Here is a 112,850-nt window from a genome sequence, read left to right on the forward strand (position 1 = left end):
ATGGTCGCGCCCAGCGAGATCCGGGCGGCGGCCTTCGCGAGCGGAACCGCGGTCGCCTTCGAGGTGAAGGGGACCGTGCGGGACGCGCGCGGGTTGGCCTCCAGGACGTACAGGATGTCGCCGGCCATCGCGAACTGGATGTTGATCAGGCCGCGGACGCCGACACCCTTGGCGATGGCTTCCGTGGAGGCGCGCAGGCGCTTGATGTCGAAGCCGCCGAGCGTGATCGGGGGCAGCGCGCACGCCGAGTCGCCGGAGTGGATGCCGGCCTCCTCGATGTGCTCCATGACGCCGCCGAGGTAGAGCTCCTCGCCGTCGTAGAGGGCGTCGACGTCGATCTCGATCGCGTCGTCCAGGAACCGGTCGACGAGGACGGGCCGGGAGGGGCTGATCTCGGTCGACTCGGCGATGTACGACCCCAGCCGGGCCTCGTCGTACACGATCTCCATGCCGCGCCCGCCGAGGACGTACGACGGCCGGACGAGGACCGGGTAGCCGATCTCGTCGGCGATGGCCTTGGCCTCGGCGAAGGTGGTGGCCGTGCCGTGCTTGGGGGCCGGGAGGCCGGCCTCCTGCAGGACCTGGCCGAAGGCGCCGCGGTCCTCGGCGGCGTGGATGGCCTCCGGGGACGTACCGACGATCGACACGCCGTTGTCCTTGAGCGCCTGCGCCAGGCCCAGCGGGGTCTGGCCGCCGAGCTGGACCACGACACCGGCGATCGGACCGGCCTGCGCCTCCGCGTGGACGATCTCCAGCACGTCTTCCAGCGTCAGCGGCTCGAAGTACAGGCGGTCGGAGGTGTCGTAGTCGGTGGAGACGGTCTCCGGGTTGCAGTTGACCATCACGGTCTCGTACCCGGCGTCGCTCAGCGCGAAGGAGGCGTGGACGCAGGAGTAGTCGAACTCGATGCCCTGGCCGATGCGGTTGGGGCCGGAGCCCAGGATGATGACCGCGGGCTTCTCGCGCGGCGCGACCTCGGTCTCCTCGTCGTAGGAGGAGTAGAAGTACGGCGTCTTCGCGGCGAACTCGGCGGCGCAGGTGTCGACCGTCTTGTAGACCGGGCGGATGCCGAGCGCGTGCCGGACCTCGCGGACGACGTCCTCGCGCAGGCCGCGGATCTCGCCGATCTGCTGGTCGGAGAAGCCGTGCCGCTTGGCCTCGGCGAGGAGCTCGGAGGTGAGCTCCGGGGCCTCGGCGAGCTCGTCGGCGATCTCCTTGATGAGGAAGAGCTGGTCGACGAACCAGGGGTCGATCTTCGTGTAGTCGAAGACCTCTTCCGGCGTGGCACCCGCGCGGATGGCCTGCATGACGGCGTTGATACGGCCGTCGGTGGGCCGTACGGCCTCACGCAGCAGCTCGTCCTTGTCGCCGGGCTCGCCGACGAACGTGAACTGGCTGCCCTTCTTCTCCAGCGAGCGCAGCGCCTTCTGGAAGGCCTCGGTGAAGTTGCGGCCGATGGCCATGGCCTCGCCGACCGACTTCATGGTCGTGGTCAGCGTGGAGTCGGCGCTGGGGAACTTCTCGAAGGCGAAGCGCGGGGCCTTCACGACCACGTAGTCCAGGGTCGGCTCGAAGGAAGCCGGGGTCTCCTGCGTGATGTCGTTCGGGATCTCGTCGAGGGTGTAGCCGACGGCCAGTTTGGCGGCGATCTTGGCGATCGGGAAGCCGGTGGCCTTGGAGGCGAGGGCCGACGAACGCGACACGCGCGGGTTCATCTCGATCACGATCACGCGACCGTCCTCGGGGTTCACCGCGAACTGGATGTTGCAGCCGCCGGTGTCGACGCCGACCTCGCGGATGACGGCGATGCCGATGTCGCGCAGGATCTGGTACTCGCGGTCGGTGAGCGTCATCGCCGGGGCGACGGTGATCGAGTCACCGGTGTGCACGCCCATGGGGTCGAAGTTCTCGATGGAGCAGACGACCACGACGTTGTCGTGCTTGTCGCGCATCAGCTCCAGCTCGTACTCCTTCCAGCCGAGGATGGACTCCTCCAGGAGCACCTCGGTGGTCGGGGAGAGCGTGAGGCCCTGGCCGGCGATGCGGCGCAGCTCCTCCTCGTCGTGCGCGAAGCCGGAGCCGGCGCCGCCCATGGTGAAGGAGGGGCGCACGACGACCGGGTAGCCGCCGAGCGTCTCGACGCCCGCGAGGACGTCCTCCATGGAGTGGCAGATGACCGAGCGGGCGGACTCGCCGTGCCCGATCTTGGCGTTGACCGCCTCGACGACCAGCTTGAACTGGTCGCGGTCCTCGCCCTTGTGGATCGCCTCGACGTTGGCGCCGATCAGCTCGACGCCGTACTTGTCGAGGACGCCGTTCTCGTGCAGCGAGATGGCCGTGTTGAGGGCCGTCTGACCACCGAGGGTCGGCAGGAGGGCGTCGGGCCGCTCCTTGGCGATGATCTTCTCGACGAACTCGGGGGTGATCGGCTCGACGTAGGTGGCGTCGGCGATCTCCGGGTCGGTCATGATCGTCGCCGGGTTGGAGTTCACGAGGATCACCCGCAGGCCCTCGGCGCGCAGGATGCGGCACGCCTGCGTGCCGGAGTAGTCGAACTCGGCGGCCTGGCCGATGACGATCGGGCCGGAGCCGATGACCAGGACGGACTGGATATCGGTGCGCTTAGGCACGCTGGCCCTCCATCAGGGATACGAAGCGGTCGAACAGGTAGGCGGCGTCGTGCGGACCCGCGGCAGCTTCGGGGTGGTACTGGACGCTGAAGGCCGGCCGGTCGAGGAGCTGGAGGCCCTCCACCACGTTGTCGTTGAGGCAGACGTGGGAGACCTCGGCGCGGCCGTAGGGGGTGTCGGAGACCTTGTCGGTCGGGGCGTCCACGGCGAAGCCGTGGTTGTGCGCGGTGACCTCGACCTTGCCGGTCGTACGGTCCTGCACGGGCTGGTTGATGCCGCGGTGGCCGTACTTCAGCTTGTAGGTGCCGAAGCCGAGGGCACGGCCGAGGATCTGGTTGCCGAAGCAGATGCCGAAGAGCGGGGTGCCGCGCTCCAGGACGGCCTGCATGACGGAGACCGGGTGGTCGGCGGTGGCCGGGTCGCCCGGGCCGTTGGAGAAGAACACGCCGTCCGGGTTGACGGCGTAGACGTCCTCGGCGGTGGCCGTGGCGGGCAGCACGTGCACCTCGATGCCGCGCTCGGCCATGCGGTGCGGGGTCATGCCCTTGATGCCGAGGTCGACGGCGGCGACGGTGAACTTCTTCTCGCCGATCGCGGGGACGACGTACGGCTCCTTGGTGGCGACCTCGGCGGAGAGGTCGGCGCCCTTCATCTCGGGTGCCTGGCGGACCTCGGCGAGCATGGTGCCCTCGTCGGGCAGCGCGTTGCCCGAGAAGATGCCGACGCGCATGGCCCCGCGCTCGCGCAGGTGGCGGGTCAGCGCGCGCGTGTCGATGCCGGAGATGCCGACGACGCCCTGGTGGCGCAGCTCTTCGTCCAGCGAGCGCTTGGCACGCCAGTTGGACGGCACGCGCGCGGGATCGCGCACGACGTATCCGGCGACCCAGATCCGCTTGCTCTCCGGGTCCTCGTCGTTCACGCCGGTGTTGCCGACGTGCGGGGCCGTCATCACGACGACCTGGCGGTGGTACGAGGGGTCGGTGAGGGTCTCCTGGTAGCCGGTCATGCCGGTGGAGAACACGGCCTCGCCGAAGGTCACCCCCACGGCCCCGTAGGCGCGGCCGCGGAAGATCCGGCCGTCCTCCAGGACGAGTACGGCGGGAGCCGCCTTGTGCCTCGGTGAGGCGGTCCCCTGGATGGAGGTCGTCATCGTTCGGCGCCTTCCGTGCTGTTGGTGTTGATCATGGAGTTAATGGCGTCGACCCACGCGGTGTGCTCCGCCGCATGGTCCGAGCGGAACCCGGAGTCGATCAGCCGGTCGCCGTGCGCCCAGGTCACGACGAGCAGACCGCCCTCGGTCAGGACCTTGCCGGCGATTCCCTTGTCGAGCCGGGCCTCGCGCAGCGCGGCGGCGGGCACGAAGAAGTCGGTCGCGCCGGGGCGTACGACATCCAGTCCCGCGTCCGTCAGCGTGAGCTCGACCCGGCTGCGGGTGCCCAGGCCGTGCGCCACGATGCGGTCCAGCCACTGCCCTGCGGTGGTCGAGCCGTGGTAACGGCCGCTCATGCTCAGTCTCACCGGGCCGGGGTCGTCCGGCGCGCTGGGCAGCTCGGGCAGGTCACCCTGGAGCGTGCCGCGCCACTTCCAGCCCTCGCGCATCAGCCAGTAGACGAGCGCGACGAAGAGGACGAGGCCGACGACCCAGCCGACGCGGGCGGCCCAGTCGGTCACCTCGGCCGACTTCTGGTCGGCCGCGAGGTGGGCACCGAGTCCGGTCGTGAACTGTGTTGCAGGTGTCACGTGAGCTTCCCGTCGACGAGCGTGGCCTTGCCCCGGAGCCACGTGTGCGTCACACGGCCCGGCAGCTCACGCCCCTCGTACGGGGTGTTGCGGCTGCGCGAGGCGAAGCCCGCGGGGTCCACGGACCCACGGTATTCCGTGTCGACGAGCGTGAGGTTGGCGGGCTCACCAGCCGAGACGGGACGGCCGTGGCCCTTCGCCTGCCCGATCTGCGCGGGCTTGGAGGACATGCGCTCGGCGACCCCGGCCCAGGTGAGGAGCCCGGTGTCCACCATGGTCTCCTGCACCACTGACAACGCGGTCTCCAGGCCGACCATCCCCATGGCGGCCGCGGCCCACTCGCAGTCCTTGTCCTCGTGCGGGTGCGGGGCGTGGTCGGTGGCCACGATGTCGATCGTGCCGTCGGCGAGCGCCTCGCGCAGCGCCAGCACGTCACGCTCGGTGCGCAGCGGCGGGTTCACCTTGTAGACCGGGTTGTACGTGCGCACCAGCTCGTCGGTGAGGAGCAGGTGGTGCGGGGTGACCTCGGCGGTGACATCGATACCGCGGGACTTGGCCCACCGCACGATCTCGACCGAGCCCGCGGTCGACAGGTGACAGATGTGGACGCGGGAGCCGACGTGCTCGGCGAGCAGGACGTCCCGTGCGATGATCGACTCCTCGGCCACCGCGGGCCACCCGCCCAGCCCCAGCTCGGCGGAGACGATGCCCTCGTTCATCTGGGCGCCCTCGGTCAGCCGCGGCTCCTGCGCGTGCTGGGCGACGACACCGCCGAAGGCCTTCACGTACTCCAGCGCGCGCCGCATGATCACGGCGTCGTCGACGCACTTGCCGTCGTCGGAGAAGACGGTCACCCCGGCGGCCGACTCGTGCATGGCACCCAGCTCGGCGAGCTTCTTGCCCTCCAGGCCGACGGTCACGGCGCCGATGGGCTGCACGTCGCAGTAGCCGTGCTCCTGCCCGAGCCGGTAGACCTGCTCGACGACACCGGCGGTGTCGGCGACCGGGAAGGTGTTGGCCATGGCGAACACGGCCGTGTAGCCACCGCTCGCCGCCGCGCGCGTGCCGGTCAGGACGGTCTCGGAGTCCTCGCGGCCCGGCTCGCGCAGGTGGGTGTGCAGGTCGACGAGCCCCGGCAGCAGCACCTTGCCGGCGCCCTCGACGACCTGGGCGCCCTCGTCGGAGAGTCCCGTGCCGACCGCCTCGATGACGGAACCGCTGATCAGGACGTCCTGCGGCTCGCCGCCGAGCACCTTCGCACCACGGATCAGGATCTTGCTCATCAGTCTTACTTCTCCTCGGAGCCGGTGGGGCGGGTGTGGGTGACGGCGGGCACGTTCCTCGAATCGAACACAGCCCCACCGAGCAGCAGGTACAGAACGGCCATCCGGATGGACACTCCGTTTGCGACCTGCTCGACAACGGTGCAGCGGTCCGAGTCCGCGACCTCGGCGGTGATCTCCATGCCGCGGACCATCGGACCGGGGTGCATCACGATCGCGTGCTCCGGCATCCGCGCCATGCGGTCGCCGTCGAGGCCGTAGCGCCGCGAGTACTCGCGCTCGGTGGGGAAGAAGGCGGCGTTCATGCGCTCGCGCTGGACGCGCAGCATCATCACCGCGTCGGACTTGGACAGCGTCGAGTCGAGGTCGTACGACACCTCGCAGGGCCAGGTCTCGACGCCGACCGGCACCAGGGTGGGCGGCGCGACGAGGGTGACCTCGGCGCCGAGGGTGTGCAGCAGGTCGACGTTGGACCGGGCGACGCGGCTGTGCAGGACGTCGCCGACGATCGTGATGCGCCTGCCGGACAGGTCCTGCCCTATCCCGGCGTCCCGGCCGACGAGGCGGCGGCGCATGGTGAAGGCGTCCAGCAGGGCCTGGGTGGGGTGCTGATGGGTGCCGTCACCGGCGTTGATGACGGCGGCGTCGATCCAGCCGGAGTTGGCGAGCCGGTACGGGGCTCCGGAGGCGCCGTGCCGGATGACCACGGCGTCCACGCCCATGGCCTCCAGGGTCTGGGCGGTGTCCTTCAGGGACTCGCCCTTGGACACGCTCGACCCCTTGGCGGAGAAGTTGATCACATCCGCGGACAGCCGCTTCTCGGCGGCCTCGAAGGAGATACGCGTGCGCGTGGAGTCCTCGAAGAAGAGGTTGACGACGGTGCGGCCGCGCAGGGTCGGCAGCTTCTTGATCGGCCGGTCGGCGACCCGGGCCATCTCCTCGGCGGTGTCGAGGATCAGGACGGCGTCGTCGCGGGTGAGGTCGGCGGCCGAGATGAGATGACGCTGCATCTGTCAGGCTCCGTAAGGCAGTTCAGGTTTGGGAGATTTCGGGCGGCACGCGCGCGTGGAGGCGCACCGAGCGGGCGTACGGCAGCGCCGTACGCCTTCTGCGTGCTACTGAGGCTGCTTCGCGCCGAGCAGCACGGTGTCGCGACCGTCCTCCTCGGCGAGCTGGACCTTGACCGTCTCCCGCAGCGACGTGGGGAGGTTCTTGCCGACGTAGTCGGCGCGGATGGGCAGTTCGCGGTGGCCGCGGTCGACGAGGACCGCGAGCTGGACCGCGCGCGGACGCCCGATGTCGTTCAGGGCGTCGAGGGCGGCACGGATGGTGCGGCCGGAGAAGAGGACGTCGTCGACGAGGACGACGAGGCGGCCGTCGATGCCGTCACCGGGGATCTCGGTGCGGGCCAGCGCACGCGGCGGATGCATGCGCAGGTCGTCGCGGTACATGGTGATGTCGAGCGAACCGACCGGGATCTTGCGCTCGGTGATCTGCTCGAGCTTGGTGGCGAGCCGCTGGGCGAGGAAGACGCCGCGGGTAGGAATGCCGAGGAGCACCACGTCGTCGGCGCCCTTGGCGCGTTCGACGATCTCGTGGGCGATGCGGGTCAATACCCGCGCGATGTCAGGGCCTTCGAGAACGGGCCGGGCATCGGACGCTTGCGTGTCCTGTTGCCTGTCCATACGAAAGGGACCTCCTTCTCCGCCTCACGGGACGGACCTTAAAGGACGTCTGGTTTGCGCCATCCACCGTAGCAGGCCCGCGGCGCGGCACCGTTCACCCCCTTGGCCCAATCAGCCACCGTCGGCACGGAAGAGTCGGTGTGGACCATTCGGCTTGACGCGCCAGAGTAACGCTGCGTAACCTCACAGTGAGTTACCAACCGCGCGGCATGGAACCCACACCAGGCCGTCGACCCAGTGCCGGGGAGCTATATGTCCAGCGAATACGCCAAACAGCTCGGGGCCAAGCTCCGGGCCATCCGCACCCAGCAGGGCCTTTCCCTTCACGGTGTCGAGGAGAAGTCCCAGGGACGCTGGAAGGCCGTCGTGGTCGGTTCGTACGAGCGCGGCGACCGTGCCGTGACCGTGCAGCGCCTCGCCGAGCTGGCGGATTTCTACGGCGTTCCGGTGCAGGAGCTGCTGCCGGGCACCACGCCGGGCGGGGCCGCCGAGCCGCCGCCGAAGCTGGTCCTGGACCTGGAGCGACTTGCCCACGTGCCGGCCGAGAAGGCGGGTCCGCTGCAGCGGTACGCGGCGACGATCCAGTCGCAGCGCGGTGACTACAACGGCAAGGTGCTCTCGATCCGCCAGGACGACCTGCGCACACTCGCCGTCATCTATGACCAGTCGCCGTCGGTCCTCACCGAGCAGCTGATCAGCTGGGGTGTGCTGGACGCGGACGCGCGTCGCGCGGTCTCCCACGCCGAGGAGAGCTGAGCACTCCCCACGGGTTCGACCCAGTCAGCAGAAACGTGCCGCCGGGGTGGCTGGAACCATGCGGTTCCGGCCACCCCGGCGGCGTTCTGCGGGCCTTGAGAGGCGCCCGTCGCAGAGAGACGCCGGAGGGCCCGCAGCGGGACGCTGCGGGCCCTCCGGCGTCTTCGAAAACCCTTACGCTTCCTCTCGGCGCAGCGAGGGCTTCAGGTCCTTGAGCCGGCCGAGGAGACCGTTCACGAACGAGGGCGACTCGTCCGTGGAGAACTCCTTCGCCAGCTGCACCATCTCGTCGAGCACGACCGCGTCCGGGGTCTCGTCGACCCAGATCAGTTCGTACGCACCGAGGCGCAGGATGTTGCGGTCCACGACCGGCATCCGGTCGAGCGTCCAGCCGACCGAGTACTGCGCGATCAGCTCGTCGATCCGCTTCGCGCGCTCGGCGTAGCCCTCGACCAGCTGCATCGTGTACTCGCTCACCGGCGGCTGCCGGGTGTCGTCCCGGGAGAGCCGGATCCAGTCCGCGAGGACCGTCAGGACGTCGGCGCCGCGCTGGTCACCCTCGAAGAGGATCTGGAAGGCGCGCTTGCGGGCCGTGTTGCGGGCAGCCACGGTTAGCTGTTCACCCGGCCGAGGTAGTCGCTGGTGCGGGTGTCGACCTTGATCTTCTCACCGGTGGTGATGAAGAGCGGGACCTGGATCTGGTGACCGGTCTCCAGGGTGGCGGGCTTGGTGCCGCCGGTGGAGCGGTCGCCCTGGACGCCCGGCTCGGTCTCCTGGATGACGAGCTCGACGGCGGCTGGCAGCTCGACGAAGAGCACCTCGCCCTCGTGCTGCGCGACGGTGGCGGTGAAGCCCTCGATCAGGAAGTTGGCGGCGTCGCCGACGGCCTTGCGGTCGACCATCAGCTGGTCGTAGGTCTCCATGTCCATGAAGACGAAGTACTCGCCGTCCATGTAGGAGAACTGCATGTCGCGCTTGTCGACGGTGGCCGTCTCGACCTTCACGCCGGCGTTGAAGGTCTTGTCGACGACCTTCCCGGACAGCACGTTCTTGAGCTTGGTGCGCACGAAGGCCGGGCCCTTGCCGGGCTTGACGTGCTGGAACTCGACGACGGACCAGAGCTGGCCGCCTTCGAGCTTGAGCACCATGCCGTTCTTGAGGTCGTTCGTGGAAGCCACGGTTGCGGAATCTCCTGGACTGACGTGGACGACCCCGGGGCACGCACCTACAGCGCGAGCAGCTCCTTGGTCGTGATGGTGAGTAGCTCGGGTCCGCCGTCCGCCTCGGGGCGGACGACGAGCGTGTCATCGATCCGGACACCGCCCCGGCCCGGGAGGTGGACCCCCGGTTCGACGGTGACCGGCACGCAAGCGTCCAGTTTACCCATGGCCGCGGGAGCCAATTGCGGGTCCTCGTCGATTTCGAGTCCGACACCATGACCGGTGAGGGGTGGCAGGCCCTCGTGGTATCCGGCGGAATCCAGCACCTGACGTGCGGCGCGGTCCACGTCGCGGTAGGCGGCGCCGGGTGCCAGGGACTCCCGCCCGGCACGCTGAGCGGCGAAGACGAGGTCGTACAACTCGATCTGCCAGTCGGCGGGGGACGTACCGATGACGAAGGTCCGGCCGATCTCGCACCGGTAGCCGCGGTACGTCGCTCCCAGGCACACGGAGAGGAAGTCCCCCTCCTCGACCCGGCGGTCCGTGGGCCGGTGGGCGCGCCGGCCGGCGTTCGGGCCGGTGGCGACGGAGGTGGCAAAGGCCGGGCCGTCGGCGCCGTGATCGACCAGGCGCCGTTCGAGTTCGAGGGCGAGATGGCGCTCGGTGCGGCCGACGAGGATGGATTCGAGGAGCTCCCCGAGCGCCTGATCGGCGATCTCGGCCCCGATCCTGAGGCAGGAGATCTCCTCCTCGTCCTTGACCACTCTGAGCTGCTCCACGGCTCCGCCGAGGTCGGTGAGGCGCAGCCGCGGGACGACCGAGCGGATGGCTCGGTGGCGGGCCACGGTGAGGTGGTGCTCCTCCACGGCCAGGCAGTCCCCGCCCTGCGCCGCCGCGAGGTCGGCGGCGGCGACGGCGGGGTCGCCTCCGGCGCCGGGGAGGGTGTGGATGCGCAGCGCCTCGTCCGGGCGGCCTGTGGTGGGGCGGTCGTCCGGCGGGCCGCTGCACACGAGCAGGTCTTCGGTCTTGCCGAGAAGCAGCACGGAGCCCTGCGGGGCGCTGCCCGCGAGGTAGCGGACGTTGGCAGGGCGTGAGACCAGCGCGGATGCGCTGCCGCTGGCTTGGCAGCGTTCACGTAGGCGGGTTCTGCGGGCGGCGTACACCTCTGACATGACACGAGCGTAGGAGCTTCGCCGGGTTGGCGCCGGTTGGGGGCGTCTGAGTGGGCGGTGTCCGGATTGTACGGGTTGGTGCGAGTGCGGTTCGGGAGACGGGGTGCCGCCTGAGGTTGTGTGCCGTCTGCGGGTGCGTGGGGGTTGGTCGCGCAGTTCCCCGCGCCCCTTAGGTGCGTCCACTCACCTTGGCTACCACTTCGGTGGGCTCGCTATGGAGCGTGCCAATACGTCGTCCAGGACCTGGGCCGTCTGCGGGACGTCCAGCTGGGAGTTGTCGATGATCGGGAGGCCCGAGCCGTACCAGCCCGCCATGCGGCCGTGGATGCGGGCGACCTCCTCGTCGGTGAGGCGGCGGTTGCCGGTGCGTTCGGCGTTGCGCTCCAGGACTATCTCCAGGCCCGGGAGCAGGACCACCGGGAGCAGACCGGGGCCCACGTGGCGCTTCCAGCCGCCGAGGCCGACCACCGGCCGGTCGGGGAAGACCGCGTCGTCGAGGATGCACGAGATGCCGTTGGCCAGGAAGTTGCGGGCGGCGAAGCCGCAGGTGCGGCGGGCGAGGCGGTACTGGGCCTCGGAGTTGTCGTTCCAGCCGGACTGGGGGTCGGCGAAACCGGAGCGGACCCATTCACGGACGTCGTCGAGACTGATGTGGGCCGTGGGGACGCGACGGTGGTCCGCCCAGTACTTGGCGACGCTCGTCTTGCCGGCGCCCGCCGGCCCGATGAGCAGCACCGCGAGGGTCGTGCTCGTCGGATCGGGCGCCGCCGTGGCGGGCGGGGTACTCGGCATGGCGACGGGGCCGCCGGGGGGCAGCTGTACGTGGCCCGTGGTCTCGGGCGCGGGCGGGGCCGGGACGTGGTGCGGCGTGTGCGGGACCGGGCCGGGGGGTGTGAAGCCCGGCGCCGGGGGCGGATGGGGCACCGGGGTGGATCCCTGGTGCGGGGCAGGGCCCTGATGTGGGGCCGGGCTCTGGTGTGGGGCCGGGCTCTGGTGTGGGGCCGGGCCCGGATGCGGTGCGGGTCCCTGGGGCGCGCCCGGGTGGTGCGGACCCGGGTGGTGTGCGGCCGGTGACCAACCGTGCCCCGACTGGTGGGGCGGCGGCAGCGGAGAACCCACTGCGTGCTGCATCCGGTGCCACTCCGTCTCGTCTTCCATGGCCATTGGCGCTGGCAGCGGGCACGAACCCGCCTCGCTACCGAACGGTACCGCCACCGGCCGCCGTTTGGTGAACGGCCGGTGGCGGTCTGAAGTGCCCATCGCCACAGGCGAATCGGACGGAAAGGTGGTTCGCCGGACTTACTGGCCGACTTCGCCGTAGGCGGCGAGGAGCACGGCCGGGTCCGGCCCCTCCAATACGGTCGGCTTGGCCAGACCGTCCAGGACGATGAAGCGCAGCAGGTCGCCGCGGGACTTCTTGTCGACCTTCATGGTCTCCAGCAGCTTGGGCCACTGGTCGTAGCGGTAGTGCAGCGGCAGGCCGACCGATTCGAGGATCGTGCGATGGCGGTCGGCCGTCGCGTCGTCCAGCCGCCCGGCGAGGCGGCCCAGTTCGGCGGCGAAGTGCATGCCGACCGAGACCGCGGCACCGTGCCGCCACTGGTAGCGCTCGTTCTTCTCGATGGCGTGGCCGAGCGTGTGGCCGTAGTTGAGGATCTCCCGCAGCCCCGACTCCTTCAGGTCCGACGAGACGACCTCGGCCTTGACCCGGATGGACCGCTCGATCAGCTCGGCGGTGTGCGGGCCGGCCGGGGTCCGCGCGGCCTGCGGGTCGGCCTCGATCAGCTCCAGGATCGCCGGGTCCGCGATGAAGCCGGCCTTGATGATCTCCGCGAGGCCGGACACGTAGTCGTTGACCGGCAGCGACTCCAGCGCGGCCAGGTCGCACAGCACGCCGGCCGGCGGGTGGAAGGCGCCGACGAGGTTCTTGCCCTCGGCGGTGTTGATGCCGGTCTTGCCGCCCACCGCGGCGTCCACCATGGCCAGCACGGTGGTCGGGATCGCGATCCAGCGCACTCCGCGCAGCCAGCTCGCGGCCACGAACCCGGCCAGGTCCGTGGTCGCCCCGCCGCCGACGCCGACGATGACGTCGCTGCGGGTGAACCCGGACTGGCCCAGCGCCTTCCAGCAGTAGGCGGCCACCTCGGCGGTCTTGGCCTCCTCGGCGTTCGGCACCTGGATGGCGACCGCCTCGTAGCCCTGCCCGGCCAGGTCGGCACGGAGCGCCTCGCCGGTCTCGGCCAGCGCCTCGGGGTGGATCACGGCGACGCGCTTGGCCTTCCCGCCGATCAACCCGCCCAGTTCGCCGAGGAGCTGACGGCCCACCAGGACCTCGTACGGGTCGGTTCCCGCGGTGCCGCCGACCTGGATCCGGGTCACTGCCTCAGTCATGCGTCCTTCAACTCCAGTGCGTCCAGGGCGGCTTGAGTCACTTCTTCGGGGGTACGGCCGTCGGTGGCCACCACCGCCGTGGCGACCTCCTCGTACAGGTGCCGACGGGCCTCCATCAGCTCGCGCCACTGCTTGCGCGGGTTGACCGCGAGCAGCGGGCGGGCCGCGTTCAGGCCGGTGCGCTTGACCGCCTCCTCGACGTCCATCGAGAGATAGACGACCCGCTCTCCGGCGAGCAACGCGCGCGTGTCCGCGTCCAGGATCGACCCACCGCCCAGCGCCAGGACGCCGTCGTGCTCGGCGAGCGCCCGGTGGACGGCCTGCTTCTCGATCGCCCGGAAGGCGCTCTCGCCCTCGTCGACGAAGATCTCCGCGATGGTGCGGCCCTGCTCGGCGACGATGTCGTCGTCGGTGTCGCGGTAGCCGACGCCGAGCCGCTCGGCCAGCAGCTGCCCGACGGTGGACTTGCCCACCCCCATCGGCCCGACGAGCACGACCACAGGCGCTGCGCTCATCGGATGGCCAGGTTGTCGAGGTACGAGGTCACGTTGCGGCGGGTCTCGGCGACGCTGTCGCCGCCGAACTTCTCCGCCACCGCGTCCGCGAGGACGAGCGCCACCATGGCCTCGGCGACGATGCCGGCCGCCGGCACCGCGGACACGTCCGAGCGCTGGTGGTGGGCCTGCGTCGCCTCACCCGTGGTCACGTCCACGGTCTGCAGGGCGCGCGGCACGGTCGCGATCGGCTTCATGGCCGCCCGGACCCGCAGCAGCTCACCGGTGGACAGGCCGCCCTCGGTACCGCCCGAACGGCCCGAGGTACGCCGGATGCCCTCGTCGGTCTTCACGATCTCGTCGTGCGCCTTCGAACCGGGCACGCGGGCCAGCTCGAAGCCGTCACCGATCTCGACGCCCTTGATCGCCTGGATGCCCATCAGCGCACCGGCGAGCCGGGCGTCCAGCTTGCGGTCCCAGTGCACGTGCGAGCCCAGGCCCACCGGCACGCCGTACGCCAGGATCTCGACCACGCCACCGAGGGTGTCGCCGTCCTTGTGGGCCTGGTCGATCTCCGCGACCATCGCCTTCGACGCGTCCGCGTCCAGGCAGCGCACCGGGTCCGCGTCCAGCTTCTCGACGTCGGCCGGCGTCGGGTACACGCCCTGCGGCGCCTTCGCGGAGGCGAGCTCCACGACATGGCTGACGATCTCGATACCGGTCGTCTCCTTCAGGTACGACCGGGCCACCGCGCCCAGCGCCACCCGGGCCGCCGTCTCCCGGGCGGAGGCGCGCTCCAGGATCGGCCGGGCCTCGTCGAAGCCGTACTTCTGCATACCTGCGAGGTCGGCGTGACCGGGGCGCGGCCGGGTCAGGGGCGCGTTGCGGGCCAGGCCCGCCAGGATCTCCGGGTCGACCGGGTCGGCCGCCATGACCTGCTCCCACTTGGGCCACTCGGTGTTCCCCACCATGATCGCCACCGGGGAACCCAGGGTCAGGCCGTGCCGCACGCCGCCGATGAACGTGACCTCGTCACGCTCGAACTTCATCCGCGCACCGCGTCCATAACCGAGGCGGCGCCGGGCCAGGTGGTCCGCCACCATCTCCGTGGTGATCGGCACGCCGGCGGGAAGGCCCTCCAGCGTCGCGACGAGTGCGGGGCCATGGGACTCCCCCGCGGTCAGCCAGCGCAACCTGCTCAACGGTGCTCCTCGATGCTCGCGCCCTGGTACTGCCCTGCGTACGCGCGTCCTCACGTACGTCGACGGCGCGACCAGGTGCGCGGCCCCGGCCCGCCACCTCCGATCCTCCCACGTCCGGCACCGCTCCCCGGCCGTCGGTCCACCAGACGGACGGCCGATGGACGGCGCCGGCCCGGGACGGGATCAGGCGGGGCCGTCGCCCTGCCGCTGTTGCGGCGCGTAGGAGCCGAGGAAGTCGGCACCGCTCGGCTGCTGTGCCGACTGCCGTGCCGGCTGCTGGGGAGCGTACGGCCCCAGGTAGTCGGCGCCCCTGCCCTGCCCGGTCGGCGCCGCCGCCTGAACGGCCGGACCCTGACGCCTCGCGCGCCTCTGGTCGACCTTGCGCTTCAGCTTGAAGACCCACGAGGCGACGACGAGGAGGATGACCAGGACGAGCACGGGGATCTGCACCCAGTCCGGCATGAACTGCAGGACGATCTCGAATATTTCGCCCTTGCCGGACGCCAGCGGCACACCAGTGGACACGCTCGTGCTCCCCCTCTGTTTTTCTCCGCCCCCTGCGGAACCTGTCTCCGCCCTGCGGAACTCAGGGGATCCTAGCGGGCCGCGAGAGCGCGCTCTCCCGCTTTCCGCATGGCATCCAGCGGCGCCGGGGCACGGCCGGTCATCTGCTCCACCTGCAGCACCGCCTGGTGCACCAGCAGGTCGAGGCCGCTGACGACGGCTCCGCCGAACATGGACCAGCGGGCCGCCAGAGCGGTCGGCCAAGGGTCGTAGAGCACGTCGAACAGGGTGGCGGGGCGCTCCGGTACGGCGGCGGCGAGGGCGTCGGTCGTACCGGCCGGGGTCGTCGCGATCACCAGCGGCGCGTACAAGGCCCGGTCCGCGTCGGCCCAGTCCGCCGTCCGCACCTCGACGTCCAGCCGCTCGCCCCACTGCCGCATCTCGGCGGCACGCGCCTCGCTGCGCACGTACGCCACCACCTCGCCGGTGCAGATGCGTGCCAGCGCGGCCAGCGCCGAGGACGCCGTGGCGCCCGCGCCGAGGATGGCCGCCGAGTCGACCTGCTCGATGCCGCGCTCACGCAGAGCGGCGATCATCCCGGGGATGTCGGTGTTGTCACCGACGCGGCGGCCGTCGTCCGTGAAGACGACGGTGTTGACCGCCTCGACCGAGGCCGCCGTCTCACTGATCTCGTCGAGCAGCGGAATGACGGCCCGCTTGAGCGGCATGGTCAGCGACAGCCCCGCCCACTCGGGCCCGAGTTCCTTGAGGAACCCGGGCAGAGCGGCCTCGTCGACCTCGAAACGGTCGTACGTCCAGCCCGTGAGCTTCAGTTCCGCGTAGGCGGCGCGGTGCAGCACCGGAGAGAGGGAGTGGGCGATGGGCTTGCCCAGGACGGCCGCCCGACGGGCGTCAGTTGCCCCTGCTCGCATTGAACTTGTCCTTGAGCCTGAGGAATTCATCGTGCGTCTTGGCGAATTCGGTCTTGTTCAAACCGTCGGTCGCCACGAAGTAGTACCAGCCCTGGTCGGTCGGGTTCAGTGTCCCCTTGATCGCGCCGTCCCCCGGGTTTCCGATCGGGCCGGGCGGCAGACCCTTGTGGTAGTACGTGTTGTACGGGTCCGGATTGCTCTTGATCTCCGACTCACTGATGTCGATATTGCTCTGACCCTGCAGGTAATTGAAGGTCGAGTCGAACTGCAGGGCGCCGTAGGTCTCGGGATTCGCGAGGTTGAGACGGTTGTAGACCACTTCCGCCATCTTGCGGTAGTCGTCATCCGTCTTGCCCTCGGCCTGGACGAGGCTTGCGACCGTGATGACCTGCAGCGGGCTGTCCAGCTTCAGGGCCTTGGCCTTGGCCTCCAGATCCAGTGCCTCGTACTTGTTCGCGGCCTGGGTCACCATTTCCTTGAGGATCGCCTCGGGCTTCATGCCCTTGGCGGCGGCATAGGTGCCCGGGTAGAGGAAGCCTTCCAGCGGGTCCTTGATCTTGCTGCTGTCGTTCGCCCAGCTCGGAAGTCCGAGGCTCTTGTATTTCTCCTCAGCGATCTTCTTGGTGGCGCCGGACGACAATTCGAGCTTTTTGTCGATCGCCGTGTAGACGGCCGTATTTCGGTCGCCCGGCTTGACCAGCACGCTGTTCTGGCTCTTGGGGTCGAGCATCATCTCCACGGCGCTCGCGGCGGACATCTGCTTCTTCAGCAGATAAGCGCCCGCCTGGATCTTGTCTCCGTTGGGGTTGTCCTGCTGAGCAGCCACAAAGGCGTCGACGCTCTTCACGACACCGGCGGCCTTCAGCCGCTGGCCGATCTCGTAACCAGGCGCACCCTTGGGGATCTCGACGGTCACCGTCTCACTCGTGCCGTCGCCCGTATAGTCCGCCGGTGCGCCGAAACGATCCTGGTAAAACTGGTATCCGAAATATCCGACTCCGCCCACGCCGCCGACGAATGCCAGCACGACCACCAGACAGGCGGTCCCGCTGCGGCGTTTCTTGGGCTTCCCGCCCCGACCCCGGCGGTCACCGCGCCCTCGGCCGCCCCCCGACTCGTCGTCGAAGTCGTCGTCGTCATCGTCGCCGCCACCGGCGAAGAATGCGTGTTCGCCCTGGTCGGGGCCGGGATCCCAGTCGGTCTGGGGCGGCTCGGGTTCGGTCTGCCGACGGCTCGGCGGCTCCGGCGGCGGGTAGGCGTCGGACGTGCCGTAGTAGTCGTGCTGCTCACCGCCGTACGCCGCGGCCTGCTGTCCGTACGGGTCCGCCGGGTCGGTGTACTGAACGTGCGCGTGCGTGCCGGTGCCCCAGCCGTTGTGGTCGTACGACTGCTGTCCCTGGCCCCCGTACTGCTGCTGGTCGTACTGCTGCTGGTACTGCTGTGCCTGACCCTGCTGCTGGTACTGCTGTCCCTGACCCTGCTGCCGGTACTGCTGCTGCGCCTGACCATATGCGGCCTGCTGGCCGTTGCCCCAGTCGCCGTAGTGCTGTGGCTGCTGCGGCTGCTCCGGATAGTGCTGCGGCTGGCCGCCGTAGGCAGGCTGTTGGCCCGCGTGGGCCTGCTGCCCTTCCCATCCGCCGTCCCCGAACAACGGGTCCTCGGGATGCCACGGTTCGGAGCCTGGGCCCCGGCCATACTCAGTCATCGATCCCCTAGAGCCGCGAGGCGGCGGTCACGCGGCTGCTGAAGATCCGGCTACCGTCCCGCCTCTCTTTGTGCCCCGGCTGTTCGAACACCGGTGCATCGCGCGGAACGTTACCGTATCGCGATCAGATAACCACTTCGACGCTCTCGCCGGGAGCTTTACCTGACACCCGCTCGGATTCGAGCGCCTGCTGCAAGATGATCACAGCCGCTGCCTGGTCGATCACCGATCGGCCCTTCTTCGACTTCACGCCCGAGGCGCGCAGTCCCTGACTGGCCGTCACGGTCGTCATCCGTTCGTCCACGAGTCTGACCGGTACGGGCGCGATCATGCGGGCCAGTTCCTGGGCGAAGCCCCTGACCTTGACCGCGGCCGGGCCCTCGCCCCCCTTGAGGGAGCGGGGCAGACCGACGACGACCTCGATCGGCTCGTACTCCTCGACGAGTTGCTTCAGGCGGCGATGAGCTGCCGGGATGTCCCGGCCCGGGACGGTCTCCACCGGGGTGGCGAGGATCCCGTCGGGGTCGCACGAGGCGACGCCGATACGGGCGTCGCCGACGTCGATCGCGAGGCGACGGCCGCGGCGCATGCCCCGGCCGTCGCCACTCGCGTGTGTGTCGTCGCTCACTTGGCCGTTTCCGTCACGAGCCGCTCGACGGCCTCGACGGCCTCGCCGATCGCGGTCGGGTTCTGGCCGCCGCCCTGGGCGACGTCCGGCTTGCCGCCACCGCCGCCGCCGAGGGTCTTGGCGGCCGTACGGACCAGGTCGCCGGCTTTGAGACCGCGCTCGCGGGCGGCCTCGTTGGTGGCGATGACCGTGAGGGGCTTGCCGTTGTTGACCGTGAAGAGGGCGACCACGGCGGCCCGGCCGCCCTGAATGCGGCCGCGCACGTCGAGGACCAGCTTGCGCAGGTCGTCGGGGGTCGTGCCGTCCGGGACCTGGCCGGTGACGACCGCGATGCCGCGGACGTCCTTGGCGGACTCGGCCAGACCGGCGGCGGCCTGCAGCACCTTCTCTGCGCGGAACTTCTCGATCTCCTTCTCGGCGTCCTTCAGCTTGCCGATCATCGCGGAGACCTTCTCGGGCAGCTCCTCCGAGCGCCCCTTGAGTAGCTCGGTCAGTTGGTTGACGACCGTGTGCTCGCGAGCGAGGAAGTTGTAGGCGTCGACGCCGACGAGGGCCTCGATACGGCGCACACCCGAGCCGATGGACGACTCACCGAGCAGCTTCACCAGGCCCAGCTGGGCGGTGTTGTGCACATGCGTGCCGCCACACAGCTCCTTGGAGAAGTCGCCGATGGTCACGACGCGCACGCGCTCGCCGTACTTCTCGCCGAACTCGGCGATGGCGCCCTGCTTCTTGGCCTCGTCGATGCCCATGACGTCGGCACGGACGTCGAGGTCACGGGCGAGCACCTCGTTGATCTTCTGCTCGACATCGGTCATCACGGCCGTCGGAACGGCGGACGGCGAGCCGAAGTCGAAGCGGAAGCGGCCGGGCTGGTTCTCGGAACCGGCCTGGGCGGCCGTCGGGCCGAGGGCGTCGCGCAGCGCCTGGTGGGTGAGGTGGGTGGCCGAGTGGGCGCGGGCGATGGCCTTGCGGCGGCGGTCGTCGATGGAGGCGTGCGCCTTGGCGCCGACGGTGACCTCGCCGACCTGGACGACGCCCTTGTGGACGTAGACGCCCGGGACGGGCTTCTGGCAGTCGCGGATCTCGATGACGGCACCGGAGTCGACCTTGATGCGGCCGGTGTCGCCGATCTGGCCGCCGCCCTCGGCGTAGAACGGGGTGCGGTCGAGGACGATCTCGACCTCGTCGCCCTCGGTGGCGGCCGGGGAGGAGGCGCCGTCGACAAGGATGCCGACGATGGTGGACTCGCCCTCGGTGTCGGTGTAACCGATGAAGTCGGTCTCGCCGACCTTGTCGGCGATCTCACGGTAGGCACCGGCACCGGCGTGACCGGTCTTCTTCGCCTGGGCGTCGGCCTTGGCGCGCTCCCGCTGCTCCTTCATCAGGCGGCGGAAGCCGTCCTCGTCCACGGACAGCCCCTGCTCGGCGGCCATCTCCAGGGTGAGGTCGATCGGGAAGCCCCAGGTGTCGTGGAGCAGGAACGCCTTGTCGCCGGGCAGCACGGTCGAGCCCGCGGCCTTGGTGTCGCTGACGGCGGTGTCGAGGATGTTGGTGCCGGCCTTCAGCGTCTTGAGGAAGGCGTTCTCCTCGGCGAGGGCGACCTTCTCGATGCGCTCGCGGTCGGTCACCAGCTCCGGGTACTGCCGGCCCATCATGCCGATGACGACGTCGATGAGGTCCTTGACGACCGGTCCGGTGGCGCCGAGCAGACGCATGTTGCGGATGGCGCGGCGCATGATGCGACGCAGGACGTAACCGCGGCCCTCGTTGCCGGGAGTGACGCCGTCACCGATGAGCATGGTGGCCGTGCGCATGTGGTCGGTGACCACGCGCAGGGAGACGTCCGACGCGTGGGCGTCGCCGTAGGCGACACCGGTCAGCTCGGTGGCCTTCTTGATGACGGCCATGGAGGTGTCGATCTCGTACATGTTCTGCACGCCCTGCAGAATCATGGCGAGTCGCTCCAGGCCGAGGCCCGTGTCGATGTTCTTGCTCGGGAGGTCGCCGAGGATCTCGAAGTTGTCCTTGCCGGTGCCCTCGCCGCGCTCGTACTGCATGAAGACGAGGTTCCAGATCTCCACGTACCGCTCGTCGTTGACGGCGGGGCCGCCCTCGACGCCGAACTCCGGGCCGCGGTCGTAGTTGATCTCGGAACAGGGGCCGCACGGGCCCGGGACGCCCATGGACCAGAAGTTGTCCTTCATGCCCAGGCGCTGGATGCGCTCCATCGGCACGCCGACGACCTCGTGCCAGATGCGCTCGGCCTCGTCGTCGTCCTTGTAGACGGTGATCCAGAGCTTCTCCGGCTCCAGGCCGTAACCGCCCTTGTCCTGGGGGCTGGTGAGCAGCTCCCAGGCGAGCTTGATGGCGCCTTCCTTGAAGTAGTCGCCGAAGGAGAAGTTGCCGCACATCTGGAAGAACGTGCCGTGCCGCGTGGTCTTGCCGACCTCTTCGATGTCGGGTGTGCGCACACACTTCTGCACGCTGGTGGCGCGCGGGTAGGGCGGCTTGACCTCACCAAGGAAGTAGGGCTTGAAGGGCACCATGCCGGCCGGGACGAGGAGCAGAGTCGGGTCGTCCGCGATGAGCGACGCCGAAGGGACGACGGTGTGCCCGCGCTCCTCGAAGAAGCTCAGCCAGCGGCGGCGAATCTCGGCCGACTCCATCAGTGGTCCTCATTCCGGTTGTGCGAGTACGTCGGGTTCTCGATGTACTTCGGCTTGCTTCGGTCGTTCTCGATGGCGGCGTACCGCCGGGGTGCGGGGAGTTCGGGGCTCTCCTTGATGCCGAGCGCGTCCTCCAACTCGGCCTCCCGCTGGGCCATGTTGTCGCGAACGTCGAGGGCGAAGCCCACCGCGCGATCCTTCATCAGCCGGCCCGTCTCCAGTGCCTTGTTCGCCGCGGTGGCGGCGAGGCTCTCCGGGGTGAGCTGCTTGAGCTTGCGGTTGACCTTGGTGGTGGCCCACACACCGGCGGCGACACCCGTGCTGAACCAGAACGTACGGCGGAACATCGCTCGGTCTCAGTCCTTACTTCCGCTTGCGTCGTGCGGCAGGGACCGTCCGGCCCACGATCACGGTACGCCGGGGCGAGTCGGCGGGCGCGTCCTCCTGTTTGCGGCCGCCGAGGGCCCGGCGCACGCCGTAGCCGAAGGCCGCGACCTTGACCAGGGGGCCGCCGAAGGTGGAGGCGACGGTGGTCGACAGCGCGGAGGCGTTCGACGTGACCTCCTGGACGTCGGAGGCGATGGCGTCGACCCGGTCGATCTGGGTCTGGGCGGAGCGCACCGCCGTGGAGGCCTCTGCCAGGAGCGGGACGGCCTGGTCGGTCACGTCGGCTACGAGCTTGGTGGTCGCCTTGAGCGTCTGGGCCAGCCTCACCAGGGCGACGGCGAGGAAGGAGACCAGGATCGCCCAGAAGACAGCCACCAGGATCCCGGCAACTTCTCCACCGGACACTGTGTGCACCCGCTCCCTAAGGGTCTGTACCTGTCATGGAACCTAGGTTCCGAACCTAGTATTGAACCTGGTTCCGAGGCTGAGCCTATCGCGCCGGACGCAGCGTTCCGTACCGCATTACGAGCATGCGAAAGCCCGCCGCCTCCCCCACCCGGAAGGGCGGGGAGACGACGGGCTGAGGCGCAGAAGTCCTACGACCGCTGAAGGATCAACGGGCGTAGTACTCGACGACGAGCTGCTCGTCGCAGATCACCGGGATCTCCTTGCGGTTCGGCTCACGGTCCAGGCGGAACGCCAGGGCCTTGAGGTTCACCTGGAGGTAGCGCGGGGTCTCACCCTCGGGGGCGAAGCCACCCTCGCGGGCGATCGAGAAGAGGGTCTTCTCGCGGCTGCGCTCGCGGACCATCACGACGTCGTCCGGCTTGACGCGGAAGGACGGCTTGTCGACCTTCTGGCCGTTGACCTCGATGTGGCCGTGAACGACCATCTGACGGGCCTGGTAGATGGTGCGGGCGATGCCCGAACGCAGGACCAGGGCGTCGAGACGGCGCTCGAGCTCGATGATCAGGGCCTCACCGGTCTTGCCCTGAACCTTGGAGGCACGCTCGTAGGCGCGGACGAGCTGACGCTCGGACACGTCGTACTGCGCACGCAGACGCTGCTTCTCCAGCAGACGGACCTTGTAGTCCGAGTTCTGCTTGCGGCCACGGCCGTGCTCACCCGGCGGGTAGGGACGGGCCTCGAAGTACTTGACGGCCTTCGGGGTCAGCGCGATGCCGAGGGCACGCGACTTCTTGACCTTGGGGCGGGACTGGTTCGCCACAATCTCTCATTTCTCAGTGTTCGGCTTGTCAGGGTTGAGGGAGGTCGCATCCGCAGCCGGGGAAACCCATCGGGTCCACCGGGGACCTTCCGGGCAGCCGCTCCCCTGGTCTGGGCACATACGTGCAGCACGCGAGTGGCCCACCGACCGTTCCCGTCGTGCGACGAGTGGTGGTGGGCTGCCCGCGACACCATTCGAACGGTGCGCGACGCTCCTGGAGCCGGTCCGAGGACCGGAGCTCCGGCTGACCGTCCCGTTCTGACTGCACGGGACACAGCACTTCGAGCGAGTCTACAGGCTGTTCAGGACCGCCTGCGACCGAGGTGCTTCCTGGTCCACTCCACGGCGTCCGCGTACCGCGCCTCGGCCCCGTGCCGGGTCGGGGTGTAGTACTCGCGGTCCTTGAGGGCGTCCGGGGCGTACTGCTGCTCGGCGATGCCCTCGGCCAGGTCGTGCGGATAGACGTACCCCTGCGCGTGCCCGAGCTTGGCGGCGCCCTTGTAGTGCCCGTCGCGCAGGTGGGGCGGGACGGGTCCCGCCAGTCCCTTGCGTACGTCGTCCAGGGCGGCGCCGATCGCGGTGGTCGCGGAGTTGGACTTGGGGGCGAGGGCGAGGGCGATGGTGGCGTGGCTGAGGGTGAGGGCGGCCTCGGGGAACCCGATCATGGCGACGGCCTGAGCTGCGGCGACGGCTATGGGCAGCGCGTTGGGATCGGCCAGGCCGATGTCCTCGCTGGCGGAGATCATCAGGCGGCGGGCGATGAAGCGGGGGTCCTCGCCGGCCTCGACCATCCGGGCCAGGTAGTGCAGCGCGGCGTCGACGTCGGAGCCGCGGATGGACTTGATGAGGGCGCTGGCGACGTCGTAGTGCTGGTCGCCGTCGCGGTCGTACTTCACGGCGGCCCGGTCGACCGTCTCCTCCAGCGTCCGGAGGGCGATCTGCGACTCGCCCTTGTCGAGCGCGGCCCCGGCGGCGGCCTCCAGGGCGGTCAGGGCCCGGCGGGCGTCTCCGCCGGCGATGCGCAGCAGGTGGGCCTCGGTGTCCTCGGGGAGCGTGACGGAGCCGCCCAGACCTCGCTCGTCGGTGAGGGCACGCTTGAGGAGGCCGCGCAGGTCGTCGTCGGTGAGGGGTTCCAGGGTGAGGAGGAGGGAGCGGGAGAGCAGGGGCGAGATGACCGAGAAGTACGGGTTCTCGGTGGTCGCCGCGATCAGGGTCACCCAGCGGTTCTCGACGGCCGGGAGGAGGGAGTCCTGCTGGGCCTTGCTGAAGCGGTGGATCTCGTCGAGGAAGAGGACGGTCTCCTTGCCGAAACCACCGGTGGCACGGCGGGCTCCGTCGATGACCGCGCGGACCTCCTTCACTCCGGCGGTGATGGCGGACAGCTCGACGAAGCGCTTGTTGGTGGCCTTGGAGACGACGTACGCCAGGGTCGTCTTGCCGGTGCCGGGCGGACCCCAGAGGATCACCGACGACGGCCCCGCCGGGCCCTTGGCCCCCTCGCCGACCAGGCGGCGCAGGGGCGAGCCCGGCTTCAGCAGGTGCTGCTGGCCCACGACCTCGTCCAGGGTGCGCGGGCGCATGCGCACCGCCAGGGGACTGCCGGCGGGGTCTTTCTCCTGACGCTCTTCTGCGGCGGCGGTGAACAGATCGGGCTCCACGTGGGAAACCCTAAATCACCGCACTGACATCGACGCCGGAACGGGTCGTCAGGCCCAGAGCTGGCTGCCCCAGCGGGTGAAGATCAGCATGACGATGACACCGCAATGCGTCACCGGGAGCACCCAGGTGAACTCGCCGAGGAAGTTCTTCAGCGGACGCGGGGCGGGCAGGAAACCGTTGCGGACGTTGAACGAGGTCAGGTACCAGAACATCGTGATCGTCGCGGCCCAGGCGAGCGAGCACCACAGGCACAGCGCGTTGATGTTGTAGAGCGACTGGTACATCAGCCACGTGCAGAAGGCGACACCGAAGAGCGTGCCGGCGTTGAAGGTCAGCCAGTACCAGCGCGGGAAGCGGGCGCGGGCGAGCAGGCTCATGCCGACGCAGATGACGATGCCGTAGCAGACGAGGCCCAGCATGGGGTTGGGGAACCCGAAGACGGACGCCTGCTTGCTCTGCATGACGCTGCCACAGGACACGATCGGGTTGAGGCTGCAGTCGGGTGTGAAGGTCTTCCCCGCGATCTCGGCCTCGAGGATCTTGAACTTGTCGATCGTGATGACCCACGCGGCAAGCAGCCCCGCCGCGCCGGTGATCACCAGCATCAGGGCGAACGCACGGCTGCCGCCCACCGATCGCGGCGCCGCCTCGGCACGCTCCGGCTCGGGCTCGGTGGAGACGTCTTTGACTGTCGTCTTGCTCATCACGCCGATTCCGTCACTTGAGAGTTGGACCTTCTCCGGGCACGGCACATTGTGCCGTACACGCACGCGTGCCCGCCGTTCACGGGACATAAGGAAATACGCGCGCGTACGGGAAGGCGTTCGGTTCAGGACACCCACGGAACAGCAAAGGAGGGGGACCCGGCCGGGTCCCCCTCCTTTCGGGAAAATCAGCCCAGACGGGCTTCCAGCTCCGCCACGATCTCGTTGACGCCGATGGCCGCCTGCTCGCCGGACTCCATGTCCTTGAGCTGGACGACGCCCTCGGCGAGGTCGCGTTCGCCGGCCACGATCGTGTAGCGGGCGCCGCTGCGGTTGGCGTTCTTCATGGCGCCCTTGAGGCCCTTGCCGCCGTAGGAGAAGTCGGCCGCGATGCCGACCTTGCGCAGCTCGGTGACCTTGGCGAACAGGATCCGGCGGGCCTCCTCGCCGAGCGGTACCGCGAAGACGCTGGTGGACGCCGGGAGTTCGAGCTCCACGCCCTCCGCCTCCAGGGCCAGGACGGTGCGGTCGACACCGAGGGCCCAGCCGACGGACGGCAGCGCGGGGCCGCCGATCATCTCGGACAGGCCGTCGTAGCGGCCGCCGCCGCCGACCGCGGACTGGGAGCCCAGACCGTCGTGGACGAACTCGAAGGTCGTACGCGTGTAGTAGTCCAGACCGCGCACCAGCTTCGGGTCGTCCTCGAAGACCACGCCCGCCGCCGTGATCAGCTCGCGGACCTCCTCGTGGTACGCCTTGCAGGCGTCGCAGAGGTAGTCGCGCAGCAGCGGGGCGTCGCCGAGCTGCTTCTGGACCGACTCGCGCTTGTCGTCGAGGACGCGCAGCGGATTGATCTCGGCGCGGCGGCGCGTGTCCTCGTCGATGTCCAGACCGCGCAGGAAGTCCTGCAGCGCGGCCCGGTAGACCGGGCGGCACTCCTTGTCGCCCAGGCTGTTGAGGAGGATGCGGAAGTTGCTCAGGCCCAGCGAGCGGTACGCCTGGTCGGCCAGGATGATCAACTCGGCGTCCAGCGCCGGGTCCTCCGCGCCGATCGCTTCGGCGCCGACCTGGGAGAAGTGCCGGTAACGGCCCTTCTGGGGACGCTCGTAGCGGTAGTAGGAGCCCGAGTACCAGAGCTTGACCGGGAGGTTGCCCGCCTTGTGCAGGTTGGCCTCCAGCGCCGCGCGCAGGACGGAGGCCGTGCCCTCGGGGCGCAGGGCGAGCCGGTCGCCGCCCTTGGTCTCGAAGGCGTACATCTCCTTGGTCACGATGTCGGTGGACTCGCCGACGCCGCGCGCGAACAGTTCGACGCTCTCGAAGCCGGGCGTCTCGATGTAGCCGTAGCCCGAGTTGCGCAGCGGTGCCGCGATCGCCTCACGGACGGCCAGGTACTTGGCGGAATCCGGCGGGATCAGGTCGTACGTGCCCTTGGGGGCCTTGAAGGTGCTCACGGAAAGTCTCGTCACATTCCTCGTCGGGGAGCCGGCTGAGCTCCCGAGCCGGCGGCCACCTGCCGCAGATACGGGTTGGTGGCGCGCTCCTGGCCGATGGTCGTCTGGGGGCCGTGGCCGGACAGCACCACGGTCGAGTCGTCGAGCGGCAGGCACACGCGGGCCAGCGAGTCGAGGATCTCGGCCATGTCACCGCCGGGCAGGTCGGTGCGTCCGATGGAGCCGGCGAACAGCAGGTCGCCCGAGAAGAGGATCGGCGGGATGTCCGCCGCCTCGGGCAGGCCGAAGGTCACCGACCCCTTGGTATGGCCCGGCGCGTGCGCGACGGAGAGCTCCAGACCCGCCAGCTCCAGCTTGGCGCCGTCGGTCAGCTCCTTGACGTCGTCCGGCTCCCCGATGGTCAGCTCGCCCATCAGCTGCATCCCGATGGACCGGCCGAGCGCCTTCTCCGGGTCGCTCATCATGTACCGGTCGTCGGGGTGGATCCAGGCCGGTACGTCGTGCGCCCCGCACACGGGGACGACCGAGGCCACGTGATCGAGGTGGCCGTGGGTGAGGACGACGGCGACGGGCTTGAGCCGATGCTTCTTCAGCGTCTCCTCGACTCCTGGGGCCGCCTCGTGGCCCGGGTCGATGATCACGCACTCCTCACCGGCGGCGGGGGCGACGAGATAACAGTTCGTCCCCCAGGCCCCGGCGGGGAACCCGGCAATGAGCACGTTCGTCCTTCGTTTGTGTCGACACAGGTGGGTTGTCGGCGGGCTCCGCCTGTCGTCAGAGCCTACCGGCGCTGCCGATTCCTCAGCGAACCCATATACGGTACGGGGCACACGCAGGCGATCGGCTCATTGGACGCACGCGTACCGGTCGACACACACGACGCATGAGGAGAGAACCCGGTGGTCAGCCAGGAACAGCGGCGGCGTCAGCTCGCCCGGGAGAAGTTCTTGCGGCAGCAGCAGCGGCGCACGGTCGCCCGGCGCAAGGCGCGCACGCGCAACGCGGCGATCGCGTCGGCCCTCGCGGTGGTCGTCATCGGCAGCCTCGCGCTGTACACGACCGGAGTCCTCAAGGGCGACGACGACAGCAAGGCGAACGCGAACGCCGAGGTCACGCCCAGCCCGACCAGCAAGGCCCCGGACCCGTGCGAGAAGCCCGCCGCGGGCAAGGTCAAGAAGGCCACCTGGAAGAACGAGCCGGAAATGACCATCGACAAGTCGGCGAAGTACACGATGAAGCTGGCGACGACATGCGGTGACATAGACATCGCGCTGAAGGCGTCGGCCGCGCCGCACACCGTCAACTCGTTCAACTTCCTCGCCGGGAAGGGCTACTTCGACCACTCCAAGTGCCACCGGCTGACCGACAGCAGCATCTACGTTCTGCAGTGCGGCGACCCGACGGGCACCGGCACGGGTGGTCCCGGGTACACGATTCCGGACGAGAACCTGAAGGACAAAAGCCTCAAGGACAACATCTACCCCGCGGGCACCGTCGCGATGGCCAACACCAACCAGCCGAACACCGGCGGAAGCCAGTTCTTCCTCGTCTACCAGGACAGTCAGCTTCCGCCGAGCTACACACCGTTCGGTACCGTTTCCGCATCCGGCATGAAGGTACTCAAGAAGATTGCGGACGCCGGGGCCCAGCCCGCCGACCCCACGACCCAGAACACCGCACCCAACGCGACGGTCGTGATCAACAAGGCGACGGTCACCGAATCCTGACCGCCAGCTGGGAAATTTCGGTCGCGCGGGATGCGGACAGGCAACCCGCCGGTCGCCTATGTTGGCCGTGACGAAACTGTGGACGATGCCCGGGGGAACACAAGCCCCTTGCAGGCATCATGTGGAGGAGGCGCTGTGAGCAGCGACCCGTGGGGCCGCGTCGACGAGACGGGGACCGTGTACGTGCGTACGGCCGACGGCGAGCAGGTCGTCGGTTCCTGGCAGGCCGGCTCCCCCGAGGAGGCGTTGGCCTACTTCGAGCGCAAGTACGAGGGCCTGGTTGTCGAGATCGGCCTCCTCGAGAAGCGAGTGAAGACCACCGACCTGTCGGCGAAGGACGCCCAGGCCGCGATCGACCACATCCGTGAGCAGGTCGACGCCCACCACGCGGTCGGTGACCTGGACGCCCTGCGGACCCGCCTGGACAAGCTGGTCGAGACCGTCGAGAAGCGCCGTGAGGAGCGCAAGGCGCAGCGGGCGAAGCAGTCGGACGAGGCGCGCCACGCCAAGGAGGCGCTGGTCGTCGAGGCCGAGGAGCTGGCGCAGTCCGACCAGTGGCGGGCCGCCGGTGAGCGGCTGCGGTCCCTGGTGGACACCTGGAAGGGTCTGCCGCGGCTCGACCGCAAGTCGGACGACGAGCTGTGGCACCGCTTCTCGCACGCCCGATCGGCGTTCTCCAAGCGTCGCAAGGCACACTTCGCGCAGCTGGACGCGCAGCGCGAGGAGGCCCGCAAGACCAAGGAGCGGCTGGTCGCCGAGGCCGAGTCGCTGTCCGGGTCGATGGACTGGGGTCCGACGGCGGCGCGCTACCGCGAGCTGATGTCGGAGTGGAAGGCCGCGGGCCGCGCCCAGCGTGAGCACGAGGACGACCTGTGGAACCGCTTCCGCGGCGCTCAGGACATCTTCTTCGCCGCCCGCAGCTCGGTCTTCGCCGAGCGCGACGCCGAACAGGCCGAGAACCTCAAGCTGAAGGAGGAGCTGGCCGAGGAGGCCGAGAAGCTGCTGCCGATCGGCGACCTGAAGTCCGCGCGGGCCGCCTTCCGCTCGATCAACGAGCGCTGGGAGGCCATCGGCCATGTGCCGCGGGACGCCCGGCCGAAGGTCGAGGGCCGGATGCACGCCGTGGAGCGGGCCCTCCAGGAGGCCGAGGAGGCCGAGTGGCGCCGGACCAACCCGGAGGCACGCGCGCGTGCCGAGGGTCTGACCGGTCAGCTCCAGGCCGCCGTGGACAAGCTGAAGGGCCAGATCGAGCAGGCGCGTGCCCAGGGCAACAACGCCAAGGCCGACAAGCTGGAGCGTGAGCTGGAGGGCCGCCAGGCGCTGCTGGACCAGGCGCTGAAGGGTCTGCAGGAGTTCGGCGGCTGACGGTCGGCGACACGCCAGTACGACGAGAGGGGCCCCGTACATCGCGTACGGGGCCCCTCTCGTCGTATGCCTTACGACCGGCTCGTATGCCTTACGACCGGCTGCGCGCCGACGTCACGCGGTACACGTCGTAGACGCCCTCGACGCCCCTGACCGCCTTCAGGACGTGCCCGAGGTGCTTCGGGTCGCCCATCTCGAAGGTGAAGCGGGAGGTGGCGACGCGGTCGCGGGACGTCTGGACGGCCGCGGAGAGGATGTTGACGTGCTGGTCGGACAGGACGCGGGTGACGTCCGACAGGAGCCGGGAGCGGTCCAGGGCCTCGACCTGGATGGCGACCAGGAAGACCGAGGACTGCGTGGGCGCCCACTCGACCTCGAGGATGCGCTCGGGCTCACGGGACAGTGACTCCACGTTCACGCAGTCGCTGCGGTGAACCGATACTCCGCTACCCCGCGTGACGAAGCCGATGATCGGGTCGCCGGGTACGGGCGTACAGCACCGGGCCAGCTTGACCCACACGTCCTCGACGCCCTTGACGATGACGCCGGGGTCGGCGCTGGAGCGGCGTTTACGGCTGCGACCGCGCGTCGGCGGGACCGACTCGTCGATCTCCTCGGTGGCGGCCTCCTCGCCGCCGAGCGCCTGGACGAGCTTCTGCACGACGTTCTGAGCGGAGACGTGGCCCTCGCCGATCGCCGCGTACAGCGCGGAGATGTCCGGGTAGCGCATCTCGTGCGCGAGCGTGACCAGCGAGTCGCCGGTCAGGATGCGCTGGATCGGCAGGTTCTGCTTGCGCATCGCGCGGACGATCGCGTCCTTGCCCTGCTCGATCGCCTCGTCCCGGCGCTCCTTGGAGAACCAGGCCCGGATCTTGTTACGGGCGCGCGGCGACTTCACGAAGCCGAGCCAGTCGCGGGAGGGGCCCGCGCCGGCCGCCTTGGAGGTGAAGACCTCGACCAAGTCGCCGTTGTCCAGGGTGGATTCGAGCGGGACCAGACGTCCGTTGACCCTCGCGCCTATGGTGCGATGGCCGACCTCGGTGTGGACGGCGTACGCGAAGTCGACCGGAGTGGCACCCGCCGGAAGCGCTATGACGTCGCCCTTGGGAGTGAAGACGAAGACCTCGTTGCGGGACAGATCGAAGCGCAGGGACTCCAGGAACTCGCCCGGGTCCTCGGTCTCCTTCTGCCAGTCGAGGAGCTGGCGCAGCCACGCCATGTCGTTGAGGTGGTCGTCCTTGCCCTTGCCCGCCTTGGGCACGTCGGAGCGCACCTTGGAGGCGCCGGCGACGGCCTCCTGCTTGTACTTCCAGTGCGCGGCGATGCCGTACTCGGCGCGGCGGTGCATGTCGAACGTGCGGATCTGCAGCTCGACGGGCTTGCCGTTGGGGCCGATGACCGTCGTGTGCAGCGACTGGTACATGTTGAACTTGGGCATCGCGATGTAGTCCTTGAACCGGCCGGGGACCGGATTCCATCGCGCGTGCACGGTGCCGAGGGCGGCGTAACAGTCGCGGACCGTGTCGACGAGGACACGAATGCCCACCAGGTCGTAGATCTCCGCGAAGTCGCGACCGCGGACGATCATCTTCTGGTAGACGCTGTAGTAGTGCTTCGGGCGTCCGGTGACGGTCGCCTTGATGCGGGCCGCGCGCAGGTCCTGCTGGACCTCGTCGGTCACTATGGCCAGGTACTCGTCACGCTTCGGTGCCCGCTCGGCCACCAGCCGTACGATCTCGTCGTACATCTTGGGGTAGAGGATCGCGAAGGCGAGGTCCTCCAGCTCCCACTTGATGGTGTTCATGCCGAGGCGATGGGCGAGCGGCGCGTAGATCTCGAGGGTCTCGCGCGCCTTCTTCTCCTGCTTCTCGCGCTTGAGGTAGCGCATGGTGCGCATGTTGTGCAGGCGGTCGGCGAGCTTGATGACCAGGACGCGGGGGTCCTTGGCCATGGCCACGACCATCTTGCGCACGGTCTCGGCCTGCGCGGCCTCGCCGAACTTGACCTTGTCCAGCTTGGTGACGCCGTCGACGAGCAGGGCGACGGAGTCGCCGAAGTCGCGGCGGAGCTGGTCGAGGCCGTACTCGGTGTCCTCGACGGTGTCGTGCAGCAGGCCCGCCATCAGCGTGGCCGGATCCATACCCAGCTCGGCGAGGATGGTCGTGACCGCCAGCGGGTGGGTGATGTACGGGTCGCCGCTCTTGCGCTTCTGGCCGCGGTGCCAGCGCTCGGCGACCTGGTAGGCGCGCTCGATCTGGCGGAGGGTCGACGTCTCGATCTTCGGGTCGTTGCTGCGGACTATGCGCAGCAGCGGTTCCAGCACCGGGTTGTACGGGTTCGAGCGCTGGACGCCGAGGCGGGCGAGGCGGGCGCGGACGCGGTTGGAGGAGCCGGTGCGGGCCGGCTGGCCGGTGTTCGGGCGTACGGGTGCGGTCGCGGAGCGCTCGGGTGGGGCCGGCTTGGGGCGGGCCTGCTCGGCCGGCTTGTCGACGGGCGCGGACTGGGCATGCTCGACCGTTCCGCGCGGGTCGTTCTTGGCGTGCGACGCGTTCGGCGCGGGCTTCGCCGCGGGCGCCGAGGCGGACTCGGGCTTGGCGGCGGTCAGGTGCTGGGCCTCGTCTGGCAAGAGGGCTCCTCGTGCGCGATCCGGGTCCCCCGGTCAGGCTCCGGAGACCCCATGGTAGCGATCCTGGGCCGCAGGATCGCCTTCAGGCCGATGTGAGGGCCGTCTACCGGTGAAACGCGAGGGGCTGTCGCCGGCATTCCGGAGGGGATGTGGAGGGCTGAGCTCCGTTGCCGACTGCAGCTACATCGTGGCTGGTCGCGCAGTTCCCCGCGCCCCTTTGGGGCGCGCTGCACGCCCCCCGTCACCCACGAAACGGCCGTCCCGGACTCCCCGGGACGGCCGTTTCGCAACGTGCAGAGCGTGGCTTCCGCGTCAGATCACCAGCAGCGCTTCCAGCGGGGACCCGGCCAGGGACGGCTCCAGGCGGGCGCGGCCGCCCAGGAAGCCCAGTTCCATCAGGACCGCCAGGCCTGCCACCTCGGCGCCCGCCCGGCGGATCAGCTGGATCGAGGCCTCGGCGGTGCCGCCCGTCGCCAGGACGTCGTCGATGACCAGGACGCGGTCGCCCGACGTCAGGTCCTCGGCGTGCACCTCGATCTCCGCCGAGCCGTACTCCAGGTCGTACGCCTGGCTGAGCGTCGCTCCGGGAAGCTTGCCCGCCTTGCGCACCGGGATGAAGCCGACGCCCGCGCGGACGGCGACGGGGGCGCCGAGGATGAAGCCGCGGGCCTCCAGACCGACGATCTTCGTGGCGCCGGTGTTGCCGGCGATCTCGGCCAGCGCGTCGGTGAGCGCCGTGAACGCCGCCGGGTCCGCCAGGAGCGGGGTGATGTCCTTGAACATCACGCCCGGCTCCGGATAGTCCGCCACATCGCGGATACGGCTGAGCAGAAGCGTCGTGACGTCTGCGGTCTCGGTCATCGGCGCTTCCCCGAGGGTCGGCCGCGGCCCCGGCCGCGGGACGCGGGCTGGTTGCGCGGGCCGACCACCGCGGGGGCCGCGTCCTCCGACTCGTCGATGTGCGCCTCGTCGTCGGCCCGGGCGGCCGGCGACTCGCCCTGCGCCGCGCTCTGGGCGCGCTTGGCGAGCACGCGCTTCTTCAGGGCCTTCATCTGCGGCTCGCGCTCCTTGAGGTCGGCGACGAGCGGTGTGGCGATGAAGATCGAGGAGTACGCACCGGCCGCAAGACCCACGAACAGCGACAGCGAGATGTCGTTGAGCATGCCCGCGCCGAGGAAACCGCCACCGATGAACAGCAGGCCCCCGACCGGCAGCAGCGCGACCACCGTGGTGTTGACGGAGCGGACCAGGGTGCTGTTGATCGAGCGGTTGGCGATGTCGCTGTAGGTCCAGCGGGTCTGCTTGGTGATGTCCTTCGTCTGCTCCTTGAGGCTGTCGAAGACGACGACCGTGTCGTAGAGCGAGTAACCGAGGATCGTCAGCAGACCGATCACCGTGCCCGGCGTGACCTCGAAGCCGACGAGGGCGTAGATGCCGACCGTGATGGTGATGTCGTGGATCAGGGCGACGAACGCGGCGAGCGCCATGCGCCACTCGAACGCGATCGCCAGGTAGATCACCACGAGGACGAGGAAGATCCCGAGGCCCTGCCACGCCTTGTTGGCGATCTGCTCACCCCAGCTGGGGCCGACCAGCTCGCCGGTGACGTCCTTCTCCGCGACGTCCAGGTCCTTGGCCAGGGCCGCGGAGACCTTGTCGGCCTCGGCGGTGTCGATGCCCGCTACCTGGATGCGGAGCGTGGCCTTTTCGCCACTGCCGAGCTTCTGGACGATCGCGTCGTGGCCGGACGCTTCTTCCGCGTACTCCTGTGCCTGGGACACCGAGACGGTGGCCGGGGTGTTGAAGACGGCTCCACCCTGGAACTCGATGCCCATGTTCAGGCCGCGCACCGCCAGGCCGACGATGGCCGTGATGGTGATCAGGATCGAGATGCCGTACCAGATCTTGCGGTTGCCGACGAAGTCGTAGCCGACTTCGCCACGGTGCAGTCGGGCGCCGAGGTTGCCGAGCTTCGACATCTCACGCCTCCTTCGTCTCGATGGGGGCGGAGGGACGCCGGGTGCGGCGCAGCGGCGGCCTGGCACCCAGTCGCTTGGGGTCGAGGCCCGACCAGCTGTGGCCGCTCGCGAAGAACTTCCTACGGGCCAGGATCGTCAGCAGCGGCTTGGTGAACAGGAACACCACGACCACGTCGAGCAGGGTGGTCAGACCCAGCGTGAACGCGAAGCCCTGGACCTTGCCGACGGTCACGATGAACAGCACCGCGGCGGCGAGGAACGACACGAAGTCGGAGACCAGGATGGTGCGCCGGGCGCGCGGCCAGGCCCGCTCGACGGCGGGGCGCAGCGAGCGACCCTCCCGGATCTCGTCACGGACGCGTTCGAAGAAGACGATGAACGAGTCCGCGGTGATGCCGATGGCGACGATGGCACCGCAGACGGCCGGCAGATTGAGCGCGAAGCCGATGGTCGGGCCGAGCAACGACATGATCGTGTAGGTCAGGGCAGCGGAGACCAACAGCGAGAGGATCGCGATGAACGACAGACCGCGGTAGTAGACCAGCAGGTAGATGATGACCAGGGCCAGACCGATCGCACCGGCGATCAGACCGGCCTTCAGCTGCTCACCGCCGAGCGCCGGGGACACCGTGGTGACGCTGTCCTCGCTGAACGTCAGCGGCAGGGCGCCGTACGACAGCATGTTGGCCAGGCTCTGAGCCGATTCCTGGTTGAAGTTGCCGGTGATCTCGGCGTTGCCACCGGCGATGGAGCGGGACACGCTCGGCGCGGAGACGACCTCACCGTCCAGGACGATGGCGAACTGGTTCTGCGGCGGCTGGTTCTTGGCCAGCTTGCCGGTGGTGGTGGCGAACTTCTTGCTGCCCGAGTCCGTGAACTTCATGGTCACGGTCCAGCCGGCGCCGGTCTGAGCCTGGAAGACGGCCTTGGCCTCGTCGACGTCCGTGCCGTCGACCTCGGCGGGGCCGAGGATGTACTTCTCCCACTGATCCGCCGAGTTCTGACCGCAGGCCACGGTGGGCTCGGTGGGCTTGGCGCCGTCTCCCGCCTTGGCGCGGACCGCTTCCTTCCTGCAGTCCAGCGCGGCGTACTGGGCTTCGAGCTTGCCGCTCGCCGCGTCGCCGGAGGGGGTGCTGCTCGCGGACGGGGAAGCGCTGGAGGACGCGCTCGCCGACGGCGAGGAGTCGGCCTTCAGGGCGTCGGTGACCGCGCGGCCCTGCGTGGTGGGGCTCGCCGACGGGCTGCCGGAGGGGGACGCCGAGGGGGTCGCCTTGCCGGAGTCGCCCGACGCACTGCTGGAGGCGCTCGGCGAGGGGGTGGGCGTCGCTCCGCCGCCGGACACCTCGGTGGCGATCACCGGACGGAAGTACAGCTTGGCGGTGGTGCCGACCTGTGCCCGGGCTTCCTTGGAGTTCGTGCCCTTGGGGATGTTGACGATGATGTTCTTGTCGCCCTGGGTCTGTACCTCGGACTCCGAGACGCCCAGACCATTGACACGGCGTTCCATGATCTCGACCGCGGTGTTCATGTTGGTCTTGTTGATCGCGGATTCCTGGCCGGGCTCGGCTTCCGCGCGGAGCGTGATGCTCGTGCCGCCGGCAAGGTCGATGCCAAGGCGCGGAGTGGTGTCCCCCGTTGCGAACATCCCTCCGGTGAGCGCCGCGATGGCGATCAGGATGAGGGCCAGCGAGCGCCCTGGCTTGCTCTGGGCGCTCGCGTTCCGGCCCTTCTTAGGTGCTGCCACCTTCTCGTACTCCCTCTCGGGCCGCCTCGCGCCGGATCAGCGGGCGGACGGCCATGACATGGTCTGGGGATCCCCGTGCGAGATCGGCATGCCCGGGGGCGCGCAGGCGTGACCTGCGCGCCCCGGTACATGGCTACTTCGCCTCGGAGTCGCCGTCGGTCTTCTTCGGCTCGTCGTCCGCCTTTGCCTCGGCGGCCACGGCGTCCTCGGACGGCTCCTCGGCCTCGTCCTTCGCGTCCTTCTCGTCCTTCTTGCCGAAGTCGACGGGCTTGTCGTCGGAGGCGGCGGCAGCGGCGGGCTCGTCGGCCTCGGTGAGGGAGGAGGCGTCGTCGGGGACGACGTCGGACTTCAGGTCGTGCTCGATGCCGTGCACGATGCGGTTGTACTCGTCGTCGGAGAGGACGGCACCGATCGCGTTCTTGGCGAAGAGGAGCTCCACGCCCGGGCCGGCGTCAAGGAGGACGGTGTCGTCGCTGACCTCCTTGACCGTGGCATACATGCCTCCGATGGTGCGGACACCGGATCCGGGCTGCATCTGGTTCCGCATGTCGGCGGCCTGCTGCTGCTTCTTCTTGGCCGACCGGGTCATCAGGAACATGGCCCCGATGAGCACGATGAACGGGAGGAGGGTCACGAGACTCACGGGTCGGAACTTCCTTCACACGACCGCGATGGTGAGCGGCCTTGATGGTTGGGGGATTGTGTGCCGCCGACAACGGCGGCATCGGCGGAGTCTAAGCGAGTCTCCGCGCAGGGAACAACGCTCAGCATGGCACCGGGGTTCCTGCTCCGGCCACTGAGCTCGCCGTCATGGCGGCATCACGGCGCCGTCACGCCCCGAACAGGTCCTGTTGTCCGTTTCCCGCAGCTGACGAACCGGGCGGGGTGAGGCCGAGATGTGCCCAGGCGGCGGGAGTGGCCACCCTGCCACGCGGGGTGCGGGCCAGCAGTCCCTCCCGTACGAGGAAGGGTTCGGCGACCTCCTCCACGGTCTCGCGCTCCTCCCCCACCGCGACCGCGAGCGTGGACAGGCCGACCGGGCCGCCGCCGAACAGCTTGAGCAGGGCCTCCAGGACGGCGCGGTCGAGGCGGTCGAGGCCGCGGGCGTCGACCTCGTAGACAGCGAGGGCGGCCGCGGCGATGTCCTTGGTGATGATCCCGTCGGCCTTGACCTGGGCGTAGTCGCGCACCCGGCGCAGCAGGCGGTTGGCGATACGGGGGGTACCACGGGAGCGACCGGCGATCTCGGCGGCGCCGTCGGCCTCGATCTCGACGTCGAGGAGGTGCGCGGAGCGGTGGATGACGCGCTCCAGCTCGGCGGGCTCGTAGAACTCCATGTGCGCGGTGAAGCCGAAGCGGTCGCGCAGCGGCGGCGGCAGCAGACCCGCGCGCGTGGTGGCGCCGACCAGGGTGAACGGCGGAAGCTCCAGCGGAATGGCGGTGGCGCCCGGCCCCTTGCCGACGATCACGTCGACGCGGAAGTCCTCCATCGCCATGTACAGCATCTCCTCGGCGGGCCGGGACATGCGGTGGATCTCGTCGAGGAAGAGGACCTCGCCCTCCTGGAGGGAGGAGAGGATCGCGGCGAGGTCGCCGGCGTGCTGGATGGCGGGGCCGGAGGTGATGCGGATGGGGGCGCCCATCTCGGCGGCGATGATCATGGAGAGGGTCGTCTTGCCGAGGCCGGGGGCGCCGGAGAGCAGCACATGGTCGGCGGTGGCGCCACGCGCGCGTGCGGCACGCAGGACGAGGTCGAGCTGTTCGCGGACCTTCTCCTGGCCGATGAACTCGTCCAGGTCCTTCGGGCGCAGCGCGGCCTCGACGGCCTGGTCCTCACGGTCGGCGGACGCACCGACGAGCCGCTCGGGGGCGGGGGTGTCGGTGGTGTCGTCCCAGTTCATGACGTGTGCCTCGGGTCTCGTGGTGGCTTAGGGCGATCAGGGCTCAACGAGCTCTGTTGAGCGTCTGCAGGGCGGCCTTCAGCAACTGGCCGACCTGGGGCGTGCCCTCGGTCGCCTCGGCCTGCGGTGCTACGGCGGCCACGGCCTCGTCGGCCTCGCGGGTGGCGTAGCCGAGGCCGATCAGGGCGGCGTGCAACTGGTCGCGCCAACCGCTGGTGACCGGCGTACCGACCGCGGGCGAGCCGATCGGCTCGCCCAATCGGTCCTTCAACTCGAGCAGCAGCTTCTGGGCGCCCTTCTTGCCGATGCCGGGGACGGCGGTGAGGGCCTTCTCATCGCCGGTGGCGACGGCTCGGCGCAGGGCGTCGGGCGAGTGGACGGCCAGCATGGCCTGGGCAAGGCGTGGGCCGACGCCGCTCGCGGTCTGCAGCAGCTCGAAGATCTGGCGCTCGTCGTCGTCGGCGAAGCCGTACAGGGTGAGCGAGTCCTCGCGGACGACGAGGGAGGTGGCCAGCTTGGCCTGCTGACCCATCCGCAGGCCCGAGAGGGTGTTCGGCGTGCACTGGACGGCGATGCCGATCCCGCCCACCTCGACCACCGCGGAGTCGGGGGCGAGGGCGGCGACCGGGCCGCTGACGAACGCGATCATGCGATACGGCCTTTCGATGAAGCCTTTGCTGTGTGCAGGGCCACGGCCTGCTGCAGTCGGTTCTGCGCGGGGGCGCGCCAGATGTGGCAGATGGCGAGCGCGAGGGCGTCGGCGGCGTCGGCCGGTCTGGGCGGGGCGCTGAGCCGCAGGAGGCGGGTGACCATGGCGCCGACCTGGGCCTTGTCGGCGCGGCCGCTGCCGGTGACGGCGGCCTTGACCTCGCTCGGGGTGTGCAGCGCGACGGGGATGCCACGGCGGGCGGCGCAGAGCATGGCGACGGCGCTGGCCTGGGCGGTGCCCATGACCGTACGGACGTTGTGCTGGCTGAACACCCGCTCCACGGCGACGAATTCGGGCCGGTGTTCGTCCAGCCACTGCTCGATGCCCTGCTCGATGGCGACCAGGCGGTGGCCCAACTCGGCGTCCGCGGGCGTACGGACGACGCCGACGCCGAGCATGGTGAGCGGGCGTCCGGCGACTCCTTCGACCACGCCGACACCGCATCGCGTCAGGCCCGGGTCCACCCCCAGTACGCGCACGCGCCCCTCCCTTTCGCTCTCCCCCAGCTTCGCCGGGCGGTACCCCCGGTTTGTGCAGGCTATCGGGTGCCACCGACAACGCCGGACAGCAACTCCCGGCAAAGCGACGGGCCGACGGGGATGCCCCGTCGGCCCGCTGAGCCCGTGAACTCCGTCGCGTCGCGGCAGCGCTACGCGTCGACCTTCTCCATGATCTCGTCGCTGACGTCGAAGTTGGCGAAGACGTTCTGCACGTCGTCGCTGTCCTCGAGCGCGTCGATCAGCTTGAAGATCTTCTTGGCGCCCTCTTCGTCGAGCTCGACCTGGACGGACGGGACGAAGCTGGAGTCGGCGGAGTCGTAGTCGATGCCGGCCTCCTGGAGGGCGGTGCGGACCGCGACCAGGTCGGTGGCCTCGCTGATGACCTCGAAGGACTCGCCGAGGTCGTTGACCTCCTCGGCGCCCGCGTCCAGGACGGCGGCGAGGACGTCGTCCTCGGTCAGCTCGCCCTTGGGGACGATGACGACGCCCTTGCGGCTGAACATGTACGACACGGAGCCCGGGTCGGCCATGTTGCCGCCGTTGCGGGTCATGGCGACACGGACGTCTGAGGCGGCGCGGTTGCGGTTGTCGGTGAGGCACTCGATGAGCACCGCGACGCCGTTCGGGCCGTAGCCCTCGTACATGATCGTCTCGTAGTCGGCGCCACCGGCCTCGAGACCACCGCCGCGCTTGATCGCGGAGTCGATGTTCTTGTTCGGGACCGACTGCTTCTTGGCCTTCTGGACGGCGTCATAGAGCGTCGGGTTGCCGTCGAGGTCGACGCCGCCCATGCGCGCCGCGACCTCGATGTTCTTGATCAGCTTCGCGAAGAGCTTGCCGCGCTTGGCGTCGATCACGGCCTTCTTGTGCTTCGTCGTGGCCCATTTAGAGTGGCCGGACATCTGCCTGTCTCCTTCGCGTAACCCATCTATGAACGAACGCCAGAGATCCTACAAGGACTCGGCCACCCGGTTCGCGTGCACCATGTCCACGAACAGGGCGTGCATCCGGTGGTCGCCGGTCAGTTCCGGGTGGAACGACGTGGCGAGCGCGTTGCCCTGGCGGACCGCGACGATGTGGCCGTCGTGCTCGGCGAGCACCTCGGTCTCGGCGCCGACGGACTCGACCCACGGGGCGCGGATGAAGACGCCCTCCACAGGATCGCCCTCGACGCCCTCGACGTCCACCGCCGCCTCGAAGGACTCGTTCTGCCGTCCGAAGGCGTTGCGGCGCACGATCATGTCGATGCCGCCGATCGTCTCCTGGCCCGAGCGCGGGTCGAGGATCTTGTCCGCGAGCATGATCATGCCGGCGCAGGTGCCGTAGACGGGCATACCGCTGCGCACGCGCGCGCGGAGCGGCTCCATCACGCCGAAGAGGATGGCCAGCTTGGAGATGGTCGTGGATTCGCCGCCGGGGATGACGAGGCCGTCGACCTCGGCGAGCTCTTCGGGGCGCCGCACCGGCCTGGCCACGGCGTCGGCCGCGGCCAGGGCGATGAGGTGCTCCCGTACGTCGCCCTGGAGGGCCAGGACGCCTATGACGGGTGCGTCAGTCATGAACGTGCAGTCCTTGGGGGGTTGCTTACCAGCCGCGGTTGGCGTAGCGCTCGGCCTCGGGCAGGGTGTCGCAGTTGATGCCGACCATGGCCTCGCCGAGGTTGCGGGACGCGTCCGCGATGATCTTCGGGTCGTCGTAGAAGGTGGTCGCCTTGACGATGGCGGCGGCGCGCTTGGCCGGGTCGCCGGACTTGAAGATGCCGGAGCCGACGAAGACGCCCTCGGCGCCGAGCTGACGCATCAGCGCGGCGTCGGCCGGGGTGGCCACGCCACCGGCGGAGAACAGCACGACCGGGAGCTTGCCGAGCTCGGCGACCTCCTTGACGAGCTCGTACGGGGCACGCAGGTCCTTGGCGGCGGCGTACAGCTCGTTGTTGTCGAAGCCGCGCAGCTTGGCGATCTCGTTCTTGATCTGGCGCAGGTGGCGGACGGCCTCGACGACGTTGCCGGTGCCGGCCTCGCCCTTGGAACGGATCATCGCGGCGCCCTCGGCGATGCGGCGCAGGGCCTCGCCGAGGTTGGTGGCGCCACAGACGAACGGCGTGGTGAAGGCCCACTTGTCGGAGTGGTTGACCTCGTCGGCCGGGGTCAGGACCTCGGACTCGTCGATGTAGTCCACGCCGAGGGACTGCAGGACCTGGGCCTCGACGAAGTGGCCGATGCGGGACTTGGCCATGACCGGGATGGAGACGGCATCGATGATGCCCTCGATCATGTCCGGGTCGGACATACGGGCCACGCCGCCGTCCTTGCGGATGTCGGCCGGGACCCGCTCCAGGGCCATGACGGCGACGGCGCCCGCGTCCTCGGCGATCTTCGCCTGCTCCGGCGTGACGACGTCCATGATCACGCCGCCCTTGAGCTGCTCGGCCATGCCGCGCTTCACGCGCGCGGTGCCGGTCTCGGGGGCCTGGTTTTCGGAGATGGACACGGGTGACCTCGCTCGGTGAAAGAGGGTTACTGCAAGCACCGAGGAAACGGGAGTGGACCAGTCCACAGCAAGGGCCAATGTGAAGCCCGTGGATCCTTTTGCCGGACCGTGCTGCGAACGCGCTGGTCAGGCGGCTCTGTCGACCAGTGCCGCAGGTGGCTCGTCGTCCATTTCGAAGGCCAGAGGGAAGGGCGCGTGTCCGGCCAGCCGGAACCAGCGGACCTTGCGGTGCTCGCGCAGTCGGCGGGCCGCTCCCACCGCGTCGTTGTGGAAGCGGCGGGCCATCGGTACCCGGCGTACCGCCTCCGTCAGCTCGCGGGCCGCCGCCTCTCCCCCGGGCGCCTCCCGTACGGCCTCCACCTGCGGGGTCTCGGCGAACACCGCCCGCAGCGCCTGGCTCAGCTCGCTCTCGGCGACCTCGCGGTGCTCCTCCTCGGCCTGGCGGGCGCCGTGGGCCGCCTCGTACAGGACGATCGACGCGGCCGGATCCAGTACGCCGGAGGTGGCCAGTTCCTGGGCCACGGAGGCGCGGCGCAGCAGCTGGGCGTCGAGCGCGGCGCGGGCCGCGTCGATCCTGGCGTGCAGGCGGTCGAGGCGGCCTGCGGTCCAGCTGAGGTAGAGGCCGATCGCGACGAGGGCTACGAGGATCCAGATGAGGGTTGCGGTCACGGGCGGCAGACTAGCTGCGCCGGGTCAGCCGGGTGTCGTGCGGGGCTGTGGTGGCCGTCGGTGGTTCTCGCCCCCGCAAGCCCCTACCCGTCCCATCCTTGAAGGGGCTCCGCCCCTTCGACCCCGGTCCCTGGGGGCCTGCGGCCCCCAGACCCCGCTTTCGGCCCTGAAGGGGCCTCGTCCTCAAACGCCGGACGGGCTGAATGACGCGGGCCGGCGTCGAGAGCTCTTCCCCATGAGTCCCGCCAGTCCCGTCAGTCCCTCGCCAACCCCAACCGCGCCCGAAGCCCGCTCCCGCCGCCCCCGGCCCTCTCGTCCGCCGCCACCGCCGCGGCGCCCGCCGTCACCGTCTCGTAGACCGACAGGATGTCCGCGCCGACCGTCGACCAGTCGAAGCGCCGTACGTGGGTGCTGCCGCGCTCCCGCAGTTCCGCCCGTCGCGCCGGGTCGCCCAGGAGCCGTACGGCCGCCTCGGCCAGCGCGTCGGCGTCCTCGTTGGTGAAGAGTTCGCCCGCCGCGCCCTGGTCGAGAACCTGGGCGAAGGCGTCGAGGTCCGAGGCCAGGACGGGTGCCCCGGCCGACATGGCCTCGACCAGGATGATGCCGAAGCTCTCGCCGCCGGTGTTGGGGGCGACGTACAGGTCGACGCTGCGCAGGAAGCGTGCCTTGTCCGCGTCGCTGATCATGCCGAGGAACTCCACGCGGGAGCGGAGTTCGCGGGGCAGGGACTCCACCGCTTCCTCCTCGTCGCCGCGGCCCGCCACGAGGAGCCGGGTCTGCGGTCGGGCGGCGAGGATCTTCGGGAGGGCCTTCATCAGGACCGGCAGGCCCTTGCGGGGCTCGTCGATGCGGCCGATGAAGCCGAGGGTATCGCCCTGCCACTCGGGGTTGGGCTCGGCCTTGGCGAAGAAGTCGACGTCCACGCCGTTGGGGATGACCACCGCGTCGCCGCCCAGGTGTTCGACCAGCGTGCGGCGGGCGTACTCGCTCACCGCGATCCGGGCGCTGATCTTCTCCAGGGCGGCCTGGAGGATCGAGTACGCGGCGATCATCGCCTTCGACCGGGGGTTGGAGGTGTGGAACGTGGCGACGATCGGGCCCTGCGCCGCCCAGCAGGTCAGCAGGCCCAGGGACGGCGAGGTCGGCTCATGGATGTGGACCACGTCGAACTCGCCGTCGTGCAGCCAGCGGCGCACGCGTGCCGCCGACAGGAAGCCGAAGTTCAGGCGGGCCACCGAGCCGTTGTACGGGACCGGAACGGCCCGGCCCGCCGAGACCACGTACGGCGGGAGGGGGGTGTCGTCATCGGCGGGTGCCAGGACGGACACCTCGTGGCCGAGCCGGATGAAGTACTCGGCGAGGTCGCGGATGTGGAACTGCACGCCGCCCGGTACGTCCCAGGAGTACGGGCAGACGATGCCGATCTTCACGGGCGCTCCCCGGCCGGACCGTCGACGGGTCGTGGTTCGAGGTCGGCGAGCCACAAGCGCTGGAGCATGTGCCAGTCCTCCGGATGTTCGGCGATCCCTGAGGCGAAGGCGTCGGCCAGCGCCTGTGTCATGACAGACGTCTTCTCGGCCCGGGTACCTGTCTCGGGTACCTCGATCGGGGGATGCACCCGGCCCTGCATGACGGGCGAGTCGTCGTACCAGAGCGTGACCGGGAGCAGGAGCGCCCCCGTCTGCTGGGCGAGGAGAGCCGGGCCTGCGGGCATGCGGGCCGTGGCGCCGAAGAAGTCCACCTCGACGCCGGAGGCGGACAGGTCACGGTCGGCGACCAGGCAGACCAGGCCGCCGTCGCGCAGTCTGCGGGCGAGCGTGCCGAAGGCGGCGCCGCCGTTGTGCGGCAGGACCTCCATGCCGAGGCCCTCGCGGTAGGCGACGAAACGGTCGTACAGCGTCTCGGGCTTGAGGCGTTCGGCGACCGTCGTGAACGGCGTCTCGAGTTTGGTGGTGACCCAGGCGCCCGCGAGGTCCCAGTTGGCCAGGTGCGGCAGGGCGAGGATGACGCCCTGGTCGGAGGCCAGGCCGTCGGTCAGGTGGTGGACGTCCTTGGGGTCGAAGCCGTTTCTTATGCGCTCGGCGCTCCAGGCGGGCAGCCGGAACGACTCCATCCAGTAGCGCAGGTACGACCGCATGCCCGCGCGCGAGAGCTCGGCAAGGCGCTGTGGGCTCGCGTCGGGCACCACGCGCGCGTAGTTGCTCTCCAGCCGCTGCACGCCCTTGCCGCGCCGCTTCCAGGCGAGGTCGGCGATGGTGCGGCCGAGTCGCACGGCGGCCGGCTCGGGGAGTTTCTTGACCGTGCCCCAGCCGAGGCCGTACAGCGCGTCCGTGAGCCGCTCCCGGGCACTCACTTGGCGGCCTCGCTCCCATGAGAGGCGTTCTGCTGAGCGGCGCTCTGCGGCTTCTCCTGCGCGGCGGCCGCCTCGTCCGCCTCCGCCTCCGCCGACTCGCGGCGGACCGTGACGACCCGCTGGATCAGCGTGACGAGGCTGCCGACGGCGACGATCCACAGGGCGACGGGCAGCAGGTACTGGATGCCGGGTACCCCGAACTTGTGCAGGCCCGCGAAACCGGCCGCGACCAGCGAGATCACCAGGCGCTCGGCCCGCTCGACGAGGCCGTTGACCGCGACCGGCAGGCCGATCGATTCGCCACGGGCCTTGGTGTACGACACGACCTGGCCGCTGGCCAGGCAGAAGATCGACACGGCGCACAGCACGAGGTCGTCGCCGCCACCGGCGTACCAGAGGGCGAAACCGCCGAAGATCGCGCCGTCGGCGACCCGGTCCAGGGTGGAGTCCAGGAAAGCGCCCCAGCGGCTGGAGCGGCCGAGCTGGCGGGCCATGTTGCCGTCGACGAGGTCGGAGAACACGAACAGCGTGATCACGACCGTGCCCCAGAAGAACTCGCCCCTGGGGTAGAAGACCAGCGCGCCGGCCATCACGCCGGCGGTGCCGATCAACGTGACCATGTCAGGGCTGACGCCCCGCCTGATCAGAAATGCGGCGAACGGCGTGAGGACACGCGTGAAGAAAGCACGCGCGTACTTGTTCAGCATGGCCTTCCCGAGGGTCGGTACGGGCGCCGTGCGGCCCTTGCTGGCCACCGGCTGGCCCATCGTAGCCACGCGCGCGTGAGTGCGACCGCCGGGCACTCGTACCCGGGCCGGTCGGCCCGGTCCACGGGTGCCGGACGGCGCGATCACGTCCTTCGTATGGACGCACCGTGACGGGAGTGGAAAGCTCGAAGAACCGCGGGCGTCACCGGAGCCGCCATCGCACGCGGATCCGCATGTCCGCGCCCACAGTGACCTCACCGTGCACGGGAGGCAGGATCATGGGCGACAAGGCGAACGCACACCCCGGAGCCGCCGGCAGGGCTACAGCGGCCGACCACCCCGCGTCCGTACGGAATGTGGTGCTGGTCGGCCACAGCGGATCCGGCAAGACGACTCTGGTGGAGGCTCTCGCGCTCACCGCGGGGGCAGTGAACAGGGCGGGCCGTGTGGAGGACGGCGGCACCGTCTCCGACTACGACGAGATCGAGCACCGGCAGCAGCGCTCGGTGCAGCTCTCCCTGGTGCCGGTCGAATGGGACGGCATCAAGGTCAACCTGCTGGACACCCCCGGATACGCCGACTTCGTCGGGGAGCTCAGGGCCGGTCTGCGCGCGGCGGACGCGGCCCTTTTCGTCGTCTCCGCCTCGGACGGCGTGGACGGCTCGACCCGCATGGTGTGGGAGGAGTGCGCGGCCGTCGGCATGCCGCGCGCGATCGTGGTCACACACCTGGAGGCCGCGCGGGCCGACTACGAGGAGATGACGCGGATCTGCGCGGAGGCCTTCGGCGGCGACGACCCCGACGCCGTGCTCCCGCTGTATCTGCCGCTGCACGGCCCGCAGGGCCCGGACGGGCACGCGCCCGTGACCGGCCTGGTAGGGCTGCTGTCACAGAAGCTGTTCGACTACTCGTCCGGAGAGCGCAAGGAGTCCGAACCGGACGACGACCGGCTGCCGGAGATCGAGGAGGCCCGTAACCGGCTGATCGAGGGGATCATCGCGGAGAGCGAGGACGAGACCCTCATGGACCGGTATCTCGGCGGCGAGCAGGTCGACGTCAAGACGCTGATCGAGGACCTGGAGCGAGCCGTCGCGCGCGGCACGTTCTTCCCGGTGCTGGCCGCCGCCCCCGCGGCCGACGGTGCCCGGCAGGGACTCGGCACGGTCGAGGTGCTCGAACTGGTCACGCGGGGCTTCCCGACACCGCTGGAGCGCGAGGCGCCCCGGGTCACCACGGTGGACGGCAAGCCGCGCGAGCTGAAGCTGTGCGATCCGAACGGGCCGCTGGTCGCGGAGGTCGTGAAGACGGCGTCCGACCCGTACGTCGGGCGGGTGTCGATGGTCCGTGTGTTCTCCGGCACTTTGCGCCCCGACGAGACGGTGCACGTCTCCGGGCACGGGCTGGCCGACCGCGGACACGAGGACCACGACGTCGACGAGCGGATCGGCGCCCTGTCCGCGCCCTTCGGCAAACAGCAGCGGACGCTCACCCACGCCATCGCGGGCGACCTGGCCTGTGTGGCGAAGCTGAGCCGCGCGGAGACCGGCGACACGCTGTCGGCCAAGGACGACCCGCTGCTGATGGAGCCCTGGCAGATGCCCGACCCGCTGTTGCCGCTCGCCATCCAGGCGCACAGCAAGGCGGACGAGGACAAGCTGTCGCAGGGCCTGTCCCGGCTGGTCGCCGAGGACCCGACCATGCGGCTCGAACAGAACCAGGACACCCACCAGGTGGTGCTGTGGTGCCTGGGTGAGGCGCACGCGGACGTGGCCCTCGAACGGCTGCGCAGTCGCTACGGCGTGCAGGTCGACGTCGTCCCGCACAGGGTGTCCCTGCGGGAGACGTTCGCCAGCAAGTCGGCGGGCCGCGGCCGGCACGTCAAGCAGTCCGGCGGGCACGGCCAGTACGCCATCTGCGAGATCGAGGTGGAGCCGCTGCCGGGCGGCTCGGGCATCGAGTTCGTCGACAAGGTGGTCGGCGGCGCGGTGCCCCGGCAGTTCATCCCGTCGGTGGAGAAGGGCGTAAGGGCCCAGGCGGCCAAGGGAGTTGCGGCCGGCTACCCGCTCATCGACGTCCGGGTCACGCTGCTCGACGGCAAGGCGCACTCCGTGGACTCCTCCGACGCCGCGTTCCAGACGGCCGGCGCGCTCGCGCTGCGGGAGGCGGCGGCGGACGTGAAGATCCATCTGCTGGAGCCGGTGGCCGAGGTGTCCGTCCTCGTCGGCGACGACTACGTCGGCGCCGTGATGAGCGACCTGTCCGGGCGGCGCGGCCGCGTCCTCGGCACCGAGCAGACCAGCGGTGGCCGCACCCTCATCAAGGCCGAGGTGCCCGAGATCGAGATCGGCCGGTACGCCGTCGACCTTCGGTCGCTGTCCCACGGCACCGCACGCTTCAACCGCAACTACGCGCGGCACGAGCCGATGCCGCCGCAGCTGGCAGAAAGGATGCGTGAAGAGGCGCGCGCCGCCTCGTAGTCGGCGCCCGGCGCCACGGAGTGGCATCTCACCATGCCACCGAACAGCCTGTGCGGAACGCTCCCCTCCGCGTCGGCGGGCGGCTTCGGCCGTCCGCCGACGGTTGTCGGTGGCGGGGGATACGCTGATCATTGATCAACAGGTGTGCGCGGTACGGAAGTCGGGAAGGCCGCAGAAGCGACAGTGCGGCGATCGGGGGCGGGAATGACCGTTGAGAGCGGTTACGCGGACATCTTCGGTCCGCAGGTGCCTCGCACGGCCGGCGAGGGACAGACGGCGACGTTCGCGCTGGCCTCGGCGGCCTATCGGGACAACCCCTACGAGGACATCAAGAAGGCCGACAACGAATGGCACCAGACCGACGTCAAGGCAGGCCGCAAGTGGGCGAAGATCTTCCGGCCCAACCTGGGTGAGGCCTACTCCCGGGCCGTGGTCGACCGCATGCTCGGCAGTGGCCGCAAGCCCCTGATCCAGTCCTTCGGCACCGAGCCGCAGGTCGTCGTCGAGCACTGTCTGGCCGCCAACAACATCCGCAAGGCCCGCGACCGGACGCTGAGCGCCATCATGGTGATCTGCGGCGTGCTGTTCCTGCCCGGGCTGCTGGTGTGGCTCCTGGTCTTCCAGCTGCGGACCACCATCACCAAGCGGGACGAGAAGCGGGGCGGCGCGCTCGCCTCCGCACTGCTCGTCGCGGTGGGCGCGCTCGCCGTGATCTTCCTGATCCGGATGCCGTTCACCGGCTTCTGGGCCTGGTATGCGCGGGCCTCGGTCGTCATGCCCGTGATCGGCTGGTACTGGGCCAAGCTGGTCTGCGAGCGCACCGCGCGGGACCTGCGGGAGCGGTGGGACAGCCTGCTGGCCGGCAGCAGCGTCGGCGCGAAGGTTCCGGAGGCGGTGCCGACCAGCCCCAGCGAGACGCAGGCCGAGCAGCTCCGCCAGTCCCTCGCCAAGCTCAGCGCCGAGCAGCAGTCCAACTCCGTCTTCTACGCCGGGCCCAAGGGCATACTCGGGATGGGCACGCGCTGGGGCAGCTGGCAGCTGGCGGAGGACCTGGTGCCGGCCGACCCGACCCGGGAGATCCACCCGTTCCGCAGCTGGGACGTCATCCGCTCGATCCACGATCAGCTGCGCATGCTGGAGCGCGGTCCGCTCAACACCGGTGGTTTTCCCAAGCCTTCGATACGCCACTGGGTCGTCACGCCGATCGCCGAGGGCGCGAAGGCGGTGTCCCGGCCGGAGGGCACGGACGTCGAGGCCTACCAGGTCAAGTCGCACGCCATACAGGACATCTGCAACAAGCAGCAGTTCGGCAGCGGTGACCGGCACTACCTGGGCGTCCAGTGGACGCTCTGGGACGGCCAGTTGATCATCACCATGCTGATCACGGTGACCGTGCTGCACGAGACGCTGCGCATCGAGGTCACCGGGCACGCCCTCGGTCCGGTGAACGGGCTGTTCCAGGAGAAGCCGGAAGCGCCGACCAAGGAGGTCGCCAAGTCCCTGAAGCCGTGGGAGACGCGGAAGATCAAGCTTCCCCTGGTGAACACCGACGAGGTGGTACGCCTGGCGGTCCGGGCCCCGATCTCCTGGTATCCGCCGCTGCTCAACTGGCTGGGCGGGACGATAGGGCTGCCGGAGCCTTTCGGGCTCCGGCATGCGTGGGCGGATCAGCCGTGGCGGCACCGGTTCATGGCCGACGATGCGCTGCGGGCGGCCACACCGGTGCTGCGGGTGGTGCATGCGGCGGCGATCAAGGTGCTGGACGAGAACGGCGTGGACACCGAGAAGTTCGGTACGCGGTCGGCGTTCCTCAGCACGGCTGTGCAGGATCCGACGCCACGGAAGGCCGACCTCTACGACGCGTAGGCCTCCGGCGGTCGAGCCGTGTGGGGGTGGGTCTGGTCGGGCGCAGCCCCCGGACCCCCCTTCGGCCTGACGGCCTCGTCCTCAAACGGCCGGACGGGCTGATTGATGTCACCGCCGGCCCGAACATCAAGCCGTCGGCCAGGCCTCCGCCAGCATCTTCCGGGTGTCGGCGAGCAGCTGCGGCAGCACCCGCGTGTGCCCCACCACCGGCATGAAGTTCGTGTCGCCGCCCCAGCGCGGGACGATGTGCTGGTGGAGGTGGGCCGCGATGCCGGCGCCGGCGACCGTGCCCTGGTTCATGCCGATGTTGAAGCCGTGGGCGCCCGATGCGGTGCGCAGGGCCGTCATCGCCTGCTTGGTCAGGGCGGCGAGCTCGACGGTCTCCGGCTCGGTGAGGTCGGTGTAGTCGGCGACGTGACGGTAGGGCACGACCATGAGGTGGCCGCCGTTGTACGGGTACAGGTTGAGGACCGCGTACACCTGCTCGCCGCGCTTGACGATCAGCCCGTCCTCGTCGGACTTGGCCGGGATCGAGCAGAAGGGGCAGCCGTCGTCCGCTCCGGGGCCGGTCGGCTTGTTCTCACCCTGGATGTAGGCCATCCGATGGGGCGTCCACAGACGCTGGAACGCGTCCTGGATCCCCACTCCCCACTGCTGCTCCGGCTCACTCGTCATGCGTGCAGCATATGGCTTCGTCCGTTCGAGGCGTGTCGCCGGGCCTCGCACCGCATCACTGCGAGCCAAGCTGAGCCGATGGACGCTCGCACTCGTATGGCCCGCTGGGAGCAGCGCACCGAGGTTCCTCTCGCGGTCGCCTCGGTGATCTTCGTCGCCGCCTACGCACTCCAGGTCCTGGGCCCCGACCGGCTGAAGGACGCCTGGATCGACCCCGGTCTCGCCATGATGCTCGCCGCCTGGGCCGCGTTCGCCGTCGACTACGTCGTGCGCTGGCGGCTCAGCGGACAGCGGCTGGGCTTCGTGCGGACGCACTGGCTGGACACCGTCGTGCTGGTGCTGCCGCTGCTGCGGCCGCTGCGGTTCGTGAAGCTGTACGAGGCCTTGCAGCGCAGGCACGGTGAACCGCGGCTCGCCCTGCACGCGCGCGTGATGGTCTACTCCGGGATGTCCACCGTGCTGCTGGGTTTCACGGGTGCCCTGGCCGTCTTCCAGCAGGAGCGCGGGGCGCCGGGCGCGACCATGCGGACCTTCGGGGACGCGGTCTGGTGGGCGTGCTCCACCCTCTCCACGGTCGGGTACGGCGACGTCACCCCCGTCACCCCGGTCGGGCGCCTCATCGCGGTCGGGGTGATGGCCGTCGGCCTGGCGCTGCTCGGTGCGGTGACGGGCACCTTCGCCTCGTGGCTCCTGCAGACCTTCTCCCGGGAGGGCGACGAAAAGCCCCCGAAGAGCTGAACTCTCCGGGGGCCCTCGATGTGCGTGTGCCGGATCAGACCTGCGTCCGCTCCTCGACGACCTGCGCGATCTTCGCGATGGCCTCGTCGAACGGGATGCCGTTCTCCTGCGAGCCGTCACGGTAGCGGAAGGAGACGGCGTTGTTCGCCATGTCCTCGTCGCCCGCGATGACCATGAACGGCACCTTCTGCTTCTGGGCGTTGCGGATCTTCTTCTGCATCCGGTCGGAGGAGGAGTCGACCTCGACCCGCAGGCCCTTCTTCTTGGCGGCCGCGGCGAACTTCTCCAGGTAGTCCACGTGCCCGTCGCCGATCGGGATGCCGATCGCCTGGACCGGGGCCAGCCAGGCCGGGAAGGCGCCCGCGTAGTGCTCGAGGAGCACGGCGAAGAAGCGCTCGATCGAGCCGAACAGCGCACGGTGGATCATGACCGGGCGCTGCTTGGAGCCGTCCGCGGAGGTGTACTCCAGGTCGAAGCGCTCCGGCAGGTTGAAGTCGAGCTGGATCGTCGACATCTGCCAGGTGCGGCCGATGGCGTCCTTGGCCTGGACGGAGATCTTCGGACCGTAGAAGGCGGCGCCGCCCGGGTCGGGCACCAGGGGCAGGCCCTGCTTCTCGGCGACCTGGCGGAGGGTCTCCGTGGCCTCCTCCCAGACCTCGTCGGAACCGACGAACTTCTCCGGGTCCTTCGTCGACAGCTCGAGGTAGAAGTCGGTCAGGCCGTAGTCGCGCAGCAGGCCGAGGACGAAGGTGAGCGTCTTGTCGAGCTCCTCCGACATCTGCTCGCGGGTGCAGTAGATGTGCGCGTCGTCCTGGGTGAAGCCACGCGCGCGCGTCAGGCCGTGCACGACGCCCGACTTCTCGTACCGGTACACGGTCCCGAACTCGAAGAGGCGCAGCGGCAGTTCACGGTAGGAACGCCCGCGCGCGTCGAAGATCAGGTTGTGCATCGGGCAGTTCATGGGCTTGAGGTAGTAGTCCACGCCCTCGTCGAGCTGCATGGGCGGGTACATGCCCTCGGCGTACCAGTCCAGGTGGCCCGACGTCTCGAAGAGCTTCCCCTTCGTCGCGTGGGGGGTGTAGACGAACTCGTAGCCCTCTTCCTCGTGGCGCCGGCGCGAGTAGTCCTCCATGACCCGGCGGACGATGCCGCCCTTGGGATGGAAGACCGCGAGGCCGGAGCCGATCTGCTCGGGGATGGAGAACAGGTCGAGCTCGTTGCCCAGCTTGCGGTGGTCGCGCTTCTCGGCCTCGGCGAGGAAGTCCAGGTAGCCCTTGAGCTCGTCCTTGGACGGCCAGGCGGTGCCGTAGATGCGCTGGAGCATCGGGTTCTTCTCGCTGCCGCGCCAGTAGGCGGCCGCGTTGCGCATCAGCTTGAACGCCGGGATCGCTCGGGTCGACGGCAGGTGGGGACCGCGGCACAGGTCCTTCCAGCACAGCTCGCCGGTCTTGGCGTCCAGGTTGTCGTAGATCGTCAGCTCACCGGCGCCGACCTCGACGTCCGCACCGTCGTCGCTGGAGGCGGAGCCCTTGAGGCCGATGAGCTCCAGCTTGTACGGCTCGGCGGCCAGCTCCTCACGGGCGGCCTCGTCGGTCACGGCACGGCGGGAGAAGCGCTGCCCCCGCTTCTGGATCTCCTGCATCTTCTTCTCGATGGCCTTGAGATCCTCGGGCGTGAACGGCTTCTCGACGTCGAAGTCGTAGTAGAAGCCGTCCTTGACGGGCGGGCCGATGCCCAGCTTGGCCTCGGGGAAGAGCTCCTGCACGGCCTGCGCCATCACGTGCGCGGTGGAGTGGCGCAGGATGTTCAGACCGTCCTCGGAGGAGATCTCGACGCCCTCGACCTCCTCGCCGTCGGAGAGCACGTACGACAGGTCCTTGAGCTCGCCGCCCACGCGCGCGGCGATGATCGAGCGCTCGCCGGCGAAGAGGTCGGCGGCCGTAGTGCCCGTCGTCACCACGCGCTCTTCCCGCTCGGAATCGCGTTGGATGATCACACGGACGTCTGACACCGGTCTCTCCTGACTGCAGGTGGGGTGCGGCGCCATACCAGGAGCGCGCGCATTACGCGATCGTACCGACCCCGGACCCCCGACCGCGAAACGGTGGCGCTCCGCTATGAGTGCCGTAATCGGCCGTCGGTCGTCCGCGGCTTCGTCGTGGCTGGTCGCGCAGTTCCCCGCGCCCCTAGGGGGCGCTGCCGGAACCGCAGCCCGGCTCCCCCTGCCCACCAGCCCACACCAACGCCGGGCCACGGCCCACCAACAGCCACTGTCCCGACGACACCGGCCGCGAGGGAGCCGCATGTGGCGCCCCGCAGGCGACCGAGCCAGGATTCAGCACCCCAGCTGCAAGGCCTCGCCCCTTGGACGCCGCCCCCGTCAGTCCCCTCCGTCCTCCCCGCCGCAAGCCTCCTCAAAAAAGTCCAGATCCTCCTGCAGCGACTTCATCAGCCGATCCCGCTCGGCCTCGTCCACCTGCACCGGTACGACCCCGGAGGCCCCCGTGACCTTGCGGAACCCGCCCCGGCTCTCCAGCCGCCCGTGCACCCGCACCGGCAGCCCGACGAGGTGCGCGTGCCCGGCGATGCGGTACGCCTCCTCGTCGAGGGTCAGCCGGACGTGCGGGACCTCGGCGCCCGCGAGGACCCGCAGCCGTACGGTGCCCTCCCCACGCGGCCCCGACCTGCGCATCCGTACGACCGCACCCGTGAGCCTGACCGGCACGGACGGTTCCTCGCGCAGATAGCGGGCCCCGGCCTCACGCAGCACGGGCAGGTCGCCCGGCGAGAACTCGACCGGCTCGACACCGGCCACGCAGTCCTCGGGTACTCCGGCCGCGGGTGCCCACTCGACGGCGACGCGGGCGCCCTCGGTCCCGCGTACCAATGCCACCAGCGCTTCGGTGAGCTCACGGCTGACGCCGGCTTCGACGGCGCCGTCGAAGGCGTCCATGCCACCGGTGGCCCGCTGGTAGTCGATGGCCTCGCGGGCTGCGTACAGGGCCTGGTGGAGGCGTACGGCGAGCGGGCGCCCCGTGCCGACGGGCACGAAGGCGGTGAGGCCGCCGCCGGCCGCCGCGGGGCCGACGAGGACGCTTTCCAGCATCGCGGCGGCCGAGCGGCGGTGCCGGGCGCCGTAGTAGCCGGCACGCGCGCGTGTGGCGAGCGCCGCGGCGAGGAGCATCCGGCGGGCGGCGGTGCGCAGTTCCTCCTCGACGGTCCAGGGCGCGGCCCCGACCGGCCCGCTGGGCGCGTCCCGCCACCAGCGGATCTCGTCGCTGGGCACGGCGAGTCCGACCAGTACCTCGCGCGCGGAGGGCGTGCCACTGCGGGACAGGGCGACGAGGGCCTCGCCGAGCAGGTCGTCGCTGTCGGGGAAGGCGCGGGACTCGGGGACGAGCAGACTGGTGCCGTTGCCGCCCGGTCCGGGCGGGGTCCAGCGGCCGTAGCGCCCCGCCGCTCCCCCGCGGCGCTGCCAGCCGTGCCGGTGCAGCAGGGCGCTGAGCACGGCGGGGTCGACGTCGCCCGGCTCGGGGGGACGGTCCCAGGACGCGTCGACCGGGTGCGGCCGTACCGGTCGCAGTGGCTCCTCCAGGGGGCGGTGCGTCATGGTCTGCCTCCGGTCCCGACCCGCGTCATGATCTCGCAGAGCGCCCGGTCGTCGAAGATGCGTGAGGTCGGTATCCGCACGCTGGTCCGCCGCCGCCCGGTGATCGCGTGGCCGGCCAGGTTGACCCAGTAGCAGCAGTGCCGCAGATCGAGCCGGTCGTGACCGGCGCGCAGCCACTGCTCCTGGGAGCGCGGCACGATCATCACGACGAGGATCTTGTGCACCGAGACCGGGGTGCGGGCGAGCTTCGCCAGGTGGTCGTTGTCGAGCGTGAAGGAGAAGAAGCGGCCGGGCGGGTTCGGTGCGATCTGGTAGGTCGCCTTGAGCTGCACCTTGATGGTGACCTCGTCGTCGACCGTGTGGCCGGGCGCGCTGTGGCTGACGTGCCAGTCGATGCCGTTGTCCGGGAACGGCTGGGAGAGCGAGCATCCCGCCGCCGCCGCGACGGCGTGCAGATAGCCCACCTGCAGTGTCTCCATGCAGGCGGTGGTGGCGAGTGAACCGCGATGAGGACCCGTGCGTTCGGGCAGCAGCCCGCCCCGCTCGGGCTGCGCTATCGCCATGACGAACAGCCTTCCACGCCGAGTCAATCCCCGTCCGGGCCGCTGAACTGCAAAGACCCGCACTCCTGTTGTGTCCCTCCGGCGTACGGCGCAAACGGTCCGGGTATCACCAAACGGGCAGAAGACGGTGCGTCAGCTGCCGTTGGTGAACGAGGGGTTGTGTAGGTATGGCGTGCTGGTATGAGGGCCCGCTGGCGGCATTCGACACGGAGACGACAGGTGTGGACGTCGAGACCGACCGGATCGTGTCGGCGGCCGTCGTCGTCCAGGACGCCCCGGGTACCCGGCCGCGGGTGACCCGGTGGCTGGTGAACCCGGGTGTTCCGGTGCCGGAGGCGGCGACGGCGGTGCACGGACTGACGGAGGATCACCTGCAGCGCAACGGCCGCTGGCCGGCGCCGGTGATGCAGGAGATAGCCGAGGAACTGGCCGGACAGGCGGCGGCGGCGCGGCCGCTCGTCGTGATGAACGCGCCGTTCGATCTGACCTTGCTGGACCGCGAGTTGCGCCGGCATCGCGCCTCGTCCCTGGACCGCTGGTTCGAGGCGACGCCGTTGCTGGTGCTCGATCCACGGGTCCTGGACAAGCATCTGGACCGCTATCGCAAGGGCCGCCGCACCCTGACCGACCTGTGTGCGCACTACGGCGTGACACTGGACGGCGCTCACGACGCGGCGGCGGACGCGCTGGCCTCGCTGGAGGTCGTACGGGCGGTGGGGCGCCGTTTCGCCGCCCGCCTCGAGCGCCTGTCCCCCGCCGAGCTGCACACGCTGCAGGCGGTGTGGCACGCGGCGCAGGCGCGTGGGTTGCAGGCGTGGTTCGCCCGCAGTGGCAGTGAGGAGGCGGTGGACCCGGCGTGGCCGCTGCGTCCGGATCTTCCGGCGGAAGCCGCGTGAACAGCGGAAAAGCCGGTCCGCGTCAGGCGGACCGGCTTTCTCCCGGTGGGCGATACTGGGTTCGAACCAGTGACCTCTTCGGTGTGAACGAAGCGCTCTCCCACTGAGCTAATCGCCCGGGAACGCACTGAACAATACAGGTCCCGGCGCGTTTCCTTCAAACCGCTTGATGGCCGCCGGCCAAGTACGCGATCAGTCCGCGCCGGCCGGCCCGCATCATCATCCAGTGGTTGGCGCGGAACACCGGCCGCCCGGGCACCGCGAGACGCCTCAGCAGCGGCTTGTTCACGTCGACGACCTGGTCGTAGCGGGCGACGGTTCCGCTGCCGTGCGCGGTGAGGGTCCAGCGCGCCCAGCCGTCGATGTCCCCGGACATCGCGATCTCCAGTACTCCCGCCTCCCGGTCCCGCCGCACCTCGCGCGCGGTGAAGGTCATGTCGTACGGCAGGACGGAGCGGATCGTGATCACGCCGGTGGTGTCGTCGATCCGGTTGACCTCGCGCACCTGGGGCCACCAGCGGGGGTAGTCCTCGGCCTGTTCCAGCAGGTCGTAGACGGTGGCGGGAGGGGCGGGCAGGGCCCACAGGCTGCGGAAGCGGTAGTGGCTCCAGTCCATGGGCCGAGTCTGCACCCAGCAGGAGGTTTCCGGCGCATCTGAGTACGTTCTGAGTACGTGCACTCATGCCGTACGGCGTGACGCGGACCACACTCCAGGCATGACGCACTTTCCGCCACCGGCCGAGGAGTTGCGGCTCCTCGACGCCGAGCTGCATCAACTGGACGCCCGTCGCGCCCAGTTGCTGCACCGCCGCGCCTGGCTGGTCACCGCGCTGCAAGCGGCGGCCACGCCCGCCCCGGCTCCCGTCGCAGCGCGGCGCCCCGAGGCATGGGCGCGCCCCGAGGCCTCGGCACCGCGGGTCCAGAACGTCCTGTTGCTGCTCGGCGGGGTCCTGCTCACCATTGCCGCGGTGGCGTTCACGCTGGTCAGCTGGGGTCACATGGGGATCACCGGGCGGGCTCTGGTGCTCGGCGGGGTCACGGTGGCGGTGCTCGCCGCGCCGGTGCCGCTGCTGCGGCGCGGGCTGCGGTCGACGGCCGAGTCGGTCGCGGGTCTCGGGCTCGCGCTGACGGTGCTCGACGCGTACGCGCTGCGCGAGGTCACATGGGCGGACGTGGACGCCACGGGCTACATCGCGGCCGCGTCGGCTGCGCTGGCGGCCCTGTGGACGGCCTACGGGCTGGTGCCGCGCACCTGCGACCTGCGTCTGCCCCTGCCCGTCGCGCTGGTGGCGGCCCAGCTGCCCCTGGCTCTCTGGGCGGTGGCCGCGGATGCGGACCTGTACGCGGTCACGGGCGCCGTGCTCGTGACGGCCGGGTTCGACGCGGGTGTGGCGCTCCGGGTGCCCGCCAGGTCCGTACGGATCACCGCGGTGATCGGTGCGTACGGCATGGGCGCCTGGGGTGTGTGGACCGCCGGTTGGCTGTCGTGGACGGCCACCGGCCCGAGCGCCGCCGCCCGTGCGGCGGCGCTCCTCCTCTTCGCGGCGGGCATCGCGCTGGCCGCGGCATGGCGGGAGACCGCCGGGCAGCGGGCGCGCGGCCTCTCCGTCGCCGCCGGCCTCCTCACGGTCGCCGCGCTCGGCGGCACGGCGCGCTCGGCGGTGCCGGACGCGTGGACGGTTCCGGGGTATCTCGCCTGTGGGGTCGCCCTGCTGGCGGCGGTACGGGTGAGCCGCCTGCCGGAGACGGTACGGCGCGGGTTCGTCCATGCCTCCGCTGCCGTACAGGGCCTTGCCCTGCTGTGGACGCTGCCCCTGGTGGGGGTCGTCCTGCTGGGTCCGGTCACCTGGGTGGAGCGGGTGTGGTCCGGGGCGCCGGGAGGCGTACGGGAGGCGGTGCTGGTCGACGCGCCGTGGCCGTCGCACGGCGAAACGGTGCCCGTCGTCCTTGCTGTCGTCGCCGCCGTACTGCTCCTGGCGGTGCGTGACGCGCTCTGGCGGCCTCGGGCCCTGACCGGGGTGCTGGTGCTGGCGTGGGCGACGGCGCTGGTCCTTCCGGCGGTGCTCGAAGTCCCTTATGCCATGGGCCTGGTGGCGTTCGGGATCACGACGGCAGGCGCCCTGGCGGCGGCCGCGTGGATACGGCCGACCGCGCGCCCGGAGTCCGCTGCCGTTGCCGCTCCCGGCTTCCCCACCCTTCGCCACACCGTCACGGCCCTCGCCCTCCTCACCTCCCTCACCCTCGCCTTCCTCTCCCTGCCCACGAAGCCGGCGACCCTCACCGTGCTCGCCGCCCTGACGGCCCTCTTCGCAGCGGCCTCCTGGAAGCCGCACCTCGCCCCCGTCACGGCCCCGGCAGCGCTCGCGTACGCCGCCGCGCTGGCCTGTGCGACGGGCGCCGCGGCCGGCTGGCAGCCGCCGTACACCGCCCTGCTGGTCCTGGCGGTCCCGGTGGCGGCGGCCCTGCTCGCCGCACGGCTCGGTGGCGCGCGGGCGACGGTCCCGGTCGAGGTGGCGGGCGCGACCGCCGGGCTGCTCGCCGTCGGGCTGGCCGCGGCCTCGACCGACCTGCCGATGCTCGCCCTGGTCCTGGCGCTGTGCGGTGTGATCACCGCCGGTACGGCGATCCGCCCCGACCGCCGCCCCGTCGCCTACGCCTCCGCCGCCCTCTTCGTGCTGGCCACATGGGTGCGCCTGGCGGGCTGGGACGTCGGCACGCCCGAGGCATACACAGCGCCGGTCACCGTCCCGGCCTTGCTGATCGGTGCCGTGCGCAGGCGCCGCGACCCGGAGGTCTCGTCCTGGACGGCGTACGGCCCCGGACTCGCCGCCACGCTCGTGCCGAGCCTGGTGACGGCCTGGGGCGACCCGGACTGGACGCGCCCCCTGCTGCTGGGCCTCGGCGCCATGGCGGTCACCCTGCTGGGCGCCGGGCACGGCCTCAAGGCACCGCTGCTGCTCGGCGGCTCGGTGCTCGCCCTGGACGCGCTGCACGAGCTGGCCCCGTACATCGCCCAGGTGACCGACGCACTCCCCCGCTGGGTACTGCCCGCCCTCGCCGGCCTTCTGCTGCTCGCCCTGGGAGCAACGTACGAACAACGCCTCAGGGACGCCCGAAAGATGCGGGATTTCTTGGGGAACATGCGCTGAGACGCCCCAAGGGGGCGCGGGGAACTGCGCGACCAGCCACAACGGACCCGCAGTTCCCCACGAACCGTTACGGCATCTTGTCCCCGAGAAGGGCCAGGTTCTCAATGGCCGCGAGCCCGTACAACGCGGTGTCATTCGTGGACACCCAAGCCGCCTCACTACCCGGCACCAACGCGGCCGGCCCGCTGAGAGCCTCCGTCTTCCAGGGCGCCGACTCCTTGTAGCCGTCCGAGTTGTAGAACTTCTCCCACGCCCGCTTGGCGAGCTTCTCGTCCCCCGTCCTCACGGCGGCGTACGCGTCGAGGCGCGAGTGGCCCTGGAAGAGCAGCAGCGTCCCGAAGTTGGAGCCGTACCGTGCCGCCTGCTCGGCCTTGGTGGCGTTGAAGTAGCGGCAGTAGTCGAAGTACGCCTCGTTGAACTTGGGCATGTCGACGAGGTCGATGAGTTCGGCGCACAGCTCGTTGAGGCCGAAGACGGCGGAGAGGTGGGACACGGAGACCGCGGGTGACGCGGCGACCGCGAACTTCCCGGTGTCGAGGTCGTACAGCCCGCTGCCCTGCACGAAGCCGTTGGGCTGGGCGGCGATGCCCTCCATCGTCGACAGCACCCGCGCCTTGGCCTTCTCCCACTTGGGGCCCTTGCGTTCCCACTCGGTCAGCCAGGCCGAGACCAGCCCGCTCCAGTCCGTGCCGAAGCCGATGGACAGGGCGTGCCGGTCGGGTGTGTAGGGGTCGGTGCGCACCTTGCGCAGGGGGTCGAGGACGAGGAAGGTCTCGTCGGAGTCGACGTTGGCGTGCATGAGGTCGCCGACGCGTTCGTCGGCGGTGAGGAAGTAGTAGTAGCGGCGGTAGGTGGTGTTGGCGATGCGCTGCTGCTTGGCGCTGTCGGCGTAGTGCTGCACGCCGTGCCGGGTGCCGAGGCCGGCCCACTTGCCCAGGTGGTAGACGTCGACCTCGCCGGTGTGCCGGGTCATCGCCTCGGCGAAGCGGAAGATGTCGGCGCGGCCGGAGCGCAGGTAGGCGAACCACAGCCACAGGTCGGGCGAGAGTTCGGAGTTGTCCCAGGCGTAGCCGCCGATGTCGTACCGCCACTGGTGCCGGACGGTGTCGTAGGTGTGCATGATGTCGCCGTGGTCCCAGAAGCCGTACCAGCGCCGCTGCTCCACCTGGTCCTTGTAGTAGGTGAAGAGGAAGTCGAGGTGGTCCTCGATCTTCGCCTTGGCGGGCGTGGAGCGGTCGGGCTCGGAGTACAGGCCGGGTCCGAAGACCTCGGCCTTGATGAGCTGCCTGGGCGGGGCGGCGAGCTGCGGCAGCACACGCACGGCCTCGATCTGCTGGGCCAGAGTGTCCGCTGAAGGCGTCGCCTCGTTGGCCCAGAAGAGCAGCTCCGACGTACGCGCGATGCCGTACGGCGTGCCGAACTCCGGCTCGTAGTCCTCGTAGGTGATGTTGAGGCCCTCGAGCTGCTCGGCGAAGGTGTCCTGGCCCATGCCGTCGTGGTAGAAGCGCAGGTCCATGGGCTGTGCCTCGGGCGACCAGAGCCAGAGGGTGACGGTCGCCTCGTCGGTCTGGGCGTCGCGGATGTCGAGCTGCGCCGGGAACCTCTCCCAGAAGTCGCGCAGGCCGAAGGAGAACCCGCCGCTCGCCCCACCGACGTAACCGAACCCGGAGGCACGCCGGCCGCCGCCGGCGCCGATCCAGCCGTGGCCCTTCTTGGTGCGCTTGCGCACGGTGAAGCCGTCGGCGGAGAGCTGGGAGAGGGTGTAGTCGCCCCACTCGGGGATGTACTGGAGGCGGGTGGTGACCCGCTGGTCCCAGGTGGCGGGGTCCGGCAGCTTCTGGCCCGCGTACTGCGCCGCCTGCACCGCCGTCCCCGGGTCGCGGCGCAGCCCGGTGATGCCCTTGACCGCCTCGCGCAGCAGGCCGGTGCCCTCGCCGCCGAGGCGGATGTGGCGGTCGTACGCCGCGTCCCGCATCGGGACGGTGAAGCGCACGCCGATGCCGCGGATGAAGTCGCCGCTCGCCCTGCCCGGCTCCTGGGTGCCGTCGTAGGTGATGGTGTGCACCATGCGGAAGGAGTCGGCGCCGGCGTAGAAGTACAGCCGGATCGAGAACGGCAGCCAGCTCCGGTCGCCCTTGCGGTGCTTGCCGTCGATGCGCACGACGGCCCGGACCGGTCCCTCCTGTTCGACCTTCACCTCGGAGATGGCCCCGTCGAAGCGCTCGGTCTTCACCGCCCCCTGGTCCTCGTCCTCGATCTCGGGCTGGCGGATGAGGACGAGGCGGCCGTTCCTGGCGATCTCGGTGGAGCCACGGGTGACGGACTTGATGAGGGTGGCCCCGGACTTGCCGATCTTCGCCGTGATGACGCCGGTCGACACGGTGATCGCACCGCCGCTCTGGTCGACGGTGACCCTCTTGTCCGGTACGGCGGCCTCGCCGGGGCTCAGCGTCAGCTTGCCGTTGCCCGAACTCACCGCGTGGGCAGTCCACTTGAGCGAGCCGTCGGGCCAGTAGGCGATCGGCCAGGACTGGACGGGCACGGCCTTGCCGTCCGCGTCCTCGACCGCGAACTTCTGGTCCTCCTGATGAACGCCCTTCGGCCACGGCACACCGACGGTGGATCCGGGGGCGGCGCCCAGACCGCCGTCCTCCAGCCAGTCCAGCGTCACGGGAGAGTCATCGGCCTCGGCGGCTCTGGGCGCGGCCTGCGCGTCCTTGGTTCCCAGCGCCCAGCTGAACTGCGCGGCGGCTCCGGCGACGGCAGCGGCTTTGAGGAGGGACCTGCGGGGGATGGGGGACATGGCCATTCCTTTCCATGTGCGGCTGGGCAGGGGCATGACAGAGAGAGGTACGGCGTCCAGGGCACCGACCTTGATGAACAGGGCACCGCCGGTCAGCGGTGCCGGTACCGCTCCTCCACGGCGACGGCCGCCGCCGCGACGGCCCCGAGGACGGGGACCGACAGCGGCGCGACGAACCAGGCGGACGCGGCGACGACGGCCAGTCCGGCGATGATCAGGAAGGACCCGGCGGGGTCGAGCACGGTACGACGCCCCGCGTCCGCGAGCAGCGCCCGCCAGCCGGCCTCCGGCGTCCACACCGCCGCGGCCCGCAGCAGGGCCACGACCAGGCCGATCAGGGCGAACAGCCCGACCGCCCCCACGAGCGGCCCACCGGGAATCCCGGCCCGCGCGGCCTGGACGTCCACCCACACCGCGGCCACCGCCGCCCACCCGGCGAGCCCGACGGCCCACCCGCCGCGCAGGGCCGTACGGAAGTCGGCGACGAACTCCCGCCAGCCGCCGCCTTCATGGGCCGTACGACGCCGCAGATGCCGTGCGCCGGCGGCGAAGGCGGCGGGACAGGTGACGACTCCCAGCGAGGCCACCGCGATCCACACGCCGGTGAGCAGACACTCGGCGAACACCGCGAACCGCTCACCGCCGAGGACCGACGCCCTGCGCGGGGACCGGTCCTTCACGCGGGCTTGAGCCATGTCCACCACCGCCTCACTTCAGTCCGGAGGTCGCCATGCCGTCGATGAGATAGCGCTGGAAGGCCATGAAGAACGCGATGACCGGAATCAGCGCCACCAGCGACATCGCGATCATGCTGCCGTAGTTGGAGATGCCCTCCTGGTCGCGGAACATCATCAGGCCGAGCGAGACGGTGTACTTGTCGGGGGTGTTGAGGTAGATCAACGGTCCCATGAAGTCGTTCCAGGCGTTGATGAAGGTGAAGATGGCGCTGGTGATGATGGCGGGGCGGCTCAGCGGCAGCACGATGGACCAGTAGGTCCGCAGGTGCCCGCAGCCGTCGAGCTTGGCCGCCTCGTCCAGCTCGCGCGGCAGCCCGCGCATGAACTGCACCATCAGGAAGACGAAGAACGCCTCGGTGGCCAGGAACTTGCCCGCGACGAGCGGCACCAGCGTGTCGGTGAGTTCGAGGTTGCGGAACAGCACGTACTGCGGGATGAGCAGCACGTGGTACGGCAGCAGCAGCGTGCCGATCATCAGCGTGAACAGCAGGTTCCGCCCGGCGAACCGGATCTTGGCGAAGGCGTAGGCGGTGAGCGAGCTCGACAGCACGACGCCGATCACGGCGAGGACGGCGTACATCAGCGAGTTCCAGAAGAAGCTGCTGATGGAGATGCCGGAGATGCCGTCGGCGAGCCCGGAGAAGTTCGCCCAGACCGGCTTGGCGGGCAGCAGGTCGAGGCTGGCGATGATGTCCTTGCTCGGCTTGAACGAGGCACCGACGACCCAGATCACGGGGTACAGGACGACGGCCAGAACGACGAGCGCGCCCACGTGCCAGGCGATCGATCCGGTGCGCCGCCGCTCGCTCGCGGTGCGGACGACAGGGGTGGTGGCACTGGTCACTTGGCGGCCTCCTCGTAGTGCACCCACTTCTTCTGCGACCAGAACAGGACCGCCGTGACGAGCGCCACCGCAACCACCAGCGTCCAGGCCATCGCGGCGGCGAAGCCCATCTGGGCCTCCTTGAAGCCCTTCTGGTAGAGGTAACAGGTGTAGACGAGGGTGGCGTCGGCGGGCCCGCACCGGGTGTCGGAGACGACGTACGCGGAGCCGAACACCTGGAACGCGTGGATGGACTCCAGCAGCACGTTGAAGAACAGCACCGGGGAGATCATCGGCAGCGTGATGTTCCAGAACCGGCGGAGCGGACCGGCTCCGTCCACCTCGGCGGCCTCGTACAGCTCCCGCGGCACCTGCTTGAGACCGGCCAGGAAGATGACCATCGGCGCGCCGAACTGCCAGATGCTCAGGGCCACCAGGGCGTAGAGGACGTAGTCCGGGTTGCCGATCCAGCCCCCCACGTCGAGACCGAAGATCTTCTGGGTACGGTCCACGATCGCGTCGTCCGAGAACAGCGCCCGCCACACGAAGCCCACGGAGACGCTGGCGCCGATGAGCGAGGGCATGTAGAACGCGGCCCGGTACAGGCCCTGGCCGCGCCGCTTCTGCGCGAGCAGCAGCGCGACACCGAGCGCGAGCAGCAGCTTCAGCGGCGTGGCCACGACGACGTACTTCAGCGTGACCTCGACCGACTTCTGCCAGCGCGGGTCCTGGAACATCGTCGTGAAGTTGTCGAAGCCCACCCACTCGGGCGGCGTGAACAGGTTGTACCGGGTGAACGCGTAGTACAGCGACGCGATCATCGGCCCCGCCGTGAGCAGCAGGAACCCCGCGAGCCACGGCGACATGAAGAGATAGCCGGCGAGGTTCTCGCGGCGCCGCCCGCGCCGCCCGGCGGAGGGAGCGGCGGACCGCTTCTTCGCCGGGCGCGCGGGCGCTTCCTTGACGAGGGTCATGGTGGTACGTCCCCTCAGCCCGCGAACGCGGCCTTGGCCTCGCCGAACAGCGTCTTGGCGGCGTCGGCCGGCTTGGCCTTGCCCTGGGCCACCTCACCGCCGATGCGCAGGAACGCCGCCTCGACGACATCGGCACCGGAAGGGTGCGGGGTGATCTTCCCGAGGACGCCGGCCTTGGCGACCTCCTCCTCGTACGCCTTGACACCCTTGTTGTTGGCGTCGGTGGGCGTGAACGCGTCGTACTGCTCGGTCGTGGCGAGGATGCCCCGGTCGTAGCCCATGATCTTGCCGACCTCGGGGTCATGGACCATGAAGTCGATGAACTGGGCCGCCTCCTTGGGGTGCTTGGTCCCGGCGAAGGCGCTGAGCATGAGCGAGCCGAGGTACTGGCCGGTGTCCTTGCCGTCCATGGTGGGGATCGGCGCGAGCCCGTAGTCCGAGTCGCCCTCCCCCTCGTAGCGGATGGAGAAGTTGTCCCAGGTGAACTCGGACGCGGCCAGCCCTGCCGACAGACCCGACTTGGGCTTGACCTGCTCGATCTTCTTCGGGTCGGCGACGAGCCCGGACTTCACGCGCTTGTAGCCGTCCTCCCACCACTGCGTCAGATCGTCCTCGGTGAAGCCGAGACCGGAGTCGGTGAAGAAGGCCTTGCCGTTCTGCCGTAGGTACAGGTCATAGAGGTACATGATGCTGAAGTAGCCGGTGTCGCCGGCGATCTTGAGCTTGTCCTGGATCGTCTGGAGCGCGTCGAAGTACTCGTCCCAGGTCCAGCCCGTCTTCGCCGCGACGCCGGCCTTCTTGAACGCCTTGAGGTCGATGACCAGCGCCATGGTGTTGGCGCCGACGGGTATGCCGATCTGCTTGCCGTCGACCTGACCGTTCGCCAGAACGCCGTTGCGGAAGTTCTCCAGGCTCAGATTCCCCGCGTCCGCCTGGGACTTGAGGTCCATGAGAACACCGCGCTTGTCGTACTTGCGCAGGAAACCGACCGCATTCTGGAAAACGTCCGGGGGATTTCCGCCGGAGGCCTGGGTCTGGAACTTCTCCCAGAAGGCTTCGTAGTCGGTGAATTCAGGCTTGATCTTGATCTTCGGGTACTTCTTCCCGAAGAGCGCGATCGTCTTCTTGATGGCGATGGTGCGCGGCTCCCCACCCCACCACGCGTAACGGAGTGTCACCGTCCCGTCGGCGGAGGCGCCGTCGCCGCCACCGCACGCCGTGGTCGCGGCCAGCCCGAGCGTGGCCGCCGTGGCACCGGCCGCCTTCAGGATCGTACGCCTCTCAACATTCCTGCTGGTTCTCACCGTCGAGCCTCCCCGCAACGCTGCGTTGCCGCCTGCATGAATCGTTTCAAGTAAGCGCTTGCTGGCACAAGTTACGGAGGGCCCGGGGGTGCGTCAATGATTCGGACAGGAATTTCTTGCGGGGCGCTTTCGCGGTTTGACGGGGCGTGAGGTTACAAGGGCCGGGTCGGCGGAGCGTCGCCGCAGGTGAGAGGCGCGTGATCGATGGACCGAACGAGGAGTCGGCCGTCCCCCACATGAACCGGTCGGCTGAAAGCGACCTGCGAACCGGAAGTTGACGGAGCGGCACATCACGCGATCCGGTGCGCCGACGGGACCTTGCCAACCGTCACTCACGGCGACGCCTCTCGCACCACCACGCGCACGAACGACGGCGGCCCGCCTGCTCTGTCGCAGACGGGCCGCCGGATCCGGGTGGGCGATACTGGGTTCGAACCAGTGACCTCTTCGGTGTGAACGAAGCGCTCTCCCACTGAGCTAATCGCCCGGGCGCAGGAAGAACATTACCCCATGTCAGGGGGTGCAGGTGACCAGCGCGAACCCGCACCGGACGAGGACCGCGCCCCCGTCGTGGATCACTGGTCCTTGATCTTCCAGGGCATGACGATGCCGAACTTCCACACGTAGATCCCGACGAGCACACCCACGATCACGAGGCCGATCGACGTCAGGATGATGTTGCGGCGGCGCACCTTCGGGTCGAGGGCCCGCTGGGCCGCCTCGGTGACCTTGCGCTTGGTCCAGCGCAGTACGAGCTGGGCCCAGACGAACTCGGTCGCCCAGACGGCCATGCCGCCGAAGATCACGACCCAGCCGGGGCCGGGCAGCGGCAGCATGATGATGCCGGCGATCACGATCGCCAGGCCGATGATGAAAACGCCCACCTGCCAGCTCAGGTGCAGCGCACGGCGCGCCTTGATGAACTCCGGCGCTCTTGAGCCGAGCCCCTGCTCGCTGTCGCCTTTCACACCGTCCACTTCGGCCTCGTCCGTCGCCACGGCAACCTCGCCCGGCTGGTCACTCCCCGTATTCATACGGCCAAACCCTACCGGACGGAAACCAGTCACCGGAATGGTCGTACCTCGCGAACGGGTTCTCGGCCGGAAGAGTTACGTAAAGACACGCAAAACACTCAGAGGGGTTTACAACGGCACCGTAGGTGGCATGTCGATTTCGCCGACGTGCGAATCCCCGAGCGCACACTGAGCGAAAGGCCCTGGCGCTTATGAACACCACGGTCAGCTGCGAGCTGCACCTGCGCCTCGTTGTGTCGAGCGAGTCCTCCCTGCCTGTCCCCGCAGGCCTGCGGTACGACACGGCCGACCCCTACGCCGTGCACGCCACCTTCCACACCGGAGCCGAGGAGACCGTCGAGTGGGTGTTCGCCCGCGACCTTCTCGCGGAGGGCCTCCACCGGCCCACCGGAACCGGCGACGTCCGTGTCTGGCCGTCGCGCAGTCACGGCCAGGGCGTCGTCTGCATCGCCCTGAGCTCTCCGGAGGGCGAGGCGCTGCTCGAGGCCCCGGCACGGGCTCTGGAGTCCTTCTTGAAGCGAACGGATGCCGCTGTGCCTCCCGGCACGGAGCACCGGCACTTCGATCTCGATCAGGAGCTCTCGCACATCCTGGCGGAGAGCTAGGGCGAGGCCCCACAAGCCGCCCGGCGCCGTCGACTCGGGGAGACGGCTCGGGCCAAGACAACCGCATACGGCATACAGCAGCGCCGTCTCCGCACCGCCGGGGGCGGCGTTGGTGTGCGTCCGCAGGCGGAGCGGGAGCAGGCCGGCGGCCCACCGCGGGAACCGTCGGCGTCGCCACGGCGTTGTAATCGACGTCACGAGCGGGGGCACGGCCGGTGCAGCCCCGGCGGATGCCACTACGATCGGCCAGCATCGGCGGGCGCCCGCCCGACCCCCCAGGCCAGGGAGCGAAACGTGCTGATCACCCACGACACCCGGTGTGCGCTCGATGCCGTGGTGGATCTGGTGAACACCGCACCGGAGGACGACGAGACCCCGGAAGGACTGCCGGACGTCGCGGCTCTCGAGGTTTTCGTACAAAAGCACGAAATCAGCGATGTCGGAGTGCTCTCGGAGTTCGACCTGTCGGCGGTGCGCAAGGTGCGCGGGCGGTTCGCCGCGATCTTCGCGGAGCCGGACGCCCGGCGCGCGGCCGGGCTGATCAACGAACTGGTCGCCGCCGCGGGCACCACCCCCCGCCTCACGGACCACGACGGCTACGACTGGCATGTGCACTACTTCGCCCCCGGCGCCTCCGTCGCCGACCACCTGGCAGCCGACTGCGGCATGGCCCTGGCGTTCTTCGTGGTGGCCGGAGAGCAGGAGCGGCTGCGCCGCTGTGAGGCGCCGGACTGCCGGCACGCGTTCGTGGATCTTTCCCGGAACCGGTCGCGGCGGTACTGCGACAGCCGTACCTGCGGAAACCGTCTGCATGTGGCCGCCTACCGGGCGCGCCGCAAGGAAGCGGCCGGCTGAGCGGCGATCGTCGACGAGCCGGCACGACAGGCCCGTCAACGCGGACCCCGGCGGGTGGCGCCGGGGGCCGCGGGTACGGCTCACAGCAGCAGCAGGTCGTGCAGCGCAGCCATGAGCAGCAGACACCCGATCACCGCAAGGAAGATCATCAGCGGTGGCTGGGAAAGGGCGAAGAGGCACCCGCGAGGCTCGTCCTGAGGTGGCGCGGCCTCGCTTTGAGTCGTGTCCAGCATCTCGCGGTGATGATGGCGCAGTTCCGCCACCTCGCGCGATCAACACGCCCGGAATGAGCGGGAGTTCGCCGGATTCCGCGATGTCCGGTTCGAGTCGTGATCACTTACGGGCGGGCAGCGACCCACTGTGTCGTTTCAGTCCTGGATGCGCGCGTCATATGCCGTGCCACTTCATATGCCGTGCTTCTTCAGGATGGCCTCGATGTCGCTGAAGTCGTCGCCGGCCTCGCCACGGGATGCGTTCGAAGGCCGGGTCGCCTGACGCCTGCCCGGGCCCAGTGAGGGCGCCGAGGCCTCCGGCGCCACCGCCTCGCGCCGCGTGGCGGCGCGGGCCTGCTTGCGTTCCTCGCGGGTGCCGCCGCGGCGGCGCTCCACCGCGCGCGTGCTCGCGAACAGCAGCCAGGACACGCCGAGGACTGCGAAACCCGCCCAGGCGGTCGGGCTGAACGCGGTGTCCGCCAGCCAGTCGACGACACCGGTCATCACCAGGCCCAGGGGCACCAGCGCATACGCGGCCGTCCGCGCGGCCGCGAGGAACCGCTTGCGGTACGCCGTGACCGCCGCGATGCCCAGGCCGGCCGCGGCGACGGCGGAACAGACGGTCTCGGCAATCATCCGGTCCTCCAGGCGGGCTGGGTCGAGGCCAGGGAGCGTGCCCTGGTCCCTTCCATCCTGCACCCCGGCCACCCCGCCGGGCCATGCCTGGGCCGGACATCAGGGACATCTCCGGGTCGTCTCCTCCGAAGGTGCCGGTGGGACCAGGTCGGATTGGGTCGTCCGCGCCCGGGCTGGGAGACTGGGGCCATGAGCGACTCCTCCCCCGACCGCCCCGCCGCCCCCGTCCTCGACGTCTGGTGCGAGCTGCAGTGCCCCGACTGCCGCACCGCTCTGGACGATCTCCGTGCCCTGCGCGCCCGTTACGGCGACCGGCTGGAGCTGCGGCTGCGGCACTTCCCGCTGGAGAAGCACAAGCACGCCTTCCCCGCCGCGCAGGCCGCCGAGGAGGCACTGGAGCGGGGGCGGGGCTGGGAGTACGTCGAGGCCGTGCTGGGCCGGGTCGAGGAGCTGGACCGTAAGGGAGAACCCTTCCTGGTCGAGGTGGCCCGGGAGCTCGGCCTGGACGCCGAGGAGCTCGACACCGCGCTCATCGACGGCCGGCACATCCTGATCGTCGACGCCGACCAGGCCGAGGGCAAGGCGATCGGCGTGACCGGCACCCCGACGTATGTGATCGGCGGCGAGCGCCTCGACGGCGGCAAGAGCCAGGAGGGCCTGCGCGAGCGCATCGAGGAGATCGCCGACCGGCTGCTGGCCGAGCAGACGGGCGCCTGACCGGCTGCTAGTGCAACGCCTTGTAGAGGGCGTACAGCGTCGTCCGGTAGCCGAGCGACTCGTAGAGCCGCTCGGCGGGGGTGTTGCCGGCGAAGACGTTGAGGCCGATGCCCCGGTGTCCGGCGACGATCGCCTGGACCTCGGCCAGCAGCATCAGCGTGCGGCCGTGTCCCTTGCCCCGGTGATCCGGGGCGGTCTCGACGTCGTAGACGAAGGCCTGTCCGTCGCGTACGCCGACCCACAGGGTGCCCACCGGCGTTCCCTCGTGCTCGAGGACGCTCAGGAACGTGTCCGGCGTGCTCAGCCCCTCCGGCAGGAGCGCCGCGTGGTCCCGCTCGGACTTGGCCCGGGCCTCGGCTTCCGGGACCCCGCGCTCGATCCAGCTGCGGAGGTGTCCCTCGTAGCTCTTCTCCAGCCACGATCCGTACTCGGCCTCCGTCATGGGCCGTGCGCGGCTGCCCGGGCGAAGATTGGGCGGGGTGTCGCCGAGGGGCTTCTCCATACCGCGGTTGCGGACGACGTAACCGAGTGCCGTGACGAGGCGCAGCGCCGGTACGGCGTCTCCGGGGACCGTCACCTCGATGCGCCGACAGCCCCAGCCGCGCGCCACCTCCTCCGCGGCGAGAGCGGCCACGGTGGCCCGGCCCCGCCGCCGGTCCGGTTCCTCGATCCGCAGCTCGGATATCCGGGCCACCGCATCGCCGAAAGCGGGATGTGTCCCCAGGTGGAGGTCGCCTACGGGACGGCCGTTCACGCACACCTGATAGCGGCGCGAACGGGTCCCGTCCTCATGGTGCTGAAGCGGCTCGGTCGGCCGCAGGGTCGTGGTCATCAGGGGTGTTCTACCCACAGTCCCGGTGCACGGCAGCCCATTTTTCCCGCCCTAGGGATCCAGGTCGTCCCCGGACCGCTCATCGAAGATCCGCATGGCCTTGGCGGTCACCGGCCCCGGTACGCCCGGCAGTTCGCGGTCGTCGACGCGGTGCACGGCCTGGACGTCCCGCAGGGTGGAGGTGAGGAAGACCTCCTCGGCCCGCTCCAGCACGTCCAGCGGCAGGTCCGTCTCCTTCGCGCCGGTCCACTCGATCGTCAACGCGCGCGTGATGCCCGCGAGACAGCCCGAGGCGAGCGGCGGCGTGTGGATCTCGCCGTCCAGGACGACGAAGACGTTCGACCCGGTGCCCTCGCAGAGTTGCCCGACCGTGTTGCCGAACAGGGCCTCGGTGGCGCCGTGTTGGTGGGCGCGGGCGAGGGCGACGACGTTCTCGGCGTACGAGGTCGTCTTCAGGCCGGTGACCGCGCCGCGTTCGTTGCGGGTCCACGGAACGGTGATCACGGCCGTGGAGTCGGCGTGCCGGGTGGTCTCGCCGAGCGCGACGACGAGGGTCGGGCCGTGATCGCCGCGGTCGGAGCCGAGGGGGCCGTGGCCGCCGGTGTAGGTGATGCGCAGCCGGCCGAGCGGCATCGGGTTGGCCTCGATGACCGCGGCGCAGGCGCGGCGGATCTCGTCGTGGTCGGGATCGGGCAGGCCGAGGCCGCGCGCGGAGCGCGTCAGCCGGTCGAGATGCCGGGTCAGCGCGAACGGGCGGCCGTCCACCGCCTTCACCGTCTCGAAGATGCCGTCGCCCACGGTCAGGCCGTGGTCGAAGACGGAGACACGGGCGGACTCGATGTTCTGCAGCCCGCCGTCGAGCCAGATCTTCACGTCGTCAGTCCCTCTCCACTCACCGCATACGCTCCCGACGCTACCGCGAGCAGCCGGGCCGCCTTCAGCTCGGTCTCCCGCCACTCCCCCTCGGGATCCGACCCCCAGGTGATCCCCGCGCCGGTACCGAAGCGCAGCATCCCCTCGCCCCGGTCGATCCAGAAGGTACGTATCCCGACGGCCAGCTCGCCGACGCCCCGGTCGGCGTCGACCCAGCCGATGCCGCCGCAGTACGGCCCTCGGGGCGCCGTCTCCAGCGCGTCGATGATCCGCAGAGCACTGGACTTCGGCGCGCCGGTGACCGAGCCGGGCGGGAAGGCGGCGTCGAGCAGCTCGGGCCAGCCGGCGCCGGCGCGCAGTTCGCCGCGCACCGTGGACACGAGATGGACGAGCCCCGGGTGCTTCTCGACGGCGCACAGGTCGGGGACGGTCACGGACCCGGTGGCACACACGCGGCCGATGTCGTTCCGCACGAGGTCCACGATCATCACGTTCTCGGCGTAGTCCTTCTCCAGCAGGTCCGCCTCGGTGCGCCCGGTGCCCTTGATCGGCCCGGACTCGACGACACGTCCGTCGCGCCGCAGGAAGAGCTCGGGGGACGCGGTGGCTATCTCGACCCCGTGCCCCGGGAGGCGGATCGTTCCTGCATACGGCGCCGGGTTGCCGCGGGCGAGCAGCGCGGTGAGGGAGTCCACATCGGCGCCCGGGCCGATCGGCGCGCTCAGGACCCTGCAGAGGTTCGCCTGGTAGACCTCTCCGGCCGCGATGTGCTCCCGGATGCGCCGTACGCCCGCCGTGTACGCGGAGCGGTCGAGGGAGGACGTCCAGTCACCGGCCGCCGGTCCGGTCCATGCGCCCGGCACCGGGGCAGGGACGGGCTCCTCTCGCACGTCACGGAAGCGGGCACAGGTCAGGCCGCCTTCGAAGTCGGCGCAGACGGCCCAGAAACCGCGGGAGTCCAGGGCCGCGGGATCGCTGGTGACATCGACGAGGCCGGTGGCGACGCGGGCGCCGAAGCGGGCGAGGGGAGCGAGGTCGAGCACGCAGTCGAGTCTATGGCCGGTGTCGCTCAGGTGACCTGGCCATGTCCCTTCGGGGAGCTTCGTCGGGTCCCTGAGCAGGCGCAGCGCAGCACGCTGCACAAACGCGTTTTTGTACTGGCCCCGGAATCCGCTAGAGTTCAACACGTCGCCGGGCCGCGGGAGCGGAACGAAACGACAAGCGGACGTAGCTCAGTTGGTAGAGCGCAACCTTGCCAAGGTTGAGGTCGCGAGTTCGAGCCTCGTCGTCCGCTCGAAGGAACAGGGGATCTTCCCGAACCCCTACACTCCTGGTGGAGTGGCCGAGAGGCGAGGCAACGGCCTGCAAAGCCGTCTACACGGGTTCAAATCCCGTCTCCACCTCCAAGGACGATTAGCTCAGCGGGAGAGCGCTTCCCTGACACGGAAGAGGTCACTGGTTCAATCCCAGTATCGTCCACTGGATCTTAGGATCCCCCGCGCGATTAGCTCAGCGGGAGAGCGCTTCCCTGACACGGAAGAGGTCACTGGTTCAATCCCAGTATCGCGCACGCAGTGCCCCGTGATCTTCTGCTCGGCAGCCGGTCGCGGTCCCGAGGACGATTAGCTCAGCGGGAGAGCGCTTCCCTGACACGGAAGAGGTCACTGGTTCAATCCCAGTATCGTCCACACGCTGAAGCCCCCGGTCTACGACCGGGGGCTTCTTTCTGCTCGGTCCGCCTCAGCTGGAGAACAGCATGTGGCCGAAGCTCTTGTGGCGCTGGTGGCCGTAGTGGCCGCCGTGGTGACCGCCGTGCGGGGCGCCCCAGGCGGGTGCCTGAGGGGCGGGGGCCGGGTAGGCCTGCGGGGCGGCCGGAGGCGGCGGGGCCGGCTGGGACCACTGGGACTCCAGGCGGGTCAGCGCCTCCAGCTCGCCGTAGTCGAGAAAGATCCCACGGCAGCCGCTGCACTGCTCGATCTGGACGCCGTTGCGGTTGTACGTGTGCATCGGCGCATGGCACTTCGGACACTGCATGGTCGGCTCAACTCCTCGCCGGTCGGTCCTGCTTCGTGTATCGCCAGGACAGACTCTGTCCGGCTGCGGTCGGTTGCACCCTACTTCGCGTATCCGGGGGTCAACTCAGGGGGGAAGGACGCCATTCGGTCACATGCGTCGACAAGGCACTGCTCGGCCTCGTCCAAGGGGCGCCCTCCGGCCACCGCCTTGGTGATCGCCCGGGCGGCGGTCTGCACGGTGAGGGCGCGGGCCGGAACGTCCAGGGCGGGCCACGGGTCGCCGTCGGCGGGGACGGCCGGGCCGCGGGCAGCGCGGTACGCGGTCAGGAAGCGGCTCCACTCCTCGGGCGGCAGCAGTCCGCAGGCGTACCAAGCGGCCGGCCGCCCGAGGTCCCAGGCCGGCACGCCCACGCCGAGGTCATCGACGTCGATGAGCAGCCAAGGGCCGTCCGGGGCGGGGTGACGCACGAGTTGGCCGAGGTGGAGGTCGCCGTGGCAGAGGGTGGCCGTATCGGGCTGGGGGGCCTCGGCGCGGGCCCATGCGGGAAGGGTGTCCCAGGCGCGGAGGACGGCTGTCGCGCCGGCGGTCGTTTCCGCGTCCGTGGCGGCGAGGGCGCGGAGGCGGGATACGGCGAGGGCGGCTTTGACGGGGCCGCGCATCGGAGGCAGGGGGGTGGGTGCGGGGGTGCGATGGAGGCGGGCGAGGAGGGTTGCTGCTGCTTCCCAGGGGGCGGCGTCGGGGTCGTCCGGGTCCACGGGGATGCCGTAGGGCCAGAAGGTCACCAGCCGGCCGTGCAGATCTGCGGGCGTGGGGCCGAGCGGGGGCAGGAAGAGGCCGGGGAGGTGTGTGGCGGCGGTCAGGCGGGGGGTCAGGCCGGCAGCGGTGACGCCCCGGGCGTGGGCCTTGGCGACCGTGTCGGCGTGCCGGACGACGGTGGCGTCGGGGCGGTCGGCGAGCGTGACCGTTGCTCCGCAGGGACAGGCGGATGTGCGGGAGTGAGCCGCGGCTTCGGCTCGGGCGGTGAGGTCGGGGAGGAGAGGGCTCGGGGTCACTGGGGTCCCTTGGGTGCGGATGCTTTGGGGGCGAGGGTACGGGGGTGGGGGCGGCGGGTTTGCCGGGCACCCGGCGTGGGGGCTGGGCGGGGGTGGGTCGCGCAGCCCGGCGCCGGCGGGGTGCCGGCTGCGCCCACACGTGCCGCCCCAGCGGCACGACTGCCCGCAGGCTACGCAGGCGGGCTGGCGGGCTGGCGGGCTGGCGGGCTGGAGGGCTGGCGGGCTGGCGGGCTGGCGGGCTGGCGGGCTGGCGGGCTGGCGGGCTGGCGGGCTGGCGGGCTGCTGCGGTGTACAGGATCACGCGCATCCAACGCACAGGCCACACCCACGTGATCACACGCACCACAACCCACCTGTGACCACAGCAACCAATAATTGAGCAACCCCCACGGCGAGCAACCACGTCCGCGAGAGCGGCGCCGGTTTAGGCGCAAAGACGACGCAATGCCGGCGCAGCTCCCCAGCTGCGCCGGCATTTGTGCCGTCCGCCGCACCCCCGTCCCCACGGGGTTTCATGGGTGGATGTCCCCGCCCGGACCGCTCTTCCGGGCCTGGGGTCGCCGCTCAGCGCCCCAGCATCACGCCCACGGACGACGCCTGTGTGGCCACTGTCTCCCAGCCGTCGAAGACGAGGAGGAGAAGGGCCGCCAGGGGAAGGGCCATGAGCGTCGCCACCAGCGGGTGGCGGCGGCCCTGGCGGCGGGGGCGCAGCAGCGTGCGCTCCTGCATACGGATCAGTGTCCGCGGTGCCGTCTGGGCCATGGTCCCTCTCCTGACCTGTGTCGGTTGTCGTTGGCAGCGGCGGGTGTCTGACCTCGGGGGACGAGTGCTGCACCCGCCGCTTGACCTCAAATCTAGGCGGCCGGGCCACCCCCGGCGTCATGCCCTCGTACCGATTGCCGGGCCTCCCCGAGGATGAGCCATCACCTGCGGAGTACTCCCCTGGGTGGAGACGGGGACCTAGGTCTCGGGGTCTTCCCGGAGGGGACGTCTGGCGTGCCCCTATTTGTCCGCGCTTTTCTCCGAGCCGTCCTCCCTCGGCACCGGCTGTTCGACCAGCGCGAGGACCCGGTTCGCCATGAAGCGGGCCGTACGCACCACCGAGCCGTTCCGGGTGACTTCGCTCACTTCCACGACACCTCGGCGCACCGCCGTCTCCACCCGGCGACCCGCCCTGCTCGCCACCGCCTCGTACGTGCGCGTCGTGTCCCCTGCGTCCACGACTATCTCCACGCGATCACCCTTCACGGGCTCAATCCCCCTTCTGTGACGGATGGTTGGAGGCCGAGCCAGGCCGAAGTCGCCCTGCTCACCCGCCCCCTGACCACCCTTCAAGTCTCCCACCCCCCACTGACAATCCATCGCCCCGAGAGGGCGCGGCCTCTGCGCACGGCGGCCCGTGGAAACGTAAGCTGTGGCTCGTCAGACGGACCGGGCAGCGGGGATGAACATGGCGATGATGCGCCTGAGGCGCGAGGACCCGCGCGTCGTCGGCTCGTTCAGGCTTCACAGACGGCTGGGCGCGGGCGGCATGGGCGTCGTCTACCTGGGCTCCGACAAGAAGGGGCAGCGGGTCGCGCTGAAGGTGATCCGGCCCGACCTGGCGGAGGACCAGGAGTTCCGCTCGCGGTTCGCGCGTGAGGTCTCGGCGGCACGGCGCATTCGCGGCGGCTGTACGGCACGGCTCGTGGCCGCCGACCTGGAGGCGGACCGCCCCTGGTTCGCCACCCAGTACGTACCCGGCCCCTCCCTGCACGACAAGGTCGCCGACGAGGGCCCCCTCGGCGCGGCGGAGGTCGCCGTCATCGGCGCCGCCCTGTCCGAGGGCCTGGTCGCCGTGCACGAGGCCGGGGTCGTGCACCGGGATCTGAAGCCCTCCAACATCCTGCTGTCCCCCAAGGGCCCGCGGATCATCGACTTCGGCATCGCCTGGGCGACGGGCGCCTCGACGCTCACCCATGTCGGCACGGCGGTCGGCTCCCCCGGCTTCCTGGCTCCGGAACAGGTGCGCGGCGCCGCCGTCACCCCGGCCACGGACGTCTTCTCCCTCGGCGCCACGCTCGCGTACGCGTCGATGGCCGACTCACCCTTCGGGCACGGCAGTTCGGAAGTGATGCTGTACCGCGTCGTGCACGAGGAGCCGCAGCTGCACGGCGTACCGGACGCCCTGGCTCCGCTCGTGCGGGCGTGTCTGGCGAAGGACCCGGAGGAGCGGCCGAGCACGCTGCAGCTGTCGCTGCGGCTCAAGGAGATCGCGGCCCGGGAGGCGCAGGGCCTGTCCGACGTACGCCCGCCCGCGCCGCGCTCCGCGGAGGCGGACCGCCCGACCGGGCGGCTCGTCGACACCTACGCCGACCAGCAGCGCGCCCAGCGCCGCCCGCAGGGCACTCCCCCACCGCGCGGCATCGGCATGCCGCGGGGCGGCGGCGCCTCGCGCGGACCCGGCCCCGCGCGCGACGGGGGCGCGTCGAGGGGCGGCAGCGCCCCGCACAGCGGTACGGCGTCGTCCCGGTCCGGGACTCGGCCGACGCCCTCCTCGCGGAACACGCCGCGTTCGGGCAACGGCAACCGGCCCCCCGCCCCGCGCAGTGGTACGAGCCGGCCGGCGCCGCGGAACACGGGGACGGGGCGGCGGCCCGCCAACCCGCAGCTGCTGCGGCAGCGGCTGTTCGTGTTCGTCGTGGTGACCCTGCTGGTGGCGCTCGGCATCGCCGCGGCGCAGGGCTGCCAGGGCCCGGACCGTGGGCTCGGCAGCGACGGGGACGTCGTACGGCAGCGGCAGGAGCAGGTGGGCCCGGACCACTCGCCGCTCGACGGGGACCCGATGTCCGATCAGTACGAGACGACGTTCGACATCTCCGAGTAGCCCGTGCCGCCATGCGGCACGACCGGCCTCACAGGTCGGGCAGGATCCGTTCGAAGAACTCCCGGTCGCCGTCGAAGACGGGGTCCAGGGACAGGAACTCCTCCGGCGTGACCCAGCGCGCTTCGCCGACCTCGTCCGGGTCGGGGACCACCTCTCCGGTCTCGGCCCGTGCGATCCACCAGTGCAGGCGGAAGCGGCCGTCGTCGGTCTCGGACTCCCATACCTTCGCCAGGGGTACGACGGTGAGGCCGACCTCCTCCTGCACCTCGCGGACGACGGCCTCCCGCTGGCTCTCCCCCGGCTCGATCCTGCCGCTGAGGGGCTGCCAGTAGCCGGGGCGTGCGACGGCGGGGCCGCGGCGGATGGCGAGGACGCGGTCGGCGCGCAGCAGGACGGCGACGATCGCCTCGCGCTGCGCCATCGCCGTAAGTCCTAGACCTGGGGGCGGCCCGTGGCCACCGCGTAGAAGGCGACCGCGGCCGCCGCGCCGACGTTGAGGGAGTCGACGCCGTGGGCCATCGGGATGCGCACCCATTCGTCGGCGGCGACCAGGGCCTGGGTGGAGAGGCCGTCGCCCTCCGCGCCGAGCATGAGGGCCACCCGTTCCATCCTGTGCGGGGCGGCCTCGTCGAGGGTCTTGGCCTTCTCGTCGGGGGTGAGGGCGAGCAGGGTGAAGCCGGCCTCGCGGACCGACTCCAGGCCCTTGGGCCAGGTCTCCAGGCGGGCGTAGGGGACGGAGAAGACGGCGCCCATCGAGACCTTCACGCTGCGGCGGTAGAGGGGGTCGGCGCAGTCGGGCGACAACAGCACCGCGTCCATGCCGAGGGCCGCCGCCGAGCGGAAGATGGCGCCGATGTTGGTGTGGTCGTTGACCGACTCCATCACCACCACCCGGCGGGCGGACTGGAGGAGTTCGGTGGCGGTCGGCAGCGGCTTGCGTTGCATGGAGGCGAGCGCTCCGCGGTGCACGTGGTAGCCGGTGACCTGTTCGGCGAGGTCCGGGCTGACCGCGTACACCGGGGCCGGGAGCTCGTCGATGACGTCGCGCATGACGTCGACCCACTTGGCCGAGAGCAGCATCGACCGCATCTCGTAGCCGGCTTCCTTCGCCCGTCTGATCACCTTCTCGCCCTCGGCGATGAACAGGCCCTCCGCCGGCTCGCGCTTGCGGCGCAGTTCGACGTCGGTCAGGCCCGTGTAGTCGCGCAGGCGCGGGTCGTCGGGGTCATCGACGGTGATGAGATCGGCCACAGGGTGATACTGCCTTGTCCTGGGTGCGGTGCCAACGGCTTGGGACGGTCGGGTTACCCGCGGTTACGCGGAAGGGTTCGGTCCGACGTTCACGACCTCGCCGATGACGATGACCGCCGGGGGCTTCACGTCCTGGGTCCGTACGGTCTCCGCGACCGTCGCCAGGGTCGCGTCGACGCGGCGCTGGGCGGCCGTCGTGCCCTCCTGGACCAGGGCGACCGGTGTGTCGGCGGACTTGCCGTGCGCGACGAGAGTCTCGGCGATCTTGCCGATCTTGTCGACACCCATGAGGATCACGAGAGTCCCGGTCAGCTTGGCGAGGGACGGCCAGTCGACGAGGGAACGCTCGTCGTCGGGGGCCACGTGGCCGCTGACCACGGTGAACTCGTGCGCCACGCCCCGGTGGGTGACCGGGATGCCGGCCGCGCCCGGAACCGAGATCGAGCTGGAGATACCGGGGACCACCGTGCAGGGGATGCCGGCTTCGGCGAGGGCCTGCAGCTCCTCCATACCGCGGCCGAAGACGTACGGGTCGCCGCCCTTCAGCCGAACGACCGACTTGCCCTGCTTGGCGTGCTCGATCAGGGCGTTGTTGATGGCCTCCTGGGCCATGAAGCGGCCGTACGGGATCTTCGCCGCGTCGATCACCTCGACGTGCGGCGGGAGTTCGGCGAGCAGGTCGCGCGGGCCGAGCCGGTCGGCGATGACGACGTCGGCCTCGGCGAGGAGGCGGCGCCCGCGGACGGTGATCAGGTCCGGGTCGCCCGGGCCGCCGCCGACCAGGGCGACGCCGGGGGTACGGGTGCGGTGGTGGGGGGCGACGAGGGTGCCGTCGCGCAGGCCCTCGACGACCGCGTCGCGGATGGCGGCGGTGTGGCGGGGGTCGCGGCCGCGGGCGCTGGTGGTGAGGACGGCGACCGTGACGCCCTCGCTGTGGCCGGTGGCGGGGGTCCAGGCGGTGGCCGCGTCGGCGTCGTCGGAGCGGACGCACCAGACGCGGTGGCGCTCCGCTTCGGCCGAGGCCCGGGTGTTCGCCTCCTTGTCGCCGGTGGCGATCAGGGCGTACCAGGCGTCGGCGAGGTCGCCGTCCGCGTAGGGGCGCCGTTCCCAGGTGATCTCGCCGGCGTCCGCCATGGCCTCGACCGAAGGGGTCGCCTCGGGCGATACGAGGAGGATGTCCGCACCTGCCGCGATCAGTGCCGGGAGGCGGCGCTGGGCGACCTGGCCGCCGCCGAGGACGACCACTTTGCGGCCGGTGAGGCGGAGGCCTACGGGGTAGGCGGGGTTTTCGGCCATGAGGTGCGGCTCCTCGGACAGGCAGTGCGGTGGCTTGCAGGCCTCTGACGTGCGGATTTTACGGGGTGGGCGTGGTGGGCGGCACAGGTGTCCGGTGGCTGAGCATCGTGGCCGGGTGCGGGTGCGTGGGCTGTGCCCACCCTCCCCCACTCTCGGCTTCGCTCGAGCGGGGGGACCCCCATCGCCCTGCGGAACGACTTCCCACAGCCCCACGGGCAGCCGTACGCAGCCTCCCCGCGTCCCGGCAACCGCTACTTCTCAGTTACCCCCGCCGAATCGAACGTCGCCACCTCGTGCATCGCCCTGGCCGTGCTCTGGACCAGCGGCAGGGCCAGCAGTGCGCCCGTGCCCTCGCCCAGTCTCAGGTCCAGGTCGACCAGGGGGCGCAGGCCGAGCTTGTTGAGGGCGGCCACGTGGCCGGGCTCGGCGCTGCGGTGGCCGGCGATGCAGGCGGCCAGGACCTCCGGGGCGATCGCGCGGGCCACCAGGGCGGCGGCGCCGGCGCTGACGCCGTCCAGGATCACCGGGGTGCGCAGGGAGGCGCCGCCCAGCAGGAGGCCGACCATCGCGGCGTGTTCGAAGCCGCCGATCGCGGCGAGGACGCCGATGGGGTCGGCCGGGTCGGGCTGGTGGACCTCGATGGCGCGGCGGACGACCTCGGTCTTGCGGGCGAGGGTCTCGTCGTTGATGCCGGTGCCGCGGCCCGTCACCTCGGCCGGGTCGGTGTCGGTGAAGACGGAGATCAGGGCCGCCGACGCGGTCGTGTTGGCGATGCCCATCTCACCCGTGAGCAGGGCCTTGTTGCCGGCCGCCACCAGGTCACGGGCCGTCTCGATGCCGACCTCGATGGCCTGCTTGGCCTCCTCGCGGGTCATCGCGGGGCCGGTGGTCATGTCGGAGGTGCCCGCGCGGACCTTGCGCGGCAGGAGGCCGGGGGTGGCCGGGAGGTCGGCCGCCACGCCCACGTCCACGACGCAGACCTCAGCGCCCACCTGGCCCGCGAAGGCGTTGCAGACCGCTCCGCCGCCCAGGAAGTTGGCCACCATCTGGGCGGTGACCTCCTGCGGCCAGGGAGTGACGCCCTGGGCGTGCACGCCGTGGTCGCCGGCGAAGATCGCGACGGCCGCGGGCTCCGGGATCGGCGGCGGGCACTGGCGGGACAGCCCGGACAACTGCGCGGAGATGATCTCCAGCATGCCGAGCGCGCCGGCCGGCTTGGTCATCCGCTTCTGCCGCTCCCAGGCCTCGCCGAGCGCCTTGGCGTCCAGCGGGCGGATCTGCGCGACGGTCTCGGCGAGCAGGTCGTGCGGCTCCTCGCCGGGCAGGGCACGGCGGCCGTACGTCTCCTCGTGCACGACCCACGACAGCGGGCGGCGCTTGGACCAGCCGGCCTGCATCAGCTCGGGCTCGTCCGGGAACTCGTCGACGTACCCGACGCACAGGTAGGCGATGACCTCCAGGTGCTCGGGCAGGCCGAGGGCGCGGACCATCTCGCGCTCGTCGAAGAAGCTGACCCAGCCGACGCCGAGGCCCTCGGCGCGCGCGGCGAGCCAGAGGTTCTCGACGGCGAGCGCGGCGGAGTACGGCGCCATCTGGGGCTGGGTGTGCCGGCCGAGGGTGTGGCGGCCGCCGCGGGTCGGGTCGGCGGTGACGACGATGTTGACCGGGGTGTCGAGGATGGCCTCGATCTTCAGTTCCTTGAACTGCTTGGCCCGGCCCTTGGGGAGGGACTTGGCGTACGCCTCGCGCTGGCGCTGGGCCAGTTCGTGCATGGTGCGCCGGGTCTCGGCCGAGCGGATGACGACGAAGTCCCAGGGCTGCGAGTGGCCCACGGAGGGCGCGGTGTGGGCGGCCTCCAGGACGCGGAGCAGCACCTCGTGCGGGATCGGGTCGCTGCGGAAGCCGTTGCGGATGTCGCGGCGCTCGCGCATGACCTTGAGGACGGCCTCGCGCTCGGCGTCGTCGTAGGCGGGCGCGGCGGGGCCGGTGGACTGACGTGCTTCTTCCACTGGGGCCGTGCTCTCTTCCTGGTGGTCTTCCTGGTCGGCGGCCCGGGTGTCCAGGTCCTCCGCGTGCTGGACGACGTCGGGGTCGCCCTCGCGGGGTGCGGGGACCGGGGCGACGGAGGCCGGGGCCTCCTCGGCGGGCAGGACGGTCGGCCGCGGCGGGGTCGGCGCGAGGTGCGGGGCGGTCGGCACCGAGCCCTCGACCGGGACGAACTGGCCGAGGGGCTGCTCGGGCGTGGGCTCCAGAGGGGTGCCGGACGGGAGGACGGCCGTGGCCTCTCCCTGGCCGGACTCCACGGGCCCGACGGGCTGTTGGGCCGGGCCCTGCGGGGCCTGCGTGGACTGGGCCGCGGGCTGGAGCTGCGGTCCGGCGGGTACGGCGACGAACGGCTCGGGGGCCTCGGCCGGTGCGGCATCCGTCGGGGCGGGCTGCGGGGCGGCGGTGTCCGGTGTGAGCGCGTCCGGGGCGGAGGGCTCGGCAGCGGGGTCCGAGGCGGCGGCCGCGGCGAGTGGCTGGGGGGCCTCGGCCGACTCGGGGGTCGCGTCCGGGGTCTGCTGGGCGGCCGGCACCTGGGACGAGGGGGCCGCGGTGTGAGCATCCGCCTCGGGGGCCGTCTCCCCGGCGACCGCGGCCTGCGCTGCGACGGCTGCGTCGGCGTCCACGGGGACGCCGTCCTGCACCGGCTGCGGGACCTGGGCCAGGTTCGGGTCCGCCACGGCAGCGGGGGCCTGCTGCGGGTCGTGAGCGGGTTGTGCGGCCGCGGTGGAGGGCTCGGTCTGCTGCTGGGCGGCCTGCTCGGCGTCCGAGGGCTCCGGCGTCGATGCGTGCGTGACGGCCGCGGAGGCGTCCTGGGTGGGCTGTGCCGCCTGTCCGACCTGCTCGGCGTCCCCGGGCTCGGGGGCCTGGGCCGCTTCGGGTGCCGTCGGGTCGGCAACGGCCTCGGGGGTCGGCTGGACCTGGACCGAGGCGGCGCTGTCGACTCCGGCCTCGGCAACCTCGACGGCGGGGGCAACCTCGACGGCTGGGGCAACCTCGGGGGCAGACTCTTCGGTGCCCTGGACAGGAGCCTCGGGCACGGCAGCGTCGGCGGCCTGAACAGCCTCGGAGGACGGAACCTCGGGGGCCTGATCGGCATCGGCAGCGGGCGTCTCGGACATCGGTGCTCCTTCAGGAGCGGGCGCTGCGACGCCCTGAGTCGCATCGGGGGCGGGGTCTGTCACGGCCTGGACCGCATCGGGCGCAACCTCTGCCAGGGCCTGGACCGCATCAGGAGCGGGCGCTGCGACGGCCTGGACGGCATCAGGGGTGGGCTCCGCGACGGCCTGCACGGCCTCGGGGGCCGGCGCTTCGGAGACGTCCGCGGTCTCAGCCGCAGCAGCCTCGCCGTGCTGCGCCGCCACAGGCACGGCCCCGCCGGAAACCTCGGCAGCCTCGGCCACGGGCACAGTGGACGCCTCGGCGTCCGCACCCGCAGCGACACCCACAGCCCGCGCGCCCTCGGCCGCAGCATCGGCGACCGGGGCGCCCTCGGCACCCGGCACCCCCGCCGCAGCCTGCGCGGGCTCGATGCCCTGCCCGGCCTCGGGTGCGTCGCCGACTCCCGGGCCCTGTACGGCATTCGCGGCACCGGTCACGCCGGGCACCTGCCCGGCGTTCTCGGCCCCACTCACCGGAACGTCTCCGCCCTCAGCACCGGACGGACCCGCCTCTGCCGCTCCAGCCCCGGAGCCGGCGGTCTCGTGCGCGGCCACCGGCAGCTGACCGGCATCCTGGCCCTGCCCTGCCTCCGCGCCCGGCACCTGCCCGGCACCCGGCATCCCCCCGGCGTCGGCCGCAGGCCCCGTGCCCGGAGCGTCACCGGACTGCGCACCCGGGTCCGCACCGGCGACCGGCGCGGCGTCGGGGATGGGCGGCACCGGACCGGCGGGCGCACCCTCGTGCGGTACGGCCGCACCCGGTACGCCACCCTGCGGAGCGTCCGCGACGGCCGGCGCGGCATCCGGCACACCCTGGGGAGCGCCACCCGTGGCCACGGCCTCCGTGGCGACCCGAGCCACCACGGCCTGCGCCGCGCCCATCGGCTGCCCGGCCGGAACAACCGTTTCGGCAGCCGCCGCCTCGGCGCTCACCGGCGCCGGGGCCGGAGCCTGGGCGGCCTGGGCGGGGGCGCTCCAGGGCGCCGCCGCCTGCGGAACCGACGCCTCGCGGTGCTGCGGGGCGTCGAGGTACTCGGGGCCGGCCGCACCGGGCCGCCCCGCGGGTGCGCCGACGGCGCCGCGGTCGGCGAGGGAGCGGACCGGACTGGCGGAGGCGTCGGGGATGGGCGGCCCGAGATGCAGCGGGCGCCGCGGGGTGATCGGTGGAATCGGCGTCGTGGGGGCCGTGGGGCCCGGCACGCGGACGGCGCTGAGGTCGACCGAGCCGCTGTCGCGGCCGGAGAGCTCGTGCGGGCCCGGCTCGTGCAGGGCCTCGACGACCGGCTCCGGCGCGGGCGGGGCGACCTCGTTGCCCCAGGCGCCCTGGGAGCCGGGCAGCAGCAGGTCTTCGTCCTCGGCGGTGGTCTCGGAGAGGTAGGTGTACGCACCGTGCGCCGCGGGGGCGCCCGGCTGCTCCACCATGCCTGCGCTCTCCGGCAGTCCCTCGCCCGGGACCTGGCCGGTGTCGGTCATGCGTACCCCTCGCCCATCGGTTAGTGCTCCTACGACCAGCTCACCCGGGAACGGCGCACCGACCGCCCCCGCAGTGAAGAACGAGCGTGCGTGCCCAGCGGCACGAACGACCCGCCCAAAAAAGGCGACAAAGCCATTGAGTGGCATTGTCGTGGCCGTTCGGCCGTCGCGACAGGTTGATCCGCGACAGGCCGCTGTGGACTGCGCCACGTTGCGCGTCCTCCGGTTCTGCCGTACCACACCCACCCCAAACGGGGCGTGTTTTTCCGGACATTGACCGACGAAGCGCCGGGCGACCGCGTGCGGTACAACGATCGGCCAGCCTACCGCGCGCGGTACGACAACAGGATCACGGGGACGGGCAGACGGTCATACCGCGCGGTCGGGCAGCACCCCGCTGAGCAGGAACGAAACAGTCCGCTCTCGCTCCGTCCAGGCCCGCGTGTCGAGTTGGACGGACTGCAGCAGGGCGCACTCCACGTCGTACCCGTGCTCGGTGAGGTCGCGGCCGATGAGTTCGGCGGCGTCGCGGGTCGCGGCGTGCGTGACGATGCGCTGCGGGCGCCGGTCGGCCACCGCGGAGACGACGGCCGCTCCCCCGCCGCCGACGCGGACGACGTCCGGTTCGGGGAGGTTCTCCAGAATGTGCGGGGCGGTGCCGTGGACGATCTGCAGCTGGACCCCGAAGCCGCGCGCGTTGACCCCGGTGCGCTCGCAGGCCCGTGCGTCGCGGTCGACGGCGATGACGGCGGCCCCGGCCCGGGCGGCCTCGGTGGCGAACGCGCCGCTGCCGCAGCCGATGTCCCACACGAGGTCGCCGACGCGCGGGCCGAGCCGGGTGAGTTGGGCCGCGCGCAGGGGTTCCAGCTCGCCTTCGCCCATCAGACCGCCGTACGACTCCGCGGGCAGGGTCCAGCCGCGCGGCCCGGCGCCCGGGTCGCGGCCGGCGATCCATCCGCCGCCCTCGGCCGCGGCGCCTGTTCCGGGGTGTCCGCCGATGACGATGACGACGTTCGGGTCGCGCCAGGTGTGGTCGGCGGCCTTGTCGGAGGTGACGACGGTGACCTGCTCGTGGCCGGTGCCCAGTGCCTCGCAGATGACGAAGGTGCGGTGGACGCCTTCGAGGAGCAGGCCGAGCTCGGCGGGTCCGGCGCCCGGTGAGGTGAGGACGGCGACCTTGGTGTGGGCGCGGCACACATTCACCGCGCGTCGCAGGGTGCGTCGGTGTGCGACGACCACCTGGGCATCGTCCCAGGGCATGCCCGCGCGGGCGAAGGCGGCGGCGACCGAGGAGACGGCGGGGACGACCTCGACCTCCAGGCCGAACTCCGGTGCGCGCAGGGTCCGTACGACGCCGAAGAAGCCGGGGTCGCCGTCGGCGAGTACCACGGCGGTGCCGCGGTGGCCGGCGATGCGGCGGGCGGCGAGGGCGACGCTGCCGAGGCGGATGCGCTCGGCGGCGGGCGGCACCTCGGGGAGCGCCAGGTGGTGGGCGGCACCGGCCACCAGCGTGGCGGCACCGAGGGCGGAGCGTGCCGCGGCGGTCAGCGGCGAGCCGTCCCAGCCGATCACCGTGACGCGGTCGGCCATCGTCGTCAGTCTCCAGGGATTACGCGGGTCGTCGTGGGGTCAGCCCGAGGGGCGGGCTTCGTGAGGGTACCCGGTTGCCACTGCGGCACCAGCGGTGCCCGATGGTTCGCTTCCCGTCAGTTCCACTCGCCGAACGAGCTGAAACCGCCGCCGGCCGCCTGGTCGCCGACGCCTTCCAGGTCCTCGGGCAGCAGGCTCCAGACGATGAGGTCGGTACGGACGTCGGTCCACTCGCCGCTGTCCGTTCTCGTCCTGGCTATCCAGGCCCCCCGCAGCACGCCCTCGCTGATACAGCCGATCTTCTGCGCCACCTGCTGGGAGGCGGTGTTGTCGGCGGCGGTGCGCAGCTCCAGTCGTTCGAACTTCTGGTCGTGGAAGAGCCACTGCGCGGTGGCCAGGGCCGCCTCGGACGCGTAGCCCTCACCGCGGGCCCAGGGCGCGATGACGTAGGAGAGCTCGCTGGAGCGGATGCGCCAGTCGGTGTTCTGCAGGTGCACGATGCCGACGAGGCGCTGGGTGAGGAACTCGTCGACGGCGAAGACGATGCCGCGTCCCCCGGTGCGTTCGGCGGGGGCGAGTTCGGTGATCCAGGCGCGGGCGTCGGCCTCGGTGTAGGGCTGCGGCACGGAGGTCCAGGCGGTGACGAGCTCGTCGTTCATCATCTCGGCGAACGCCTCGATGTCCAGTTCCTCGAAGGGACGCAGCACCAACCGCTCCGTGCTGATGGAGATGTTGGGGAAGGTGGTGGTCATGCGCCGCTCCGTAACCTTCGGAAAACCTTCAGGGCCTGCTGAACTGCCCAGCATGCAGCATGAAAGCACTGAACTGCACGACGGGGTCCACTCCATGTGAGCGAGTGGACCCCGTGCGTGGCGATACGCGGTATACGCCCCGTCAGATGAAGGCGGCCCGTCAGAACGCCGCGACGACGGCGCCGTCGTACTTGTCCTCGATGAACTTCTTCACCTCGGGCGAGGTGAGCAGCTTCGCCAGCTTCTGCACGCGCGGGTCGTCCTCGTTGCCCTTCTTCACGGCGAGGAAGTTGCCGTACGGGTTGTCCTTGGGCGACTCGGCGGCGATGGCGTTCTCGGCCGGGCTGAGGTCGGCCTCCAGCGCGTAGTTGCCGTTGATGACGGCGGCGTCGACGTCGCCGAGGGAGCGCGGCAGCTGGGCCGCCTCGAGCTCCTTGAACTCGATGTTCTTCGGATTGGCGGCGATGTCCTTCGGCGTCGCTTCGTAGCCGACGCCCGCCTTCAGCTTGATCACACCGTTGGCCTCCAGCAGCTTCAGCGCGCGGGCCTCGTTGGTGGTGTCGTTCGGCAGGGCGACCGTGGCACCCTTCTTGAGGTCCGTGAGCTTCTTGACGCCCTGGGAGTACACGCCGAGCGGCTCCAGGTGCACCGTGGCGTTCGGGACGGCGACGATGTCGGTGCCGTTCTTCTTGTTGAAGTCGTCCAGGTACGGCTGGTGCTGGAAGTAGTTGGCGTCGACCTCACCCTGCTGGACGGCCGTGTTCGGCGTCACGTAGTCGGTGAACTCCCTGACCTCGAGCTCGAGGCCGGCCTTCTTCGCGAGGTGGTCCTTGATGTAGGTGAGGATCTCGCCCTGCGGGGTCGGCGTGGCGGCGACGGTCAGCGGGGCGTTCGCGTCGGCCGCGGCGGAGTCCTTGTCCGAGCCGCAGGCGGAGAGCCCGAGGGTGAGGGCTCCGGCGGCGAGGACGGCAGTGGTGATCTTGGCGGTGTTACGCACGAAAAGTGCCTTTCCTATGGGTGGTGCGACCCCGACATGAGTCTGCGGGGAGTTCTGGTGTCCGTCCGGGATGGTTCAGACGGTCTTGCTGGTGGCCGTGGACGCCTTCAGCAGCCGGAGCTTCGGCGCCGGGCCCGAGCGCCCGTCCCGCCGGTGCAGGGACCGCGCCGCGTAGTCGCCGGCGAATTGGATGAGGGAGATCACGACGGCGAGGATCGCGACGGTCAGCCACATCAGTTCGGTCTCGAAGCGCTGGTAGCCGTAGCGGATGGCGATGTCGCCGAGGCCGCCGGCGCCGACGGTGCCGGCCATGGCCGAGTAGCCGATGAGGGCGACGATCGTGGTCGTGGTGCCGGCGATGAGGGACGGCAGGGACTCGGGTACGAGGACCTTGCGTACGACCGTCCAGGTGTTGCCGCCCATCGACTGCACGGCCTCCACGAGCCCACCGTCCACTTCGCGGACAGCCGTCTCGACGAGGCGCGCGAAGAACGGGATGGCGCCGATGGCGAGCGGCACGATGGCGGCCTCACGGCCGATCGTCGTCCCGGTGACCCAGCGCGTGAAGCTCATCAGCGCGACCATCAGGATGATGAACGGCATCGACCGGGCGACGTTCACGATCTGCCCGATGACCTTGTTGGCGAGGACGTTCTGGAGCAGGCCGCCCTTGTCGGTGAGGACGAGGAGGATGCCGAGCGGGAGGCCGCCGACGACGGCGATGAGGGTGGACCAGCCGACCATGTAGAGGGTGTCCCAACACGCCTGCTCCAGCAGGGGCTGCATCTCGGACCAGGTCACAGCTGGGCACCTTCCTTCAGCAGAACGGGCTCCTGGCCCAGTACGTCGATCTGCAGGCCCTGTTCGCGCAGGAAGCCGATCGGTACGACGTTGTCCTCGTAGCGCCCGGGCAGCTCGATGCGCATGCGGCCGACCTGGAGGCCGCCGACGGTGTCGATGGCGGCGCCGAGGATCGAGATGTCGATGTTGTAGGTGCGCGAGAGCTGGGAGATGACCGGCTGGGTGGCGGCCTCTCCCTGGAAGGTCACGTCGACGACGGTGCGGTCGTCGGCGGAGGCCTCACCGCCCACCGGGAAGAGCGCGGAGGCCAGTTCGGAGCCGGGCGTCGCGAGCAGTTCGCTGACCGTGCCGGACTCCACGACGCGGCCGTTCGCCATGAGCGCGGCCGAGTCGCAGATGGACTTCACGACGTCCATCTCGTGCGTGATGAGCAGAACGGTCAGGCCCAGCTGCCGGTTGAGGTCGCGCAGCAGCTGGAGGATGGAGCGGGTGGTGTCCGGGTCGAGGGCGCTGGTGGCCTCGTCGGAGAGCAGCACCTTGGGGTCGCCGGCCAGGGCGCGGGCGATGCCGACGCGCTGCTTCTGACCGCCGGAGAGCTGGGCCGGGTAGGCCTTGGCCTTGTCTGCCAGTCCGACCAGGTCGAGCAGCTCCAGCGCCTTGCGCGACCGCTCCTTGCCGGACTTGCCGAGGATCTCCAGCGGCAGCTCGACGTTGTCCTGGACCGTCCGCGAGGACAGCAGGTTGAAGTGCTGGAAGACCATGCCGATACGGCTGCGCGCCCGCCGGAGCTCCTTGCCGGCCCGGGGTCCGCGGCCGGCGAGGGCGGTGAGGTCCTGCCCGGCGACGGTCACCGTCCCGGACGTGGGGCGCTCCAGCAGGTTGATGCAGCGGATGAGCGAGGACTTGCCGGCGCCGGACTGGCCGATGACGCCGTACACCTCGCCTTCGCGGACGTGCAGATCGACGCCGTCGAGGGCGGTGACCTCGCGGCCGCGGCTGCGGTAGACCTTGGTCAGGCCCGATGTGGTGATCACTGGGATTCCGTCACTGTCGAGTACGCGGGCATGGCTGTGCCCTGGTACGGAAGGGAAGATGTGCGCGGGGCAGCGTGGTCACGTACGGCTCAGGACGTACGGCGCACGGACATGCCGGGCAGCTCGCTTCGGGGCGCGAGGCTCAGAAAGTGGTGCAGGGGCCCTCTAGAAGGCGCACATTCGACACATACAACGAGCACCGGGCGTCATGGTCGCCTCGGTCGCAGCAGTGCGGCAGCTCGTCGTGGTCATGCGATCAGTAAACCAGACGTACGGTCCTTACCTGCCGCCGCTGTCCGCATACTGGACAGTGGTGGACAGTCGGCGGACAGTCCTCAGCCGCGGACGGAGATCTCCACGGCCCCGTCGATGACCAGCGCGGACAGGGCCGACAGGTCCCGCACGACGAGGTCGGCGTCGAGTTCGTGGGCCTGATGGGTTGTGGTCAACGCCACGGTGGTCATCCCGGCCGCCCGACCGGCCGCCAGCCCCGCCGGGGCGTCCTCGAAGACGACGCAGTGGGCCGGGTCGACGCCCACTTCGCGGGCGGCGAGGAGGTAGGGCTCGGGGTCGGGCTTGCCTCGGGTGATGTCGTCGGCGGTGACCATCGTCTTGGGGAGGATGCCGACGGCGTCGAGCCGGGCCTCGGCCAGTCGGCGGGTGGCGGAGGTGACGACGGCCCAGCGGTCGGCCGGCAGCGCGTCGAGGAACGCCCTCGTGCCGGGCAGCAGGCGCACACCCCCGTTCGGTACGTCCTCCACCTCCAGCGTCTCGATCCGCGCGAGGGCCTGCGGCACGACGTCGGCGGGCAGCAGCTCGGCGACTATCTCGACGGCCGGGCGTCCGTGCAGCTCGACCCGTGCGAACTCCTCCGTGACGCCGTACTCCTCGGCCCATCGCGCCCAGCAGCGGTCCACGGAGGCGAGGGAGGAGACGAGGGTGCCGTCGTTGTCGAACAGGAGGGCTTGTGCGCGGATCTTCATGCCCTCGACCCTAAGGTGCCCGTCGGGGGCGGCCGCACCAGCCCTTTTGGCCCGTAATAGGCTCGCCGCATGTTTGATGCCCTGACGCTGGTGACCGGTGTCGCCGCGCTGCTGCTCGCCGCGTGGTGCGGCTGGGCCGCCTACCGTGACCAGCCGACGAAGGACTGGCACTTCATCGGCATGGCCGTGGTGACGGTGCTGGCCCTGGTGCAGCTGGTGGTCGGGATCGTGCAGCTGGCGCGGGGCGAGAAGCCCGAGCAGGGCACGACGATCTTCGTGGCGTATCTGCTGGGCGCGTTCGCGTGCGTTCCGGCCGCCGGGTTCATGTCGCTGGCCGAGCGGTCCAAGTGGGGTTCGGTGACGGTCGCCGCGGGCGGTGTGGTGCTGGCCGTGCTGCAGGTGCGGCTCTATGACATCTGGGGAGGCTGAGGTGGCCGTGACCGAGGAGAAGCCGACCGGGACGCGGTTGATCAGCGGGCCCGGGATGCTGCTGGTGTGGCTGTACGGCGTGATGGTGGTCGGGGCGGTGTCGCGCTCGGCGTACCAGATCGCGACGGAGTTCGACCGGGCCCCGCTGGCCTATTCGCTGTCGGCGGTGGCGGGTGTCGTCTACGGGTTCATCACGTACACGCTGGTGCGCGGCGGCGAGAAAGCCCGCAAGGCGGCGCTGCTGTGCTGCGCCGCCGAACTCGCGGGTGTTCTGATTGTCGGCACCTGGACCTTGGCGGAGCCATCGGCGTTCCCTGACGCAACGGTCTGGTCCGACTACGGCATGGGGTACCTCTTCATCCCCGTACTGCTGCCCCTGTCGGCCCTGTACTGGCTCCGCAAGGCACGCACCCGGTAAGAGGCTCAAGCAGTGGCGACGTACGCCCCCGCCTGCTTCTCCAGCACGATCATCGGTACGCCGTCCGCGCCCTTCGACGTGCCCACCGCCTCGTAGCCCACCTTGCGGTACAGCCGCAGGTTGCCCTCGCTGCGGTGGCCCGTGAAGAGGCGGAACTTGGTGGCGCCCCGCTGTTCCACCAGGGCGGCTTCGGCGGCGCGCAGGAGCCTCGCGCCGATGCCGTGGCCCTGGAGGCGGGGGTGGACGCAGAGCTTGCCGATGGCGGCGGCGCCGTCCGGCGTGACGCTGCCGCGGACCGAGCCGACGACCTCCTCGCCGAGCCGCGCCACGAAGACGCAGTCCGCGGCGACCTCCGCGCGGACCGAGTCCAGGGTTTGGACGAGCGGGTCGATGCGGTAGTTGCCGTACAGTGCCGCCTCGCTCTGGAAGCACAGGTACTGCAGCCTGAAGATCTGCTCCGCGTCCTGCTCGGTCGCCGCCGAGATGGTCACGCTCATGCCCATGTGCGCACGCCTCCCGCTCACCTGATCACCTGTCGTTCCTCACTCCTATCCCCGCGCACTGCGGGCCGCAACCTCCGGTGTGAGCAATCGACGCAGACATCCCAGGCATCTGGAACGTTCCGGGCCGAGACTGCCCTGTGAGATACCCAACTCCCCCGCGATTTCCCGGTATGTCAGGTCGTTCGGGGAGAGCAGCGCCTCCACGAGGCGGGGGCAGCGGCCCGGCAGGCGGCGTACCGCATCCCGCAGGGCTCGGTGGCGCGCGGCCGCGAGGGCGAGGTCTTCGGGACCGTGCACGCCGTCGTCCGCCGGCTCGTTCTCGTACGGCCGTTCGCGCCGTGTCGTACGGCGGCTGCGGCGCGCCTCGGAGCGGACGGCCCTGCGCAGCCAGCCCGGCGGGTCCGCGGGCGGGCCGTCCGAGTCGAGGCGTTCCAGGAGCCGGAGCCAGACCGCTTGTTCCAGGTCGCCGGCCTCCGCTCCGCAGGCGTGCGCTTCGGCGGAGGCCTCGGCTGTGAGCAGGGGGCGCAGGGCGGCAACCAGGTCGTCCGTCATATGCGGGACGACGCGGCCGCCCGGGCACAGGGTTGCCCGGGCGGCCGGCAGTCACCCCGAACGGGGCACGGGTCTCAGCTGTTGACGAAGTCCTCGCGCGCCAGCACACCCGTGTCCGGGTTGTCGGTGAAGACACCGTCGATGCCGGTCGCGAAGTACGTCTTGTAGGCGCCGAAGACATCGCCGTAGGCGTCCGCGTCGGTGCCCTTGCGGAAGTCCGCGGGGAGGAAGGGGTTCTCGTTGCGCATGGTCCAGGGGTGCAGGATCAGGCCGACCTTGTGCGCGTCGCTCACCAGCGTGGTGGGGGTGGTGAGGTTGCCGTTCGCGTCCTTCGGGATGATCAGGTCCAGGGTGGGGCCGATGCCCTGGGCGTAGGAGGCGATCTCGCGCAGGCCGGCCGGCTTGATCAGGTCGGCGACGGTGCGCGGGTCGCCGGTCTCGACGAAGTCCCAGGGGCGGGTGGCCGGGCCGGAGAGCAGGACCACGAGCGGGTTGTCGACGAGTTTGTTCAGGCGCTGGATGCTGGTCGGCTCGAAGGACTGGATGATGACGGGCGAGTTCCGCCGGTCCTTGCCGTACTTGTGCAGCACCTTGGCGACCCGCTCCTCCAGGGCGAGGCCCTGCTTGCGGAAGTAGGTGGGGTGCTTGAGCTCGGGGTAGATCCAGACCTGCTCGCCCCGCTCACGGGTCTGCTCGTCCTGCCACTTCAGGACCTCTTCGAAGGTGGGGATCTCCCAGCGCCCGTTGTAGAGGGTGTTGTGCGGGCGGTTGGCCGGGATGCGCTCGGTCGCGCGCAGGGTCTTCAGCTCGGCGAGCGTGAAGTCCTCGGTGAACCAGCCGGTGGTGGAGACGCCGTCGAGGAGCTTCGTCTTCTTGCGGTCGGCGAACTCGGGATGGTCCGCGACATCGGTCGTGCCGCCGATCTCCGGCTCGTGCCGGCAGACGAGGTGGCCGTCCTTGGTCGGCACCAGGTCGCCCGCCTCGACGATGTCGGCGCCCATGTCGAGAGCCAGCTGGTAGGAGCCGAGGGTGTGCTCGGGCCGGTAGCCGCTGGCGCCGCGGTGGCCGATGACGGTCGGCCTGGGCAGGCTCTTCACGCCGCCTCCCTTCCGGGCCTCGGCGGCCTTCGCCGTACCGGACAGCCCGAGGACCGCTCCGCCCGCGCCGAGCACGGCCGCGCCGAGAAGCATGCGCCGTCCGGTGACGCCCGACTGCTCGTTCTCCTGGGTTCCCATGAGCACCCTCTCTGCCCGTTTCCATCATCACTGCGGGCCGATCGTAGGTGCGTGTACATGACGGACGGGAGACCTGCGGCGGAACTCGCGGGTGACGCTGAATGTCGTACGGGAAAGCTGAGGTGACGGCCCGTCGGTATGGGTTCGGCGGTGCGGGGAACGCGTCCACTACGGCTCCCGGGCGATGTCCGTCACATCGTGGCGGGCGCGTTACACGGCGCCCACGGCACGCCACCGCAGGTAAACCTGCGTCAACAGTGCGTAAGGCGTCGGTGAAGTCGGCCCTCCCGATGTGCGGGATCCCGGGAACCGCGAGTATCGTCCTCACCTGCACAGACTCATACCGAATCCCTTGACACCGGAGGGCCCGTTGTCCCGCTTCGCGCTCATCAAGGCAGTGCTCGGACCGATCATGCGCCTGATGTTCCGCCCACAGGTGGAGGGCGCGGAGCACATCCCGGGCGACGGCCCGGTCATCCTGGCCGGCAACCACCTCACGTTCATCGACTCGATGATCCTGCCGCTGGTCTGCGACCGTCAGGTCTTCTTCATCGGCAAGGACGAGTACGTCACCGGCAAGGGCTTCAAGGGCCGGCTGATGGCCTGGTTCTTCACGGGCACCGGCATGATCCCGGTCGACCGGGACGGCGGCCGGGGCGGGGTCGCGGCGCTGATGACCGGGCGCCGGATCCTGGAGGAGGGCAAGGTCTTCGGCATCTACCCCGAGGGCACGCGGTCGCCCGACGGGCGGCTGTACCGGGGGCGCACCGGTATCGCGCGGTTGACGCTGATGACCGGTGCGCCGGTGGTTCCGTTCGCCATGATCGGCACGGACAAGATTCAGCCGGGTGGGGCGGGGATGCCTCGGCCTCGGAAGGTGACGGTGCGGTTCGGGGAGGCCATGGAGTTCTCCCGGTACGAGGGAATGGATCGGGATCGGTACGTGCTGCGGGCCGTCACCGACTCTGTGATGGCTGAGGTCATGCGGCTGTCCGGGCAGGAGTACGTGGACATGTACGCGAGCAAGGCCAAGGAAGCCGCGTAGCGCCGTTTGGGTTCTCGGGTACGGCGGCTGCGGGTCCGTCGTGGCTTGTCGCGCCCACGCGGCGGAGCCGCATATCGATACAGCCCCGCGCCCCTAAGCGGCGCTGTCCAGCCGTTGGCCACGGAGCAGGAACCATGCTGCCGCTGCCGCAGTGAGCAAGACCGCCGCACCCACTCCGGACGCCAGCGCCAAGCCGTCCACGAAGGACTGCCGGGCCGCCTCCAGCAGGGCCTCGGACGTCTGCGCAGGCAGACCTTCCGCCGCCTCCACCGCACCGCCCAGTGACTCGTGGGCCTCGGCCGGAGTGCCCGCCGGGCCCGTGAAGTTGCGGTAGACGCCCGTCACGATCGAGCCGAGCACCGCGATGCCGAGGGCCGCCCCCAGCTCGTACGCCGTCTCCGACACCGCCGACGCCGCGCCCGCCTGCTCCTTCGGTACGGAGCCGAGGATCACGTCGGACGTCACCGTGAAGGAGAAGCCCGCGCCGACGCCGACCACCAGCAGGGCGGCCCCGAGCAGGGGGTAGCCCGTCGAGCGGTCGATCACCGTGAGCACGGCCAGGGCGAGGCCGATGGCCGCGAGGCCGCCCGAGACTACGGCCCGTACCGAGAAGCGGCGGGCCGCACGGCCGGCGATCAGGCCGGCCACCACCGCGCCGATCGCTGCGGGCAGTTCGGCCAGGCCCGCCTCCAGCGGGCTCCTGCCCTGCACGAGTTGCAGGAACTGGGAGAGGAAGAACACCAGGCCGGACAGGCCGAGGATGGTCAGCAGGTCGGCCAGGACCGCGCCGCTGAAACCACGGTTGCGGAACAGCCGCATGTCCAGCAGCGGGGTCGGAAGGGTCAGCTGGCGGCGTACGAAGCCGTACAGCGCGGCCGCACCGAGCAGGCCCGCGGCGAGCGTGGCCCCCGTGAGGCCGTGCGCGGCGGCCTCCTTGACGGCGTACACGATGCCGACCATGCCGATGAGCGACAGCGCGACGCTGATCACGTCCCAGGGACCGGGATTCGGGTTTCGCGATTCGGGCAGCTGCTTGATGCCGACGAGGACCAGGACCGCCATCACGGGCAGGTTGATCAGGAAGACCGAACCCCACCAGAAGTGTTCGAGCAGGAAGCCGCCGACGATCGGGCCGACGGCCGTACCGGCGGAGGCGGTGGCGCCCCAGATGCCGACGGCGAGGCTGCGTTCGCGCGTGTCGTGGAAGAGGTTGCGGATCAGGGCGAGGGTCGCCGGCATCAGGGTGGCGCCCGCGACGCCGAGCAACGCCCGGGCCAGGATCATCAGTTCCGGGGTCGTCGCGTAGGCGTTGAGCACGGATATCGCGCCGAACGCCGTGGCGCCGGCGAGCAGGATCCGCTTGCGGCCGATGCGGTCGCCGAGGCTGCCCATCGACACCAGCAGTCCGGCGATGACGAAGGAGTAGACGTCGCCGATCCACAGGAGCTGGGTGCCGGTCGGCCTCAGGTCCTCGCTGATGTAGGGGGTCGCGAGGCCGAGGACGGTCGCGTCGACGGCCACCAGCAGCACGGCGAGCACGAGGACGGACAGCGCGAGCCAGCGGCCCGGGCGCTTCACCGCCTCCGTCGTGGCTGCCGGCTGCAGGGTGCTGGTCATGATTCCTCTCTTCTGAGCGCGCCGCCGAGCAACAGCTCGACGATCATGTGGTGGAAGTCCTTGGGGGCGACCTTGCCGCTCTGCACGACCCAGGCGCCGGAGGCCAGCAGGCCGTAGAGCGCTTCGGTGAGCCAGGCGGGCGTGAGGTCGATACGGAACTCGCCGTTCTCCTGGCCGCGCCGGAAGAGGGCGGAGATCCGGGCGTCCACCCGGGCCCATCCCTCGTTCTGCTCCTCGCCCTCGAACAGCTGGTTCTCGGTGTAGAGGAAGGCGAGCAGTCCGGCCGCGGACTCGATCGCGCGCACGAGCCTGCGTACGGCATCACCGGCCGGGCCTTCGTCCAGGCGAGCCGCGTCCAGGGCGGCCTCGCACTCCGCGATACCGAGCGCCTCCAGCGCGCGGACGAGTGCGTCGCGCCCGGCGAAGTGCCGGTGCAGGGTGGCGCGGCTGATCCCGGCCGCCTTGGCGACCTCGTCCATGGTGGCTGTGGATTTGCGGGTGAGCAGGGCGGCGGCACTGCGGAGTACGTGGTCACGGTCGACGGCCATGAGACAACCATAACGCACGTGAGACATCAATGTCTCATCCAAGGCGCACGCGTCTCACAGACGGCGGCGGCGGTGGTTCCTCAGTGCCAGGGCAACTGACCGCGCCGCTCCCAGTACGCGGCCGGTTCCTCCACGAGTCCGGCGAGGCGTTCCAGCTGGCCCTCGTCGAGATCCACGACCGCCGCGTGCAGGTTGGACGCGAGCTGCACGGTCGTCGCGGCGCCGGAGAGGACCACGCCGGCCCACGGCTGTCGGAGGATCAGCGCGAGGGCGACCGCGTCGCACCCCAGAGACGTTTCTTCGGCCACGGCCTTCAACGCGTCCGGCGCGTACGGGCCCGCCAGCCGTCCGTTGGCCATGCCCTCCTTGACGATCACGGTGAGCCCGGCGTCGTGGGCCTCGGCGAGGGCGGGGCCGGCCGAGGTCTCCAGGGCGTTGTACGTCGACTGGACGGTACGGAAGAGGGGCTCGCCGTCGACGGTCACGGCGAGGGCGGCGCGGATCGCGTCGGCCTGGGCGGGGCCGCTGGTGGAGAAGCCGATGGTGAGGCTCTGGGCCGCGGCTTCGGCGAGCCGCGCATGGAGGTCCTTGTCGGTGAGGGCGGGGCTGTCCGGGGTCACCGAGTGGATCTGGTAGAGGTCGAGCCGGTCGCCGAGCAGGGCGTCGGTCTCGGCGCGCTGACGCTCGTAGGTCTCGAGGCCGTGGTCCTTGACCTCGTGCTTCTCGGCGTCGGTCGTCCAGCCGGCGGTATAGGTGTAGCCCCACTTGCTGCCGACGACGATGTCGTCGATCTCGGGGCGCGCGTTCAGCCAGTCGGCGAGGAACTCCTCCGAACGGCCGTAGGAGCGCGCGGCGTCGAAGTAGCGGACGCCTTGGGCGTAGGCGGCGTCGAGGAGTTCGTGGGTGCGCTCGCGCAGGGCGTCCACGGTGCGCTCGGCCGGGAGGTCGTCCTCCCGGCCGAGGTTGATGTAGCCCGGGCGGCCCACGGCGGCCAGGCCGAGTCCCAGATGTGCGGTGGGGGTGGTCGCGGCGGCCAGACGACTGAACGGCATGGCGGTCTCCGGGCACGTTCGGCGGACGGGTGACCCGCACCAATCTACCGACGCCGGTCCCCCCGGGCCGTGTCCGCAGAGTCCCGCCTGCCCCGCGGCGTCTGGGCCCGGGCGGACGCCGCGGCGCCGCGGCTCACCCCGCGCTGACGCAGCGCGGGCCGAAGGCCGGGTCGGCGGGACCGCTCCGCTCGAGGGCGTTGAGTACCCACTGCTGCACCAGCGGGGACTTGGGCGCCTGGTCGTGCTCGGTGAGGTCGAGCGGGCAGCGGTCCTGGAGCAGGACGTTGGTGACGTAGGAGGCGGGCCCACTGAGGAAGGAGCTGGTGTACGGCAGCACGACCTCGTCGTACTTGGTGGCGATCGCCGTGTAGTCGGGACCGACCGGGGTCTCGGGGTCGGAGTTGAGCTTCTGGAGGAAGTCGGAGCCGGCGGTCTGGTCGACGCAGGAGGGGCAGGCGGTGGCACCGGCCACGAGGGCGAGCGGGTTGGTGGTGCCGTGGTTGGAGGGCACGATGCCGACGAGGTCGTCGACCTTGGTCGCGCCGCCCAGGAACTTGACGTAGTAGCGGGGCATCATGCCGCCCTGGCTGTGGCCGACGATGTCGACCTTCTTGGCGCCGGTCGCACCGAGCACGGCGCCCACGAAGTCGCGCAGCTCGGCCGCCGAGTCCGGGATCGGGGCCGTCTCCAGGCCGCCGTACTCGAAGGAGAAGACGCAGTAACCGGCGTCCGCGAGGGCGGGCGAGAGGGTCAGCCAGTTCTCGTACGAGGTCTTGAAGGTGCCGTTCACCAGGACCACGGGCTGAGGGTGGGCCGAATCCGGCTTGCAGGACCAGTTGTTGGCGTCGGGTGGCGGAGTGTCGGCGGCGTCCGCGGAGGGTGTGAGGCCGAGGGCGCAGAGCGCGGCGACGGCTGCCACAGCAAGGAGGCGGAAGCGGCGGACAGTTCGCCTTGTACGTCTTTCGCGCATGACGTCCCTTTCATGCTCGGCTGTGATCCAACCGGTGTTCGGCAATGCCGACCGGGTAACCGGAATGGTTACCTCCGAGTAGGCGTACGTCAAGGTTTCGGCCAGTGGCCGATTTCTTACCGTTACCGAGCCGGCCGGGCAGCACAAAGGGCCCGGACGGAGGTCCGGGCCCTTCGGAGCAGGAGAAGGAGTCAGCCTTGCTTGGCCGTTGCCCACGCCCGCTGGGCGGCGAGGTCCGCCTTCACCTCGGCCAGCTGGACGGCGACCGCGCTGGGCGCCGTACCGCCACGGCCGTTGCGGGAGGCCAGGGCGCCGGGGACGTTGAGGACGGAGCGGACCTCCGGGGTGAGGTGGGTGGAGATCTTCGCGAACTGCTCGTCCGTCAGCTCGTCCAGCTCCTTGCCCTCGGCCTCGGCGACCTTGACGCACTCGCCGGCGACCTCGTGCGCGACCCGGAAGGGGACGCCCTGCTTGACCAGCCACTCGGCGATGTCGGTGGCGAGGGAGAAGCCGGCCGGGGCCAGCTCCTCCATGCGCTCGCGGTGGACGGTGAGGGTCGCCATCATGCCGGTGAAGGCGGGGAGGAGGATCTCCAGCTGGTCGATGGAGTCGAAGACCGGCTCCTTGTCCTCCTGGAGGTCGCGGTTGTAGGCGAGGGGCAGGGCTTTGAGGGTCGCCATGAGGCCGGTCAGGTTGCCGATCAGGCGGCCGCTCTTTCCGCGCGCCAGCTCCGCGATGTCCGGGTTCTTCTTCTGCGGCATGATCGACGAGCCCGTGGAGAAGGCGTCGTGCAGGGTCACGAAGGAGAACTCCTTCGTGTTCCAGATGATGACCTCCTCGGCGATCCGGGAGAGGTTCACGCCGATCATCGCGGTGATGAAGGCGAACTCGGCGACGAAGTCACGGGAGGCCGTGCCGTCGATGGAGTTGGCGGCGGACCCGTGCTCGAAGCCGAGGTCCTTCGCCACCGCCTCCGGGTCCAGGCCGAGGGAGGAACCCGCCAGGGCGCCCGAGCCGTACGGGGAGACCGCGGTCCGCTCGTCCCACTGGCGCAGGCGTTCGGCGTCCCGGGACAGCGACTGGACGTGCGCCAGGACGTGGTGGGCGAACAGGACCGGCTGAGCGTGCTGGAGGTGGGTGCGGCCGGGCATCGCGACGTCCGGGTGCGCCTCGGCCAGGCCGATCAGCGCGTCCTGGAGCTCGGCGATCAGGCCGCCGATGACGCGGGCGTGGTCGCGCAGGTACATGCGGAAGAGGGTCGCGACCTGGTCGTTGCGGGAGCGGCCCGCGCGCAGCTTGCCGCCGAGGTCCGGGCCGAGGCGCTCCAGCAGGCCGCGCTCCAGGGCGGTGTGGACGTCCTCGTCGGCGATGGTGCCGGTGAAGGAACCGTCGGCCACGTCCGCTTCCAGCTGGTCGAGCCCGGCGATCATCCGGGTCAGCTCGTCCTCGGTGAGGAGCCCCGCCTTGTGCAGCACGCGCGCGTGGGCACGCGAACCGGCGATGTCGTACGGCGCCAGCCGCCAGTCGAAGTGGACGGACGCGGACAGCTTGGCCAGGGCCTCGGCGGGACCGTCGGCGAAACGGCCGCCCCAGAGCCGTACGTCACCGCTGTTGCTGCTCACTTGCTGTGCTCCTCGGGAGGTCTGGGTGTGGCACCGCCTCCCCGTGGCGTGAACGGGGAGGCGGTCGTCAGGCTAGTGCGAACCCACCACACAGTGACATGCATGAGTATGCAGAGCTCTGCATGATTCGTCAATCCGGGTCCACGGCCGCGGAAAATCCGCAGCGCCCTTTGAACGCGGGAAACCGCTTTCCCGTATCTCTCGCCGAACGCAGGCGCCGCGTTTGTCGACAACGACCACCTGACCCGAGTGAGGCATCCGCATGTCCAGGGCTCTTCCGAAGTACAACAAGCGTCGCGTCACGTTCATCGGCGGCGCTGCCGCGGTGGCACTGTCCGGCACGGTGATCGCCGGCTTCGCCCTCGCGGGGGAGACGTCCAAGAGCAGCGCGACCGGCGCCCGCACCCTGGCGAGCCCGGGCACGATCACCTGCCCGGACGTCAGGTCGAAGCTGCCCGCGGTCCCGGCCTCCGCCAAGGCCGAGGTCGATCGCAACCTCGCGCTCCTGAACACCCAGATCCAGGAGGCCAACAAGCGCCTCGTCGACACGGTGGGCCAGGGCGGCCCCAACTTCGTCAACAACGCCATCCTGGGCCCGCTCAAGGACAAGCGTGTGGCCACGGTCAACCGCATCGCAACGGCGATCGGACGCACCGCGGCCAAGCCGCAGGGACTGGACGCGCTGGCACCGTGCACCCTCAACGCCGCCGGGACCAACGCGGGCGGCGGCGCCAAGGCCACGCCCACCCCGAAGGCGACCACTCCCTCGCAGCAGGCCGGCGGGAACAAGGGGAATGCGGGCAATGCCGGCAACGCCAACGCGGCCGGCAGGATCAGCTGCCCCGACGTGCGGTCGAAGCTGCCCGCGGTCCCGGCCTCCGCCCGGGCCGAGGTCGACCGCAACCTCGCGCTGCTCAACACCCAGATCCAGGAGGCCAACACGCGCCTGGTCAACACCGTCGGCCAGGGCGGCCCCAACTTCGTCAACAACGCCATCCTGGGCCCGCTCAAGGACAAGCGCGCGGCCGCGATCGACCGCATCGCCATCTCGATCGGCCGCACCGCCGCCAAGCCCCAGGGACTGAACTCCCTGGCCGCCTGCACGCTCGTCAAGTGACGTGACAGGCAGCCATGGCCGCCCCGTTGGCACGCCGGCCGGGGCGGCCGTGGCGGTCGCGGGCAGACCGCGGTGCCGGCAACCGGACCTCGCAATTCCTTAGACAGTCGAACGATCCACGACCATACTCATGACGTGGGAAAGACTTATGAACGCATAGACGGCAGACTCCGCACGTTCATCGAAGAGCAGCCGCTCTTCTTCACCGCGACCGCTCCCCTGTCCGCCGACGGGACGGTCAACCTCTCGCCCAAGGGCCTCAAGGGCTCCTTCGCGATCCTCGACGAACTCACCCTGGCCTACCTCGACTTCGCCGGGTCCAACGCCGAGACCATCGCTCATCTGCGGGAGAACGGCCGGATCACCCTCATGTGGTGCGCCTTCCAGGGCCCGCCCAACATCGTCCGTGTGCACGGCCGCGGTGAGGCCGTCCTCCGGGACGACCCGCGGTTCAAGGAACTGCTCGGCCACTTCCCCGGCATCGACCCGTCCCTGCACGGCCTGCGCGCGATCATCGTGGTACGGGCCGAACTCGTCCGGGACTCCTGCGGCTACGCGGTGCCGCTGATGACGTACGACGAGGACCGCGACCTGCACGGCAAGCGGTTCGCGCGCGAGGACGACGACTCGCTGAGCGCGTACTTCGCCAAGAAGGAGCACATCGCGACCAGCCTGGATGGCCTACCCGGGCTGCCGTTGCCGCTGCCCCCGTCTAGCGTCTGAGCCATGCGCCCCGGTGTCGTCGCCCTCGCGTCCGCGTCCCTCCTCGTCCTCGGTGCCGTGCCGGGAGACGGGACGCCACGTCCCCTGCCCGGGCGCATGGCCGACACCGGGGGCGGTACCCAGCTGATCACCGCGGTGGCACCCACGTCCGGTTCGACGTCGGGGACGGTCACCTGGTGGGACCGGGTGGACGGGCAGTGGGTGAAGGCCGGTTCGGCGCCGGCCCGCTTCGGCGCGAGAGGGCTCGTCGAGGGGGCCTCGCGGAAGCAGGGCACGAACACCACGCCGACGGGGCTGTACGGGCTGCCGTACGCCTTCGGCACCGAAGCGGCGCCGCGCGGCACGACGTACGAGTACCGTCGTGTCCACCAGGACTCCTGGTGGTGCCAGGACAACGACTCCCGTGCCTACAACCGCTGGACCGAGCCGCTGGCGCGCGACTGCCGTGCCGCCGAGTCGGAGCACCTGATCTCGTACGGAGCCCTGTACGCGCACGCAGTCGTCATCGACTTCAACTACGAGCGTCCGGTGAAGGGGCGAGGAGCCGGGATCTTCCTTCATGTGAAGGGGCGTGGGGCGACGGCCGGTTGTGTGGCGGTGCACCGGGAGGCGATGAAGAGGATCCTCAAGTGGGCCGATCCGCGGCGCAAACCGCACATCGCGATCGGGACGGCGAGCGGGGCGACGGCGGTCACCCGGTACTGAGCGAACCGCACTGAACACACGGACCTCCCCGCACGTATCTCTGGGCCAAGGGAACCACGCCACTCCCCCTTGTTCCGTCCCCGGAGGAACCGTGACCACCACGCTCGCAGGCGGCCGTGCCGCCCGCCGCCAGACGATGCGCCGCATCCGACCGCGCCGCTCCCCGGCCGTCCCGCTGGTCGTCGCCCTATGGGCGGGCGCGGCGGCGGTGCTGTGGCTGTGGTGGGACAACACGCCGTCCCTCGCGGACAACACCGCGAAGATCCTCGCCGCGGGCCGGATCACCGGTCTGCTCGCCGGCTACCTCATGGCGCTCGTGGTCCTCCAGATGGCGCGGGTGCCGGCGCTGGAGCGGCGGGTGGGCTCGGACCGGGTGGCCCGCTGGCACGCGATGAGCGGCCGTTACACGGTCTGCCTGGTCATCGCGCACGTCTTCCTCACCATGTGGGGGTACGCGCTCCAGGCCGGCAAGACGCTCGGCGACGTCGTCCAGCAGACGATCGACTCGGTCAACACGCTGCCCGACATGGGCAAGGCGGCCATCGGCACCGGTCTGCTGTTCTTCATCGCGTTCATCTCCATCGGGGGCATCCGCCGCCGCATCCCGTACGACACCTGGTACCACGTGCACCTGCTGACGTACGCCGCGGTGTTCCTGACGTTCTGGCACCAGATCACGACGGGCAACGAGTTCGCCGTCGAGCCGTCCGCGAAGACCTTCTGGTACGGGCTGTACGGGGCCGTGACCGTGCTGGTGGTCTGGTACCGGATCCTCACCCCGATCCGCCTCAACCTGCGCCACCGGATGTACGTCGAGGCGGTCATCGAGGAGACCCCGGGCGTGGTGTCGGTGCTGATCGGCGGGCGCAAGCTGCACCGTATGGGCGCGGAGGCGGGGCATTTCTTCCGCTGGCGGTTCAAGGCGCCCGGCATGCGGTTCAGCTCGCACCCCTACTCGCTGTCGGCGGCGCCCCGCCCGGACATGCTGCGCATCACGGTCAAGGCGATCGGCGACCACACGTCCCGGCTGCGCGACCTGCAGCCCGGCACCAAGGTGTGGGCCGAGGGCCCCTACGGCGCCATGACCGCCCAGCGCCGCAGCCGGGGCAAGGTGCTGCTGGTGGCGGGCGGGGTCGGCATCACGCCGATGCGGGCCCTGTTCGAGACGCTGCCCGGCGCGGCCGGCGACATCACCCTGCTCTACCGGGCCAACAGCACCCAGGACCTGGCGCTGTGGGACGAGCTCGCGGCCATCGCCGACGAGCGCGGTGCCCGGCTGATGTACGCGGTCAACAGCCCGGACGGCGAGCGGCCGGACATCTCGGCGGAGCGGCTGCAGCAGAAGCTGCCCGACATCGACAAGCACGACGTGTTCATGTGCGGGCCCGCCGGGTTCGCGCAATCCGTGTACGAAGCCCTGCGCGGCGCGGGTGTGCCCGCCCGCCGCATCCATCACGAGTCGTTCGAGATGTGAGCCGCGGGACGTCACACCCAGACTTCGGACTTCAGGAGCTGTAGGAGCGATGAGGAAGAGTCACCCCATCCGGCGTGTCGTGCTGGCCGGCGCGGCCACGGTGTCCGGGATCGTGCTGCTGCTGTCGCTGAAGCCGGCGACCGACCCGGCGTCCGCGCAGGCCGCGGGCGGCGCGGCACCCCCCGTGGCGGCGCAGTCCCCGCAGGGCGGCGCCCAGGCCGCCGGCTCCGGCACGGTCACCGGTGACGCCGCGCAGACCCAGTACGGGGCCGTGCAGGTGCGGCTGACCGTCAGCAACGGCAAGATCACCCGGGCGGAGGCCGTCCAGGCCCCCAAGGGCGGGCGGAGCGACCAGATCACCGCCGACGCCGTGCCCAAGCTCAACCAGGCGGCGGTCGCCGCACAGAGCGCCGGCATCGACGCGGTGTCGGGCGCGACGTACACGAGCGCCGGCTACAAGGAGTCACTCCAGTCGGCCATCGACAAGGTGAAGGCGAGCGCGGGCTCGTCCCAGGGCTCCGGTTCGCAGGGCTCGGGCGCCGCCCAGGCCGGCACCGTCACCGGCAAGGCCGTCCAGACCCAGTACGGTCCGGTCCAGGTCCGGATCACCGTCAGCGGCGGCAGGATCACCAAGGCGGAGGCGGTCCAGGCGCCCAAGGGCGGCCGGAGCGACCAGATCACCGCCGACGCCGTGCCGAAGCTCGGCCAGGCGGCCGTGGCGGCGGGCAGCGCCGACATCGACGCGGTCTCCGGGGCGACGTACACCAGCGCCGGCTACAAGGAGTCACTCCAGTCGGCCCTGGACCAGGACGGTGGCTGACACGGTGGTGGAACCGACACAAGCTCCCGCCGCGGTGCGTCATGCGGAGGAGGTCATGGGGACGGTCTTCTCCTTCGACGTCCGCGGCGGGAATCCCGGTGCCGTGCAGTCGGCGCTGGCGGCTGCGGTCGCCGGGCTGCACCGGGACGACGAGGTGTTCAGCACGTACCGCGACGACAGCCAGATCTCCCGGCTGGCGCGCGGAGAGCTGACCGTCGACGAGTGCGATCCGGAGGTCGCCGAGGTGCTCGAACTCGGCGCCGAGGCGGAGCGGACCAGCGACGGCTGGTTCAGCACGTCGTACGAGGGCCGCCTGGACCCGACGGGCATCGTGAAGGGCTGGTCCGTGGAGCGCGCGGCACGCCGCCTGCGGGCCGTGCCCGGTGTGACCGGCGTGAGTGTCAACGGTGGCGGTGACGTGCAGCTGCTGGGTGTGCCGGGCCCGGAGCGCCCGTGGCGGGTGGGGGTGTCCGACCCGCTGCGCCCCGGCGGACTCGCGGCGGTCATCTCCGCCGCCGGCCTGGACGAACTGGCGGTGGCCACGTCCGGTACGGCGGAACGCGGCGCCCACATCGTCGACCCCCGCACGGGCCGCTCCGCGGTGACGGACCTGGTGGCCGTGACGGTCGTGGCCCCGTCGGTGACCTGGGCGGACTGCTGGGCGACGGCGGCGTTCGCGATGGGCTCGCGGCAGGGGTTGCGCTGGCTGGAGTCGCTGCCGGACGTGGAGGCGCTGCTGATCACGGCGGGGGACGAGGTGCGCTGCACCGGGGGGCTGGCGGCGCGGCTCGGCTGAGCGGGGGGGGACCTCAGGCAGCGCCGGGCTGGGCAACGCCCTCAGGGGCGCGGGGCTGTGTTGAATATGCGGCTCCGCCGCGTGGGCGCGACCAGCCACCACGCCCCCACAGTCGGCGAATCACCGCCACCACCCCACTCAGTGGCCGTTCTGAGCCAACCGCAACAAGTGATCCGCCAAGGCCTGACCCCCCGTAGGGTTCCGGCTGATCAACAACAACGTGTCGTCACCGGCGATCGTCCCGAGAATGTCGTGCAGCTCGGCCTGGTCAATCGCCGAGGCCAAGAACTGCGCGGCCCCCGGAGGGGTACGCAGGACCACGAGGTTGGCGGAAGCCTCCGCGGAGATGAGCAGCTCCTGCGACAACCGCCGCATCCGCTCCTCCTTCGCCGACTCCCCCAGCGGCGCACGAGGCGTACGGAAACCGCCCTCACTCGGCACCGCATAGATCAGGTCACCGTCGTTGTTACGGATCTTCACGGCGTTCAGCTCGTCGAGATCCCGGGAGAGCGTCGCCTGAGTGACGCTCAGCCCGTCATCCGCAAGAAGCTTGGCCAACTGGCTCTGACTCCGCACGGGTTGCCGGTTGAGAATGTCCACGATCCGGCGGTGACGTGCGGTGCGGGTCTGCGGAACGGCAGGGCCCGCGACCCCGTTCGCCCCGTTCTGCCCGTGGTCCTGCGCCTGACTCATCGTCGTCTCATTTCCGGATCATCCGTCCCCGTCGGCCTCGTCCAGGACGCCGGGAAGGGCCTGGAGAAGCGCCTCCACTTCGTCGTCACCGAGGTTCAGCGGCGGCATGAGCCGTACGACATCGGGGGCGGGCGCGTTCACCAGGAAACCGGCGTCCTGAGCCGCCTGCTGCACCTTGGCGGCGAGCGGCTCGGTGAGCACGATACCCAGGAGCAGGCCCGCGCCCCGGACATGGGAGATCAAGCGATGTCCCAGGGCCTCGATCCCGTCCCGCAACGCCTCGCTCTGCCGCTTGACGTTCTCCAACAACCCGTCGTTCGCGATGGTGTCCAGGACGGCCAGGCCCGCGGCACACGCGACCGGGTTCCCGCCGAAGGTGGTCCCGTGGTGACCGGGCTGCAGCAGCTCCGCGGCCCGCCCGAAGGCGACCGTCGCGCCCAGCGGCAGCCCGCCGCCGAGCTGCTTGGCGAGGGTGACGACATCGGGCAGCACGCCCTCGTGGGCCTGGTACTCGAACCAGTGCCCGGTCCGGCCGATGCCGGTCTGCACCTCGTCCAGCACGAGCAGCGCCCCGGTCGAGGCCGTGATCGCCCGTGCCGCCTTCAGATAGCCGGCGGGCGGCACCACGACACCGAGCTCGCCCTGGATCGGCTCGATGATCACCAGAGCCGTCTCCTCGGTCACGGCTGCGGCCAGCGCCTGCGCGTCGCCGAAGGGCACATGCGTGACGTCTCCGGGCAGCGGCAGGAACGGCTCCCGCTTGCCGGGCTGGCCGGTCATCGCGAGGGCGCCCATCGTGCGGCCGTGGAAGCCGCCCTCGGTGGCCACCACATGCGTCCGCCCGGTCAGCCGGCCGATCTTGAAGGCCGCCTCGTTGGCCTCCGCGCCGGAGTTGCAGAAGAAGACCCTGCCCTCCCGGCCGAAGAGCTGGAGCAGCCGCTCGGCGAGGGCGACGGTCGGCTCGGCCATGAAGAAGTTGGAGATGTGGCCGAGGGACGCGATCTGCCTGCTCACGGCGTCGACGACGGCGGGGTGGGCATGCCCCAGCGCGTTCGTCGCGATGCCGCCGACGAAGTCGAGGTACTGCCTGCCCTCGGCGTCCCACACCTTGGTGCCCTCACCGCGCACCAAGGGCAGCCGCGGCGTGCCGTAGTTGTTCATGAGCGCGCCCTGCCACCGCGCGGTCAGCTCCTGGTTGCTCATGACGACTCCCCCTCGGTCTCGTCGGGCACGACCATCGTGCCGATGCCCTCGTCGGTGAAGATCTCCAGCAGGATCGAGTGCTGGACGCGGCCGTCGATCACGCGGGCGGTGTTCACGCCGTTGCGGACGGCGTGCAGACAGCCCTCCATCTTCGGGACCATGCCGGAGCTCAACTCCGGCAGCAGCTTCTCCAGTTGGGCGGCGGTGAGGCGGCTGATCACCTCGTCGGAGTGGGGCCAGTCCTCGTAGAGGCCCTCGACGTCCGTGAGGACCATGAGGGTTTCGGCGCCCAGAGCAGCAGCGAGTGCCGCAGCCGCCGTATCAGCATTGACGTTGTAGACATGTCCGTCGTCCTGGCTACGGGCGATCGACGAGACGACCGGGATCCGGCCGTCGGCGAGCAGGGCCTCGATCGCGCCCGTGTCGATGTCGGTGATCTCGCCCACCCGCCCGATGTCGACCAACTCGCCGTCGATCTCGGGCTGGTGCTTGGTGGCGGTGATGGTGTGCGCGTCCTCGCCGGTCAGACCGACGGCCAGCGGGCCGTGCTGGTTGAGCAGGTTGACCAGCTCGCGCTGCACCTGCCCGGCCAGCACCATCCGTACGACGTCCATGGCGTCCTCGGTGGTGACGCGCAGGCCCGCCTTGAACTCGCTGACGATGCCGTGCTTGTCGAGGGCGGCGCTGATCTGCGGGCCGCCGCCGTGCACGACGACCGGCTTGAGACCGGCGTGGTGCAGGAAGACGACGTCCTGGGCGAAGGCCGCCTTCAGCTCCTCGTCGATCATGGCGTTGCCGCCGAACTTGATCACGACGGTCTTGCCGTTGTGCCGGACCAGCCAGGGCAGCGCCTCGATGAGGATCTGGGCCTTGGGGAGGGCGGTGTGCTTCCGCGCGGGTGCGTTGCTCATGAGGAGTAGGCGCTGTTCTCGTGGACGTAGTCGGCGGTGAGGTCGTTGGTCCAGATGGTGGCGGTCTCGGAACCGGCGGCGAGGTCGGCGACGATGTGGACCTCGCGGTAGCGCATGTCGACCTTCTCGCGGTCCTCGCCGACGCCGCCGTTCTTGCACACCCAGACGCCGTTGATGGCGACGTTGAGCCGGTCCGGCTCGAACACCGCGGATGTCGTACCGATGGCGGACAGCACGCGGCCCCAGTTGGGGTCCTCGCCGTGGATGGCGCACTTGAGGAGGTTGTTGCGGGCGATGGAGCGGCCCACCTCGACGGCGTCGTCCTCGGTCGCGGCGTTGATCACCTCGACCTTGATGTCCTTGCTGGCGCCCTCGGCGTCCCGGATGAGCTGCTGGCCGAGGTCGTCGCAGACCTGCCGTACGGCTTCGGCGAACTCCTCGTACTCCGGGGTGACTTCGGCGGCTCCCGAGGCGAGCAGCAGCACGGTGTCGTTGGTGGACATGCAGCCGTCGGAGTCGACGCGGTCGAAGGTGACCTTGGTCGCGGCGCGCAGGGCCTTGTCCAGTACGTCGTTGTCGAGGGCGGCGTCGGTGGTGAGGACGACGAGCATGGTGGCGAGGCCGGGGGCGAGCATGCCGGCCCCCTTCGCCATGCCGCCGACGGTCCAGCCGTCCTTGGTCACGACGGACGTCTTGTGGACGGTGTCGGTGGTCTTGATGGCGATGGCGGCCTTTTCGCCGCCGTGCTCCGAGAGCTGCGCGGCGGCCGTCTCGACGCCCGGCAGCAGCTTGTCCATGGGAAGAAGCACACCGATCAGACCGGTGGAGCAGACGGCGACCTCGATGGCGCCCCGGCCGAGGACCTCGGCGACCTTCTCCGCGGTGGCGTGGGTGTCCTGGAAGCCCTTCGGTCCCGTACAGGCGTTGGCGCCGCCGGAGTTGAGGACGACGGCGGACACCTGGCCGCTCTTCAGCACCTGCTCGGACCACAGCACGGGCGCGGCCTTCACACGGTTGGAGGTGAAGACGCCGGCGGCGGCGCGGCGGGGCCCGTTGTTGACCACGAGGGCCAGGTCCGGGTTGCCGTTCTCCTTGATCCCGGCGGCGATGCCCGCCGCCGTGAATCCCTTGGCTGCCGTGACGCTCACGGTGCGACTCCGATCGTGGAAAGCCCCGTGGACTCGTCAAGTCCGAGGGCGAGGTTCATGCTCTGGACGGCACCGCCCGCGGTGCCCTTGGTCAGGTTGTCGATGGCGCTGATCGCGATGATGCGGTCCGCGGCCTCGTCGTACGCGACCTGCACCTGAACGGCGTTGGAACCGTAGACGGACGCCGTGGCGGGCCACCGGTCCTCGGGGAGGAGGTGGACGAACGGCTCGTCGGCGAAGGCCTTCTCGTAGGCGGCACGGACGGACTCGGCGGTGACGCCGGGCTTCGCGGAGGCGCTGCAGGTGGCGAGGATGCCGCGGGGCATCGGCGCGAGGGTCGGCGTGAAGGAGACGCAGACCCGCTCCCCTGCCGCCGCGCTGAGGTTCTGGGTGATCTCGGGCGTGTGCCGGTGGCCGCCGCCGACGCCGTACGGCGACATGGAGCCCATGACCTCGCTGCCCAGCAGATGCGGCTTGGGCGCCTTGCCCGCGCCGGACGTGCCCGACGCGGCGACGATCACGGCCTCGGGTTCGGCGAGACCGGCGGCGTAGGCCGGGAAGAGGGCGAGCGAGACGGCGGTCGGGTAGCAACCGGGCACCGCGATGCGCTTGGACCCCTCCAGCGCGGCGCGGGCACCCGGAAGTTCGGGAAGGCCGTACGGCCAGGTGCCGGCGTGCGGGGAGCCGTAGAACCGCTCCCAGTCGCCCGCGTCCTTCAGCCGGAAGTCGGCCCCCATGTCGACGATCAGTACGTCCGGGCCGAGCTGTTCGGCGACGGCGGCGGACTGTCCGTGCGGCAGGGCGAGGAAGACGACGTCGTGACCGGCGAGGACCTCGGAGGTCGTCTCCTGGAGCACGCGGTCGGCGAGGGGCAGCAGGTGCGGCTGCAGCGCACCGAGCCGCTGGCCCGCGTTCGAGTTGCCGGTCAGGGCCCCGATCTCGACCTCGGGGTGCGCCAGGAGCAGACGCAGCAGTTCCCCGCCCGCGTATCCGCTCGCTCCGGCCACTGCCGCACGTACCGCCATGTGATCCATCCTCCTCGTGATGGCATGACTATACGTTTCGCTGCACGTTTATGCAATCCCGGCGGTCAGGCGCTCCTGGGCAGCATGATCACCCGCGAGACGGCGAAGGTCACCGGGATCGCCGCCGCGGAGGCCAGCAGTGGAGCGAACCGGTTCCCGGCGTGCAGGACGTCGACGATCACGTACACGCCTGCGGTGGTGATCAGGAAATTGGTGGCGTTCGTCAGGGGGAACAGCAGGAATTTCCGCCAGGTGGGCCGCGTCCGGTAGGTGAAGCGCGCGTTCAGGAAAAAGGAGCCGGTCATGCTGAGAAAGAAGGCGAGAATATGAGCGGCGAGATAAGGAAGACGCAGAAGGAACAACAGGTAGAGACCGTAGTACGTGGCCGTGTTGGCGACGCCTACCACGGCGAAGGTGAGGATCTGCCTGCGCATCAGGAAATGAGGTCTTTCGTTCGTTCCACGTTGGTCGCCTTCACCAGGAAGTGCGGGCGCTCCTTGACCTCGTAGTAGATACGGCCGGTGTACTCCCCGATGACCCCGAGCATGACCATCTGGACGCCGGCGAGGGCGGTGACGGCGGTGATGATCGTGACATAGCCGGGTGTCTCCACACCGTTGATGAGCGCGGCGCCCACGATCCACGCCGTGTACAGCCCGGCGCACACCAGCAGGGCCATGCCGAGGTGGAGGGCGACGCGCAGCGGCCGGTTGTTGAAGGAGAGCAGTCCGTCGAGGCCGTAGTCGAGGAGGCTGCGGAAGGTCCACGAGCTGCGGCCGTGTTCGCGCACGGCGTTCTCGTACTCGAGGGTGGTGCCGGGGAACCCGACCCACGCGAACAGGCCCTTGGAGAAACGGTTGTACTCGGTGAGTTCCAGGACCGCGTCGACCACGCGCCGGGACAGCAGCCGGAAGTCACCGACCCCGTCGACGAGTTCGACGTCGACGAGGCGGTTGACGATTCGGTAGTACATGCGGGCGGTGAGGGTGCGGGTGATCCGGTCGCCGGTACGGGTGCGCCGGGCGATGACCTGGTCGTAGCCCTGTCCGCGCAGCTCCACCATGCGCCTGATCAGCTCCGGCGGGTGCTGCAGGTCCGCGTCCATGACGATCACGGAATCTCCCGTGGCGTGGCGCAGGCCGGCGAGCAGGGCCGCCTCCTTGCCGAAGTTGCGGCTGAAGGAGACGTACCGCACGCGCGGGTCGAGGGCGGCCAGATGCTGGAGGACGTCGAGCGTGCGGTCGCGGCTGCCGTCGTCGACGTACACGAACTCCATGTCGTGTCCGAGCGGCAGGAGTTCCTCCGCGACCTTCTGGACCTGTTCGTGGAAGCGCCCTATGACGTCTTCCTCGTTGTGGCAGGGTGCGACGATCGAGATGAGCATGGTCTTCTCCCCCGGGG

Annotated in this window: 106 protein-coding genes and 7 tRNA genes (1 of these 113 cut by a window edge); 26 read left to right on the forward strand and 87 right to left on the reverse strand. The window is 70.4% G+C overall.

The window, feature by feature from the left end:
• From carB to pyrR, 6 genes are all read right to left on the reverse strand, one after another.
• Positions 1-2,630: the 5' portion of a carbamoyl-phosphate synthase large subunit gene (gene carB / locus ACIBU0_RS37645; protein WP_398827741.1), read on the reverse strand. 679 nt of this gene lie to the left of the window's left edge; only the first 2,630 of its 3,309 coding nucleotides appear in the window; its start codon is at positions 2,628-2,630; its stop codon lies beyond the left edge, outside the window.
• Positions 2,623-3,780 carry a glutamine-hydrolyzing carbamoyl-phosphate synthase small subunit gene (gene carA / locus ACIBU0_RS37650; protein ID WP_398827743.1) on the reverse strand — a complete coding sequence of 386 codons (1,158 nt, stop codon included), beginning with the start codon at positions 3,778-3,780 and terminating at the stop codon, positions 2,623-2,625. Before carA ends, carB begins: the two co-directional genes overlap by 8 nt.
• Complete coding sequence (locus tag ACIBU0_RS37655; RefSeq protein WP_398827745.1) at positions 3,777-4,370, reverse strand: hypothetical protein; 594 nt, start codon at positions 4,368-4,370, stop codon at positions 3,777-3,779. Before ACIBU0_RS37655 ends, carA begins: the two co-directional genes overlap by 4 nt.
• Positions 4,367-5,653 carry a dihydroorotase gene (locus tag ACIBU0_RS37660; RefSeq protein ID WP_398827747.1) on the reverse strand — a complete coding sequence of 429 codons (1,287 nt, stop codon included), beginning with the start codon at positions 5,651-5,653 and terminating at the stop codon, positions 4,367-4,369. The genes ACIBU0_RS37655 and ACIBU0_RS37660 overlap by 4 nt, the downstream gene beginning before the upstream one ends.
• Before the next feature lie 5 nt (positions 5,654-5,658).
• Positions 5,659-6,663, reverse strand: coding sequence for an aspartate carbamoyltransferase catalytic subunit (locus tag ACIBU0_RS37665; protein ID WP_398827749.1), 1,005 nt, complete (start codon positions 6,661-6,663; stop codon positions 5,659-5,661).
• 105 nt (positions 6,664-6,768) lie between these two features.
• Positions 6,769-7,338 carry a bifunctional pyr operon transcriptional regulator/uracil phosphoribosyltransferase PyrR gene (pyrR, locus tag ACIBU0_RS37670; RefSeq protein WP_398827751.1) on the reverse strand — a complete coding sequence of 190 codons (570 nt, stop codon included), beginning with the start codon at positions 7,336-7,338 and terminating at the stop codon, positions 6,769-6,771.
• A gap of 252 nt (positions 7,339-7,590) precedes the next feature.
• Between pyrR and bldD the strand changes: the two genes are divergently transcribed.
• Positions 7,591-8,094, forward strand: a complete 504-nt coding sequence (gene bldD / locus ACIBU0_RS37675; protein WP_004002691.1) for a transcriptional regulator BldD — start codon at positions 7,591-7,593, stop codon at positions 8,092-8,094.
• Between the two features lie 174 nt (positions 8,095-8,268).
• Here the strand turns inward: bldD and nusB are convergent, their stop codons facing one another.
• The 19 genes from nusB to ACIBU0_RS37770 form a co-directional block, all read right to left on the reverse strand.
• Complete coding sequence (nusB, locus tag ACIBU0_RS37680) at positions 8,269-8,703, reverse strand: transcription antitermination factor NusB (RefSeq protein WP_398827753.1); 435 nt, start codon at positions 8,701-8,703, stop codon at positions 8,269-8,271.
• Positions 8,704-8,705: 2 nt separating this feature from the next.
• On the reverse strand, positions 8,706-9,272 hold the full coding sequence (gene efp, locus ACIBU0_RS37685; RefSeq protein ID WP_015661807.1) for an elongation factor P: 567 nt from the start codon (positions 9,270-9,272) through the stop codon (positions 8,706-8,708).
• Positions 9,273-9,319: 47 nt separating this feature from the next.
• Positions 9,320-10,426 carry an aminopeptidase P family protein gene (locus ACIBU0_RS37690; protein ID WP_398827755.1) on the reverse strand — a complete coding sequence of 369 codons (1,107 nt, stop codon included), beginning with the start codon at positions 10,424-10,426 and terminating at the stop codon, positions 9,320-9,322.
• Between the two features lie 192 nt (positions 10,427-10,618).
• Positions 10,619-11,557: an AAA family ATPase gene (locus ACIBU0_RS37695; RefSeq protein ID WP_398827757.1), complete on the reverse strand. Its 939-nt coding sequence runs from the start codon at positions 11,555-11,557 to the stop codon at positions 10,619-10,621.
• Between the two features lie 168 nt (positions 11,558-11,725).
• Positions 11,726-12,817: a 3-dehydroquinate synthase gene (gene aroB / locus ACIBU0_RS37700; RefSeq protein WP_398827759.1), complete on the reverse strand. Its 1,092-nt coding sequence runs from the start codon at positions 12,815-12,817 to the stop codon at positions 11,726-11,728.
• Positions 12,814-13,332 carry a shikimate kinase gene (locus ACIBU0_RS37705; protein ID WP_398827761.1) on the reverse strand — a complete coding sequence of 173 codons (519 nt, stop codon included), beginning with the start codon at positions 13,330-13,332 and terminating at the stop codon, positions 12,814-12,816. Before ACIBU0_RS37705 ends, aroB begins: the two co-directional genes overlap by 4 nt.
• The gene (aroC, locus tag ACIBU0_RS37710; RefSeq protein WP_398827763.1) at positions 13,329-14,513 is read right to left on the reverse strand and encodes a chorismate synthase; all 1,185 of its coding nucleotides are present in this window, start codon (positions 14,511-14,513) and stop codon (positions 13,329-13,331) included. Before aroC ends, ACIBU0_RS37705 begins: the two co-directional genes overlap by 4 nt.
• A 183-nt stretch (positions 14,514-14,696) precedes the next feature.
• On the reverse strand, positions 14,697-15,038 hold the full coding sequence (locus ACIBU0_RS37715) for a hypothetical protein (protein WP_398827765.1): 342 nt from the start codon (positions 15,036-15,038) through the stop codon (positions 14,697-14,699).
• A 71-nt stretch (positions 15,039-15,109) separates the two neighbouring features.
• Entirely contained in the window at positions 15,110-15,949 is an 840-nt protein-coding gene (locus ACIBU0_RS37720) for a shikimate dehydrogenase (protein ID WP_398827767.1), read from the reverse strand.
• Complete coding sequence (gene mltG / locus ACIBU0_RS37725; protein ID WP_398827769.1) at positions 15,930-17,654, reverse strand: endolytic transglycosylase MltG; 1,725 nt, start codon at positions 17,652-17,654, stop codon at positions 15,930-15,932. The genes ACIBU0_RS37720 and mltG overlap by 20 nt, the downstream gene beginning before the upstream one ends.
• A 124-nt stretch (positions 17,655-17,778) precedes the next feature.
• The gene (gene ruvX / locus ACIBU0_RS37730; protein ID WP_126399301.1) at positions 17,779-18,243 is read right to left on the reverse strand and encodes a Holliday junction resolvase RuvX; all 465 of its coding nucleotides are present in this window, start codon (positions 18,241-18,243) and stop codon (positions 17,779-17,781) included.
• A gap of 35 nt (positions 18,244-18,278) precedes the next feature.
• Positions 18,279-20,951, reverse strand: coding sequence for an alanine--tRNA ligase (gene alaS, locus ACIBU0_RS37735; RefSeq protein ID WP_398827771.1), 2,673 nt, complete (start codon positions 20,949-20,951; stop codon positions 18,279-18,281).
• Complete coding sequence (locus tag ACIBU0_RS37740) at positions 20,951-21,298, reverse strand: hypothetical protein (RefSeq protein ID WP_398827773.1); 348 nt, start codon at positions 21,296-21,298, stop codon at positions 20,951-20,953. The genes alaS and ACIBU0_RS37740 overlap by 1 nt, the downstream gene beginning before the upstream one ends.
• 16 nt (positions 21,299-21,314) lie before the next feature.
• Positions 21,315-21,752, reverse strand: coding sequence for a DUF948 domain-containing protein (locus ACIBU0_RS37745; protein ID WP_398827775.1), 438 nt, complete (start codon positions 21,750-21,752; stop codon positions 21,315-21,317).
• Positions 21,753-21,951: 199 nt separating this feature from the next.
• A complete protein-coding gene (gene rpsD / locus ACIBU0_RS37750; protein WP_062674288.1) occupies positions 21,952-22,566 on the reverse strand; it encodes a 30S ribosomal protein S4 in 615 nt (204 codons plus the stop codon).
• 302 nt (positions 22,567-22,868) lie between these two features.
• Positions 22,869-24,224 (reverse strand): replication-associated recombination protein A, encoded by a 1,356-nt coding sequence (locus tag ACIBU0_RS37755; protein ID WP_398827778.1) that lies wholly within the window; start codon positions 24,222-24,224, stop codon positions 22,869-22,871.
• Positions 24,225-24,272: 48 nt separating this feature from the next.
• The gene (locus ACIBU0_RS37760) at positions 24,273-24,929 is read right to left on the reverse strand and encodes a vitamin K epoxide reductase family protein (RefSeq protein ID WP_398827779.1); all 657 of its coding nucleotides are present in this window, start codon (positions 24,927-24,929) and stop codon (positions 24,273-24,275) included.
• A gap of 188 nt (positions 24,930-25,117) precedes the next feature.
• Positions 25,118-26,380, reverse strand: coding sequence for a histidine--tRNA ligase (hisS, locus tag ACIBU0_RS37765; RefSeq protein WP_398827781.1), 1,263 nt, complete (start codon positions 26,378-26,380; stop codon positions 25,118-25,120).
• 11 nt (positions 26,381-26,391) lie between these two features.
• Entirely contained in the window at positions 26,392-27,099 is a 708-nt protein-coding gene (locus tag ACIBU0_RS37770) for an MBL fold metallo-hydrolase (protein WP_398827783.1), read from the reverse strand.
• A gap of 180 nt (positions 27,100-27,279) precedes the next feature.
• Here ACIBU0_RS37770 and ACIBU0_RS37775 point away from each other — a divergent pair, with 180 nt between their 5' ends.
• A complete protein-coding gene (locus tag ACIBU0_RS37775) occupies positions 27,280-28,107 on the forward strand; it encodes a peptidylprolyl isomerase (RefSeq protein ID WP_398827785.1) in 828 nt (275 codons plus the stop codon).
• 135 nt (positions 28,108-28,242) lie between these two features.
• Positions 28,243-29,472, forward strand: a complete 1,230-nt coding sequence (locus ACIBU0_RS37780) for a DUF349 domain-containing protein (protein WP_398827787.1) — start codon at positions 28,243-28,245, stop codon at positions 29,470-29,472.
• Between the two features lie 91 nt (positions 29,473-29,563).
• Here ACIBU0_RS37780 and relA read toward each other — a convergent pair whose 3' ends face one another.
• From relA to pgsA, 15 genes are all read right to left on the reverse strand, one after another.
• Positions 29,564-32,098, reverse strand: coding sequence for a GTP pyrophosphokinase (gene relA, locus ACIBU0_RS37785; RefSeq protein ID WP_398827789.1), 2,535 nt, complete (start codon positions 32,096-32,098; stop codon positions 29,564-29,566).
• Positions 32,099-32,410: 312 nt separating this feature from the next.
• Positions 32,411-32,959, reverse strand: a complete 549-nt coding sequence (locus ACIBU0_RS37790) for an adenine phosphoribosyltransferase (protein WP_398827791.1) — start codon at positions 32,957-32,959, stop codon at positions 32,411-32,413.
• Positions 32,956-34,077, reverse strand: a complete 1,122-nt coding sequence (secF, locus tag ACIBU0_RS37795; RefSeq protein ID WP_398827793.1) for a protein translocase subunit SecF — start codon at positions 34,075-34,077, stop codon at positions 32,956-32,958. Before secF ends, ACIBU0_RS37790 begins: the two co-directional genes overlap by 4 nt.
• Position 34,078: 1 nt before the next feature.
• Positions 34,079-35,821, reverse strand: a complete 1,743-nt coding sequence (secD, locus tag ACIBU0_RS37800; protein ID WP_398827795.1) for a protein translocase subunit SecD — start codon at positions 35,819-35,821, stop codon at positions 34,079-34,081.
• Between the two features lie 133 nt (positions 35,822-35,954).
• Positions 35,955-36,464 (reverse strand): preprotein translocase subunit YajC, encoded by a 510-nt coding sequence (gene yajC, locus ACIBU0_RS37805; RefSeq protein ID WP_398827797.1) that lies wholly within the window; start codon positions 36,462-36,464, stop codon positions 35,955-35,957.
• Positions 36,465-36,651: 187 nt separating this feature from the next.
• Positions 36,652-37,722, reverse strand: coding sequence for a Holliday junction branch migration DNA helicase RuvB (gene ruvB, locus ACIBU0_RS37810; protein WP_398827799.1), 1,071 nt, complete (start codon positions 37,720-37,722; stop codon positions 36,652-36,654).
• A gap of 43 nt (positions 37,723-37,765) precedes the next feature.
• Positions 37,766-38,371, reverse strand: coding sequence for a Holliday junction branch migration protein RuvA (ruvA, locus tag ACIBU0_RS37815; protein WP_398827801.1), 606 nt, complete (start codon positions 38,369-38,371; stop codon positions 37,766-37,768).
• Positions 38,368-38,910: a crossover junction endodeoxyribonuclease RuvC gene (ruvC, locus tag ACIBU0_RS37820; RefSeq protein WP_398827803.1), complete on the reverse strand. Its 543-nt coding sequence runs from the start codon at positions 38,908-38,910 to the stop codon at positions 38,368-38,370. Before ruvC ends, ruvA begins: the two co-directional genes overlap by 4 nt.
• Before the next feature lie 170 nt (positions 38,911-39,080).
• Positions 39,081-39,833 carry a YebC/PmpR family DNA-binding transcriptional regulator gene (locus ACIBU0_RS37825; RefSeq protein ID WP_398827804.1) on the reverse strand — a complete coding sequence of 251 codons (753 nt, stop codon included), beginning with the start codon at positions 39,831-39,833 and terminating at the stop codon, positions 39,081-39,083.
• 48 nt (positions 39,834-39,881) lie between these two features.
• Entirely contained in the window at positions 39,882-40,490 is a 609-nt protein-coding gene (gene pdxT, locus ACIBU0_RS37830; protein WP_398827806.1) for a pyridoxal 5'-phosphate synthase glutaminase subunit PdxT, read from the reverse strand.
• A gap of 25 nt (positions 40,491-40,515) precedes the next feature.
• The gene (pdxS, locus tag ACIBU0_RS37835) at positions 40,516-41,421 is read right to left on the reverse strand and encodes a pyridoxal 5'-phosphate synthase lyase subunit PdxS (RefSeq protein WP_398827808.1); all 906 of its coding nucleotides are present in this window, start codon (positions 41,419-41,421) and stop codon (positions 40,516-40,518) included.
• A gap of 126 nt (positions 41,422-41,547) precedes the next feature.
• Positions 41,548-42,090, reverse strand: coding sequence for a hypothetical protein (locus tag ACIBU0_RS37840; protein ID WP_398827810.1), 543 nt, complete (start codon positions 42,088-42,090; stop codon positions 41,548-41,550).
• 254 nt (positions 42,091-42,344) lie between these two features.
• Positions 42,345-43,520 (reverse strand): glycosyltransferase family 4 protein, encoded by a 1,176-nt coding sequence (locus ACIBU0_RS37845; protein WP_398827812.1) that lies wholly within the window; start codon positions 43,518-43,520, stop codon positions 42,345-42,347.
• Positions 43,517-44,443: a phosphatidylinositol mannoside acyltransferase gene (locus ACIBU0_RS37850; RefSeq protein ID WP_398827814.1), complete on the reverse strand. Its 927-nt coding sequence runs from the start codon at positions 44,441-44,443 to the stop codon at positions 43,517-43,519. Before ACIBU0_RS37850 ends, ACIBU0_RS37845 begins: the two co-directional genes overlap by 4 nt.
• Positions 44,440-45,210 (reverse strand): phosphatidylinositol phosphate synthase, encoded by a 771-nt coding sequence (gene pgsA / locus ACIBU0_RS37855; protein ID WP_398827997.1) that lies wholly within the window; start codon positions 45,208-45,210, stop codon positions 44,440-44,442. The genes ACIBU0_RS37850 and pgsA overlap by 4 nt, the downstream gene beginning before the upstream one ends.
• 218 nt (positions 45,211-45,428) lie before the next feature.
• Between pgsA and ACIBU0_RS37860 the strand changes: the two genes are divergently transcribed.
• Positions 45,429-47,627, forward strand: a complete 2,199-nt coding sequence (locus ACIBU0_RS37860; protein WP_398827816.1) for an elongation factor G-like protein EF-G2 — start codon at positions 45,429-45,431, stop codon at positions 47,625-47,627.
• A 204-nt stretch (positions 47,628-47,831) separates the two neighbouring features.
• On the forward strand, positions 47,832-49,493 hold the full coding sequence (locus tag ACIBU0_RS37865; protein WP_398827818.1) for a hypothetical protein: 1,662 nt from the start codon (positions 47,832-47,834) through the stop codon (positions 49,491-49,493).
• A gap of 126 nt (positions 49,494-49,619) precedes the next feature.
• On the opposite strand, the gene ACIBU0_RS37870 is transcribed toward ACIBU0_RS37865, so the two are convergent.
• The gene (locus ACIBU0_RS37870) at positions 49,620-50,168 is read right to left on the reverse strand and encodes an HIT domain-containing protein (protein WP_062722603.1); all 549 of its coding nucleotides are present in this window, start codon (positions 50,166-50,168) and stop codon (positions 49,620-49,622) included.
• Between the two features lie 78 nt (positions 50,169-50,246).
• Here ACIBU0_RS37870 and ACIBU0_RS37875 point away from each other — a divergent pair, with 78 nt between their 5' ends.
• Positions 50,247-50,906 carry a potassium channel family protein gene (locus ACIBU0_RS37875; RefSeq protein ID WP_398827819.1) on the forward strand — a complete coding sequence of 220 codons (660 nt, stop codon included), beginning with the start codon at positions 50,247-50,249 and terminating at the stop codon, positions 50,904-50,906.
• A 34-nt stretch (positions 50,907-50,940) separates the two neighbouring features.
• On the opposite strand, the gene thrS is transcribed toward ACIBU0_RS37875, so the two are convergent.
• From thrS to ACIBU0_RS37890, 3 genes are all read right to left on the reverse strand, one after another.
• Positions 50,941-52,917, reverse strand: a complete 1,977-nt coding sequence (gene thrS / locus ACIBU0_RS37880; RefSeq protein WP_398827821.1) for a threonine--tRNA ligase — start codon at positions 52,915-52,917, stop codon at positions 50,941-50,943.
• 369 nt (positions 52,918-53,286) lie between these two features.
• On the reverse strand, positions 53,287-54,516 hold the full coding sequence (locus ACIBU0_RS37885) for a hypothetical protein (protein ID WP_398827823.1): 1,230 nt from the start codon (positions 54,514-54,516) through the stop codon (positions 53,287-53,289).
• A complete protein-coding gene (locus ACIBU0_RS37890; protein WP_398827825.1) occupies positions 54,513-55,079 on the reverse strand; it encodes a DUF4365 domain-containing protein in 567 nt (188 codons plus the stop codon). The genes ACIBU0_RS37885 and ACIBU0_RS37890 overlap by 4 nt, the downstream gene beginning before the upstream one ends.
• 167 nt (positions 55,080-55,246) lie before the next feature.
• On the opposite strand from ACIBU0_RS37890, the gene ACIBU0_RS37895 reads away from it, so the two are divergent.
• A complete protein-coding gene (locus ACIBU0_RS37895; protein ID WP_398827827.1) occupies positions 55,247-55,975 on the forward strand; it encodes a 3'-5' exonuclease in 729 nt (242 codons plus the stop codon).
• Positions 55,976-56,021: 46 nt separating this feature from the next.
• Here the strand turns inward: ACIBU0_RS37895 and ACIBU0_RS37900 are convergent.
• Both ACIBU0_RS37900 and ACIBU0_RS37905 read right to left on the reverse strand, forming a co-directional pair.
• Positions 56,022-56,093, reverse strand: a tRNA-Val gene (locus ACIBU0_RS37900).
• A 39-nt stretch (positions 56,094-56,132) separates the two neighbouring features.
• A complete protein-coding gene (locus tag ACIBU0_RS37905) occupies positions 56,133-56,591 on the reverse strand; it encodes an SRPBCC family protein (protein WP_398827829.1) in 459 nt (152 codons plus the stop codon).
• Positions 56,592-56,691: 100 nt separating this feature from the next.
• Between ACIBU0_RS37905 and ACIBU0_RS37910 the strand changes: the two genes are divergently transcribed.
• The gene (locus tag ACIBU0_RS37910; protein WP_398827831.1) at positions 56,692-59,124 is read left to right on the forward strand and encodes an SCO7613 C-terminal domain-containing membrane protein; all 2,433 of its coding nucleotides are present in this window, start codon (positions 56,692-56,694) and stop codon (positions 59,122-59,124) included.
• 67 nt (positions 59,125-59,191) lie between these two features.
• Here ACIBU0_RS37910 and ACIBU0_RS37915 read toward each other — a convergent pair whose 3' ends face one another.
• The 7 genes from ACIBU0_RS37915 to ACIBU0_RS37945 form a co-directional block, all read right to left on the reverse strand.
• Positions 59,192-61,927: a Tat pathway signal sequence domain protein gene (locus ACIBU0_RS37915; protein WP_398827833.1), complete on the reverse strand. Its 2,736-nt coding sequence runs from the start codon at positions 61,925-61,927 to the stop codon at positions 59,192-59,194.
• A 92-nt stretch (positions 61,928-62,019) separates the two neighbouring features.
• Positions 62,020-62,622 (reverse strand): hypothetical protein, encoded by a 603-nt coding sequence (locus ACIBU0_RS37920; RefSeq protein WP_398827835.1) that lies wholly within the window; start codon positions 62,620-62,622, stop codon positions 62,020-62,022.
• 13 nt (positions 62,623-62,635) lie between these two features.
• Positions 62,636-63,508, reverse strand: coding sequence for a carbohydrate ABC transporter permease (locus ACIBU0_RS37925; protein ID WP_398827837.1), 873 nt, complete (start codon positions 63,506-63,508; stop codon positions 62,636-62,638).
• On the reverse strand, positions 63,505-64,461 hold the full coding sequence (locus tag ACIBU0_RS37930; protein ID WP_398827839.1) for a carbohydrate ABC transporter permease: 957 nt from the start codon (positions 64,459-64,461) through the stop codon (positions 63,505-63,507). The genes ACIBU0_RS37925 and ACIBU0_RS37930 overlap by 4 nt, the downstream gene beginning before the upstream one ends.
• A gap of 14 nt (positions 64,462-64,475) precedes the next feature.
• Positions 64,476-65,765 (reverse strand): ABC transporter substrate-binding protein, encoded by a 1,290-nt coding sequence (locus tag ACIBU0_RS37935; protein ID WP_398827841.1) that lies wholly within the window; start codon positions 65,763-65,765, stop codon positions 64,476-64,478.
• Between the two features lie 415 nt (positions 65,766-66,180).
• Positions 66,181-66,252 (reverse strand) — tRNA-Val (locus ACIBU0_RS37940).
• An 88-nt stretch (positions 66,253-66,340) separates the two neighbouring features.
• Positions 66,341-66,799, reverse strand: a complete 459-nt coding sequence (locus ACIBU0_RS37945) for a TIGR02611 family protein (protein ID WP_398827843.1) — start codon at positions 66,797-66,799, stop codon at positions 66,341-66,343.
• 191 nt (positions 66,800-66,990) lie between these two features.
• On the opposite strand from ACIBU0_RS37945, the gene ACIBU0_RS37950 reads away from it, so the two are divergent.
• Positions 66,991-67,404 carry an SsgA family sporulation/cell division regulator gene (locus ACIBU0_RS37950; RefSeq protein ID WP_004002642.1) on the forward strand — a complete coding sequence of 138 codons (414 nt, stop codon included), beginning with the start codon at positions 66,991-66,993 and terminating at the stop codon, positions 67,402-67,404.
• A gap of 294 nt (positions 67,405-67,698) precedes the next feature.
• A complete protein-coding gene (locus tag ACIBU0_RS37955; protein WP_398827845.1) occupies positions 67,699-68,259 on the forward strand; it encodes a CGNR zinc finger domain-containing protein in 561 nt (186 codons plus the stop codon).
• Positions 68,260-68,339: 80 nt separating this feature from the next.
• On the opposite strand, the gene ACIBU0_RS37960 is transcribed toward ACIBU0_RS37955, so the two are convergent.
• Positions 68,340-68,522 carry a hypothetical protein gene (locus ACIBU0_RS37960; protein ID WP_398828003.1) on the reverse strand — a complete coding sequence of 61 codons (183 nt, stop codon included), beginning with the start codon at positions 68,520-68,522 and terminating at the stop codon, positions 68,340-68,342.
• 141 nt (positions 68,523-68,663) lie between these two features.
• Positions 68,664-69,107, reverse strand: a complete 444-nt coding sequence (locus ACIBU0_RS37965) for a hypothetical protein (RefSeq protein ID WP_398827847.1) — start codon at positions 69,105-69,107, stop codon at positions 68,664-68,666.
• A gap of 189 nt (positions 69,108-69,296) precedes the next feature.
• Between ACIBU0_RS37965 and ACIBU0_RS37970 the strand changes: the two genes are divergently transcribed.
• Positions 69,297-69,824 (forward strand): DsbA family protein, encoded by a 528-nt coding sequence (locus ACIBU0_RS37970; protein ID WP_398827848.1) that lies wholly within the window; start codon positions 69,297-69,299, stop codon positions 69,822-69,824.
• Between the two features lie 7 nt (positions 69,825-69,831).
• Here ACIBU0_RS37970 and ACIBU0_RS37975 read toward each other — a convergent pair whose 3' ends face one another.
• From ACIBU0_RS37975 to ACIBU0_RS37985, 3 genes are read right to left on the reverse strand one after another with little or no spacing between them, the layout of a single operon-like run.
• Entirely contained in the window at positions 69,832-70,656 is an 825-nt protein-coding gene (locus ACIBU0_RS37975) for a GNAT family N-acetyltransferase (RefSeq protein WP_398827850.1), read from the reverse strand.
• Positions 70,657-70,707: 51 nt separating this feature from the next.
• Entirely contained in the window at positions 70,708-71,529 is an 822-nt protein-coding gene (locus ACIBU0_RS37980) for an aminotransferase class IV (protein ID WP_398827852.1), read from the reverse strand.
• Complete coding sequence (locus ACIBU0_RS37985) at positions 71,526-72,572, reverse strand: chorismate-binding protein (protein ID WP_398827854.1); 1,047 nt, start codon at positions 72,570-72,572, stop codon at positions 71,526-71,528. The genes ACIBU0_RS37980 and ACIBU0_RS37985 overlap by 4 nt, the downstream gene beginning before the upstream one ends.
• 178 nt (positions 72,573-72,750) lie before the next feature.
• On the opposite strand from ACIBU0_RS37985, the gene ACIBU0_RS37990 reads away from it, so the two are divergent.
• The 5 genes from ACIBU0_RS37990 (at position 72,751) to ACIBU0_RS38010 (ending at position 73,217) form a co-directional block, all read left to right on the forward strand.
• A tRNA-Gly gene (locus tag ACIBU0_RS37990) sits at positions 72,751-72,823 on the forward strand.
• Positions 72,824-72,861: 38 nt separating this feature from the next.
• Positions 72,862-72,935: transfer RNA gene (locus ACIBU0_RS37995), tRNA-Cys, on the forward strand.
• A 1-nt stretch (position 72,936) separates the two neighbouring features.
• Positions 72,937-73,008: transfer RNA gene (locus ACIBU0_RS38000), tRNA-Val, on the forward strand.
• Between the two features lie 19 nt (positions 73,009-73,027).
• A tRNA-Val gene (locus tag ACIBU0_RS38005) sits at positions 73,028-73,099 on the forward strand.
• A 46-nt stretch (positions 73,100-73,145) separates the two neighbouring features.
• A tRNA-Val gene (locus ACIBU0_RS38010) sits at positions 73,146-73,217 on the forward strand.
• Positions 73,218-73,269: 52 nt separating this feature from the next.
• On the opposite strand, the gene ACIBU0_RS38015 is transcribed toward ACIBU0_RS38010, so the two are convergent.
• The 4 genes from ACIBU0_RS38015 to ACIBU0_RS38030 all read right to left on the reverse strand — a co-directional run bounded on the left by ACIBU0_RS38015 (position 73,270) and on the right by ACIBU0_RS38030 (position 75,845).
• Entirely contained in the window at positions 73,270-73,563 is a 294-nt protein-coding gene (locus tag ACIBU0_RS38015) for a zf-TFIIB domain-containing protein (RefSeq protein ID WP_398827856.1), read from the reverse strand.
• 80 nt (positions 73,564-73,643) lie between these two features.
• Positions 73,644-74,597, reverse strand: a complete 954-nt coding sequence (locus ACIBU0_RS38020) for a phosphotransferase family protein (protein WP_398827858.1) — start codon at positions 74,595-74,597, stop codon at positions 73,644-73,646.
• Between the two features lie 564 nt (positions 74,598-75,161).
• Entirely contained in the window at positions 75,162-75,359 is a 198-nt protein-coding gene (locus ACIBU0_RS38025; protein ID WP_234767846.1) for a hypothetical protein, read from the reverse strand.
• A gap of 240 nt (positions 75,360-75,599) precedes the next feature.
• Positions 75,600-75,845, reverse strand: a complete 246-nt coding sequence (locus ACIBU0_RS38030; RefSeq protein ID WP_398827860.1) for a hypothetical protein — start codon at positions 75,843-75,845, stop codon at positions 75,600-75,602.
• Positions 75,846-76,041: 196 nt separating this feature from the next.
• Here ACIBU0_RS38030 and ACIBU0_RS38035 point away from each other — a divergent pair, with 196 nt between their 5' ends.
• Positions 76,042-77,463 carry a protein kinase gene (locus ACIBU0_RS38035; RefSeq protein ID WP_398827999.1) on the forward strand — a complete coding sequence of 474 codons (1,422 nt, stop codon included), beginning with the start codon at positions 76,042-76,044 and terminating at the stop codon, positions 77,461-77,463.
• A gap of 28 nt (positions 77,464-77,491) precedes the next feature.
• On the opposite strand, the gene ACIBU0_RS38040 is transcribed toward ACIBU0_RS38035, so the two are convergent.
• The 10 genes from ACIBU0_RS38040 to ACIBU0_RS38085 all read right to left on the reverse strand — a co-directional run bounded on the left by ACIBU0_RS38040 (position 77,492) and on the right by ACIBU0_RS38085 (position 90,843).
• Positions 77,492-77,884 (reverse strand): NUDIX domain-containing protein, encoded by a 393-nt coding sequence (locus ACIBU0_RS38040; RefSeq protein ID WP_398827862.1) that lies wholly within the window; start codon positions 77,882-77,884, stop codon positions 77,492-77,494.
• Between the two features lie 11 nt (positions 77,885-77,895).
• The gene (locus ACIBU0_RS38045) at positions 77,896-78,714 is read right to left on the reverse strand and encodes a TrmH family RNA methyltransferase (RefSeq protein ID WP_398827864.1); all 819 of its coding nucleotides are present in this window, start codon (positions 78,712-78,714) and stop codon (positions 77,896-77,898) included.
• Between the two features lie 63 nt (positions 78,715-78,777).
• On the reverse strand, positions 78,778-80,010 hold the full coding sequence (gene cobA / locus ACIBU0_RS38050) for a uroporphyrinogen-III C-methyltransferase (RefSeq protein WP_398827866.1): 1,233 nt from the start codon (positions 80,008-80,010) through the stop codon (positions 78,778-78,780).
• 251 nt (positions 80,011-80,261) lie between these two features.
• On the reverse strand, positions 80,262-84,686 hold the full coding sequence (gene cobT / locus ACIBU0_RS38055) for a nicotinate-nucleotide--dimethylbenzimidazole phosphoribosyltransferase (protein WP_398827868.1): 4,425 nt from the start codon (positions 84,684-84,686) through the stop codon (positions 80,262-80,264).
• A gap of 369 nt (positions 84,687-85,055) precedes the next feature.
• A complete protein-coding gene (gene cbiE, locus ACIBU0_RS38060; protein ID WP_398827870.1) occupies positions 85,056-86,276 on the reverse strand; it encodes a precorrin-6y C5,15-methyltransferase (decarboxylating) subunit CbiE in 1,221 nt (406 codons plus the stop codon).
• 116 nt (positions 86,277-86,392) lie between these two features.
• Positions 86,393-87,028 carry a GNAT family N-acetyltransferase gene (locus ACIBU0_RS38065; RefSeq protein ID WP_398827872.1) on the reverse strand — a complete coding sequence of 212 codons (636 nt, stop codon included), beginning with the start codon at positions 87,026-87,028 and terminating at the stop codon, positions 86,393-86,395.
• Between the two features lie 160 nt (positions 87,029-87,188).
• Positions 87,189-88,025 carry a MetQ/NlpA family ABC transporter substrate-binding protein gene (locus ACIBU0_RS38070; RefSeq protein ID WP_398827874.1) on the reverse strand — a complete coding sequence of 279 codons (837 nt, stop codon included), beginning with the start codon at positions 88,023-88,025 and terminating at the stop codon, positions 87,189-87,191.
• A 75-nt stretch (positions 88,026-88,100) separates the two neighbouring features.
• Positions 88,101-88,826 carry a methionine ABC transporter permease gene (locus tag ACIBU0_RS38075; protein ID WP_398827876.1) on the reverse strand — a complete coding sequence of 242 codons (726 nt, stop codon included), beginning with the start codon at positions 88,824-88,826 and terminating at the stop codon, positions 88,101-88,103.
• Complete coding sequence (locus tag ACIBU0_RS38080) at positions 88,823-89,860, reverse strand: methionine ABC transporter ATP-binding protein (protein WP_398827878.1); 1,038 nt, start codon at positions 89,858-89,860, stop codon at positions 88,823-88,825. Before ACIBU0_RS38080 ends, ACIBU0_RS38075 begins: the two co-directional genes overlap by 4 nt.
• Positions 89,861-90,195: 335 nt before the next feature.
• Positions 90,196-90,843 carry an HAD-IA family hydrolase gene (locus ACIBU0_RS38085; RefSeq protein WP_398827880.1) on the reverse strand — a complete coding sequence of 216 codons (648 nt, stop codon included), beginning with the start codon at positions 90,841-90,843 and terminating at the stop codon, positions 90,196-90,198.
• 69 nt (positions 90,844-90,912) lie between these two features.
• On the opposite strand from ACIBU0_RS38085, the gene ACIBU0_RS38090 reads away from it, so the two are divergent.
• Entirely contained in the window at positions 90,913-91,272 is a 360-nt protein-coding gene (locus ACIBU0_RS38090; protein ID WP_398827882.1) for a hypothetical protein, read from the forward strand.
• A gap of 1 nt (position 91,273) precedes the next feature.
• On the forward strand, positions 91,274-91,690 hold the full coding sequence (locus ACIBU0_RS38095) for a hypothetical protein (RefSeq protein ID WP_398827884.1): 417 nt from the start codon (positions 91,274-91,276) through the stop codon (positions 91,688-91,690).
• Positions 91,691-91,695: 5 nt separating this feature from the next.
• Here the strand turns inward: ACIBU0_RS38095 and ACIBU0_RS38100 are convergent, their stop codons facing one another.
• The 3 genes from ACIBU0_RS38100 to ACIBU0_RS38110 form a co-directional block, all read right to left on the reverse strand.
• Positions 91,696-92,193 (reverse strand): GNAT family N-acetyltransferase, encoded by a 498-nt coding sequence (locus ACIBU0_RS38100; RefSeq protein WP_398828000.1) that lies wholly within the window; start codon positions 92,191-92,193, stop codon positions 91,696-91,698.
• 45 nt (positions 92,194-92,238) lie between these two features.
• Positions 92,239-92,745, reverse strand: coding sequence for a sigma-70 family RNA polymerase sigma factor (locus tag ACIBU0_RS38105; RefSeq protein WP_398827886.1), 507 nt, complete (start codon positions 92,743-92,745; stop codon positions 92,239-92,241).
• A 74-nt stretch (positions 92,746-92,819) separates the two neighbouring features.
• Entirely contained in the window at positions 92,820-93,980 is a 1,161-nt protein-coding gene (locus tag ACIBU0_RS38110; RefSeq protein ID WP_398827888.1) for a glycerophosphodiester phosphodiesterase, read from the reverse strand.
• A 370-nt stretch (positions 93,981-94,350) separates the two neighbouring features.
• Here ACIBU0_RS38110 and ACIBU0_RS38115 point away from each other — a divergent pair, with 370 nt between their 5' ends.
• Positions 94,351-95,025 carry a lysophospholipid acyltransferase family protein gene (locus ACIBU0_RS38115; RefSeq protein ID WP_398827890.1) on the forward strand — a complete coding sequence of 225 codons (675 nt, stop codon included), beginning with the start codon at positions 94,351-94,353 and terminating at the stop codon, positions 95,023-95,025.
• Between the two features lie 93 nt (positions 95,026-95,118).
• On the opposite strand, the gene ACIBU0_RS38120 is transcribed toward ACIBU0_RS38115, so the two are convergent.
• The 5 genes from ACIBU0_RS38120 to argH all read right to left on the reverse strand — a co-directional run bounded on the left by ACIBU0_RS38120 (position 95,119) and on the right by argH (position 100,834).
• A complete protein-coding gene (locus ACIBU0_RS38120) occupies positions 95,119-96,642 on the reverse strand; it encodes an MFS transporter (protein ID WP_398827892.1) in 1,524 nt (507 codons plus the stop codon).
• Positions 96,639-97,190 carry a TetR/AcrR family transcriptional regulator gene (locus tag ACIBU0_RS38125; protein ID WP_398827893.1) on the reverse strand — a complete coding sequence of 184 codons (552 nt, stop codon included), beginning with the start codon at positions 97,188-97,190 and terminating at the stop codon, positions 96,639-96,641. The genes ACIBU0_RS38120 and ACIBU0_RS38125 overlap by 4 nt, the downstream gene beginning before the upstream one ends.
• Before the next feature lie 80 nt (positions 97,191-97,270).
• Positions 97,271-98,242, reverse strand: a complete 972-nt coding sequence (locus ACIBU0_RS38130) for an aldo/keto reductase (protein ID WP_398827895.1) — start codon at positions 98,240-98,242, stop codon at positions 97,271-97,273.
• A gap of 133 nt (positions 98,243-98,375) precedes the next feature.
• On the reverse strand, positions 98,376-99,161 hold the full coding sequence (locus tag ACIBU0_RS38135) for an alpha/beta fold hydrolase (RefSeq protein WP_398827897.1): 786 nt from the start codon (positions 99,159-99,161) through the stop codon (positions 98,376-98,378).
• A gap of 242 nt (positions 99,162-99,403) precedes the next feature.
• Entirely contained in the window at positions 99,404-100,834 is a 1,431-nt protein-coding gene (gene argH / locus ACIBU0_RS38140; RefSeq protein ID WP_398827899.1) for an argininosuccinate lyase, read from the reverse strand.
• A gap of 262 nt (positions 100,835-101,096) precedes the next feature.
• Here argH and ACIBU0_RS38145 point away from each other — a divergent pair, with 262 nt between their 5' ends.
• The 6 genes from ACIBU0_RS38145 to ACIBU0_RS38170 all read left to right on the forward strand — a co-directional run bounded on the left by ACIBU0_RS38145 (position 101,097) and on the right by ACIBU0_RS38170 (position 106,469).
• Complete coding sequence (locus tag ACIBU0_RS38145) at positions 101,097-101,951, forward strand: hypothetical protein (protein ID WP_398827901.1); 855 nt, start codon at positions 101,097-101,099, stop codon at positions 101,949-101,951.
• A gap of 135 nt (positions 101,952-102,086) precedes the next feature.
• Positions 102,087-102,674, forward strand: coding sequence for a pyridoxamine 5'-phosphate oxidase family protein (locus ACIBU0_RS38150; protein WP_398827902.1), 588 nt, complete (start codon positions 102,087-102,089; stop codon positions 102,672-102,674).
• 3 nt (positions 102,675-102,677) lie between these two features.
• Complete coding sequence (locus tag ACIBU0_RS38155; RefSeq protein WP_398827904.1) at positions 102,678-103,379, forward strand: L,D-transpeptidase; 702 nt, start codon at positions 102,678-102,680, stop codon at positions 103,377-103,379.
• A gap of 91 nt (positions 103,380-103,470) precedes the next feature.
• Positions 103,471-104,853 carry a ferric reductase-like transmembrane domain-containing protein gene (locus ACIBU0_RS38160; RefSeq protein ID WP_398827906.1) on the forward strand — a complete coding sequence of 461 codons (1,383 nt, stop codon included), beginning with the start codon at positions 103,471-103,473 and terminating at the stop codon, positions 104,851-104,853.
• A gap of 49 nt (positions 104,854-104,902) precedes the next feature.
• Positions 104,903-105,673 (forward strand): FMN-binding protein, encoded by a 771-nt coding sequence (locus ACIBU0_RS38165; protein ID WP_398827908.1) that lies wholly within the window; start codon positions 104,903-104,905, stop codon positions 105,671-105,673.
• A gap of 55 nt (positions 105,674-105,728) precedes the next feature.
• Complete coding sequence (locus ACIBU0_RS38170; protein WP_398827910.1) at positions 105,729-106,469, forward strand: FAD:protein FMN transferase; 741 nt, start codon at positions 105,729-105,731, stop codon at positions 106,467-106,469.
• Between the two features lie 138 nt (positions 106,470-106,607).
• On the opposite strand, the gene ACIBU0_RS38175 is transcribed toward ACIBU0_RS38170, so the two are convergent.
• The 7 genes from ACIBU0_RS38175 to ACIBU0_RS38205 form a co-directional block, all read right to left on the reverse strand.
• On the reverse strand, positions 106,608-107,162 hold the full coding sequence (locus ACIBU0_RS38175) for an arginine repressor (RefSeq protein ID WP_398827912.1): 555 nt from the start codon (positions 107,160-107,162) through the stop codon (positions 106,608-106,610).
• 18 nt (positions 107,163-107,180) lie between these two features.
• On the reverse strand, positions 107,181-108,365 hold the full coding sequence (locus tag ACIBU0_RS38180) for an acetylornithine transaminase (RefSeq protein WP_398827914.1): 1,185 nt from the start codon (positions 108,363-108,365) through the stop codon (positions 107,181-107,183).
• Positions 108,362-109,276 carry an acetylglutamate kinase gene (gene argB / locus ACIBU0_RS38185; protein ID WP_398827916.1) on the reverse strand — a complete coding sequence of 305 codons (915 nt, stop codon included), beginning with the start codon at positions 109,274-109,276 and terminating at the stop codon, positions 108,362-108,364. Before argB ends, ACIBU0_RS38180 begins: the two co-directional genes overlap by 4 nt.
• On the reverse strand, positions 109,273-110,424 hold the full coding sequence (gene argJ / locus ACIBU0_RS38190) for a bifunctional glutamate N-acetyltransferase/amino-acid acetyltransferase ArgJ (protein ID WP_398827918.1): 1,152 nt from the start codon (positions 110,422-110,424) through the stop codon (positions 109,273-109,275). The genes argB and argJ overlap by 4 nt, the downstream gene beginning before the upstream one ends.
• Positions 110,421-111,449 (reverse strand): N-acetyl-gamma-glutamyl-phosphate reductase, encoded by a 1,029-nt coding sequence (gene argC, locus ACIBU0_RS38195; RefSeq protein WP_398827920.1) that lies wholly within the window; start codon positions 111,447-111,449, stop codon positions 110,421-110,423. The genes argJ and argC overlap by 4 nt, the downstream gene beginning before the upstream one ends.
• Before the next feature lie 65 nt (positions 111,450-111,514).
• On the reverse strand, positions 111,515-111,883 hold the full coding sequence (locus tag ACIBU0_RS38200) for a GtrA family protein (protein ID WP_398827922.1): 369 nt from the start codon (positions 111,881-111,883) through the stop codon (positions 111,515-111,517).
• Positions 111,883-112,833, reverse strand: a complete 951-nt coding sequence (locus ACIBU0_RS38205) for a glycosyltransferase family 2 protein (RefSeq protein ID WP_398827924.1) — start codon at positions 112,831-112,833, stop codon at positions 111,883-111,885. Before ACIBU0_RS38205 ends, ACIBU0_RS38200 begins: the two co-directional genes overlap by 1 nt.
• Between the last annotated feature and the right edge of the window lie 17 nt (positions 112,834-112,850).

This window comes from Streptomyces sp. NPDC049627 (assembly GCF_044465645.1).
Lineage (GTDB): Bacteria > Actinomycetota > Actinomycetes > Streptomycetales > Streptomycetaceae > Streptomyces.

Coding starts and splice junctions, on each gene's coding strand:
- ACIBU0_RS37930 (WP_398827839.1), bottom strand. CDS start 64,461: ATGACCCTCGTCAAGGAAGCGCCCGCGCGCCCGGCGAAGAAGCGGTCC.
- ACIBU0_RS37660 (WP_398827747.1), bottom strand. CDS start 5,653: ATGAGCAAGATCCTGATCCGTGGTGCGAAGGTGCTCGGCGGCGAGCCG.
- alaS (WP_398827771.1), bottom strand. CDS start 20,951: ATGGAGTCGGCCGAGATTCGCCGCCGCTGGCTGAGCTTCTTCGAGGAG.
- ACIBU0_RS37905 (WP_398827829.1), bottom strand. CDS start 56,591: ATGGACTGGAGCCACTACCGCTTCCGCAGCCTGTGGGCCCTGCCCGCC.
- ACIBU0_RS38025 (WP_234767846.1), bottom strand. CDS start 75,359: ATGGCCCAGACGGCACCGCGGACACTGATCCGTATGCAGGAGCGCACG.
- ACIBU0_RS38205 (WP_398827924.1), bottom strand. CDS start 112,833: ATGCTCATCTCGATCGTCGCACCCTGCCACAACGAGGAAGACGTCATA.
- ACIBU0_RS37945 (WP_398827843.1), bottom strand. CDS start 66,799: ATGAATACGGGGAGTGACCAGCCGGGCGAGGTTGCCGTGGCGACGGAC.
- ACIBU0_RS37740 (WP_398827773.1), bottom strand. CDS start 21,298: ATGTTCCGCCGTACGTTCTGGTTCAGCACGGGTGTCGCCGCCGGTGTG.
- ACIBU0_RS38065 (WP_398827872.1), bottom strand. CDS start 87,028: ATGACCACCACCTTCCCCAACATCTCCATCAGCACGGAGCGGTTGGTG.
- ACIBU0_RS37895 (WP_398827827.1), top strand. CDS start 55,247: ATGGCGTGCTGGTATGAGGGCCCGCTGGCGGCATTCGACACGGAGACG.
- ACIBU0_RS38180 (WP_398827914.1), bottom strand. CDS start 108,365: ATGAGCAACCAGGAGCTGACCGCGCGGTGGCAGGGCGCGCTCATGAAC.
- ruvX (WP_126399301.1), bottom strand. CDS start 18,243: ATGCGCCGCGGCCGTCGCCTCGCGATCGACGTCGGCGACGCCCGTATC.
- pdxT (WP_398827806.1), bottom strand. CDS start 40,490: ATGACTGACGCACCCGTCATAGGCGTCCTGGCCCTCCAGGGCGACGTA.
- pgsA (WP_398827997.1), bottom strand. CDS start 45,210: ATGGGCCAGCCGGTGGCCAGCAAGGGCCGCACGGCGCCCGTACCGACC.
- ruvA (WP_398827801.1), bottom strand. CDS start 38,371: ATGATCGCGTTCGTCAGCGGCCCGGTCGCCGCCCTCGCCCCCGACTCC.
- ACIBU0_RS37920 (WP_398827835.1), bottom strand. CDS start 62,622: ATGGCTCAAGCCCGCGTGAAGGACCGGTCCCCGCGCAGGGCGTCGGTC.
- ACIBU0_RS37690 (WP_398827755.1), bottom strand. CDS start 10,426: ATGTCAGAGGTGTACGCCGCCCGCAGAACCCGCCTACGTGAACGCTGC.
- ACIBU0_RS37910 (WP_398827831.1), top strand. CDS start 56,692: ATGACGCACTTTCCGCCACCGGCCGAGGAGTTGCGGCTCCTCGACGCC.
- ACIBU0_RS38120 (WP_398827892.1), bottom strand. CDS start 96,642: ATGACCAGCACCCTGCAGCCGGCAGCCACGACGGAGGCGGTGAAGCGC.
- ACIBU0_RS37665 (WP_398827749.1), bottom strand. CDS start 6,663: ATGCAGCGTCATCTCATCTCGGCCGCCGACCTCACCCGCGACGACGCC.
- ACIBU0_RS38125 (WP_398827893.1), bottom strand. CDS start 97,190: ATGGCCGTCGACCGTGACCACGTACTCCGCAGTGCCGCCGCCCTGCTC.
- ACIBU0_RS38105 (WP_398827886.1), bottom strand. CDS start 92,745: ATGACGGACGACCTGGTTGCCGCCCTGCGCCCCCTGCTCACAGCCGAG.
- bldD (WP_004002691.1), top strand. CDS start 7,591: ATGTCCAGCGAATACGCCAAACAGCTCGGGGCCAAGCTCCGGGCCATC.
- ACIBU0_RS37870 (WP_062722603.1), bottom strand. CDS start 50,168: ATGACGAGTGAGCCGGAGCAGCAGTGGGGAGTGGGGATCCAGGACGCG.
- ACIBU0_RS37720 (WP_398827767.1), bottom strand. CDS start 15,949: ATGCGAGCAGGGGCAACTGACGCCCGTCGGGCGGCCGTCCTGGGCAAG.
- ACIBU0_RS37885 (WP_398827823.1), bottom strand. CDS start 54,516: ATGACGCACCGCCCCCTGGAGGAGCCACTGCGACCGGTACGGCCGCAC.
- aroB (WP_398827759.1), bottom strand. CDS start 12,817: ATGACTGAGGCAGTGACCCGGATCCAGGTCGGCGGCACCGCGGGAACC.
- ACIBU0_RS38145 (WP_398827901.1), top strand. CDS start 101,097: ATGTCCAGGGCTCTTCCGAAGTACAACAAGCGTCGCGTCACGTTCATC.
- ACIBU0_RS38100 (WP_398828000.1), bottom strand. CDS start 92,193: ATGGGCATGAGCGTGACCATCTCGGCGGCGACCGAGCAGGACGCGGAG.
- ACIBU0_RS38110 (WP_398827888.1), bottom strand. CDS start 93,980: ATGGGAACCCAGGAGAACGAGCAGTCGGGCGTCACCGGACGGCGCATG.
- carA (WP_398827743.1), bottom strand. CDS start 3,780: ATGACGACCTCCATCCAGGGGACCGCCTCACCGAGGCACAAGGCGGCT.
- ACIBU0_RS38085 (WP_398827880.1), bottom strand. CDS start 90,843: ATGAAGATCCGCGCACAAGCCCTCCTGTTCGACAACGACGGCACCCTC.
- ACIBU0_RS37975 (WP_398827850.1), bottom strand. CDS start 70,656: ATGACCACGACCCTGCGGCCGACCGAGCCGCTTCAGCACCATGAGGAC.
- ACIBU0_RS37965 (WP_398827847.1), bottom strand. CDS start 69,107: ATGATTGCCGAGACCGTCTGTTCCGCCGTCGCCGCGGCCGGCCTGGGC.
- ACIBU0_RS38015 (WP_398827856.1), bottom strand. CDS start 73,563: ATGCAGTGTCCGAAGTGCCATGCGCCGATGCACACGTACAACCGCAAC.
- ACIBU0_RS37865 (WP_398827818.1), top strand. CDS start 47,832: ATGACCGTTGAGAGCGGTTACGCGGACATCTTCGGTCCGCAGGTGCCT.
- cobA (WP_398827866.1), bottom strand. CDS start 80,010: ATGGCCGAAAACCCCGCCTACCCCGTAGGCCTCCGCCTCACCGGCCGC.
- cobT (WP_398827868.1), bottom strand. CDS start 84,686: ATGACCGACACCGGCCAGGTCCCGGGCGAGGGACTGCCGGAGAGCGCA.
- ruvB (WP_398827799.1), bottom strand. CDS start 37,722: ATGAACTGGGACGACACCACCGACACCCCCGCCCCCGAGCGGCTCGTC.
- ACIBU0_RS38200 (WP_398827922.1), bottom strand. CDS start 111,883: ATGCGCAGGCAGATCCTCACCTTCGCCGTGGTAGGCGTCGCCAACACG.
- ACIBU0_RS38040 (WP_398827862.1), bottom strand. CDS start 77,884: ATGGCGCAGCGCGAGGCGATCGTCGCCGTCCTGCTGCGCGCCGACCGC.
- ACIBU0_RS37695 (WP_398827757.1), bottom strand. CDS start 11,557: ATGCAGCACGCAGTGGGTTCTCCGCTGCCGCCGCCCCACCAGTCGGGG.
- ACIBU0_RS38130 (WP_398827895.1), bottom strand. CDS start 98,242: ATGCCGTTCAGTCGTCTGGCCGCCGCGACCACCCCCACCGCACATCTG.
- ACIBU0_RS38155 (WP_398827904.1), top strand. CDS start 102,678: ATGCGCCCCGGTGTCGTCGCCCTCGCGTCCGCGTCCCTCCTCGTCCTC.
- ACIBU0_RS37875 (WP_398827819.1), top strand. CDS start 50,247: ATGGACGCTCGCACTCGTATGGCCCGCTGGGAGCAGCGCACCGAGGTT.
- argC (WP_398827920.1), bottom strand. CDS start 111,449: ATGGCGGTACGTGCGGCAGTGGCCGGAGCGAGCGGATACGCGGGCGGG.
- ACIBU0_RS37970 (WP_398827848.1), top strand. CDS start 69,297: ATGAGCGACTCCTCCCCCGACCGCCCCGCCGCCCCCGTCCTCGACGTC.
- ACIBU0_RS37825 (WP_398827804.1), bottom strand. CDS start 39,833: ATGTCCGGCCACTCTAAATGGGCCACGACGAAGCACAAGAAGGCCGTG.
- ACIBU0_RS38175 (WP_398827912.1), bottom strand. CDS start 107,162: ATGAGTCAGGCGCAGGACCACGGGCAGAACGGGGCGAACGGGGTCGCG.
- ACIBU0_RS37790 (WP_398827791.1), bottom strand. CDS start 32,959: ATGACCGAGACCGCAGACGTCACGACGCTTCTGCTCAGCCGTATCCGC.
- ACIBU0_RS37705 (WP_398827761.1), bottom strand. CDS start 13,332: ATGAGCGCAGCGCCTGTGGTCGTGCTCGTCGGGCCGATGGGGGTGGGC.
- ACIBU0_RS37950 (WP_004002642.1), top strand. CDS start 66,991: ATGAACACCACGGTCAGCTGCGAGCTGCACCTGCGCCTCGTTGTGTCG.
- ACIBU0_RS37760 (WP_398827779.1), bottom strand. CDS start 24,929: ATGAGCAAGACGACAGTCAAAGACGTCTCCACCGAGCCCGAGCCGGAG.
- ACIBU0_RS37915 (WP_398827833.1), bottom strand. CDS start 61,927: ATGTCCCCCATCCCCCGCAGGTCCCTCCTCAAAGCCGCTGCCGTCGCC.
- ACIBU0_RS37890 (WP_398827825.1), bottom strand. CDS start 55,079: ATGGCGATAGCGCAGCCCGAGCGGGGCGGGCTGCTGCCCGAACGCACG.
- secF (WP_398827793.1), bottom strand. CDS start 34,077: ATGTCGAAGCTCGGCAACCTCGGCGCCCGACTGCACCGTGGCGAAGTC.
- mltG (WP_398827769.1), bottom strand. CDS start 17,654: ATGACTGAGTATGGCCGGGGCCCAGGCTCCGAACCGTGGCATCCCGAG.
- argB (WP_398827916.1), bottom strand. CDS start 109,276: ATGAGCAACGCACCCGCGCGGAAGCACACCGCCCTCCCCAAGGCCCAG.
- ACIBU0_RS38165 (WP_398827908.1), top strand. CDS start 104,903: ATGAGGAAGAGTCACCCCATCCGGCGTGTCGTGCTGGCCGGCGCGGCC.
- cbiE (WP_398827870.1), bottom strand. CDS start 86,276: ATGGCCGACCGCGTCACGGTGATCGGCTGGGACGGCTCGCCGCTGACC.
- ACIBU0_RS38170 (WP_398827910.1), top strand. CDS start 105,729: ATGGGGACGGTCTTCTCCTTCGACGTCCGCGGCGGGAATCCCGGTGCC.
- ACIBU0_RS37860 (WP_398827816.1), top strand. CDS start 45,429: ATGGGCGACAAGGCGAACGCACACCCCGGAGCCGCCGGCAGGGCTACA.
- pyrR (WP_398827751.1), bottom strand. CDS start 7,338: ATGGACAGGCAACAGGACACGCAAGCGTCCGATGCCCGGCCCGTTCTC.
- ACIBU0_RS38090 (WP_398827882.1), top strand. CDS start 90,913: ATGTTTGATGCCCTGACGCTGGTGACCGGTGTCGCCGCGCTGCTGCTC.
- ACIBU0_RS38035 (WP_398827999.1), top strand. CDS start 76,042: ATGAACATGGCGATGATGCGCCTGAGGCGCGAGGACCCGCGCGTCGTC.